Origin of the sequence: Pseudomonas baltica (assembly GCF_031880315.1) — a bacterium.
Lineage (GTDB): Bacteria > Pseudomonadota > Gammaproteobacteria > Pseudomonadales > Pseudomonadaceae > Aquipseudomonas.
This window is the reverse complement of sequence record NZ_CP134771.1, coordinates 2,808,522-2,907,500: the sequence shown is the minus strand read 5'-3', so window position 1 is coordinate 2,907,500 and position 98,979 is coordinate 2,808,522. Positions and strand designations below refer to the sequence as shown.

The 98,979-nt window shown below is 59.4% G+C and carries 103 protein-coding genes, 6 tRNA genes, 3 rRNA genes and 1 pseudogene (2 of these 113 running past the window's edge); 76 read left to right on the top strand and 37 right to left on the bottom strand.

Translation table 11 applies throughout. From position 1 onward, the window contains the following. The 5 genes from REH34_RS12995 to rrf all read left to right on the top strand — a co-directional run. A 16S ribosomal RNA gene (locus REH34_RS12995) occupies nt 1–137 on the top strand (it extends 1,400 nt beyond the left edge of the window). An 81-nt stretch (nt 138–218) separates the two neighbouring features. Further along, a tRNA-Ile gene (locus REH34_RS12990) sits at nt 219–295 on the top strand. 30 nt (nt 296–325) lie between these two features. Beyond that, nucleotides 326–401 (top strand) — tRNA-Ala (locus REH34_RS12985). Between the two features lie 244 nt (nt 402–645). Further along, nucleotides 646–3,538, top strand: a 23S ribosomal RNA gene (locus REH34_RS12980). A gap of 161 nt (nt 3,539–3,699) precedes the next feature. Further along, nucleotides 3,700–3,815, top strand: a 5S ribosomal RNA gene (rrf, locus tag REH34_RS12975). Together the 16S, 23S and 5S rRNA genes with 2 tRNA genes alongside form the textbook arrangement of a ribosomal RNA operon. Nucleotides 3,816–3,970: 155 nt before the next feature. Here rrf and REH34_RS12970 read toward each other — a convergent pair. After that, nucleotides 3,971–5,136, bottom strand: a protein-coding gene (locus REH34_RS12970) for an IS3 family transposase (RefSeq protein WP_311971833.1) whose coding sequence is annotated in 2 segments (ribosomal slippage) — nt 3,971–4,881 and nt 4,881–5,136 — 1,167 coding nt in all. Because the reading frame shifts where the segments join, the coding sequence is not laid out codon by codon here. A gap of 167 nt (nt 5,137–5,303) precedes the next feature. Between REH34_RS12970 and birA the strand changes: the two genes are divergently transcribed. From birA to bfr, 49 genes are all read left to right on the top strand, one after another. Then, complete coding sequence (gene birA, locus REH34_RS12965) at nt 5,304–6,263, top strand: bifunctional biotin--[acetyl-CoA-carboxylase] ligase/biotin operon repressor BirA (RefSeq protein ID WP_226507490.1); 960 nt, start codon at nt 5,304–5,306, stop codon at nt 6,261–6,263. Then, a complete protein-coding gene (locus tag REH34_RS12960) occupies nt 6,253–7,002 on the top strand; it encodes a pantothenate kinase (RefSeq protein ID WP_311971832.1) in 750 nt (249 codons plus the stop codon). Before birA ends, REH34_RS12960 begins: the two co-directional genes overlap by 11 nt. 7 nt (nt 7,003–7,009) lie before the next feature. Next, entirely contained in the window at nt 7,010–7,459 is a 450-nt protein-coding gene (locus REH34_RS12955; RefSeq protein ID WP_311971831.1) for a hypothetical protein, read from the top strand. A 144-nt stretch (nt 7,460–7,603) separates the two neighbouring features. Next, nucleotides 7,604–7,688: transfer RNA gene (locus REH34_RS12950), tRNA-Tyr, on the top strand. 24 nt (nt 7,689–7,712) lie between these two features. Next, nucleotides 7,713–7,786, top strand: a tRNA-Gly gene (locus tag REH34_RS12945). A 26-nt stretch (nt 7,787–7,812) separates the two neighbouring features. After that, nucleotides 7,813–7,888 (top strand) — tRNA-Thr (locus tag REH34_RS12940). Between the two features lie 191 nt (nt 7,889–8,079). Continuing rightward, nucleotides 8,080–8,155: transfer RNA gene (locus tag REH34_RS12935), tRNA-Trp, on the top strand. 45 nt (nt 8,156–8,200) lie between these two features. Further along, on the top strand, nt 8,201–8,569 hold the full coding sequence (gene secE, locus REH34_RS12930; protein ID WP_226507487.1) for a preprotein translocase subunit SecE: 369 nt from the start codon (nt 8,201–8,203) through the stop codon (nt 8,567–8,569). A 9-nt stretch (nt 8,570–8,578) separates the two neighbouring features. Continuing rightward, entirely contained in the window at nt 8,579–9,112 is a 534-nt protein-coding gene (gene nusG, locus REH34_RS12925; RefSeq protein ID WP_003186097.1) for a transcription termination/antitermination protein NusG, read from the top strand. Nucleotides 9,113–9,227: 115 nt separating this feature from the next. Beyond that, entirely contained in the window at nt 9,228–9,659 is a 432-nt protein-coding gene (rplK, locus tag REH34_RS12920) for a 50S ribosomal protein L11 (protein WP_226507486.1), read from the top strand. Next, nucleotides 9,659–10,354 (top strand): 50S ribosomal protein L1, encoded by a 696-nt coding sequence (rplA, locus tag REH34_RS12915; protein ID WP_226507485.1) that lies wholly within the window; start codon nt 9,659–9,661, stop codon nt 10,352–10,354. The genes rplK and rplA overlap by 1 nt, the downstream gene beginning before the upstream one ends. A 202-nt stretch (nt 10,355–10,556) precedes the next feature. Next, nucleotides 10,557–11,057, top strand: a complete 501-nt coding sequence (gene rplJ, locus REH34_RS12910; protein ID WP_226507484.1) for a 50S ribosomal protein L10 — start codon at nt 10,557–10,559, stop codon at nt 11,055–11,057. 78 nt (nt 11,058–11,135) lie between these two features. Continuing rightward, entirely contained in the window at nt 11,136–11,498 is a 363-nt protein-coding gene (gene rplL, locus REH34_RS12905) for a 50S ribosomal protein L7/L12 (protein WP_226507483.1), read from the top strand. A 216-nt stretch (nt 11,499–11,714) separates the two neighbouring features. After that, entirely contained in the window at nt 11,715–15,788 is a 4,074-nt protein-coding gene (gene rpoB / locus REH34_RS12900) for a DNA-directed RNA polymerase subunit beta (RefSeq protein ID WP_226507482.1), read from the top strand. Nucleotides 15,789–15,856: 68 nt separating this feature from the next. After that, on the top strand, nt 15,857–20,056 hold the full coding sequence (gene rpoC, locus REH34_RS12895; protein WP_226507481.1) for a DNA-directed RNA polymerase subunit beta': 4,200 nt from the start codon (nt 15,857–15,859) through the stop codon (nt 20,054–20,056). Nucleotides 20,057–20,272: 216 nt separating this feature from the next. Continuing rightward, on the top strand, nt 20,273–20,644 hold the full coding sequence (gene rpsL / locus REH34_RS12890; RefSeq protein WP_002555494.1) for a 30S ribosomal protein S12: 372 nt from the start codon (nt 20,273–20,275) through the stop codon (nt 20,642–20,644). A 119-nt stretch (nt 20,645–20,763) separates the two neighbouring features. Continuing rightward, the gene (gene rpsG / locus REH34_RS12885) at nt 20,764–21,234 is read left to right on the top strand and encodes a 30S ribosomal protein S7 (RefSeq protein ID WP_002555493.1); all 471 of its coding nucleotides are present in this window, start codon (nt 20,764–20,766) and stop codon (nt 21,232–21,234) included. 30 nt (nt 21,235–21,264) lie between these two features. Next, nucleotides 21,265–23,370, top strand: coding sequence for an elongation factor G (gene fusA / locus REH34_RS12880; RefSeq protein ID WP_226507480.1), 2,106 nt, complete (start codon nt 21,265–21,267; stop codon nt 23,368–23,370). Nucleotides 23,371–23,400: 30 nt separating this feature from the next. Beyond that, complete coding sequence (gene tuf / locus REH34_RS12875; protein WP_226507479.1) at nt 23,401–24,594, top strand: elongation factor Tu; 1,194 nt, start codon at nt 23,401–23,403, stop codon at nt 24,592–24,594. A gap of 141 nt (nt 24,595–24,735) precedes the next feature. Further along, nucleotides 24,736–25,047 carry a 30S ribosomal protein S10 gene (gene rpsJ / locus REH34_RS12870; RefSeq protein WP_003186070.1) on the top strand — a complete coding sequence of 104 codons (312 nt, stop codon included), beginning with the start codon at nt 24,736–24,738 and terminating at the stop codon, nt 25,045–25,047. Between the two features lie 80 nt (nt 25,048–25,127). Further along, nucleotides 25,128–25,763, top strand: a complete 636-nt coding sequence (gene rplC / locus REH34_RS12865; RefSeq protein ID WP_226507478.1) for a 50S ribosomal protein L3 — start codon at nt 25,128–25,130, stop codon at nt 25,761–25,763. A gap of 12 nt (nt 25,764–25,775) precedes the next feature. Next, nucleotides 25,776–26,378 carry a 50S ribosomal protein L4 gene (gene rplD, locus REH34_RS12860; protein WP_122493538.1) on the top strand — a complete coding sequence of 201 codons (603 nt, stop codon included), beginning with the start codon at nt 25,776–25,778 and terminating at the stop codon, nt 26,376–26,378. Then, the gene (gene rplW, locus REH34_RS12855; protein WP_226507476.1) at nt 26,375–26,674 is read left to right on the top strand and encodes a 50S ribosomal protein L23; all 300 of its coding nucleotides are present in this window, start codon (nt 26,375–26,377) and stop codon (nt 26,672–26,674) included. Before rplD ends, rplW begins: the two co-directional genes overlap by 4 nt. A gap of 14 nt (nt 26,675–26,688) precedes the next feature. Then, on the top strand, nt 26,689–27,513 hold the full coding sequence (rplB, locus tag REH34_RS12850) for a 50S ribosomal protein L2 (protein WP_226507475.1): 825 nt from the start codon (nt 26,689–26,691) through the stop codon (nt 27,511–27,513). A gap of 16 nt (nt 27,514–27,529) precedes the next feature. Then, entirely contained in the window at nt 27,530–27,805 is a 276-nt protein-coding gene (gene rpsS, locus REH34_RS12845; protein ID WP_002555486.1) for a 30S ribosomal protein S19, read from the top strand. A gap of 11 nt (nt 27,806–27,816) precedes the next feature. Next, nucleotides 27,817–28,149, top strand: coding sequence for a 50S ribosomal protein L22 (rplV, locus tag REH34_RS12840; RefSeq protein WP_003210077.1), 333 nt, complete (start codon nt 27,817–27,819; stop codon nt 28,147–28,149). 13 nt (nt 28,150–28,162) lie between these two features. Continuing rightward, entirely contained in the window at nt 28,163–28,849 is a 687-nt protein-coding gene (gene rpsC / locus REH34_RS12835) for a 30S ribosomal protein S3 (RefSeq protein ID WP_008065719.1), read from the top strand. A gap of 12 nt (nt 28,850–28,861) precedes the next feature. Further along, on the top strand, nt 28,862–29,275 hold the full coding sequence (rplP, locus tag REH34_RS12830) for a 50S ribosomal protein L16 (RefSeq protein WP_226507474.1): 414 nt from the start codon (nt 28,862–28,864) through the stop codon (nt 29,273–29,275). Continuing rightward, nucleotides 29,275–29,466, top strand: a complete 192-nt coding sequence (rpmC, locus tag REH34_RS12825) for a 50S ribosomal protein L29 (RefSeq protein WP_002555481.1) — start codon at nt 29,275–29,277, stop codon at nt 29,464–29,466. The genes rplP and rpmC overlap by 1 nt, the downstream gene beginning before the upstream one ends. Nucleotides 29,467–29,468: 2 nt before the next feature. Next, entirely contained in the window at nt 29,469–29,735 is a 267-nt protein-coding gene (gene rpsQ, locus REH34_RS12820; RefSeq protein ID WP_226507473.1) for a 30S ribosomal protein S17, read from the top strand. A gap of 23 nt (nt 29,736–29,758) precedes the next feature. Beyond that, nucleotides 29,759–30,127 (top strand): 50S ribosomal protein L14, encoded by a 369-nt coding sequence (gene rplN, locus REH34_RS12815; RefSeq protein WP_002555479.1) that lies wholly within the window; start codon nt 29,759–29,761, stop codon nt 30,125–30,127. A gap of 11 nt (nt 30,128–30,138) precedes the next feature. Next, nucleotides 30,139–30,453, top strand: coding sequence for a 50S ribosomal protein L24 (gene rplX / locus REH34_RS12810; protein ID WP_049860773.1), 315 nt, complete (start codon nt 30,139–30,141; stop codon nt 30,451–30,453). Between the two features lie 20 nt (nt 30,454–30,473). After that, nucleotides 30,474–31,013 carry a 50S ribosomal protein L5 gene (gene rplE / locus REH34_RS12805; protein WP_226507472.1) on the top strand — a complete coding sequence of 180 codons (540 nt, stop codon included), beginning with the start codon at nt 30,474–30,476 and terminating at the stop codon, nt 31,011–31,013. 14 nt (nt 31,014–31,027) lie between these two features. Continuing rightward, a complete protein-coding gene (rpsN, locus tag REH34_RS12800) occupies nt 31,028–31,333 on the top strand; it encodes a 30S ribosomal protein S14 (protein ID WP_226507471.1) in 306 nt (101 codons plus the stop codon). A gap of 214 nt (nt 31,334–31,547) precedes the next feature. Continuing rightward, nucleotides 31,548–31,940, top strand: coding sequence for a 30S ribosomal protein S8 (rpsH, locus tag REH34_RS12795; RefSeq protein WP_226507470.1), 393 nt, complete (start codon nt 31,548–31,550; stop codon nt 31,938–31,940). A 12-nt stretch (nt 31,941–31,952) separates the two neighbouring features. Then, nucleotides 31,953–32,486 carry a 50S ribosomal protein L6 gene (rplF, locus tag REH34_RS12790; protein WP_226507469.1) on the top strand — a complete coding sequence of 178 codons (534 nt, stop codon included), beginning with the start codon at nt 31,953–31,955 and terminating at the stop codon, nt 32,484–32,486. A gap of 10 nt (nt 32,487–32,496) precedes the next feature. Then, nucleotides 32,497–32,847, top strand: a complete 351-nt coding sequence (gene rplR, locus REH34_RS12785; protein ID WP_003186037.1) for a 50S ribosomal protein L18 — start codon at nt 32,497–32,499, stop codon at nt 32,845–32,847. Nucleotides 32,848–32,850: 3 nt separating this feature from the next. Then, entirely contained in the window at nt 32,851–33,351 is a 501-nt protein-coding gene (gene rpsE, locus REH34_RS12780; RefSeq protein ID WP_226507468.1) for a 30S ribosomal protein S5, read from the top strand. A 2-nt stretch (nt 33,352–33,353) separates the two neighbouring features. Continuing rightward, a complete protein-coding gene (rpmD, locus tag REH34_RS12775) occupies nt 33,354–33,530 on the top strand; it encodes a 50S ribosomal protein L30 (protein WP_003176408.1) in 177 nt (58 codons plus the stop codon). 3 nt (nt 33,531–33,533) lie between these two features. Beyond that, complete coding sequence (gene rplO / locus REH34_RS12770; RefSeq protein ID WP_226507467.1) at nt 33,534–33,968, top strand: 50S ribosomal protein L15; 435 nt, start codon at nt 33,534–33,536, stop codon at nt 33,966–33,968. Then, entirely contained in the window at nt 33,969–35,300 is a 1,332-nt protein-coding gene (gene secY / locus REH34_RS12765) for a preprotein translocase subunit SecY (protein WP_226507466.1), read from the top strand. Nucleotides 35,301–35,328: 28 nt separating this feature from the next. Continuing rightward, nucleotides 35,329–35,445 (top strand): 50S ribosomal protein L36, encoded by a 117-nt coding sequence (rpmJ, locus tag REH34_RS12760; RefSeq protein WP_002555468.1) that lies wholly within the window; start codon nt 35,329–35,331, stop codon nt 35,443–35,445. 129 nt (nt 35,446–35,574) lie between these two features. Continuing rightward, a complete protein-coding gene (gene rpsM / locus REH34_RS12755) occupies nt 35,575–35,931 on the top strand; it encodes a 30S ribosomal protein S13 (RefSeq protein ID WP_008374135.1) in 357 nt (118 codons plus the stop codon). Between the two features lie 30 nt (nt 35,932–35,961). Then, nucleotides 35,962–36,351, top strand: coding sequence for a 30S ribosomal protein S11 (gene rpsK, locus REH34_RS12750; protein WP_002555466.1), 390 nt, complete (start codon nt 35,962–35,964; stop codon nt 36,349–36,351). A 17-nt stretch (nt 36,352–36,368) separates the two neighbouring features. After that, nucleotides 36,369–36,989: a 30S ribosomal protein S4 gene (rpsD, locus tag REH34_RS12745; RefSeq protein ID WP_226507465.1), complete on the top strand. Its 621-nt coding sequence runs from the start codon at nt 36,369–36,371 to the stop codon at nt 36,987–36,989. A 22-nt stretch (nt 36,990–37,011) separates the two neighbouring features. Then, nucleotides 37,012–38,013, top strand: coding sequence for a DNA-directed RNA polymerase subunit alpha (locus REH34_RS12740; RefSeq protein WP_226507464.1), 1,002 nt, complete (start codon nt 37,012–37,014; stop codon nt 38,011–38,013). Nucleotides 38,014–38,055: 42 nt separating this feature from the next. Continuing rightward, the gene (gene rplQ, locus REH34_RS12735) at nt 38,056–38,442 is read left to right on the top strand and encodes a 50S ribosomal protein L17 (RefSeq protein WP_226507463.1); all 387 of its coding nucleotides are present in this window, start codon (nt 38,056–38,058) and stop codon (nt 38,440–38,442) included. Between the two features lie 195 nt (nt 38,443–38,637). Then, nucleotides 38,638–40,083 (top strand): catalase, encoded by a 1,446-nt coding sequence (locus tag REH34_RS12730; RefSeq protein ID WP_226507462.1) that lies wholly within the window; start codon nt 38,638–38,640, stop codon nt 40,081–40,083. 166 nt (nt 40,084–40,249) lie between these two features. Then, nucleotides 40,250–40,714 (top strand): bacterioferritin, encoded by a 465-nt coding sequence (bfr, locus tag REH34_RS12725; protein WP_311971829.1) that lies wholly within the window; start codon nt 40,250–40,252, stop codon nt 40,712–40,714. A gap of 176 nt (nt 40,715–40,890) precedes the next feature. On the opposite strand, the gene uvrA is transcribed toward bfr, so the two are convergent. Next, nucleotides 40,891–43,725: an excinuclease ABC subunit UvrA gene (uvrA, locus tag REH34_RS12720; RefSeq protein WP_311971828.1), complete on the bottom strand. Its 2,835-nt coding sequence runs from the start codon at nt 43,723–43,725 to the stop codon at nt 40,891–40,893. A gap of 180 nt (nt 43,726–43,905) precedes the next feature. Between uvrA and REH34_RS12715 the strand changes: the two genes are divergently transcribed. Both REH34_RS12715 and REH34_RS12710 read left to right on the top strand, forming a co-directional pair. Continuing rightward, nucleotides 43,906–45,300: an MFS transporter gene (locus tag REH34_RS12715; RefSeq protein WP_226507459.1), complete on the top strand. Its 1,395-nt coding sequence runs from the start codon at nt 43,906–43,908 to the stop codon at nt 45,298–45,300. A gap of 9 nt (nt 45,301–45,309) precedes the next feature. Continuing rightward, nucleotides 45,310–45,840, top strand: coding sequence for a single-stranded DNA-binding protein (locus tag REH34_RS12710; RefSeq protein ID WP_311971827.1), 531 nt, complete (start codon nt 45,310–45,312; stop codon nt 45,838–45,840). A 352-nt stretch (nt 45,841–46,192) separates the two neighbouring features. Here the strand turns inward: REH34_RS12710 and REH34_RS12705 are convergent, their stop codons facing one another. From REH34_RS12705 to REH34_RS12655, 11 genes are all read right to left on the bottom strand, one after another. Next, the gene (locus REH34_RS12705; protein ID WP_311971826.1) at nt 46,193–47,344 is read right to left on the bottom strand and encodes an L-dopachrome tautomerase-related protein; all 1,152 of its coding nucleotides are present in this window, start codon (nt 47,342–47,344) and stop codon (nt 46,193–46,195) included. 170 nt (nt 47,345–47,514) lie between these two features. Beyond that, the gene (locus REH34_RS12700; protein WP_311971825.1) at nt 47,515–48,123 is read right to left on the bottom strand and encodes an NADAR family protein; all 609 of its coding nucleotides are present in this window, start codon (nt 48,121–48,123) and stop codon (nt 47,515–47,517) included. Nucleotides 48,124–48,212: 89 nt separating this feature from the next. Continuing rightward, the gene (locus REH34_RS12695) at nt 48,213–48,707 is read right to left on the bottom strand and encodes a heme-degrading domain-containing protein (RefSeq protein WP_226506246.1); all 495 of its coding nucleotides are present in this window, start codon (nt 48,705–48,707) and stop codon (nt 48,213–48,215) included. Between the two features lie 63 nt (nt 48,708–48,770). Beyond that, entirely contained in the window at nt 48,771–49,556 is a 786-nt protein-coding gene (locus tag REH34_RS12690; protein WP_311972088.1) for a TSUP family transporter, read from the bottom strand. 21 nt (nt 49,557–49,577) lie between these two features. Beyond that, a complete protein-coding gene (locus REH34_RS12685; RefSeq protein WP_311971824.1) occupies nt 49,578–50,648 on the bottom strand; it encodes a hypothetical protein in 1,071 nt (356 codons plus the stop codon). 146 nt (nt 50,649–50,794) lie between these two features. Further along, nucleotides 50,795–51,625: a phosphodiesterase gene (locus tag REH34_RS12680; RefSeq protein ID WP_311971823.1), complete on the bottom strand. Its 831-nt coding sequence runs from the start codon at nt 51,623–51,625 to the stop codon at nt 50,795–50,797. Then, nucleotides 51,622–52,680: an ABC transporter ATP-binding protein gene (locus REH34_RS12675; protein WP_311971822.1), complete on the bottom strand. Its 1,059-nt coding sequence runs from the start codon at nt 52,678–52,680 to the stop codon at nt 51,622–51,624. Before REH34_RS12675 ends, REH34_RS12680 begins: the two co-directional genes overlap by 4 nt. Next, a complete protein-coding gene (locus REH34_RS12670; RefSeq protein WP_311971821.1) occupies nt 52,677–53,474 on the bottom strand; it encodes an ABC transporter permease subunit in 798 nt (265 codons plus the stop codon). The genes REH34_RS12675 and REH34_RS12670 overlap by 4 nt, the downstream gene beginning before the upstream one ends. Continuing rightward, nucleotides 53,471–54,295 carry an ABC transporter permease gene (locus REH34_RS12665; RefSeq protein WP_311972087.1) on the bottom strand — a complete coding sequence of 275 codons (825 nt, stop codon included), beginning with the start codon at nt 54,293–54,295 and terminating at the stop codon, nt 53,471–53,473. The genes REH34_RS12670 and REH34_RS12665 overlap by 4 nt, the downstream gene beginning before the upstream one ends. 23 nt (nt 54,296–54,318) lie before the next feature. Beyond that, nucleotides 54,319–55,323, bottom strand: coding sequence for an ABC transporter substrate-binding protein (locus REH34_RS12660; RefSeq protein WP_226506251.1), 1,005 nt, complete (start codon nt 55,321–55,323; stop codon nt 54,319–54,321). Next, nucleotides 55,307–56,326: a substrate-binding domain-containing protein gene (locus REH34_RS12655; protein WP_311971820.1), complete on the bottom strand. Its 1,020-nt coding sequence runs from the start codon at nt 56,324–56,326 to the stop codon at nt 55,307–55,309. Before REH34_RS12655 ends, REH34_RS12660 begins: the two co-directional genes overlap by 17 nt. A 270-nt stretch (nt 56,327–56,596) precedes the next feature. Here REH34_RS12655 and REH34_RS12650 point away from each other — a divergent pair, with 270 nt between their 5' ends. Both REH34_RS12650 and REH34_RS12645 read left to right on the top strand, forming a co-directional pair. Continuing rightward, a complete protein-coding gene (locus REH34_RS12650; RefSeq protein ID WP_311971818.1) occupies nt 56,597–57,481 on the top strand; it encodes a sugar nucleotide-binding protein in 885 nt (294 codons plus the stop codon). Beyond that, nucleotides 57,474–58,403: an NAD-dependent epimerase/dehydratase family protein gene (locus REH34_RS12645; protein WP_311971816.1), complete on the top strand. Its 930-nt coding sequence runs from the start codon at nt 57,474–57,476 to the stop codon at nt 58,401–58,403. Before REH34_RS12650 ends, REH34_RS12645 begins: the two co-directional genes overlap by 8 nt. Nucleotides 58,404–58,522: 119 nt before the next feature. Here the strand turns inward: REH34_RS12645 and REH34_RS12640 are convergent, their stop codons facing one another. The 5 genes from REH34_RS12640 to REH34_RS12620 form a co-directional block, all read right to left on the bottom strand. Further along, nucleotides 58,523–59,200, bottom strand: coding sequence for an OmpW family outer membrane protein (locus tag REH34_RS12640; protein WP_311971815.1), 678 nt, complete (start codon nt 59,198–59,200; stop codon nt 58,523–58,525). Nucleotides 59,201–59,294: 94 nt separating this feature from the next. Then, the gene (locus tag REH34_RS12635) at nt 59,295–59,813 is read right to left on the bottom strand and encodes a DUF3299 domain-containing protein (protein ID WP_311971814.1); all 519 of its coding nucleotides are present in this window, start codon (nt 59,811–59,813) and stop codon (nt 59,295–59,297) included. 9 nt (nt 59,814–59,822) lie between these two features. Further along, entirely contained in the window at nt 59,823–61,088 is a 1,266-nt protein-coding gene (locus tag REH34_RS12630) for an ABC transporter permease (protein WP_311971813.1), read from the bottom strand. Further along, a complete protein-coding gene (locus REH34_RS12625; protein ID WP_311971812.1) occupies nt 61,088–61,798 on the bottom strand; it encodes an ABC transporter ATP-binding protein in 711 nt (236 codons plus the stop codon). Before REH34_RS12625 ends, REH34_RS12630 begins: the two co-directional genes overlap by 1 nt. Nucleotides 61,799–61,800: 2 nt before the next feature. Next, complete coding sequence (locus REH34_RS12620) at nt 61,801–62,403, bottom strand: DUF2796 domain-containing protein (protein ID WP_311971811.1); 603 nt, start codon at nt 62,401–62,403, stop codon at nt 61,801–61,803. 232 nt (nt 62,404–62,635) lie between these two features. Between REH34_RS12620 and REH34_RS12615 the strand changes: the two genes are divergently transcribed. After that, on the top strand, nt 62,636–62,986 hold the full coding sequence (locus tag REH34_RS12615) for a hypothetical protein (RefSeq protein ID WP_311971810.1): 351 nt from the start codon (nt 62,636–62,638) through the stop codon (nt 62,984–62,986). Between the two features lie 130 nt (nt 62,987–63,116). On the opposite strand, the gene trxA is transcribed toward REH34_RS12615, so the two are convergent. Together trxA and REH34_RS12605 are read right to left on the bottom strand one after the other, a co-directional pair. Further along, nucleotides 63,117–63,989 (bottom strand): thioredoxin, encoded by an 873-nt coding sequence (gene trxA / locus REH34_RS12610; protein ID WP_311971809.1) that lies wholly within the window; start codon nt 63,987–63,989, stop codon nt 63,117–63,119. Between the two features lie 94 nt (nt 63,990–64,083). Then, the gene (locus REH34_RS12605; RefSeq protein ID WP_226506262.1) at nt 64,084–64,551 is read right to left on the bottom strand and encodes a YbaY family lipoprotein; all 468 of its coding nucleotides are present in this window, start codon (nt 64,549–64,551) and stop codon (nt 64,084–64,086) included. A gap of 108 nt (nt 64,552–64,659) precedes the next feature. On the opposite strand from REH34_RS12605, the gene nrdR reads away from it, so the two are divergent. The 10 genes from nrdR (at nt 64,660) to ribA (ending at nt 72,167) form a co-directional block, all read left to right on the top strand. Next, nucleotides 64,660–65,124, top strand: coding sequence for a transcriptional regulator NrdR (gene nrdR / locus REH34_RS12600; protein ID WP_226506263.1), 465 nt, complete (start codon nt 64,660–64,662; stop codon nt 65,122–65,124). Next, the gene (gene ribD, locus REH34_RS12595) at nt 65,121–66,251 is read left to right on the top strand and encodes a bifunctional diaminohydroxyphosphoribosylaminopyrimidine deaminase/5-amino-6-(5-phosphoribosylamino)uracil reductase RibD (RefSeq protein ID WP_311971807.1); all 1,131 of its coding nucleotides are present in this window, start codon (nt 65,121–65,123) and stop codon (nt 66,249–66,251) included. The genes nrdR and ribD overlap by 4 nt, the downstream gene beginning before the upstream one ends. Nucleotides 66,252–66,295: 44 nt before the next feature. Beyond that, on the top strand, nt 66,296–66,961 hold the full coding sequence (locus REH34_RS12590) for a riboflavin synthase (RefSeq protein ID WP_226506265.1): 666 nt from the start codon (nt 66,296–66,298) through the stop codon (nt 66,959–66,961). Nucleotides 66,962–66,978: 17 nt separating this feature from the next. Then, the gene (gene ribBA / locus REH34_RS12585) at nt 66,979–68,070 is read left to right on the top strand and encodes a bifunctional 3,4-dihydroxy-2-butanone-4-phosphate synthase/GTP cyclohydrolase II (protein WP_311971806.1); all 1,092 of its coding nucleotides are present in this window, start codon (nt 66,979–66,981) and stop codon (nt 68,068–68,070) included. A 139-nt stretch (nt 68,071–68,209) separates the two neighbouring features. Further along, nucleotides 68,210–68,686, top strand: coding sequence for a 6,7-dimethyl-8-ribityllumazine synthase (ribE, locus tag REH34_RS12580; protein WP_226506267.1), 477 nt, complete (start codon nt 68,210–68,212; stop codon nt 68,684–68,686). Beyond that, on the top strand, nt 68,683–69,183 hold the full coding sequence (gene nusB, locus REH34_RS12575) for a transcription antitermination factor NusB (protein WP_226506268.1): 501 nt from the start codon (nt 68,683–68,685) through the stop codon (nt 69,181–69,183). The genes ribE and nusB overlap by 4 nt, the downstream gene beginning before the upstream one ends. 18 nt (nt 69,184–69,201) lie before the next feature. Further along, nucleotides 69,202–70,167, top strand: coding sequence for a thiamine-phosphate kinase (gene thiL / locus REH34_RS12570; protein ID WP_311971805.1), 966 nt, complete (start codon nt 69,202–69,204; stop codon nt 70,165–70,167). Next, nucleotides 70,164–70,667 (top strand): phosphatidylglycerophosphatase A, encoded by a 504-nt coding sequence (locus tag REH34_RS12565; RefSeq protein ID WP_226506270.1) that lies wholly within the window; start codon nt 70,164–70,166, stop codon nt 70,665–70,667. Before thiL ends, REH34_RS12565 begins: the two co-directional genes overlap by 4 nt. Before the next feature lie 23 nt (nt 70,668–70,690). Then, nucleotides 70,691–71,443, top strand: a complete 753-nt coding sequence (locus REH34_RS12560; protein ID WP_311972086.1) for a transporter substrate-binding domain-containing protein — start codon at nt 70,691–70,693, stop codon at nt 71,441–71,443. Nucleotides 71,444–71,549: 106 nt separating this feature from the next. Continuing rightward, nucleotides 71,550–72,167: a GTP cyclohydrolase II gene (gene ribA / locus REH34_RS12555; RefSeq protein ID WP_226506272.1), complete on the top strand. Its 618-nt coding sequence runs from the start codon at nt 71,550–71,552 to the stop codon at nt 72,165–72,167. Nucleotides 72,168–72,248: 81 nt separating this feature from the next. Here ribA and dxs read toward each other — a convergent pair whose 3' ends face one another. From dxs to REH34_RS12540, 3 genes are all read right to left on the bottom strand, one after another. Beyond that, entirely contained in the window at nt 72,249–74,141 is a 1,893-nt protein-coding gene (gene dxs / locus REH34_RS12550; RefSeq protein ID WP_311971804.1) for a 1-deoxy-D-xylulose-5-phosphate synthase, read from the bottom strand. A 95-nt stretch (nt 74,142–74,236) separates the two neighbouring features. After that, the gene (gene ispA, locus REH34_RS12545; protein ID WP_226506274.1) at nt 74,237–75,127 is read right to left on the bottom strand and encodes a (2E,6E)-farnesyl diphosphate synthase; all 891 of its coding nucleotides are present in this window, start codon (nt 75,125–75,127) and stop codon (nt 74,237–74,239) included. After that, entirely contained in the window at nt 75,124–75,366 is a 243-nt protein-coding gene (locus REH34_RS12540; RefSeq protein ID WP_226506275.1) for an exodeoxyribonuclease VII small subunit, read from the bottom strand. Before REH34_RS12540 ends, ispA begins: the two co-directional genes overlap by 4 nt. A gap of 363 nt (nt 75,367–75,729) precedes the next feature. On the opposite strand from REH34_RS12540, the gene glsB reads away from it, so the two are divergent. Next, nucleotides 75,730–76,638 (top strand): glutaminase B, encoded by a 909-nt coding sequence (glsB, locus tag REH34_RS12535; protein ID WP_226506276.1) that lies wholly within the window; start codon nt 75,730–75,732, stop codon nt 76,636–76,638. A 176-nt stretch (nt 76,639–76,814) separates the two neighbouring features. Then, entirely contained in the window at nt 76,815–78,980 is a 2,166-nt protein-coding gene (locus REH34_RS12530) for a M48 family metallopeptidase (protein WP_311971802.1), read from the top strand. A 14-nt stretch (nt 78,981–78,994) separates the two neighbouring features. Here REH34_RS12530 and REH34_RS12525 read toward each other — a convergent pair whose 3' ends face one another. The 11 genes and pseudogenes from REH34_RS12525 to REH34_RS12480 form a co-directional block, all read right to left on the bottom strand. Then, on the bottom strand, nt 78,995–81,295 hold the full coding sequence (locus REH34_RS12525) for a bacterial transcriptional activator domain-containing protein (RefSeq protein WP_311971801.1): 2,301 nt from the start codon (nt 81,293–81,295) through the stop codon (nt 78,995–78,997). 33 nt (nt 81,296–81,328) lie between these two features. Further along, on the bottom strand, nt 81,329–83,170 hold the full coding sequence (locus tag REH34_RS12520) for an ATP-binding protein (protein ID WP_226506279.1): 1,842 nt from the start codon (nt 83,168–83,170) through the stop codon (nt 81,329–81,331). A gap of 160 nt (nt 83,171–83,330) precedes the next feature. After that, nucleotides 83,331–84,194 carry a methyl-accepting chemotaxis protein gene (locus REH34_RS30205; RefSeq protein ID WP_409373323.1) on the bottom strand — a complete coding sequence of 288 codons (864 nt, stop codon included), beginning with the start codon at nt 84,192–84,194 and terminating at the stop codon, nt 83,331–83,333. Further along, a pseudogene (locus REH34_RS30200) lies at nt 84,189–84,971 on the bottom strand (MCP four helix bundle domain-containing protein); the annotation flags it as partial. The gene REH34_RS30205 and the pseudogene REH34_RS30200, both read right to left, overlap by 6 nt. A gap of 182 nt (nt 84,972–85,153) precedes the next feature. Then, on the bottom strand, nt 85,154–86,128 hold the full coding sequence (locus tag REH34_RS12510) for an alpha/beta hydrolase (protein ID WP_311971799.1): 975 nt from the start codon (nt 86,126–86,128) through the stop codon (nt 85,154–85,156). A gap of 166 nt (nt 86,129–86,294) precedes the next feature. Next, entirely contained in the window at nt 86,295–87,149 is an 855-nt protein-coding gene (locus REH34_RS12505) for a hypothetical protein (protein ID WP_311971798.1), read from the bottom strand. Nucleotides 87,150–87,465: 316 nt separating this feature from the next. Beyond that, complete coding sequence (gene ppa / locus REH34_RS12500) at nt 87,466–87,993, bottom strand: inorganic diphosphatase (protein ID WP_049860823.1); 528 nt, start codon at nt 87,991–87,993, stop codon at nt 87,466–87,468. Nucleotides 87,994–88,280: 287 nt separating this feature from the next. Further along, the gene (locus REH34_RS12495) at nt 88,281–89,099 is read right to left on the bottom strand and encodes a zinc-dependent peptidase (protein ID WP_311971797.1); all 819 of its coding nucleotides are present in this window, start codon (nt 89,097–89,099) and stop codon (nt 88,281–88,283) included. Nucleotides 89,100–89,103: 4 nt separating this feature from the next. Next, entirely contained in the window at nt 89,104–89,748 is a 645-nt protein-coding gene (locus REH34_RS12490; RefSeq protein ID WP_311971796.1) for a DedA family protein, read from the bottom strand. Between the two features lie 178 nt (nt 89,749–89,926). Beyond that, on the bottom strand, nt 89,927–90,385 hold the full coding sequence (locus REH34_RS12485; protein ID WP_226506284.1) for an N-acetyltransferase: 459 nt from the start codon (nt 90,383–90,385) through the stop codon (nt 89,927–89,929). Nucleotides 90,386–90,650: 265 nt separating this feature from the next. After that, complete coding sequence (locus tag REH34_RS12480; RefSeq protein WP_226506285.1) at nt 90,651–92,171, bottom strand: aldehyde dehydrogenase family protein; 1,521 nt, start codon at nt 92,169–92,171, stop codon at nt 90,651–90,653. A 284-nt stretch (nt 92,172–92,455) separates the two neighbouring features. On the opposite strand from REH34_RS12480, the gene mpl reads away from it, so the two are divergent. The 3 genes from mpl to REH34_RS12465 all read left to right on the top strand — a co-directional run bounded on the left by mpl (nt 92,456) and on the right by REH34_RS12465 (nt 94,849). After that, nucleotides 92,456–93,805 carry a UDP-N-acetylmuramate:L-alanyl-gamma-D-glutamyl-meso-diaminopimelate ligase gene (gene mpl, locus REH34_RS12475; protein WP_226506286.1) on the top strand — a complete coding sequence of 450 codons (1,350 nt, stop codon included), beginning with the start codon at nt 92,456–92,458 and terminating at the stop codon, nt 93,803–93,805. A gap of 40 nt (nt 93,806–93,845) precedes the next feature. Further along, nucleotides 93,846–94,475, top strand: coding sequence for a flavin prenyltransferase UbiX (gene ubiX / locus REH34_RS12470; RefSeq protein ID WP_226506287.1), 630 nt, complete (start codon nt 93,846–93,848; stop codon nt 94,473–94,475). A gap of 101 nt (nt 94,476–94,576) precedes the next feature. Then, nucleotides 94,577–94,849, top strand: a complete 273-nt coding sequence (locus REH34_RS12465) for a YceK/YidQ family lipoprotein (RefSeq protein WP_311971795.1) — start codon at nt 94,577–94,579, stop codon at nt 94,847–94,849. A 112-nt stretch (nt 94,850–94,961) separates the two neighbouring features. Here the strand turns inward: REH34_RS12465 and REH34_RS12460 are convergent, their stop codons facing one another. The 3 genes from REH34_RS12460 to REH34_RS12450 all read right to left on the bottom strand — a co-directional run bounded on the left by REH34_RS12460 (nt 94,962) and on the right by REH34_RS12450 (nt 97,972). After that, nucleotides 94,962–95,603 carry an oxidoreductase gene (locus REH34_RS12460; RefSeq protein WP_226506289.1) on the bottom strand — a complete coding sequence of 214 codons (642 nt, stop codon included), beginning with the start codon at nt 95,601–95,603 and terminating at the stop codon, nt 94,962–94,964. Nucleotides 95,604–95,653: 50 nt separating this feature from the next. Beyond that, nucleotides 95,654–97,393: a C13 family peptidase gene (locus tag REH34_RS12455; RefSeq protein ID WP_226506290.1), complete on the bottom strand. Its 1,740-nt coding sequence runs from the start codon at nt 97,391–97,393 to the stop codon at nt 95,654–95,656. Between the two features lie 123 nt (nt 97,394–97,516). Beyond that, the gene (locus tag REH34_RS12450) at nt 97,517–97,972 is read right to left on the bottom strand and encodes a MaoC family dehydratase (protein WP_226506291.1); all 456 of its coding nucleotides are present in this window, start codon (nt 97,970–97,972) and stop codon (nt 97,517–97,519) included. A gap of 170 nt (nt 97,973–98,142) precedes the next feature. Here REH34_RS12450 and REH34_RS12445 point away from each other — a divergent pair, with 170 nt between their 5' ends. Together REH34_RS12445 and REH34_RS12440 are read left to right on the top strand one after the other, a co-directional pair. Beyond that, a complete protein-coding gene (locus REH34_RS12445) occupies nt 98,143–98,508 on the top strand; it encodes a CidA/LrgA family protein (protein WP_311971794.1) in 366 nt (121 codons plus the stop codon). Then, on the top strand, nt 98,505–98,979 hold the 5' portion of the coding sequence (locus REH34_RS12440) for an LrgB family protein (protein ID WP_226506293.1). 242 nt of this gene lie beyond the right edge of the window; 475 of the gene's 717 nt are visible here — the first part of the coding sequence; the start codon lies at nt 98,505–98,507; its stop codon lies beyond the right edge, outside the window. Before REH34_RS12445 ends, REH34_RS12440 begins: the two co-directional genes overlap by 4 nt.

Here is a 98,979-nt window from a genome sequence, read left to right as displayed (position 1 = left end):
TCACACCATGGGAGTGGGTTGCACCAGAAGTAGCTAGTCTAACCTTCGGGAGGACGGTTACCACGGTGTGATTCATGACTGGGGTGAAGTCGTAACAAGGTAGCCGTAGGGGAACCTGCGGCTGGATCACCTCCTTAATCGACGACATCAGCTGTCTCATGAGCTCCCACACGAATTGCTTGATTCATTGAAGAAGACGATAGAAGCAGCCCGAAATTGGGTCTGTAGCTCAGTTGGTTAGAGCGCACCCCTGATAAGGGTGAGGTCGGCAGTTCGAATCTGCCCAGACCCACCAATTTTGTGTGGGAAACGCCTGTAGAAATACGGGGCCATAGCTCAGCTGGGAGAGCGCCTGCCTTGCACGCAGGAGGTCAACGGTTCGATCCCGTTTGGCTCCACCACTTACTGCTTCGTTGCCAAAGCTTAGAAATGAGCACTCCATCAATTGATGGTTGAGTGTTGATTTCTGATCTTTTTCAGAATCGTTCTTTAAAAATTTGGGTATGTGATAGAAAGATAGACTGGATGACACTTTCACTGGTGTTCATTCAGGCTAAGGTAAAATTTGTGAGTGACTCTTAAGAGTTTTGCGAATTTTCGGCGAATGTCGTCTTCACAGTATAACCAGATTGCTTGGGGTTATATGGTCAAGTGAAGAAGCGCATACGGTGGATGCCTTGGCAGTCAGAGGCGATGAAAGACGTGGTAGCCTGCGAAAAGCTTCGGGAAGTCGGCAAACAGACTGTGATCCGGAGATGTCTGAATGGGGGAACCCAGCTGTCATAAGACAGTTATCCTGCACTGAATACATAGGTGCTGGAAGCGAACCAGGGGAACTGAAACATCTAAGTACCCTGAGGAAAAGAAATCAACCGAGATTCCCTTAGTAGTGGCGAGCGAACGGGGACCAGCCCTTAAGTGGCTTTGAGATTAGCGGAACGCTCTGGAAAGTGCGGCCATAGTGGGTGATAGCCCTGTACGCGAAAATCTCTTGGTCATGAAATCGAGTAGGACGGGGCACGAGAAACCTTGTCTGAATATGGGGGGACCATCCTCCAAGGCTAAATACTACTGACTGACCGATAGTGAACTAGTACCGTGAGGGAAAGGCGAAAAGAACCCCGGAGAGGGGAGTGAAATAGATCCTGAAACCGTATGCGTACAAGCAGTGGGAGCAGACTTTGTTCTGTGACTGCGTACCTTTTGTATAATGGGTCAGCGACTTATTTTCAGTGGCGAGCTTAACCGAATAGGGGAGGCGTAGCGAAAGCGAGTGTTAATAGCGCGTTTAGTCGCTGGGAATAGACCCGAAACCGGGCGATCTATCCATGGGCAGGTTGAAGGTTGGGTAACACTAACTGGAGGACCGAACCGACTACCGTTGAAAAGTTAGCGGATGACCTGTGGATCGGAGTGAAAGGCTAATCAAGCTCGGAGATAGCTGGTTCTCCTCGAAAGCTATTTAGGTAGCGCCTCATGTATCACTGTAGGGGGTAGAGCACTGTTTCGGCTAGGGGGTCATCCCGACTTACCAAACCGATGCAAACTCCGAATACCTACAAGTGCCGAGCATGGGAGACACACGGCGGGTGCTAACGTCCGTCGTGAAAAGGGAAACAACCCAGACCGTCAGCTAAGGTCCCAAAATCCTGGTTAAGTGGGAAACGATGTGGGAAGGCTTAGACAGCTAGGAGGTTGGCTTAGAAGCAGCCACCCTTTAAAGAAAGCGTAATAGCTCACTAGTCGAGTCGGCCTGCGCGGAAGATGTAACGGGGCTCAAACCAGGTACCGAAGCTACGGGTATCACCTTCTGGTGATGCGGTAGAGGAGCGTTCTGTAAGCCTGTGAAGGTGAGTTGAGAAGCTTGCTGGAGGTATCAGAAGTGCGAATGCTGACATGAGTAACGACAATGGGTGTGAAAAACACCCACGCCGAAAGACCAAGGTTTCCTGCGCAACGTTAATCGACGCAGGGTTAGTCGGTCCCTAAGGCGAGGCTGAAAAGCGTAGTCGATGGAAAACAGGTTAATATTCCTGTACTTCTGGTTACTGCGATGGAGGGACGGAGAAGGCTAGGCCAGCTTGGCGTTGGTTGTCCAAGTTTAAGGTGGTAGGCTGAGATCTTAGGTAAATCCGGGATCTTAAGGCCGAGAGCTGATGACGAGTGCTCATTAGAGCGCGAAGTGGTTGATGCCATGCTTCCAAGAAAAGCTTCTAAGCTTCAGGTAACCAGGAACCGTACCCCAAACCGACACAGGTGGTTGGGTAGAGAATACCAAGGCGCTTGAGAGAACTCGGGTGAAGGAACTAGGCAAAATGGCACCGTAACTTCGGGAGAAGGTGCGCCGGTGAGGGTGAAGGACTTGCTCCGTAAGCTCATGCCGGTCGAAGATACCAGGCCGCTGCGACTGTTTATTAAAAACACAGCACTCTGCAAACACGAAAGTGGACGTATAGGGTGTGACGCCTGCCCGGTGCCGGAAGGTTAATTGATGGGGTTAGCTCACGCGAAGCTCTTGATCGAAGCCCCGGTAAACGGCGGCCGTAACTATAACGGTCCTAAGGTAGCGAAATTCCTTGTCGGGTAAGTTCCGACCTGCACGAATGGCGTAACGATGGCGGCGCTGTCTCCACCCGAGACTCAGTGAAATTGAAATCGCTGTGAAGATGCAGTGTATCCGCGGCTAGACGGAAAGACCCCGTGAACCTTTACTATAGCTTTGCACTGGACTTTGAATTTGCTTGTGTAGGATAGGTGGGAGGCTTTGAAGCGAGGACGCCAGTTCTTGTGGAGCCAACCTTGAAATACCACCCTGGCAACTTTGAGGTTCTAACTCAGGTCCGTTATCCGGATCGAGGACAGTGTATGGTGGGTAGTTTGACTGGGGCGGTCTCCTCCTAAAGAGTAACGGAGGAGTACGAAGGTGCGCTCAGACCGGTCGGAAATCGGTCGTAGAGTATAAAGGCAAAAGCGCGCTTGACTGCGAGACAGACACGTCGAGCAGGTACGAAAGTAGGTCTTAGTGATCCGGTGGTTCTGTATGGAAGGGCCATCGCTCAACGGATAAAAGGTACTCCGGGGATAACAGGCTGATACCGCCCAAGAGTTCATATCGACGGCGGTGTTTGGCACCTCGATGTCGGCTCATCACATCCTGGGGCTGAAGCCGGTCCCAAGGGTATGGCTGTTCGCCATTTAAAGTGGTACGCGAGCTGGGTTTAGAACGTCGTGAGACAGTTCGGTCCCTATCTGCCGTGGACGTTTGAGATTTGAGAGGGGCTGCTCCTAGTACGAGAGGACCGGAGTGGACGAACCTCTGGTGTTCCGGTTGTCACGCCAGTGGCATTGCCGGGTAGCTATGTTCGGGAAAGATAACCGCTGAAAGCATCTAAGCGGGAAACTTGCCTCAAGATGAGATCTCACTGGAACCTTGAGTTCCCTAAAGGGCCGTCGAAGACTACGACGTTGATAGGTTGGGTGTGTAAGCGCTGTGAGGCGTTGAGCTAACCAATACTAATTGCCCGTGAGGCTTGACCATATAACACCCAAGCAATTTGCGACTCGAAAGAGCATCAGATTGCGGTGACTGTGGAGATGACACGAACCGAAAGTTCGTCGACTCTGAAGCGACACCCACAAATTATCACATACCCGATTCGCTGGAAGACCGCCCAAACGGTCTGCTGGCAAACAGAATTTCTTGACGACCATAGAGCATTGGAACCACCTGATCCCATCCCGAACTCAGCAGTGAAACGATGCATCGCCGATGGTAGTGTGGGGTTTCCCCATGTGAGAGTAGGTCATCGTCAAGATTCAATTCCGAAACCCCCATCTGCGAAGGCAGGTGGGGGTTTTGTCTTTGTGGTGCCTGGCAAAATCAACAGCTTCGCGGGCAAGCCTTGCTCCCACAGTATGCACAGCACCTGCGTCACGCAACTGTGGGGTAGGCCCTGCCCGCGTGTAGTGGTCAACTGATCCCGGACAGTGAATTGAGTTTTTCCTCAGCGACCGCAGGCGCTAGCCCTTCGTTGAACTGATGCGGTCGCCGCCAGTTGTACCGGTCCATCAGGAACCGGCCAATATCCTGTTGCGCCAGCGAAGCGCTCATGTAGCCCACCGTCGGTATCCATTCAGTTTTCAGGCTGCGAAATAGCCGCTCCATTGGCGCGTTATCGTGGCAGTTGCCGCGACGACTCATGCTCTGTGTGAAGCGGTATCGCCATAGTCTCTGGCGGAAACTCCGGCTGCCGTATTGGCTGCCCTGATCGCTGTGAAACAGCACATTTTGAGGCCGGCCACGCTGCTCATAGGCCATGTCCAGCGCTTTGATCACCAGGTCGGCGTCGGGCTTGGCTGAGAACGCCCAGCCCACAACCCGGCGCGCATAAAGATCGATTACGGCCGCTAGATAGTGCCATCGACCTTCGGCCCAAACGTACGTGATGTCACTGCACCAGACCTTGTTCGGGGATTCCACGCTGAACTCACGATCAAGTACGTTCGGGATATCAGGTCGCTCCACGGTGGCCTTCTTGTAGGCATGGGAGCCCGGTTGTTTGCTGATCAAGTTCAGCTCGCGCATCAACTTACGTACCTTGAATCGCCCGATTTGCATGCCGTCCTCTTTCATCATCAGCATGATGCTTCGACTGCCCGCAGCGCTTCGGCTTTGCGTAAACAGCTCGTTCACGCGGCTGCGCAAAACCACCCGTTCGGCATCTGGATACCGACGTTTCCGGCAGTACGCGTAGTAGCACGATCGGGTTACTTCAAATACCGAGCACAACAGATCAATCGGCTCTTGAGCCCGCAGTTGATCGATTAACGCGAACGCTCGTGTTCCTCGGCCATCAAGAGCGCGGTGGCCTTTTTTAAGATGGATTTTTCCCGTTCCAGCCGATTGATGCGGGCTTCGAGTTCCTGGATTTTTTGCTGCTCAGGCGTCAGGGCTTTGCTGGTCGGAGTAACACCGCCACGTTCTTGCTGGAGCTGGTTCACCCAACGACGCAAGGCCGACTCAACAAAAAGCCCAAGCGAACGGGCTGCTTCGGTATGACTGTAGCCTTGGTCGAGCACCAGGCACGCCGCCTCGCGCTTGAACTCAGGGGTAAAGGTACGACGTTGCTTGGTCATCAGACACCTCTCTGTGGCGAGCATTCTCGCCTAAATGGGTGTCCGGTTTCATTAGACCACTACAGCGCGAAGCTTCAGTTCAGTTACCGCACACTTTGTCTGCGGTTTTCTATGCAACTGTCATGTGCATGGCTATCATGCCTGCCTCATTGTGAGGCGAGATTGGCATGCTGACGTTGTTGAAACTCCTCAAGGATGGTCGATTCCATTCCGGGCAAGCGCTAGGGGCCACCCTGGGGGTGAGCCGTAGCGCCATATGGAAACAGCTGCAGCAATTGGAAGCTGAGTTCGGCGTATCGATCCACAAGGTGCGCGGCCGCGGCTATCAGCTTGCCAGTCCTCTTTCGTTCCTCGACGCTGAGGCTATTGTCGCTGCGACGACGGATGATCGCTGGCAGGTGCATGTACACGACAGCATCGACTCCACTAACGCCGAAGCCCTGCGCATGATCGAGGCAGGTGCGCATGCGCCCTTCCTGGTAACGGCAGAGCGGCAAACGGCGGGGAGAGGTCGGCGTGGCCGCAAATGGATCAGTCCGTTTGCACAGAACCTCTATTACAGTCTGGTCTTGCGTATCGATGGTGGCATGCGCCAGATCGAGGGGCTGAGTCTGGTGGTCGGTCTCGCCGTGATGCATGCCTTGCGTGAGTCAGGTGTATCCACCGCAGGGCTTAAATGGCCCAATGATGTTCTGGTCGGGCGACAGAAGATTGCCGGGATCCTGCTAGAGCTGGTGGGCGACCCTGCCGATGTCTGTCATGTGGTGATCGGGGTGGGTATCAACGTCAACATGCAGGCGAGTCATGAGGTCGATCAGCAATGGACTTCCATGCAGCTGCAGACAGGCAAGGCGGTCGACAGAAACACCCTGGCAGCATCCCTCAACAACAACCTGCGACCGCTGCTTGCGCGCCATCGTAGCGGTGGCTTCAATGCGCTCAAAGGGGAGTGGGAGCAATATCACTTGTGGCAGGGTAAGGCGGCGTCTCTCGTTGCGGGAAGTACCATCATAGAAGGTACAGTCCTGGGAGTGGATGCCCAAGGCGCGCTACGCTTGAAAGTGGGCAACGAAGAAAAGATCTACAGCGGTGGCGAGCTAAGCCTGAGGTTGCGTGATGATTCTTGAGCTCGACTGCGGTAACAGCTTTATCAAGTGGCGTATCACCCGAATCAGCGGTGCGCAGGTAGTCGCAGGCGGTGTGGTAGGGTCCGATCAGGACCTGCTTGATGCTGTAGCTGCGGTCCAAGGGGGGACCCTGGCGCATTGCCGGCTGGTCAGCGTCCGTACCGAGGAAGAGACCGCGAAGCTCGTCGAAGCCATTGCTCGCGGTTTTGCCGTGCAAGCGGTGTGCGCTGTGCCCGCCAAGGAGCTGGGCGGCGTTCGCAACGGCTATGAAGAGTACCAGCGCCTGGGGCTCGATCGCTGGCTGGCGGTGCTGGGGGCGTTTCATCTGGCGCAGTCCGCGTGTGTGGTCATTGACTTGGGAACTGCCGCAACCTCTGATTTCGTGACTGCGGCCGGCGAGCACCTGGGCGGTTTCATCTGCCCTGGAATGCCGTTGATGCGCGGTCAGCTCCGTACCCATACTCGGCGCATTCGCTATGACGATCTGTCCGCGGAAAAGGCGGTGAGCGAGATGTCGCCCGGAAGAAATACTGTCGAAGCTGTAGAGCGTGGATGCACCCTGATGCTGCGTGGCTTCGTGCTGACCCAGGTCGAGCAGGCTCGTTCGCAACTGGGGGAAGATGTCCGCGTCTTCCTCACCGGTGGCGACGCCGAGCTGGTGCGCGAAGTGGCGCCCACCGCTCAGGTTGTGCCTGACCTTGTATTCATCGGCCTGGCCATGGCCTGTCCTTTGCCGTGAGGTGACTATGCGCTGGTTGTTCCTGCTGTTATTGGTACTGAATGTGTTTTATGCCGGGTGGCATCAGCAGGAGGCGCCCCAACAGCCTGTCGAGATCCGCGCATTGTCCTTGTACAAAGGTAACCAGCAGGACATTCGCCTCCTCAGCGAGACCGATCGAGGCGCGCCGGCTCCGACACAAGCACTGGCTCCTGTTCCGGGCGCAAGAGATTGCCTTTATGTAGGCGGATACCCGCAACTCGAAGCCTTGTTGCCTCTTGAGCAGCGTTTGGCTCAGATGGGCGTGAAGGCGCAGGCGCAAGTGATAAATGGCGATCAGGGCGCCGTGCACTGGCTGCGAATTGATGCGAAAAGCCAGCGTTTGCTGGATGAATCGGCTCTGAGCGGGCTCTCTCGCGAATTCAATAACTCAAAACATCAAATAATGCCGTGTGAAGGCATTGCAACCGCCGAATAGTTTGCATAGAATGGCGCCCGCTTCACAGGGATAGCGTCTAGTACGAGCCTTGTGAAAGCACTGTCGGAATCGCTAACCTCAAGATTTAATTGAGAAAAAGCTTGACAGGGTGGTGGCAAGAGTTGAAAATGCCGCCACGAAATAGGAGGGGTTCCCGAGCGGCCAAAGGGATCAGACTGTAAATCTGACGTCTACGACTTCGAAGGTTCGAATCCTTCTCCCTCCACCATTTTTAGCGAGAGTAGTAAATCTCGCGGGTATAGTTTAGTGGTAGAACCTCAGCCTTCCAAGCTGATGATGCGGGTTCGATTCCCGCTACCCGCTCCATGTTTGCTGCTAATGCACAGTGTTTTGCTCTTGTAGCTCAGTTGGTAGAGCACACCCTTGGTAAGGGTGAGGTCAGCGGTTCAAATCCGCTCAAGAGCTCCATTTTACAAGGCGGATATGTAAATATCCGCCTTTGTTTTAATGGTTGGGTTGTCTCTGTGGATAGAGATGATCCCCGTTTCGAGGTTCGTGGTTGCTGTTGGTCTTGCTGACGGTGGTTGTACGCGAAGGTTGTCGAAAGCAGTTGTAAAGCGTTCTTCAGGCCTGCATAATGGTCGGCCTGATTTTGTTTTAGGTCAGTAGCTCAATTGGCAGAGCGACGGTCTCCAAAACCGTAGGTTGGGGGTTCGATTCCCTCCTGACCTGCCAGATTCACTCAACGTGTCTGGCTTTCTTTTCACAGGATCCTCCTAGATGACTCCCAAGGCTGAAGCCCAAGACTCTCGCTTCGATCTGCTCAAGTGGCTTGTTGTGGTCGCTTTGGTGGTGGTAGGTGTTGTCGGAAATCAGTATTTCTCCGCATCGCCAATCCTGTATCGCGTTCTGGCTCTGATCGTCATTGCTGCTGTTGCTGCCTTCACGGCCTTGCAAACAGCTAAAGGCAAGTCGTTCTTTGTCCTGGCGAAGGAAGCTCGCGGCGAGATTCGTAAAGTCGTTTGGCCTACCCGCCAAGAGACTACGCAGACCACACTGATTGTAGTGGCGGTCGTTCTGGTCATGGCTTTGCTGTTGTGGGGGCTAGATTCCCTGCTCGGCTGGCTTGTTTCCCTGATTGTAGGCTAAGGGTGTCCCGTGGCTAAGCGTTGGTACGTTGTGCATGCTTACTCGGGTTACGAGAAGCATGTTATGCGCTCTTTGGTAGAGCGTGTAAAGCTGGCTGGCATGGAAGACGGCTTTGGCGAAATTCTGGTCCCCACTGAAGAAGTGGTGGAAATGCGTAATGGCCAGAAGCGCAAAAGCGAGCGCAAGTTCTTCCCAGGTTACGTGCTGGTGCAGATGGATATGAACGAGGGTACTTGGCACTTGGTCAAGGATACTCCTCGGGTGATGGGTTTCATCGGCGGTACTGCGGATAAGCCTGCACCGATCACTGACAAGGAAGCAGAAGCTATCCTTCGTCGCGTTGCCGATGGCAGCGACAAGCCGAAGCCCAAGACGCTGTTCGAGCCGGGTGAAGTGGTTCGTGTCACCGATGGTCCGTTCGCTGATTTCAACGGCACTGTCGAAGAAGTTAACTACGAAAAGAGCCGGATCCAAGTGGCGGTGCTCATTTTCGGTCGCTCTACTCCGGTAGAGCTCGAGTTCAGTCAGGTCGAAAAGGTCTGATTGGAAACGGATCCCATGCCCCGCAGGCGTAAGCTGCGGGGTTTTGTCGTCTCTGGGATAAAACGCAAGCAACTGGGGAGCCGCAAGGCGCCTGTACCCAATAGTGGAGTAGCTCATGGCTAAGAAAATCACGGCTTACATCAAGCTGCAAGTAAAGGCCGGCCAGGCCAACCCAAGCCCGCCCGTCGGCCCGGCTCTGGGTCAACATGGCGTGAACATCATGGAGTTCTGCAAGGCCTTCAACGCCCGTACCCTGGGTCAAGAAGCCGGCCTGCCGACCCCAGTGATCATCACTGTCTACAGCGACCGTAGCTTCACCTTTGAAACCAAAAGCACCCCTGCTTCGGTTCTGTTGAAGAAAGCAGCTGGCCTGACCAGCGGTTCTGCACGTCCGAACACCGTTAAAGTTGGCACCGTCACCCGTGCTCAGCTGGAAGATATCGCCAACGCTAAAAAGGCTGATCTGACTGCTGCTGACCTGGATGCTGCCGTGCGTACTATCGCCGGTTCTGCTCGCAGCATGGGCCTCAACGTGGAGGGTGTGTAATGGCTAAGCTGACTAAGCGCCAAAAAGCTATTGCTTCCAAAATCGAAGCTGGCAAGTTCTACAACTTCGAAGAAGCCGCCGGCCTGCTGGCTGAGCTGTCGACCGTCAAGTTCAGCGAGTCTTTCGACATCGCCGTGAACCTGGGCGTTGACCCGCGTAAATCCGACCAGGTCGTTCGTAGCGCTACTGTGCTGCCACACGGCACTGGCAAGACCGTACGCGTTGCTGTTTTCACCCAGGGCCCAGCTGCTGAAGCAGCTCTGGCTGCCGGCGCCGATCGCGTTGGCATGGACGACCTGGCTGCCGAAATGAAAGGCGGCGACCTGAACTACGACGTCGTTATCGCCTCCCCGGACGCGATGCGTGTTGTAGGTCAACTGGGTCAGATCCTCGGTCCGCGTGGCCTGATGCCTAACCCTAAAGTCGGCACCGTAACCCCAGACGTCGCCACCGCGGTCAAGAACGCGAAGGCTGGTCAGGTTCGTTATCGCACCGACAAGAACGGCATCATCCACACTTCCGTTGGCAAAGTCGGTTTCGACGCCGTCAAGCTGAAGGAAAACGTTGAAGCCCTGATCGCTGATCTGAAGCGTATCAAGCCAGCTTCTTCGAAAGGTATCTATGTCAAGCGCGTTACCCTGAGCACCACTATGGGCCCAGGTCTGGTTATCGATCAGAGCTCGCTGACTGCGTAACACTGCTTGTCGGGGCGGGTTACTGCCCTGGCAACATGAAAGATTGGGGTCCCTGCCTGGCGGGGGCTATCCAAGACCGTAGGCGACGCGAGTCTTAAAACACAAGCCTACGCAGATGGTGCTCCCGGTTCCTTACCGAATCAGACACCAAAACGACATCCGGCCTCGGCCAGATGAAACGGTAACAAGCAGGAGTTAACCCGTGGCAATTTATCTCGAAGACAAGAAGGCCATCGTCGCTGAAGTCAACGAGGCTGCCAAAGTCGCTCTGTCCGCTGTTGTGGCTGATGCCCGTGGCGTTACAGTAGGCGCAATGACCGGACTCCGTAAAGAGGCTCGTGAAGCTGGCGTTTACGTACGTGTTGTACGTAACACCCTGCTCAAGCGCGCTGTTGCCGACACTCAATACAGTGTCCTCAACGACGTGTTCACCGGCCCGACCTTGATCGCTTTCTCCAACGAACATCCTGGCGCTGCTGCCCGTCTGTTCAAGGAATTCGCGAAAGGTCAGGACAAGTTCGAGATCAAGGCAGCTGCGTTCGAGGGCAAGTTCCTCGCAGCAAACGAAATCGACGTACTGGCAACACTGCCGACCCGTAACGAAGCTATTTCTCAGCTGATGAGCGTGATTCAAGGCGCTACCAGCAAGTTGGCTCGTACTCTGGCCGCAGTTCGCGAGCAAAAAGAAGCTGCCGCAGCCTAAGGCTGAGCAGTCTCCCTCGCGTATTTTTGTTTATTTAGATGGCCCCATAGGCCGTCCCCCAATTCAGGAATTACAGCAATGTCTATCTCCCAAGACGATATCCTCAACGCCGTAGCTGAAATGTCGGTTCTGCAGGTTGTTGAGCTGATCAAAGCTTTCGAAGAAAAATTCGGCGTTAGCGCCGCTGCTGCTTCGGCCGGCCCAGCTGCTGCTGCCGCTGTCGTTGAAGAGCAAACTGAATTCAACGTTAAACTGGTTGAGTCGGGCGAGAAGAAAGTAAACGTCATCAAAGCTGTACGTGAAATCACCGGTCTGGGCCTGAAAGAAGCCAAGGCTGTCGTTGATGACCTGGGCATGGTCAAAGAAGGCGCTTCGAAAGAAGAAGCCGACAAGATCAAGGCTGCTCTGGAAGAAGCAGGCGCCAAAGTCGAAGTCAAGTAACTCGACCTTGCGTCTCCAGCCCGAGCGTCAAGCGAAAGGCTGATGGCTGGTGGCTCATGCCACCGGCCTTTTTCCGTTACTGCCAGCCGACTGGGTCGGTGTCAGTAACGCGCTGTAACCACCTCGAGGGGTGGGCAAACCATGGGGTTTGCAAGATTTTCTGGCTGCTCCGTCGGGAGGGGCCAAACAAGCAGGTGACCAAGCTGGGGAACGCTGATGGCTTACTCATACACTGAGAAAAAACGTATCCGCAAGGACTTTAGCAAGTTGCCGGACGTCATGGATGTGCCTTACCTCCTGGCCATCCAGCTGGATTCGTATCGTGAATTCTTGCAGGCGGGAGCGAACAAGGATCAGTTCCGCGACGTGGGCCTGCATGCGGCCTTCAAATCTGTTTTCCCGATCATCAGCTACTCCGGCAACGCCGCCTTGGAGTACGTTGGCTATCGTCTGGGCGAACCGGCCTTTGATGTCAAAGAATGTGTCCTGCGTGGCGTGACCTTTGCGGTCCCGTTGCGAGTAAAAGTGCGCCTGATCATTTTCGACAAAGAATCGTCGAACAAAGCGATCAAGGACATCAAAGAGCAAGAAGTCTACATGGGCGAAATCCCATTGATGACTGAGAACGGTACCTTCGTAATCAACGGTACCGAGCGTGTGATTGTTTCCCAGCTGCACCGTTCCCCTGGCGTGTTCTTCGACCACGACCGTGGCAAGACGCACAGCTCGGGCAAGCTGCTGTACTCCGCTCGCATCATTCCTTACCGCGGTTCGTGGCTGGACTTCGAGTTCGATCCGAAAGACTGTGTATTCGTCCGGATCGACCGTCGTCGCAAGCTGCCTGCCTCGGTACTGTTGCGCGCGTTGGGCTACACCACTGAAGAAGTCCTGGACTCCTTCTATACCACCAACGTATTCCACGTAGAGGGCGAAACCCTCAACCTGGAGCTGGTGCCTCAGCGCCTGCGTGGTGAAATCGCTGCTCTGGATATCCTCGATACCGCTGGCAAGGTCATCGTCGAGGCTGGCCGTCGGATCACGGCTCGCCACATCAACCAGATCGAAAAAGCCAACATCAAGACGCTGGCCGTGCCTATCGACTACGTTCTTGGCCGTACTACTGCCAAGGCGATCGTGCACCCGGCTACCGGCGAAATCCTGGCTGAATGCAACACCGAACTGACCACCGACATCCTGGCGAAAGTCGTCAAGGGCCAGGTCGTGCGCATCGAAACGTTGTACACCAACGACATCGACTGCGGTCCGTTCATCTCCGATACCCTGAAGATCGACTCCACCAGCAATCAGCTGGAAGCCCTGGTCGAAATCTATCGGATGATGCGACCTGGCGAGCCACCTACCAAGGATGCTGCCGAGACCCTGTTCAACAACCTGTTCTTCAGCCCTGAGCGCTACGATCTGTCCGCTGTAGGCCGCATGAAGTTCAACCGTCGTATCGGTCGTACCGAGATCGAAGGTTCGGGCGTGCTGAGCAAGGACGATATCGTTGCCGTACTGAAGACTCTGGTCGACATCCGCAACGGTAAAGGTATCGTCGATGACATCGACCACCTCGGTAACCGTCGCGTGCGTTGCGTCGGCGAAATGGCCGAGAACCAGTTCCGTGTTGGCCTGGTGCGCGTAGAGCGTGCGGTCAAGGAACGTCTGTCGATGGCCGAAAGCGAAGGCCTGATGCCTCAGGACCTGATCAACGCCAAGCCAGTCGCGGCCGCGGTCAAGGAGTTCTTCGGTTCCAGCCAGCTCTCGCAGTTCATGGACCAGAACAACCCGCTGTCCGAGATCACCCACAAGCGCCGTGTCTCTGCACTCGGCCCTGGTGGTCTGACCCGTGAGCGTGCAGGCTTCGAAGTTCGTGACGTACACCCGACGCACTACGGTCGTGTTTGCCCGATCGAAACGCCGGAAGGTCCGAACATCGGTCTGATCAACTCCCTGGCTGCCTATGCTCGCACCAACCAGTACGGTTTCCTCGAGAGCCCGTACCGTGTGGTGAAAGACGGTCTGGTCACCGACGAGATCGTGTTCCTGTCTGCCATCGAAGAAGCTGATCACGTGATCGCTCAGGCTTCGGCCACGATGAACGACAAGAAAATGCTGATCGACGAGCTGGTAGCCGTTCGTCACCTGAACGAGTTCACCGTCAAGGCGCCGGAAGACGTCACCTTGATGGACGTCTCGCCGAAGCAGGTCGTTTCGGTCGCCGCGTCGCTGATCCCGTTCCTCGAGCACGATGACGCCAACCGTGCGTTGATGGGTTCGAACATGCAGCGTCAAGCTGTACCTACCCTGCGTGCCGACAAGCCGCTGGTCGGTACCGGCATGGAGCGTAACGTAGCCCGTGACTCCGGCGTTTGCGTCGTGGCTCGTCGTGGTGGCGTGATCGATTCCGTCGATGCCAGCCGTATCGTGGTACGTGTCAACGATGACGAAGTTGAAACTGGCGAAGCCGGTGTCGACATCTACAACCTGACCAAGTACACCCGCTCCAACCAGAACACCTGCATCAACCAGCGTCCGCTGGTTCGCAAGGGTGATCAGGTAGAGCGCAGCGACATCATGGCCGATGGTCCGTCCACCGACATGGGCGAGTTGGCACTGGGTCAGAACATGCGCATCGCGTTCATGGCCTGGAACGGTTACAACTTCGAAGACTCCATCTGCCTGTCCGAGCGTGTGGTACAGGAAGACCGCTTCACCACGATCCACATCCAGGAACTGACCTGTGTGGCGCGTGATACCAAGCTGGGGCCAGAGGAAATCACTGCCGACATCCCGAACGTGGGTGAAGCGGCGCTGAACAAGCTGGACGAAGCCGGTATCGTTTACGTAGGTGCCGAAGTCGGCGCCGGCGACATCCTGGTCGGCAAGGTCACTCCGAAAGGCGAGACCCAACTGACTCCGGAAGAAAAACTGCTGCGTGCGATCTTCGGCGAGAAGGCCAGCGACGTCAAAGACACCTCTCTGCGTGTGCCTACTGGCACCAAAGGTACTGTCATCGATGTACAGGTCTTCACCCGTGATGGTGTCGAGCGTGATGCCCGTGCGCTGTCGATTGAAAAATCGCAGCTGGACGAAATCCGCAAGGACCTCAACGAAGAGTTCCGCATTGTCGAAGGCGCAACCTTCGAACGTCTGCGTTCGGCTCTGGTAGGTCAGATCGTCGAAGGTGGTGCCGGCCTGAAGAAAGGTCTGGAAATCACCAACGAAGTTCTCGACGGTCTCGAGCATGGCCAGTGGTTCAAACTGCGCATGGCTGAAGACGCGCTGAACGAGCAACTCGAGAAGGCTCAAGCCTACATCGTTGACCGTCGCCGTCTGCTGGACGACAAGTTCGAAGACAAGAAGCGCAAGCTGCAACAGGGCGATGACCTGGCGCCGGGCGTGCTGAAGATCGTCAAGGTCTACCTTGCCATTCGTCGTCGCATTCAGCCGGGCGACAAGATGGCCGGTCGTCACGGTAACAAAGGTGTAGTCTCGGTGATCATGCCGGTCGAAGACATGCCGCACGACGAATACGGTACTCCGGTCGACGTCGTCTTGAACCCGTTGGGCGTACCTTCGCGTATGAACGTCGGTCAGATCCTTGAAACCCACCTGGGCCTCGCGGCCAAAGGCCTGGGCGAGAAGATCAACCGCATGCTCGAAGAGCAGCGCAAAGTGATCGAGCTGCGCAAGTTCCTCACCGAGATCTACAACGAGATCGGTGGCCGTCAAGAAAACCTGGAAAGCTTCAGCGACCAGGAAATTCTCGACCTGGCGAAGAACCTGCGTGCCGGCGTACCGATGGCCACTCCGGTGTTCGACGGTGCCAAGGAAAGCGAAATCAAGGCCATGCTGAAACTGGCAGACCTGCCGGAAAGCGGCCAGATGCAGCTGTTCGACGGCCGTACCGGCAACAAGTTCGAGCGTCATGTCACCGTTGGCTACATGTACATGCTGAAACTGAACCACTTGGTGGACGACAAGATGCACGCGCGTTCCACTGGTTCTTACAGCCTGGTTACCCAGCAGCCGCTGGGTGGTAAGGCTCAGTTCGGTGGTCAGCGTTTCGGGGAGATGGAGGTCTGGGCACTGGAAGCATACGGCGCCGCCTACACTCTGCAGGAAATGCTCACAGTGAAGTCGGACGATGTGAACGGTCGTACCAAGATGTACAAGAACATCGTGGACGGCGATCACCGTATGGAGCCGGGCATGCCCGAGTCCTTCAACGTGTTGATCAAAGAGATTCGTTCTCTCGGTATCGATATCGATCTGGAAACCGAATAACACGCGACGCGAATCGAGAGCGGTGCTGAATCATCAGCCCGCTCTCTGCTCCGCCAGGAGGAAAGGCCTTGAAAGACCTACTGAATTTGCTGAAAAACCAGGGTCAAGTCGAAGAGTTTGATGCTATCCGTATCGGGTTGGCATCGCCTGAGATGATCCGTTCGTGGTCGTTCGGTGAAGTTAAAAAGCCGGAAACCATCAACTACCGTACGTTCAAACCAGAACGTGACGGCTTGTTCTGCGCCAAGATCTTTGGCCCAGTCAAGGACTACGAGTGCCTGTGCGGCAAGTACAAGCGCCTCAAGCACCGTGGCGTGATCTGCGAGAAGTGCGGCGTTGAAGTTGCACTGGCCAAGGTCCGTCGCGAGCGTATGGCTCACATCGAGCTGGCCTCGCCGGTTGCTCACATCTGGTTCCTGAAGTCGCTGCCGTCCCGTATCGGCCTGCTGATGGACATGACCCTGCGTGATATCGAGCGCGTTCTCTACTTCGAGAGCTATGTCGTTATCGACCCGGGCATGACCACCCTTGAAAAAGGCCAGCTGCTGAACGACGAGCAGTACTTCGAAGCCCTCGAAGAGTTCGGTGACGACTTTGACGCCCGCATGGGTGCCGAAGCTGTCCGCGAACTGCTGCACGCTATCGATCTGGAACACGAGATTGGCCGTCTGCGTGAAGAAATTCCGCAAACCAACTCCGAAACCAAGATCAAGAAGCTGTCCAAGCGCCTCAAGTTGATGGAAGCCTTCCAGGGTTCCGGCAACCTGCCTGAGTGGATGGTGTTGACCGTTCTGCCGGTTCTGCCGCCAGATCTGCGTCCACTGGTTCCGCTGGATGGCGGTCGTTTCGCGACTTCCGACCTCAACGATCTGTATCGTCGAGTGATCAACCGTAACAACCGTCTGAAGCGTCTTCTGGACCTCTCGGCCCCTGACATCATCGTGCGCAACGAAAAGCGCATGCTGCAGGAAGCGGTCGATGCCCTGCTCGACAACGGTCGCCGCGGTCGTGCCATTACCGGTTCGAACAAGCGTCCTCTGAAATCCCTGGCTGACATGATCAAGGGTAAGCAGGGTCGTTTCCGTCAGAACTTGCTCGGCAAGCGCGTTGACTACTCGGGTCGTTCGGTAATTACCGTAGGCCCGACCCTGCGCCTGCATCAGTGCGGTCTGCCGAAGAAGATGGCTCTGGAACTGTTCAAGCCGTTCATCTTCGGCAAGCTTGAAGTGCGTGGCCTGGCCACCACCATCAAAGCCGCCAAGAAGATGGTCGAGCGCGAGCTGCCGGAAGTGTGGGACGTTCTCGCTGAAGTGATTCGCGAACACCCCGTACTGCTCAACCGTGCACCGACCCTTCACCGTCTGGGTATCCAGGCGTTTGAACCGGTACTGATCGAAGGCAAGGCTATCCAGCTGCACCCTCTGGTCTGCGCTGCGTACAACGCCGACTTCGACGGCGACCAGATGGCGGTCCACGTACCGCTGACCCTGGAAGCCCAGCTCGAAGCGCGTGCGCTGATGATGTCGACCAACAACATCCTGTCGCCAGCCAACGGTGAGCCAATCATCGTTCCGTCGCAGGACGTTGTACTGGGTCTGTACTACATGACCCGTGAAGCGATCAACGCCAAGGGCGAAGGCCGCGTGTTTGCAGACCTGCAGGAAGTCGACCGCGTATTCCGCGCCGGCGAAGCAGCGCTGCACGCCAAGATCAAGGTCCGCATCAACGAAACGGTCAACGACCGTGACGGCGGTAGCGTGAGCGGTACTCGTATCGTCGACACCACTGTCGGCCGTGCGCTGCTGTTCCAGGTCGTGCCTAAGGGTCTGTCGTACGACGTCGTCAACTTGCCGATGAAGAAAAAGGCCATCTCCAAGCTGATCAACCAGTGCTACCGCGTGGTTGGTCTGAAAGAGACCGTTATCTTCGCTGACCAGTTGATGTACACCGGTTTTGCCTACTCGACGATTTCGGGTGTTTCCATCGGCGTTAACGATTTCGTTATCCCGGATGAGAAAGCGCGCATCATCAGTGCTGCAACCGACGAAGTGAAAGAGATCGAAAGCCAGTACGCATCGGGCCTGGTTACCCAGGGCGAGAAGTACAACAAGGTGATCGACCTTTGGTCCAAGGCCAACGATGAAGTGTCCAAGGCGATGATGTCGAACCTCTCGAAAGAGAAGGTCATCGACCGCCATGGCAATGAAGTTGACCAGGAATCCTTCAACTCGATGTACATGATGGCTGACTCCGGTGCCCGTGGTTCGGCCGCTCAGATTCGTCAGTTGGCGGGTATGCGTGGTCTGATGGCCAAGCCGGACGGCTCGATCATCGAGACGCCGATCACCGCGAACTTCCGTGAAGGTCTGAGCGTACTGCAGTACTTCATCTCGACTCACGGTGCTCGTAAGGGTCTCGCGGATACCGCGTTGAAAACTGCTAACTCCGGTTACCTGACTCGCCGTCTGGTAGACGTCGCACAAGACTTGGTCGTGACCGAAGTCGACTGCGGCACCGAGCATGGCTTGCTGATGACGCCGCACATTGAAGGCGGTGACGTTGTAGAGCCGCTGGGTGAGCGTGTACTGGGTCGTGTGATCGCCCGTGACGTGTTCAAGCCGGGTACCGATGATGTCATCGTTCCTGCTGGCACCCTGGTCGACGAGAAGTGGGTTGAATTCATCGAGCTGAACAGCATCGACGAAGTCATCGTACGTTCGCCGATCAGCTGCGAAACCCGTTATGGCATCTGCGCCAAGTGCTATGGCCGTGATCTGGCGCGTGGTCACCAGGTGAACATCGGTGAAGCGGTCGGCGTTATCGCTGCCCAGTCCATCGGTGAGCCGGGTACCCAGCTGACCATGCGTACGTTCCACATCGGTGGTGCGGCAAGCCGGACTTCCGCTGCCGACAGCGTTCAGGTGAAGAATGGCGGTACCGTCCGTCTGCACAACCTGAAACACGTCGAGCGTCTGGATGGCAACCTGGTTGCTGTGTCGCGTTCCGGTGAGTTGGCGATTGCCGACGAGTTCGGTCGTGAGCGTGAGCGCTACAAGCTGCCGTACGGTGCTGTGATTTCGGTGAAGGAAGGCGACAAGGTCGACGCTGGCGCAATCGTGGCCAAGTGGGATCCGCACACTCACCCAATCGTTACCGAGATGAAAGGTACCGTGACCTACGTGGGCATGGAAGAAGGCATCACGATCAAGCGTCAGACAGACGAATTGACCGGCCTGACCAACATCGAAGTACTCGACGCCAAAGACCGTCCTGCTGCCGGCAAAGAAATTCGCCCAGCGGTCAAGATGGTTGGTGTGGATGGCAAGGATCTGCTGCTGCCAGGTACCGACGTACCGGCTCAGTACTTCCTGCCAGCCAACGCCCTCGTCGGTGTGGCGGATGGTGTGCAAGTGGGTGTCGGTGACGTTATTGCCCGTATCCCGCAGGAAACTTCGAAGACTCGCGACATCACCGGTGGTCTGCCGCGTGTTGCCGACTTGTTCGAAGCGCGTCGTCCGAAAGAAGCTTCGATTCTGGCTGAAGTCAGCGGCACCATCGCGTTCGGTAAAGAGACCAAGGGCAAGCGCCGTCTGGTCATTACCCCGAACGACGGTACCGATCCGTACGAAGAGCTGATTCCGAAGTGGCGTCACCTGAACGTCTTCGAAGGCGAGCAAGTGAACCGCGGCGAAGTCATCTCCGACGGTCCTAGCGATCCGCACGACATCCTGCGTCTGCTGGGTGTGAGCGCGCTCGCCAAGTACATCGTCAACGAGATCCAGGACGTTTACCGTCTGCAAGGCGTCAAGATCAACGATAAGCACATCGAGACCATTCTGCGTCAGATGCTGCGTAAAGTTGAGATTGCCGAGTCGGGCGATTCGACCTTCATCAAGGGCGACCAGATGGAGCTCACCCACGTACTGGGCGAGAACGAGCGTCTGGCTGGCGACGAGAAATTCGTCTCCAAATACACTCGTGTATTGCTCGGTATTACCAAGGCGTCGTTGTCGACCGAATCGTTCATCTCGGCGGCCTCCTTCCAGGAGACCACCCGCGTACTGACCGAAGCGGCTGTGACCGGCAAGCGTGATTACCTGCGCGGCCTGAAAGAAAACGTTGTCGTGGGTCGTTTGATCCCGGCAGGTACCGGCCTGGCGTACCACAGCGAGCGCAAGCGCCGCCGTGAAGCCGACAAGCCGTTGCGCGTAAGCGCCAGTGAAGTGGAAGCTGCACTGACCGAAGCGCTGAACTCTAGCGGTAACTGAGTCGGCGGTAGTACAAGCGCGGCCCTGGTGACCTCGATCGGCAAGCTCTGACATCTTTTGTTGGGGTCTGTCGGGCGAGGAAGCCGGGGCCTTGCCTTGACTGGGGACGAGATCCTCTTTAGACTCTTGTACCCCTAAATCTGGCGGGACGTGTGTCCTGCCATTTTGCTTTTCTTGTAAGACAATAGCGTCGCAAGACAACAGTGGAGCTAGTAGATGGCAACTATCAACCAGCTGGTACGTCAGCCGCGTAAGCGTATCGTCGAGAAATCCGACGTACCTGCGCTGCAGAACTGCCCGCAACGTCGTGGCGTGTGCACCCGTGTGTACACCACCACGCCGAAAAAACCTAACTCGGCATTGCGTAAAGTATGCCGTGTGCGCCTGACCAACGGTTTCGAGGTTTCCTCGTACATCGGCGGTGAAGGCCACAACCTGCAGGAACACAGCGTCGTACTGATTCGTGGCGGCCGTGTAAAAGACTTGCCAGGTGTTCGTTACCACACCGTTCGCGGCTCCCTGGATACTTCCGGCGTCAAAGGTCGTAACCAAGGTCGTTCGAAGTACGGTACCAAGAAGCCTAAGTAGTAGCGGCTTTTTGCAAAAAACTGATGTATCTATTTTTCTGAGTCGATAAGAGTAAGGTCGGAGGCGTGCCCAAAGGCACCGATTCCGAGCGAACCTGAAGACCGTTTGAGGGCTTATCCATGCCAAGAAGACGCGTAGCAGCCAAGCGCGAAGTGCTTGACGATCCAAAATACGGAAGCCAGATCCTGGCCAAGTTCATGAACCACGTGATGGAAAGCGGCAAGAAAGCCGTTGCCGAGCGTATCGTTTATGGCGCGCTGGAAAAGGTTAAAGAACGCAAGAACAGCGATCCCCTGGAAATCTTCGAGAAAGCTCTCGACGCCATCGCTCCGCTGGTCGAAGTAAAGTCGCGCCGTGTAGGCGGTGCCACTTACCAGGTTCCGGTCGAAGTTCGCCCGTCCCGTCGTAACGCTCTGGCAATGCGCTGGTTGGTAGACTTCGCACGCAAGCGCGGCGAAAAGTCTATGGCTCTGCGTTTGGCTGGTGAGCTGTTGGATGCTGCTGAAGGCAAAGGTGCTGCTGTTAAGAAGCGTGAAGACGTGCACCGTATGGCAGAAGCTAACAAGGCTTTCTCGCACTACCGCTTCTAATTTTAGCTTCACTAATTTTGCGAGGGCTTTATGGCTCGTACTACTCCGATTAGCCGCTACCGTAACATTGGTATCGTTGCTCACGTGGATGCTGGTAAAACCACCACCACCGAGCGCGTCCTTTTTTACACCGGCAAAAGCCACAAAATGGGCGAGGTGCATGACGGCGCCGCGACCACAGACTGGATGGTTCAGGAGCAGGAGCGTGGTATTACCATTACTTCTGCTGCTATTACCGCCTTCTGGCAGGGTTCCGAGAAGCAACACAAGGACCAGTACCGCTTCAACGTCATCGATACTCCGGGCCACGTAGACTTCACCATTGAAGTTGAGCGTTCCCTGCGGGTACTCGACGGCGCTGTCGTTGTGTTCTGCGGTACCTCGGGTGTTGAGCCTCAGTCGGAAACCGTATGGCGTCAAGCCAACAAATACGGTGTTCCACGTCTTGTTTACGTCAACAAGATGGACCGTGCCGGTGCAAACTTCCTGCGCGTGATCGGTCAGATCAAGCAGCGTCTGGGTCACACTCCGGTGCCGATTCAGTTGGCCATCGGTGCAGAAGACAATTTCCAGGGTCAGATCGATCTGATCAACATGGAAGCTGTCTACTGGAACGACTCCGATAAAGGTATGGTTCCTGTTCGCAAGGCCATCCCTGCCGAGCTGCAAGAGCTTGCTGAAGAGTGGCGCAACAACATGGTAGAGGCTGCTGCCGAAGCCAACGAAGAACTGATGAACAAGTACCTCGAAGGTGAAGAACTCACCAACGACGAAATCAAGGCCGCTCTACGTCAGCGTACCATCGCTGGTGAGATCGTCTTGGCTGTTTGCGGTTCGTCGTTCAAGAACAAGGGTGTTCCCCTGGTTCTCGATGCTGTGATCGACTTCCTGCCTGCTCCAACCGACATTCCTGCTATCAAGGGTTCCAACCCTGATAACGAGGAAGAAGAGATGGAGCGTCACGCAGACGACAGCGAGCCGTTCTCGGCCCTGGCGTTCAAGATCGCTACCGACCCATTCGTGGGTACCTTGACCTTCGTCCGTGTTTACTCGGGCGTGTTGGCCTCTGGCGACGGCGTGATCAACTCGGTCAAAGGCAAGAAAGAGCGCGTGGGTCGTATGGTGCAAATGCACGCAAACGCTCGCGAAGAGATCAAGGAAGTACGCGCTGGTGACATCGCGGCCCTGATCGGCATGAAGGACGTCACCACTGGTGAGACCTTGTGCGACGCTGCCAAGCCAATCATCCTGGTTCGCATGGACTTCCCGGAGCCGGTTATTTCGGTTGCCGTAGAGCCCAAGACCAAGGATGACCAGGAAAAAATGGGTATCGCTCTGGGCAAACTCGCTCAGGAAGATCCATCTTTCCGCGTCAAGACTGATGAAGAGACTGGTCAAACGATCATCTCCGGCATGGGCGAGCTTCACTTGGACATCCTGGTTGACCGGATGCGCCGTGAGTTCAACGTCGAAGCCAACATCGGTAAGCCTCAGGTTTCCTATCGTGAGCGCATCACGAAGAACTGCGAAATCGAAGGCAAATTCGTTCGTCAATCCGGCGGTCGTGGCCAGTTCGGCCATTGCTGGATCCGTTTTGCCCCTGCTGATGAAGGTCAGGAAGGTTTGCAATTCGTGAACGAAGTAGTGGGCGGTGTTGTTCCTAAGGAATACATCCCGGCTATCCAGAAGGGTATCGAAGAGCAGATGAAGAACGGTGTTGTTGCCGGCTATCCGCTCATCGGCTTGAAGGCGACCGTTTTTGACGGTTCTTACCACGACGTCGACTCCAACGAGATGGCGTTCAAGGTAGCTGCCTCCATGGCAACCAAGCAGCTGGCCCAGAAGGGCGGTGGTGAGCTGCTTGAGCCTATCATGGCGGTAGAAGTCGTTACGCCTGAAGACTACATGGGTGACGTGATGGGCGACCTCAACCGTCGTCGCGGCATGATCTTGGGTATGGAAGATACGGTTTCCGGCAAAGTGATTCGTGCCGAGGTTCCGTTGGGTGAGATGTTCGGTTATGCGACCGACGTTCGCTCCATGTCTCAGGGTCGCGCAAGCTACTCTATGGAATTCAAAAAATACAACACAGCTCCGGCGCATATCGCTGAAACTGTATCCAAAAAACAAGGCTGATTCAGTCCTTTAGGCTAGGAGTTAATTGTCGTGGCTAAAGAAAAATTTGATCGTTCCCTTCCGCACGTCAACGTTGGCACCATCGGTCACGTCGACCACGGTAAAACCACGCTGACTGCTGCACTGACTCGCGTTTGCTCCGAAGTTTTCGGTTCCGCAATCGTTGACTTCGACAAGATCGACAGCGCACCAGAAGAGAAAGCTCGCGGTATCACCATCAACACCGCACACGTTGAATACAACTCGGCGATCCGTCACTACGCTCACGTTGACTGCCCAGGTCACGCTGACTATGTGAAGAACATGATCACCGGTGCTGCTCAGATGGACGGCGCTATCCTGGTTTGCTCGGCCGCTGATGGTCCGATGCCACAAACCCGTGAGCACATCCTGCTGTCCCGTCAGGTTGGCGTTCCGTACATCGTGGTCTTCCTGAACAAGGCTGACCTGGTAGACGACGCTGAGCTGCTGGAACTGGTCGAGATGGAAGTTCGTGACCTGCTGTCCACCTACGACTTCCCAGGCGACGACACTCCGATCATCATCGGTTCTGCTCGTATGGCTCTGGAAGGCAAAGACGAGAACGAGATGGGCACCACTGCCGTCAAGAAACTGGTTGAGACTCTGGACAGCTACATCCCAGATCCAGTTCGCGTTATCGACAAGCCGTTCCTGATGCCAATCGAAGACGTATTCTCGATCTCCGGTCGCGGTACTGTTGTTACCGGTCGTATCGAGCGCGGTATCGTCAAGGTTCAAGATCCACTGGAAATCGTTGGTCTGCGTGATACTACCGTCACCACCTGCACCGGTGTTGAAATGTTCCGTAAACTGCTCGACGAAGGTCGTGCTGGCGAGAACTGCGGCGTGCTGCTGCGCGGCACCAAGCGTGACGACGTTGAGCGTGGCCAGGTTCTGGTCAAGCCAGGTTCGGTCAAGCCACACACTACCTTCGAAGCCGAAGTGTACGTGCTGAGCAAAGAAGAAGGCGGTCGCCACACTCCGTTCTTCAAAGGCTACCGTCCACAGTTCTACTTCCGGACCACTGACGTGACCGGTAACTGCGAACTGCCGGAAGGCGTTGAAATGGTAATGCCAGGCGACAACATCAAAATGGTTGTCACCCTGATCAAGACCATCGCAATGGAAGACGGTCTGCGTTTCGCTATCCGTGAAGGCGGTCGTACCGTCGGCGCTGGCGTCGTAGCCAAAATCATCGCGTAATTTTGCGAAGATTTGAAAGAGCCCCCGCTTAGCGGGGGCTTTTTTATTGAGTTGACACCAGGGTGAGGCGTCTATAAAATCACGCCTCCTTTTAACGGGCGTCTTGCGCCCGCGGGGAAAGCAGCCGGAGTCTGAAATCCAATGCAAAATCAGCAAATCCGTATCAGGTTGAAGGCTTTTGACCATCGCCTGATCGACCAATCCACCCAGGAAATCGTGGAAACCGCGAAACGTACTGGTGCACAGGTGCGTGGTCCAATTCCACTCCCTACCCGCAAAGAGCGGTTCACCGTTCTGGTTTCCCCGCACGTCAACAAAGACGCGCGCGACCAGTACGAGATCCGTACTCACAAGCGTGTTCTGGACATCGTCCAGCCGACGGATAAAACCGTTGACGCGCTGATGAAGCTTGATCTTGCGGCTGGTGTAGAAGTGCAGATCAGCCTCGGCTAAGACTTGGGTCTTAGTCGTGTAACGCTCTGAAATGGGCGGCCATAGCGGGTGAAAGCCCCGTACACTCATGAGGTTACAACATGACTATTGGTGTAGTCGGTCGTAAGTGCGGTATGACCCGCATTTTTACCGAAGAAGGTGTCTCTATTCCGGTTACGGTCATTGAGATCGAGCCGAATCGCGTCACCCAGTTCAAAAATGAAGAAACTGATGGCTATCGTGCAGTGCAAGTCACTGTCGGCGAGCGTCGTGCTTCGCGCGTGACTGCTGCTCAAGCAGGTCACTTCGCCAAGGCGAACGTTGCTGCGGGTCGCGGTGTCTGGGAATTCCGTCTTGAAGAAGGCGAGTACCAGGCTGGCGACTTGATCAATGCTGAAATCTTCGCTGCAGGCCAACTGGTAGACGTTACCGGTCAGTCCAAGGGTAAAGGCTTTGCCGGTACCATCAAGCGTTGGAATTTCCGCGGTCAAGACAATACCCACGGTAACTCCGTCTCCCACCGCGTCCCTGGCTCTATCGGCCAGTGCCAGACTCCTGGTCGTGTTTTCAAGGGCAAAAAAATGTCCGGTCATATGGGCGCAGAGCGCGTGACCGTTCAGTCCCTGGAAGTTGTGCGCGTCGACGCTGAACGCAATCTGCTGCTGGTCAAGGGTGCTGTTCCTGGCGCTACCGGCGGCAACCTGGTTGTGCGTCCGGCAGCCAAGGCTCGCGGTTAAGGGGAAGCGAAAATGCAATTGAATGTAAATGACGCTCAAGCGATCGAAGTTTCCGAACTGACTTTCGGCGGCGAGTTCAACGAGACGCTGGTGCACCAAGCAGTCGTGGCCTACATGGCCGGCGGCCGTCAGGGTACTGCTCAGCAAAAAACCCGTTCCGACGTTCGTGGTGGCGGTAAGCGCCCGTGGCGTCAGAAAGGTACTGGCCGTGCTCGTGCCGGTACTATCCGCAGCCCAATCTGGCGCGGCGGCGGCACCACCTTTGCAGCTCGTCCACAGGATCACAGCCAAAAGCTCAACAAGAAGATGTATCGCGCAGCACTGCGCTCCATCCTCGCTGAGCTGGTCCGCACTGATCGTCTGGTCGTGGTTCAGGATTTCGTTGTTGACGCACCGAAAACCAAAGACCTGCTGAACAAACTGAATGGCATGGGCCTGACCGACGTACTGATTGTCTCCGACTCCGTCGACGAGAATCTGTACCTGGCTGCTCGCAACCTGCCACACGTTGATGTCCGTGACGTGCAAGGTTCCGATCCAGTTAGTCTGATCGCCTACGACAAAGTGTTGATCACTGTGTCTGCCGTGAAGAAATTCGAGGAGCTGCTGGGATGAACCAGGAACGCGTATTTAAAGTTCTGCTTGGCCCGCACGTTTCCGAGAAGGCCACGGGTCTGGCTGACAAGAAAGGTCAGTTCGTTTTCAAGGTTGCTACTGACGCAACCAAGCTTGAAATCAAGAAGGCCGTCGAAAGCCTGTTCAGCGTGAAAGTAGAGCGTGTTACTACCCTGAACGTTCTGGGTAAAAGCAAGCGCACTGCTCGCGGTCTGGGCAAGCGTAATGACTGGAAGAAGGCAGTTATCTCCCTTCAGCCAGGCCAAGATCTCGATTTCAGCAGCAGTGCTGAGTAAGGAAGGGGTGCATCATGGCAATCGTTAAATGCAAACCGACTTCCCCTGGCCGCCGTCATGTGGTCAAGGTGGTCAACAAGGAGCTCCATAAAGGCGCTCCTCACGCACCGCTGCTCGAGAAAAAATCGAAGTCTGGTGGTCGTAACAACAATGGCCGTATCACTACTCGTCACATCGGTGGCGGTCATAAGCAGCACTACCGTCTGGTCGATTTCCGTCGCAACGACAAAGATGGCATCGCTGCCACTGTCGAGCGTATCGAATACGATCCAAACCGTACTGCTCACATCGCACTGGTTCTGTACGCAGACGGCGAGCGTCGTTACATCCTCGCACCTAAAGGTGTGAGCGCTGGCGACCAGCTGATCTCTGGTGCATTGGCACCGATCAAGCCGGGTAACACCCTGCAGCTGCGCAACATCCCAGTGGGTAGCACCATTCACGGCATCGAACTGAAGCCGGGCAAAGGTGCTCAAATCGCTCGTTCCGCTGGTGCTTCGGCTCAGTTGATCGCTCGCGAAGGTGTCTACGTGACCCTGCGTCTGCGCTCTGGTGAAATGCGTAAAGTCCTGGCTGAATGCCGTGCGACCCTGGGCGAAGTCTCGAACTCCGAGCATAGCCTGCGTTCGCTGGGTAAAGCTGGTGCCAAACGCTGGCGTGGCGTTCGCCCAACCGTTCGTGGTGTTGCCATGAACCCGGTTGACCACCCACATGGTGGTGGTGAAGGTCGTACCTCCGGTGGTCGTCATCCGGTATCGCCATGGGGCTTCCCGACTAAGGGTGCCAAGACTCGTGGTAATAAGCGTACCGACAAAATGATCGTCCGTCGTCGCAAGTAAATAGAGGGATACGACAGTGCCACGTTCTTTGAAAAAAGGTCCTTTTATTGATCTTCACCTACTGAAGAAGATCGAAGTGGCGGCGGAAAAGAATGATCGCAAGCCGGTGAAAACCTGGTCGCGTCGTTCGATGATCCTGCCACAAATGGTCGGTCTGACCATCGCTGTACACAACGGTCGTCAACACGTCCCCGTTCTCGTGAACGAAGACATGGTCGGTCATAAACTGGGCGAGTTCGCCGGTACCCGCACTTATCGCGGGCACGTGGCTGACAAGAAAGCCAAGCGTTAAGGGGTCTGGAAATGGAAGTAGCCGCTAAGTTGTCGGGCGCTCGAATCTCCGCCCAAAAAGCCCGCTTGGTCGCCGACCAAATCCGCGGGAAAAAGGTGGGCGAAGCGCTCAATCTGTTGGCTTTCAGCAGCAAGAAAGCAGCAGAAATCATCAAGAAAGTGCTGGAGTCGGCCGTAGCCAACGCCGAGCACAACGAAGGCGCAGACGTTGATGACCTGAAGGTCAGCACCGTTTTCGTCAACGAAGGGCGTTCGCTGAAGCGCATCATGCCACGTGCCAAAGGCCGTGCTGATCGCATCGTCAAGCGGTCTTGCCATATCACTGTCAAGGTTGCTGACAAGTAACGGAGTAGATCAGATGGGTCAGAAAGTACATCCCATTGGCATACGCCTGGGAATCGTCAAGGAGCACACCTCCGTCTGGTACGCAGACGGTCGGACTTATGCGGACTATTTGCTCGCAGATCTGAAGGTGCGTGAGTATCTCCAAGACAAACTAAAAAGCGCGTCCGTGAGCCGTATCGATATCCATCGTCCGGCTCAAACTGCACGCATCACCATCCACACCGCTCGTCCAGGTATCGTTATCGGGAAGAAAGGTGAAGATGTTGAGAAACTGCGTCAGGACCTGACCAAGCAAATGGGTGTGCCTGTGCACATCAATATCGAAGAGATCCGCAAGCCGGAGCTCGACGGTATGCTGGTTGCGCAGAGCGTAGCTCAGCAGCTGGAGCGTCGTGTGATGTTCCGTCGCGCCATGAAGCGCGCCGTACAGAACGCCATGCGCATTGGTGCCAAAGGCATCAAGATCCAAGTGAGCGGTCGTCTCGGCGGTGCTGAAATCGCACGTACTGAATGGTACCGCGAGGGTCGTGTGCCACTGCACACCCTGCGTGCCGATATCGACTACGCAAACTACGAAGCTCACACCACTTATGGTGTGATCGGTGTCAAGGTTTGGATCTTCAAAGGCGAAGTAATTGGTGGTCGCCAGGAAGAGCTGAAGCCTCAAGCACCAGCGCCTCGTAAAAAAGCTGCTAAATAAGGGGTACGCGTAATGTTGCAACCAAAGCGTACGAAGTTCCGCAAGCAGATGACTGGCCACAACCGTGGTCTGGCACTGCGCGGTAGCAAAGTCAGCTTCGGCGAATTCGCCTTGAAAGCTGTTGCCCGCGGTCGTCTCACCGCCCGTCAGATCGAGTCGGCACGTCGTGCTTTGACCCGTCACGTAAAACGTGGCGGCAAGATCTGGATCCGTGTATTCCCGGACAAACCGATCTCCAAGAAGCCTCTCGAAGTGCGGATGGGTAAAGGTAAAGGTTCGGTAGAATATTGGGTTGCCCAGATTCAGCCAGGCAAAGTCCTGTATGAAATCGAGGGTGTTACTGAAGAGCTGGCGCGTGAGGCTTTCGCCTTGGCAGCTGCAAAGCTGCCTCTCGCCACCTCCTTTGTTAAGCGGACGGTGATGTGATGAAAGCGAATGAACTTCGTGAAAAATCAGCACAGCAACTGAACGAGCAACTGCTCGGCTTGCTGCGCGACCAGTTCAATCTGCGCATGCAGAAAGCAACTGGCCAGTTGGGGCAGTCTCACCTGCTCTCGCAAGTGAAGCGCGACATTGCTCGCGTGAAAACTGTGCTCAACCAGCAGGCAGGTAAGTGATCATGGCTGAAGCCGAAAAAACCGTCCGTACGCTGACTGGCCGTGTGGTCAGCGACAAGATGGACAAAACCATCACCGTTCTGATCGAGCGTCGCGTTAAGCACCCGATCTACGGTAAATACGTTAAGCGTTCGACTAAGCTGCACGCTCACGACGAATCCAATCAGTGCAAGATCGGCGACAAGGTCACTATTCGTGAAACCCGTCCGCTGGCCAAGACCAAGTCCTGGGCACTGGTTGACGTTCTCGAACGCGCTGTTGAAGTCTAAGGGCTAAGGGTCGGAGAAATTTTATGATTCAGACTCAATCCATGCTCGATGTGGCCGATAACAGTGGCGCTCGTCGCGTTATGTGCATCAAGGTACTCGGCGGTTCGCACCGTCGTTACGCTGGTATCGGTGACATCATCAAGGTGACCGTGAAGGAAGCAATTCCTCGCGGCAAGGTGAAGAAAGGTCAAGTGATGACTGCTGTTGTAGTCCGCACTCGCCACGGCGTTCGTCGTGCTGACGGCTCTATCATCCGCTTCGATGGCAACGCTGCTGTTCTGTTGAACAACAAGCAAGAGCCAATCGGTACCCGTATCTTTGGGCCAGTGACCCGTGAACTTCGTACTGAGAAGTTCATGAAGATCGTCTCGCTCGCCCCAGAAGTTCTGTAAGGAGATCCGACATGCAAAAGATTCGTCGTGACGACGAGATCATCGTGATCGCCGGCAAAGACAAAGGTAAGCGCGGTAAGGTGCTGAAGGTTCTCGCTGACGACCGTCTGGTCGTTGGTGGTGTAAACCTGGTCAAGCGTCATACCAAGCCTAACCCGATGTCGGGCGTACAGGGCGGTATCGTCGAGAAAGAAGCGCCATTGCACGCTTCTAACGTCGCCATTTTCAACGGCGAAACCAACAAGGCTGACCGCGTTGGTTTCAAAGTAGAAGAAGGCAAAAAAATTCGTGTCTTCAAGTCGACCCAAAAAGCGGTTGATGCTTGAACACTGCTAGGTAGAAGACCATGGCACGACTCAAAGAGATTTATCGGAAGGAAATCGCCCCCAAGCTTAAGGAAGAACTTAAGCTTGCGAACGTGATGGAAGTTCCGCGCGTTACCAAGATCACCCTGAACATGGGTGTTGGCGAAGCAATCGGCGACAAAAAAGTCATCGAGCATGCTGTTGCCGACCTCGAGAAAATCACCGGCCAAAAAGCCGTCGTGACTTTTGCTCGTAAATCCATCGCGGGCTTCAAAGTCCGTGAGGGCTGGCCGATTGGCGTCAAAGTCACTCTGCGCCGTGATCGTATGTACGAATTCCTGGACCGCCTGCTGGCGATCTCCCTGCCTCGGGTTCGCGACTTCCGCGGCCTGAATGCCAAGTCCTTCGATGGTCGTGGCAACTACAGCATGGGCGTGAAAGAGCAGATCATTTTCCCGGAAATCGATTACGACAAGATCGATGCTCTTCGCGGTCTGGACATCACCCTGACCACTACTGCACGTTCGGATGAAGAAGGTCGCGCTCTGCTGCGTGCTTTCAAATTCCCGTTCCGCAACTGATTGGAGACGGAATAATGGCCAAGACGAGCATGAAAAACCGTGAGCTGAAGCGTCAGCAAACGGTCGCAAAATACGCCAAGAAGCGCGCTGCACTGAAAGCTATCATCGTTGATCTGAACGCAAGTCCAGAAGCACGTTGGGAAGCGACCGTTGCACTGCAAAAGCAACCACGTGACGCCAGCGCTTCGCGCATGCGTAACCGTTGCCGCCTGACTGGCCGTCCACACGGCGTTTACCGCAAATTCGGCCTCGGCCGTAACATGCTGCGTCAAGCAGCCATGCGCGGTGACGTACCAGGTCTGGTCAAAGCCAGCTGGTAAGCCGTTGCGGCAGAGGCACGGCGGGTGGTTGAGAAATCAACCGACCGCCGGTGACCTCGCACTTGAATCAAGCCCCTTATGGGGCTTGATTCATTTCTGGGGTACGTTTAGAATTGCCGGCTCGCCTGAGCCCGGGTTTTTGGACCGGATCAAATGCTCGGCGACGTGTAGCAGCCGCAAGGCTCATTTTTTTTGTATCAGGAGCGTCTAGCCCATGAGTATGCAGGACCCGTTAGCGGACATGCTAACTCGAATCCGTAATGCCCAGATGGCTGAAAAGGCCGTTGTGAGCATGCCGTCTTCCACGTTGAAGGTAGCTGTAGCTAAAGTTCTGAAGGACGAAGGCTATATCGCGGGTTTCCAGGTAAGCAGCGAAGTAAAACCGTCGCTTTCCATCGAGCTCAAGTACTTCGAAGGCCGTCCGGTCATCGAAGAAGTCAAACGCGTAAGTCGTCCAGGCCTGCGTCAGTACAAGTCCGTCGATGATCTGCCTAAAGTTCGTGGCGGTCTCGGTGTGTCTATCGTCTCCACCAACAAAGGTGTGATGACGGATCGTGCTGCGCGCGCTGCCGGTGTCGGCGGCGAAGTTCTTTGCACAGTGTTCTAAGGGGGGATAAGCATGTCTCGCGTCGCTAAGAACCCCGTAAAGCTGCCATCGGGCGTCGAAGTAAAATTCGTCGGTCAGCAGCTTTCGGTGAAGGGTGCCAAGGGCACTCTCGAACTGAACGTTCACTCGTCGGTTGAAATCGTTGAAGAGGCTGGCGAACTGCGTTTCGCTGCCAAAAACGGCGATCAACAGACCCGTGCAATGGCAGGTACTACCCGTGCTCTGGTTAACAACATGGTCCAAGGCGTAAGCCAAGGCTTCGAGCGCAAGCTCCAGCTGGTCGGTGTTGGTTACAAAGCACAAGCAAAAGGCACAGTGCTGAACCTGGCTCTCGGCTTCTCGCACCCGGTGGATTACGAACTGCCGGAAGGCATCACCGCTGAGACTCCTAGCCAGACCGATATCCTGATCAAGGGCATCGACAAGCAGCTGGTGGGTCAAGTGGCCGCCGAAATCCGCGATTTCCGTCCACCAGAGCCTTACAAAGGTAAAGGTGTGCGTTACGCGGACGAAGTCGTCCGTCGTAAAGAAGCCAAGAAGAAGTAGGGCCTAGCAAATGACCGACAAAAAAGTTACTCGTCTGCGTCGCGCTCGCAAAGCACGCCTGAAAATGCACGAACTCGAAGTCGTGCGTCTCTGCGTGTTCCGCTCGTCGCAACACATCTATGCCCAGGTCATCTCGGCCGACGGCAACAAAGTCTTGGCAAGTGCCTCGACTTTGGACAAAGAACTGCGTGATGGTGCCACTGGCAACATCGACGCGGCCACTAAGGTTGGCCAGCTGGTCGCTACGCGTGCTAAGGCCGCTGGCGTCTCGCAGGTGGCTTTCGACCGCTCTGGCTTCAAGTACCATGGTCGCGTGAAAGCGCTGGCTGATGCTGCTCGTGAAGCTGGGCTGGAGTTCTAAGTTATGTCAAATAACGACCAAAAGCGCGACGAAGGCTACATCGAGAAGCTGGTTCAAGTGAACCGCGTTGCAAAAACCGTTAAAGGCGGCCGTATCTTCACCTTCACCGCGTTGACCGTGGTAGGTGATGGCAAGGGCCGTGTAGGCTTCGGCCGTGGCAAGTCGCGTGAAGTGCCTGCTGCAATCCAGAAGGCTATGGAAGCTGCTCGCCGCAACATGATCCAGGTGGACCTGAACGGTACCACTCTGCAGTACGCCATGAAGTCCGCCCACGGCGCTTCGAAGGTTTACATGCAGCCTGCTTCCGAAGGTACCGGCATCATCGCCGGCGGCGCAATGCGTGCCGTACTGGAAGTTGCCGGTGTTCAGAACGTTCTGGCCAAGTGCTACGGCTCGACCAACCCTGTGAACGTGGTTCATGCCACTTTCAAAGGTCTGAAGTCGATGCAGTCCCCATCGTCGATTGCTGCTAAACGCGGCAAGAGCGTAGAGGAGATCATCTGATCATGGCTACCGTTAAAGTAACGCTGATCAAAAGCATGACCGGTCGCATCCCTAACCACAAATTGTGCGTTAAGGGTCTGGGGCTGCGTCGCATCGGTCACACTGTAGAAGTCCAGGATACTCCCGAGAATCGCGGGATGATCAACAAGGCTTACTACATGCTGCGAGTCGAGGGTTAATCGATGAAACTCAATGATCTGAGTCCAGCGCCGGGTTCCCGTCGTGAAAAGCATCGTCCGGGCCGTGGTATCGGTAGCGGTTTGGGTAAGACTGGTGGCCGCGGCCACAAAGGTCAAACCTCCCGTTCCGGTGGCACCATTGCTCCAGGCTTCGAAGGCGGTCAACAGCCGCTGCATCGTCGCCTGCCGAAGTTCGGTTTCGTTTCCCTGAAAGCCATGGACCGCGCAGAAGTGCGTTTGTCCGAGCTGGCCAAAGTGGAAGGCGACATCGTCTCCGTGCAGTCCTTGAAGGATGCCAACGTGATCAACCAAAGCGTACAGCGTGTGAAAATCATGCTGTCCGGTGAAGTGACTCGCGCTGTCACCATCAAGGGAATCGCCGCCACCAAAGGTGCGCGCGCGGCTATCGAAGCAGCTGGCGGCAAGTTCGAGGAATAAATGGCTAAGCAAGGTGCTCTCTCAGCGCTCAGCAAAGGCGGGTTATCGGAGCTTTGGGCTCGTCTGCGTTTTCTATTCCTGGCGATTATCGTCTACCGAATAGGCGCACACATCCCAGTGCCCGGTATCAACCCGGACCGGCTGGCCGATCTGTTCAAACAGAATGAGGGGACCATTCTTAGCTTGTTCAACATGTTTTCCGGCGGCGCGCTGGAACGGATGAGCATCTTTGCACTGGGGATCATGCCGTATATTTCGGCATCGATCATCATGCAGCTGATGACCGCCGTTAGCCCGCAGCTGGAGCAGTTGAAGAAGGAAGGTGAAGCTGGCCGTCGCAAGATCAGCCAGTACACCCGCTATGGCACCGTTATCCTGGCCTTGGTTCAAGCAATTGGCATGTCCATTGGTTTGGCCAACCAGGGTGTAGCGTTCGCTGGTGGTCTCAGCTTCTATTTCGTTGCGGTGTCCACTTTTGTGGCCGGTGCAATGTTCATGATGTGGCTGGGCGAGCAGATTACCGAGCGTGGTGTCGGTAACGGTATCTCGATGCTGATTTTTTCGGGTATCGTCGCCGGTCTTCCGAGAGCAGTAGGGCAGTCTTTCGAGTCTGCGCGTCAGGGCGATATCAATATTTTCGCGCTGGTTGCGATCGGTGTGTTGGCAGTAGCGATCATCGGTTTTGTGGTATTCATCGAGCGTGGTCAGCGGCGTATCGCCGTTCACTATGCGAAGCGTCAGCAGGGCCGCAAGGTTTTTGCAGCGCAGACGAGCCACTTGCCGCTGAAAGTGAACATGGCTGGTGTGATTCCGGCTATTTTCGCGAGCAGCATCCTGTTGTTCCCTGCGTCTCTGGGGCAATGGTTCGGTCAGTCTGCGGGTATGGGCTGGCTGCAGGATCTCTCGCAGTCGATCGCTCCTGGTCAGCCGTTGAATATTCTGCTGTTTAGTGCAGGGATTATTTTCTTCTGCTTCTTCTATACGGCGTTGATGTTCAATCCGAAAGACGTAGCGGAAAACCTGAAGAAGTCCGGTGCCTTTATTCCGGGTATTCGTCCAGGCGAGCAGTCGGCACGCTACATTGATGGCGTCCTGACTCGTTTGACCATGTTCGGTGCTCTGTACATGATGTGCGTCTGCCTGCTTCCCCAGTTCCTGGTGGTGGCTGCAAACGTTCCGTTCTACCTTGGCGGGACTTCGCTGCTGATTGTGGTAGTGGTTGTGATGGACTTCATGTCCCAAGTACAATCGCACCTCGTTTCGCACCAGTACGAATCCCTGATGAAAAAAGCCAACCTGAAAGGCTACGGTGGCAGCGGTCTGCTGCGCTGAGAGTCCCTTAAGGTTCGAGGAGTTGGCAATGAAAGTTCGTGCATCGGTGAAAAAGCTGTGCCGTAACTGCAAAATCATTCGTCGCGAAGGCGTCGTTCGAGTCATTTGCAGCGCGGAACCGCGTCACAAGCAGCGCCAAGGCTGAGTGTGATGTGCTACAAGCCCAGCAGCTAGTGCGCTGCTGGGTTGATTATTTGTTATTACAGCGATATCATCTTGCGCCCTATTTCTTGGCTTCCGGGGCGTAGGTAGCTGTCAATTGGAGTCCCACTGAATGGCCCGTATTGCAGGCGTTAACATTCCAGATAACAAGCACACTGTTATCTCGCTGACCTACATCTATGGTGTTGGTCGCACAACTGCACAGAAAATCTGTGCAGACACTGGGGTAAACCCAGCTGCGAAGATCAAGGATCTGAGCGACGAGCAGATTGAACAGCTGCGTGGCGAAGTGGCGAAGTTCACCACTGAAGGTGACCTGCGTCGCGAAATCAACATGAAAATCAAGCGCTTGATGGATCTGGGCTGCTATCGCGGTCTTCGTCATCGTCGTGGTCTGCCAGTACGCGGTCAGCGTACCAAGACCAACGCGCGGACCCGTAAAGGTCCTCGTAAGCCGATCCGCAAGTAATCGCACCAGCGAATCGACAGGAATTTAGTCATGGCAAAACCTGCTGCTCGTCCTCGTAAAAAAGTCAAAAAGACAGTGGTTGATGGCATCGCCCACATCCACGCGTCTTTCAACAACACCATCGTGACCATTACCGATCGTCAAGGTAACGCCCTGTCCTGGGCAACCTCCGGCGGTTCGGGTTTCCGCGGTTCTCGCAAGTCCACCCCGTTCGCTGCTCAAGTAGCTGCTGAACGTGCTGGTCAAGCTGCGCTGGAATATGGCCTGAAAAACCTTGACGTCAACGTCAAAGGTCCAGGTCCAGGTCGTGAGTCCGCTGTCCGTGCATTGAACGGCTGTGGCTATAAGATCGCCAGCATCACCGACGTGACGCCAATCCCGCACAACGGGTGCCGTCCGCCGAAGAAGCGCCGCGTGTAATCAGGAGACGATAGATAATGGCTCGTTACATTGGTCCAAAATGCAAACTGGCGCGTCGTGAAGGCACTGACCTGTTCCTGAAAAGCGGCGTTCGCGCCCTGGAATCGAAGTGCAACATCGAAGCAGCCCCAGGTATCCACGGCCAGCGCCGTGGTCGCCAGTCCGACTACGGTACTCAACTGCGTGAAAAGCAGAAAGTCCGTCGTATCTACGGCGTTCTCGAGCGTCAGTTCAGCGGCTACTACAAAGAAGCTGCTGGCAAGAAAGGTGCAACCGGTGAAAACCTGCTGCAACTGCTCGAATGCCGTCTGGACAACGTTGTATATCGTATGGGCTTTGGTTCGACTCGTGCCGAATCCCGTCAGCTGGTATCGCACAAGTCGATCAGCGTTAACGGCAAAACCGTAAACGTTCCGTCCTACCAGGTTCGTGCTGGTGACGTGGTCGCGATTCGCGAGAAAGCAAAGAACCAGCTTCGCATTGTCCAAGCTCTCGATCTGTGTGCCCAGCGTGGCCGCGTAGAATGGGTAGAAGTAGACACTGAGAAAAAATCTGGCGTCTTCAAAAGCGTTCCAGCTCGCAGTGATCTGTCCGCCGACATCAACGAAAGCCTGATTGTCGAGCTCTACTCCAAGTAAGGGCTAGAAAATAGGTGCATCCATGCAGATTTCGGTAAATGAGTTCCTGACACCTCGCCACATTGATGTGCAAGTTGTCAGTCCAACCCGCGCTAAAATCACCCTCGAGCCTCTCGAGCGTGGTTTTGGCCATACCCTGGGCAACGCGCTGCGCCGCATCCTGTTGTCCTCCATGCCTGGCTGTGCAGTAGTCGAGGCCGAGATTGACGGTGTACTCCATGAGTACAGCGCCATCGAAGGTGTACAGGAAGATGTCATTGAAATCCTGTTGAACCTTAAAGGTCTCGCCATCAAGCTGCACGGTCGTGACGAAGTTACGCTGACCTTGTCGAAAAAGGGTTCGGGGGTGGTTACCGCTGCCGATATTCAGCTGGATCATGATGTCGAGATCGTTAACCCCGATCACGTAATCGCTAACCTGGCGTCTAACGGCGCCCTGAACATGAAGCTCGTTGTAGCTCGTGGTCGTGGTTATGAACCGGCCGACTCGCGTCAAAGCGATGAAGACGAAAGCCGCAGCATCGGTCGCTTGCAGCTTGACTCTTCGTTCAGCCCGGTACGCCGTATCGCATACGTGGTGGAAAACGCCCGTGTCGAGCAGCGCACCAACCTGGACAAGCTGGTTATTGATCTGGAAACCAACGGTACTCTGGATCCCGAAGAGGCTATCCGTCGCGCTGCAACCATCCTGCAACAGCAGTTGGCTGCGTTCGTGGACCTCAAGGGTGAAGCCGAGGCACCAGTGGTTGAACCGGAAGACGAGATCGATCCGATCCTGCTTCGTCCGGTTGACGATTTGGAACTGACCGTACGTTCGGCCAACTGCCTTAAGGCGGAGAACATTTACTACATTGGTGACCTGATTCAGCGCACCGAAGTAGAACTGTTGAAGACTCCGAACCTGGGCAAGAAATCCTTGACTGAAATCAAGGATGTATTGGCCTCGCGTGGTCTGTCTCTCGGCATGCGCCTCGACAGCTGGCCGCCTGCAAGTCTTAAGAAGGACGACAAGGCGACTGCCTGATCGTCGTAATCACCGAACGTCGTGTTTGGTAAGGAATGAACCATGCGTCATCGTAAAAGTGGTCGCCACCTGAGCCGTACCAGCTCGCACCGTAAGGCTATGTTCCAGAACATGGCGGTGTCGCTGTTCGAGCACGAGCTGATCAAAACTACATTGCCAAAAGCCAAGGAACTGCGTCGCGTTGCCGAGCCGCTGATCACCCTGGCCAAGATCGACAGCGTTTCCAACCGTCGTCTGGCTTTCGACCGTACTCGTTCGAAAGCTATCGTTGGTAAACTGTTCAACGATCTGGGCAAGCGTTATGCAACCCGTGAGGGTGGCTACCTGCGCATCCTCAAGTGCGGTTTCCGCGCTGGCGACAACGCGCCTATGGCGTACGTCGAACTGGTTGATCGTCCTGTCGGTGGCGTTGTAGAAGCTGCTGAATAAGACGAAAAGTCTGTTCAAGAAAACCGGGCCTAGCGCCCGGTTTTTTTGTGCGTGCGATTTTTGCAGTGGATGATTCATTGTTTAAAACTATCGCGCACAAAATATCTATAAATTAGAGGTCGCTGTCGTTTTCAATGATACTGGCCACCAGCCGTTTAGCCCGGCACTACAAGGCCTGATAGAGGACGACATCATATGAGCCAGAAGACCCTTACCACCGCCAGCGGCGCTCCAGTCGCCGACAACCAGAACTCTCGGTCTGCCGGCCCACGCGGTCCGTTGCTGCTCGACGACTTTCACCTCATTGAAAAACTCGCGCATTTCAACCGTGAGAACATCCCAGAGCGTCGTGTGCACGCCAAGGGCTCGGGCGCTTACGGTACCTTCACGGTGACCCGTGACATTAGCCAATACAGCAGCGCCAAACTGTTCGACACCGTCGGCAAGCAGACCCCGACCTTTCTGCGCTTCTCCACGGTCGGCGGTGAGCGCGGCTCTGCGGACACTGAGCGCGATCCACGCGGCTTCGCACTCAAGTTCTACACCGAAGAAGGCAACTGGGACATCGTCGGTAACAACACGCCCGTGTTCTTCATCCGTGACCCGTTGAAATTCCCCGATTTCATCCACACTCAAAAGCGCCTGCCTCAAAGCAATCTGAAAAGCGCGCAGATGATGTGGGATTTCTGGTCGCACTCCCCTGAGGCGACGCACCAGGTCACTATCCTCTTTTCCGATCGGGGCATTCCGGACGGCTACCGTTTCATGCACGGCTTCGGCAGCCACACTTACAGCCTGCTCAACGCTGCAGGTGAGCGTCACTGGGTAAAGTGGCACTACAAAACCCAGCAAGGCATCAAGAACCTTGCGCCGGCCGATGCTGCGCGTATTGCCGGGACCGACCCCGACTACGCTCAGCGCGACCTGTTCCAGGCCATCGAGCGCGGCGATTTCCCCAAGTGGACCGTTTGCGTGCAGATCATGACCGAGCAGCAAGCGCACCAGCACCATGAGAACCCCTTCGACGTGACCAAGACCTGGTCGCAGAAGGAATACCCGTTGATCGAAGTGGGTGTGCTCGAGCTCAACCGTAACCCGCTCAACTATTTCGCCGAGGTCGAGCAGGCCGCGTTCGGTCCTAGCAACATGGTGCCCGGTGTGGGGCTGTCGCCTGATCGCATGCTGCAGGGCCGCGTGTTCGCGTACGCCGATGCTCATCGCTATCGCGTGGGTACCAATCACCAGCAGCTGCCGGTCAATGCCCCGCGTAGCCCGGTCAACAGCTACCAACGTGATGGTTCAATGGCGTTTGGCAGCAATGGTGGGGCAGCGCCGAACTACGAGCCGAACAGCTATAGCGACGCGCCTAAGCAGGCCCCGCAATACGCGGAACCTTCGCTGGCTCTGAGCGGCGCGGCCGATCGTTACGATCATCGCGAAGATACCGATTATTACAGCCATGCGGGCGCGCTGTTCCGTTTGATGGATGCCGAGCAAAAGGCACTGTTGATCAGCAACATCGCGGGTGCTATGGCAGGCGTGAGCAGCGATGTGGTGCAGCGTCAGTTGCAGCACTTTTTCAAGGCTGATCCCGCCTATGGCCAAGGCGTCGCGAATGCGCTGGGCGTGCAACTGGGCTAAATTTTGAACGTAGTCTAAATGCGAAGCAGAACCGCCCTCAGATGGGCGGTTTTTGCTGTTAATAGTTCGCGTTTCGCCGAATATCGGCAATTTTTAGCTACTTTTTGTCGACCTGTGCGACGGCTTGGTTCAAACTACAGCCTTTACAGCAGGGAGATTCAGGGCGATGCAAGGTCACCCGGACGTTATTGATTACCTCAACACGCTTTTGACCGGTGAGCTGGCCGCGCGTGATCAGTACTTCATCCATTCGCGGATGTATGAAGATTGGGGTTTCACCAAGCTCTACGAGCGAATCAACCACGAGATGGAAGAAGAGGCGGGTCATGCCGACGCCTTGATGCGCCGCATCCTGATGCTCGAAGGCACGCCGCGCATGCGCCCGGACGATCTCGAAGTCGGTACCACGGTGCCGGAAATGATCGCGGCCGACCTGCGCCTGGAATACAAAGTGCGCGCCGCGCTGTGCAAAGGGATCGCGTTGTGTGAGCAGCACCGCGACTACGTCACCCGCGATATCCTGCGCGTGCAGTTGTCGGACACTGAAGAAGATCACACCTATTGGCTGGAGAAGCAGCAGGGTCTGATCAAGAACATCGGCCTGGAAAACTACCTGCAATCGCAGTTCTGATTTCCACGCGGATAAAAAAAGCCCCGGCCACTTATGTGTCCGGGGCTTTTTGTTGTTGCAGTGCACAATGTTGCAATTGGGCACGCTCCTTTGGGGGCAAGCTTTGCTCCTAGACTATGGGCAAAACTTGCACGCGAAAGTGATCATGAGATCGCCATCGCCACAATGGATTGGCATCAAGCCTTGTCCCGCTCCAGCAGCGGCTTGAGATAATGCCCGGTATACGACTGCTTCATCGCCGCGACCTGCTCGGGCGTCCCGCAGCCAATGATCATGCCGCCCTTGGAGCCACCCTCAGGCCCCAGGTCAACGATCCAGTCGGCGGTCTTGATCACGTCCAGGTTGTGCTCGATGACTACCACGGTGTTGCCATGGTCGCGCAAACGATGCAGTACATCGAGTAGTTGCTGGATATCCGCGAAGTGCAGACCAGTGGTCGGCTCATCGAGGATGTACAGGGTCTTGCCGGTGTCGCGCTTGGACAGCTCGCGGGACAGCTTGACCCGCTGCGCCTCGCCCCCCGACAGGGTCGTTGCCGATTGCCCGACCTTGATGTAAGACAGCCCCACATCCATCAGCGTCTGCAGCTTGCGCGCCAATGCTGGCACGGCATCGAAGAACACGCGCGCCTCCTCGACCGTCATCTGCAGCACTTCGTCGATGCTCTTGCCCTTGTAGCGGATCTCCAGAGTTTCGCGGTTGTAGCGCTTGCTCTTGCACACATCGCAAGGCACGTAAATGTCCGGCAGGAAGTGCATCTCCACCTTGATCAAGCCATCGCCCTGGCACGCCTCGCAGCGCCCGCCCTTGACGTTGAACGAGAAACGCCCCGGCCCGTAACCGCGCGAACGTGCCTCGGGTACACCGGCGAAAAGCTCGCGAATCGGTGTGAACAAACCGGTGTAGGTTGCCGGGTTCGAACGCGGCGTACGACCGATCGGGCTCTGGTCGATATCCACGACCTTGTCCAGATGCTGCAGGCCGTCGATGCTGTCGTGCGCGGCGGCTTCCAGGGTCGTCGCGCCATTAAGTGCAGTAGCGGCCAGTGGGAACAGCGTGTTGTTGATCAGCGTCGACTTGCCTGAGCCGGACACACCGGTCACACAGGTCAAAAGACCTATCGGGATTTCCAGGTCGACATTGCGCAGGTTGTTCCCGCGAGCACCCTTGACGGTCAGCGACAGCTTCTTGTTGCGTGGGGTGCGCTTTGCCGGATAGACGATCTTCATCCGTCCGGACAGATATTTGCCGGTCAGCGAATCTGGGTGATCCATGACCTCCTGTGCAGTCCCTTCGGCAACGATATGACCGCCATGCACGCCGGCGCCAGGGCCGATGTCGACCACATAGTCGGCGATGCGAATAGCGTCTTCGTCGTGCTCGACCACGATCACCGTGTTGCCGATGTCGCGCAGATGCTTGAGAGTGCCCAGCAGCCGGTCGTTGTCGCGCTGGTGCAGGCCGATGGAAGGCTCGTCGAGGATATACATGACCCCCACCAGGCCCGCGCCGATCTGGCTGGCCAGGCGGATACGCTGTGCTTCACCGCCCGACAGCGTGTCGGCACTGCGGTCCAGCGTCAGGTAGTCGAGGCCGACGTTGACCAGAAACTGCAGGCGCTCGCGGATTTCCTTGAGAATCTTGTCGGCGATCTCGCCGCGGCGACCGGTCAGGGTGAGGCCAGCGAAGTATTCAGTGGCATCGCCGATTGGCAGGCCCGTCACCGCAGGCAGGGTTTTTTCACCTACCCACACGTGACGTGCTTCACGGCGCAAACGCGTACCGCGGCAATCCGGGCACGGCTGGGTGCTGAGAAACTTCGCCAGCTCCTCGCGCACCGTGGCCGACTCGGTCTCGCGGTAGCGCCGCTCGAGATTGGGCACGATGCCTTCGAACGGATGCGAGCGCTTGACGATATCACCGCGGTCGTTCAGGTATTTGAAGTCGACGTTGTCCTTGCCGCTGCCGTACAGCAGCAGCTTCTGGCGCTCCGCCGGCAACTCGCCGAAGGGCTCTTCAAGGCTGAAACCGAAATGCGAGGCCAGTGAGCCGAGCATCTGGAAGTAATAGACATTGCGCCGGTCCCAACCGCGTATCGCGCCTTCGGCCAGGGTCAGCTCGCCGTTGACCAGGCGCTTGGCGTCGAAGAACTGCTTCACGCCCAGGCCGTCGCAGGTAGGGCAGGCGCCGGCCGGGTTGTTGAAGGAAAACAGCTTGGGCTCAAGCTCGCTGATGGCATGGCCGCAGATCGGGCAAGCGAAGCGCGCCGAGAAGATAATCTCTTCGCCGGGCTCGTCGTCCATCGGTGCGACCAGCGCGATGCCGTCAGCCAGCTTCAAGGCGGTCTCGAACGACTCGGCCAGACGCTGCTGCAAGTCGGCACGGACTTTGAAACGGTCGACCACGACTTCGATGGTGTGCTTCTTCTGCTTTTCGAGCTTCGGCAATTCGTCGAGCTCGTGCAGCTTGCCGTTGATGCGAGCACGGACGAACCCCTGCGCGCGCAACTCTTCGAACACCGACAGGTGCTCGCCCTTGCGCTCGCGGATCACCGGCGCCAGGAGCATTAGTTTACTGCCTTCAGGCTGGGCCAATACCAAGTCGACCATCTGGCTGACCGTCTGGGCTTCCAGTGGAATGTCATGATCCGGGCAGCGCGGTTGACCCACGCGAGCGTACAGCAGACGCAAGTAGTCGTAGATCTCGGTGATGGTGCCGACTGTGGACCGCGGGTTGTGCGACGTGGATTTCTGCTCGATGGAAATCGCCGGCGACAGGCCCTCGATGGTGTCGACGTCGGGTTTTTCCATCATCGACAGGAACTGCCGGGCGTAGGCCGACAGCGACTCGACGTAGCGGCGCTGGCCCTCGGCGTAGAGCGTATCGAATGCCAGAGAAGATTTGCCCGACCCCGACAGGCCGGTAATCACTATCAGCTTGTCGCGTGGCAGGGTCAGATCGATGTTTTTCAAATTGTGGGTTCGAGCCCCACGTACCAGAATCTTGTCCAAGGCGGCCTCGCGCGGCAGGCGGTAAACAGAAGAGTATACGGGGCTAGACCCGCTCACTGCACTTCAAGGTGGCATCGGATGAACATGAAGGAACATGAACATGCGCGGCATAGCGTCGCCGTGTGTGCCGTAAAACTGTGGGACTGGTAGAATCGCCGCCGGTTCACACGAGGTTTATCCATGCACGATTCACAGAGCGATCGCATGAGTGGCAGTGAAACCCGCGCGGCGGGTGGGCTGGCCCTGGTGTTCGCATTTCGTATGCTGGGCATGTTCATGGTGTTGCCGGTCCTGGCCACCTACGGCATGGACCTGGCCGGTGCTACGCCAGCGCTCATTGGCCTGGCCATTGGTGCTTACGGCTTGACCCAGGCCGTGCTGCAGATTCCCTTCGGGATCATCTCCGACCGCATCGGCCGCCGGCCGGTGATCTATGTCGGGCTGGTGATCTTCGCCCTGGGCAGCGTGCTCGCCGCTCAGGCCGACTCCATATGGGGTGTGATCGCGGGGCGTATCCTGCAGGGCGCAGGGGCCATCTCGGCCGCGGTCATGGCCTTGCTGTCGGACCTGACCCGCGAGCAGCACCGCACCAAGGCCATGGCCACCATCGGCATGAGCATTGGCGTGTCCTTTGCCGTGGCCATGGTGGTCGGCCCGCTGGTGACCCGTGCGTTCGGCTTGTCGGGCCTGTTCATCGCCACGGCGGTGCTGGCCATGGTTGGGGTATTGCTGATTCGCTTCGTGGTGCCTTCGGCTTCCCAGCATTTCACTCACCGTGAGTCGGGAGTGGCCAAGCAGGCTTTGGGGGCCACCTTGCGGCATCCCGATCTGCTGCGCCTGGATATTGGTATCTTCGTGTTGCACTCGGTACTGATGGCCAGCTTCGTGGCGCTGCCGCTAGCCCTTGTGCAGCGGGCCGGTTTGCCCAAGGAACAGCATTGGTGGGTCTATCTGACCGCGCTGGTGATTTCGTTTTTTGCAATGATTCCGTTCATTATCTACAGCGAAAAAAAGCGCAAGATGAAGCAAGTCCTCTCCGGGGCGATCGCTGTCCTCATGCTTACAGAGCTGTTTTTCTGGGAGTGGGGCTACAGCCTGGCGGAACTGGTGGTCGGTACGGTGGTCTTTTTCACCGCCTTCAACCTGCTCGAGGCCTCGCTGCCTTCACTCATCAGCAAGGTGTCTCCGGCTGGCGGCAAGGGCACGGCCATGGGCGTGTACTCCACCAGTCAGTTTCTGGGCGCGGCGATGGGCGGTATTCTCGGTGGTTTCCTGTTTCAGCACGGCGGTTTGAGCGTTGTATTTCTGGGATGCGCCGGGCTGCTGGCGATTTGGTTGGCCATAGCTGTTACTATGCGCGAACCACCATACGTCACGAGCCTGCGTCTGCCGTTGTCGCCCGAGGCGCTGCGTGAAACCGGCCTGAGCGAACGCCTCAAGGCAGTTCCGGGAGTGACGGATGCCGTAGTGGTGGCAGAAGAAGCTGCCATCTACATCAAATTGGACACAGAAATTTTGGATCGCCCGTCTCTGGAGCGCCTGGTCAATCCGGCCTCGGCGGCGAGCGAAGCCTAGGAGAACGTTATGGCCCGTGGGGTTAACAAAGTCATATTGGTCGGTACCTGCGGTCAGGATCCTGAAGTTCGTTACCTGCCTAACGGCAACGCGGTGACCAACCTGAGCCTGGCCACCAGCGAGCAGTGGACCGACAAGCAGTCGGGTCAGAAGGTCGAGAAGACCGAGTGGCACCGCGTATCGATGTTCGGCAAGGTTGCCGAGATCGCCGGCGAATACCTGCGCAAAGGTTCGCAGGTCTATATCGAAGGCAAGCTGCAGACGCGCGAGTGGGAAAAAGACGGCATCAAGCGCTACACCACTGAAATCGTCGTCGACATGCAAGGCACCATGCAGCTGCTGGGCGGCCGTCCGCAGGGCGACCAGAACGCTCAAGGTGGCGGCGGCAACAACTACCAGCAATCGGCCCCTCGTCAGCAGGCCCCGCGTCCGCAGCAATCGTCCGCACCGCAGCAGTCGCGTTCGGCACCTGCGCCACAGCAGTCCGCGCCGCAACCGGCTCCGGATTTTGACAGCTTTGATGATGATATTCCGTTCTAACGGCTATCTGATCCTGCTGTTACAAGAAGCCGCGTCCTCAGTGTCGCGGTTTTTTTTTGCGCTGCTGTAGCCGAGCTTTATAAAATCAGAGGCTGCCGTATAGGTGTGTAGAACTATAAGTCTCAAGAATTTAGCTACTTTATCCATGAGTGCTGTCCGCATCTTGTAGGAAAGCTAATTTCATATTACTCGGCGCCGCTTCACTAGTAGCTCAGTCGAAGAAGCCTGATTGTTTGTGGTTTTAGTCGTCCTGATGGCGGGCCAGGTTTTTGACCCTGTGCCCGCTGAACAGATGTATATATCAAATTGCTTTGTAGACCTGCTTATCAATGCGTTTAAATCGCAGGCAGTATCATGCCCCTCCGACCTTGATCTTCAACACATCATAAGGCGCCGCCCGCAAATCCTTCCCACCATTCAACCCTGGCGCCCGCTGCCACTGTCCGATCGTCACATACAGATACCCATCGCGGTAATACAGCCCATCCGGCCAGATCAGCCGCGGGTCCTGAGCCACGAGGCTGAATTGCCCCTGGGTATCTTTGGCGACGATCGCATGGTGCGAAGCATCACCGTAATACAGGGTGCCGTGCTCATCTACCGTAATACCGCCGTTCGACGCCGCCTGCCCCTCGAAGTGCACGGCCTTGGCCAGTTGCGCCTCGCTTTGTTTGGGGTCGCTCAGCAGCGCGGTGGGCAGGCTGTAGGTGTTGGCGTTGGTTGGGATAGTCCAGTACAGGGTTTTGCCATCCGGCGACAGCTCGATACCGTTCACGCCACCTTGAGGCATGGTGGCGTGGTCCACGCTGTAGGCGTGAGGTTTGCCCTCGACCCAGGTCATGTAGCCAGGGGCAGGCGATACCTGGGGCTGGTCCTTGAACAGCTCGCGTACCTTGCCGCTGGCGATGTCGACCACCAGCAGCGAGCTGTCGGGCTTGGAGAACCCGTTATTGGAGATGTACACGGTGCCTTGGGCGCCGTGCTGCATGTCGACCCGCAGATCGTTGAGCTGCTCGGTGTCGCGCAGTTGGGGCTTGTTGATCAGGATCGTCTTGCGCACCGTGCGGGTGGGGATATCGATGGCCACCAGCTTGGCGCTGTCGCGGGGGATGGCATCGATGCCCGCGCGCTTGCCTTCGTCCAGCACCCACAGGGTGTTGCCACTCAGGGTCAGCCCTAACGGTGAAACTAGCCAGTCAGCCAGGGGTTTATCCGATGGCACGGTGTAGGCGGTGTCCGGGAAGGCCACTGGCTGGCCGTTGACGATTTCCACCAGCGACGGGTCGCTGTGGTTGACTCCGGCTCGCGGGATGGTCAAGAACATCCGGCCGTCGGGGGTGACCACCACGCCTGAAGCTTCATTCTTTTGCAACGATACGGCGACTTGCACATTTGCCGCCGGGGCGCTGGGCGTAGCGAATACCGGGGTGGCGGCACAGGCGATAGCCAGTGCCAAGGCGCGCAGGCGATTGGGGCTGAAGGGCCGTTCCTGGGTGTTGCGCATAGCGGTGCCTCCTAGGCAGATATAAACCGTCACCGAGACTGAAACCGGTTTCAGTCCGGGTTTCAAAAAAAACCCGTAGAGGGCTGATCAGCGTATGGAAACATCCCGCGACGGCTTTGTTCCGTGAAAGATCGTTTAGCCAGCGTTACATTTAATGTCAGCGAGCTTAATCAGGTTGTCGTATCAGAACGTTCAGCGTTCAGCTCTTCCAGGGCCGAATGTTGTAATTCGAACAGCTTTTCCCGCACTCGCATCAGCGTGAACCCCAGCAGATTCAACCCCTGCCACGCCTCTGGCGACTCGGCCCGAGGATCGTCCATCGCCAGGCCGATACCCCAGATGCTGTCTACTGGGCTGGCCTCTACCAGCACGCGATCGCGGCTCGCCAGCAGGAACGCCCGGCATCCCAGGTTCTGTTCGAATTTGGCCAGGTTGGCGGCGAAAACGATCTCGCAACGTGCCTCTTCCCAACGTTGCTGATCGAAGCCTTCAACCTCGCGACCGAGCTTTTTCGCTTGCGCGGGCGTCTCTATCCGGATGATTCGCTCGGCCAGTTCAGGGTCGCCAAAGAAGCGCGCCTTCTCGGCCATCATGTAATGTTCGGCCGTGACGTACTCGTGGCCGTCCAGTGTGAAGGCCGCCGGATACCACTGGCTCAGGCAGCTACGGTCCACGGCATGGGGGTGGCGGGGCGTGTGGCCCCAGAAAAACAGATAGTCTGGATGGACGCCACCTGCAATGGACGCCTGTAGCGAACGAATATCGTTGACCCCTTGCATGTACTGCTCCTGAGGTGTGGCAATGGCGAAATTCCTGAAGCTTAGCAAGCCTGGTCGCGAATGAGCGCGACCAAGGAATCCCTGATACCTCACTCGTCCAGCGCCAACCCCTCCAACTCGACCCCACACATCTGTGCCAATACCTCCACCACCAGCGCGTGATCTTCACGCTGTGGCAGCCCGGAAACCGTCACCGCACCGATAAACCCACCCTTGCGCAACGCAATGGGAAAGCACCCGCCATGGGGCGCAAAATCGATCATGGGCAATCCCGAAGGATCCTGCAGTGTCTGTCCGTCACGCTCCAATGTCAGGCCGACTGCATAGGAACTCTGTTCCAGTAATTCGGTAACATTGCGCTTGCGCCGCGCCCACTCGGCATTGACCGCTACGGTGCCCGGCATGGCATACAAAAACACCGTGTCACGCGCGATCCGCACTTCGATAGTGGCTGCAGCTTCCCGCGCCTCACACGCCAGCTTCAGTCGATTGCCCAGATCCCAGGCGGTGGCCTTGTCGAAATGCTCGAACCTGATGGTCTGCTCCTGCAGGGCGATACGTCTCAGGTCTTCTGTTATATCCATTGTTGTCGCTCCGAGTCGTGATGTTGTTCAGCCGGAGAGTGTAGGGCACAGAGACGAATCTGCTCAGTCCAATAGCAATCCATGCCAGAGGCCCCCAGGCGCCAATAACAGCTTGCCTGCCATCAGGCAGCACACGCCGATCAACAAGGGTTTGATCAGTCGCGGACCAAAGCGCACCGCACATCGCGCACCCAGTTGTGCGCCCACGAAAGCGCCCCCGGCCATCGCCAGCGCCAATGGCAACAGAATGTTGCCCATCATTGCGAACACCGCCAGCGAGCCCAGGTTACAAGAGGCATTGAGCAGCTTGCTGTTGCACACTGCGCGCAGTATGCCTTGGCCCATCACCAATACGAACGCAACCATGAAGAACGACCCGACACCTGGGCCGAACACGCCATCGTAGAAGCCGATCAATGGCGCCAAGGTCAAGCAGAAAACTACGGCTGGCAGCTTGGCACGGCGTTCGTCGTTACTGAGTTTGGGGCTGAGCGCGAAGTAGATCGCGACGCCGATCAAAAGCACCGGTACCAGCGCTTCCAGTACAGCCCGGGGGATCAGGTTGACCGACAACGCTCCGAGTGCCCCGCCGACAAACGCCATGGCTGCCATGGGCAAGCCGCTGCGCCACTCGATCATCCCCTTGCGGGCAAAGGCAGCGGTAGCCGACACCGTCGCCGAGGCCGCTTGGAATTTGTTGGTGGCGATGGCAACCAACGGGTCAATGCCGCCCAGGAGCAGTGCGGGCAGGGTGATCAGACCACCGCCGCCGGCGATTGCGTCGAAGAAGCCGGCCAGCAGCGCGACGCCGGCCATGATCAGGATCAGCGAGAGTTCGATTTCCAACAGCGGATTTCCTTGCGTGAGTCCTCAGCCCTGGACCTTCAAAGGGTCTGCATTGAGGACAATGGGGGAGACGAAGCGCGAGTAACCGAACAGGCGAATCAGCAGACGCCGGTTGTCACGGATGATGTCTCGGCAGTGCAGCGCTCGATAATTGTTGATCAATAGGGCATTGCTCGCGGTCAAGGCGATCTTGATGACTTCACTGCCGCGCACCTGAGTGTTCAACGCTTGAAAGGCGGCAATCGCCGCTGGGCTAGCGTTTTCGTTCAGCGAGTAGCGATAACTGTTGTAGCGCAGCGCATAGCCGCCGTTGACGTCGAACTGCAGGATCGAGACGGCTTGCCCGCTGGAACCGCTACCGGTAACGAAGGAGTCGCTGCGGGTGTAATCGAAGGACGCGGAAGTCAACGCGAGTGCGGCTCTGGCACCGATGCGGTCGATGACCGGCGTCATGGGGATGATGCAGGTGGGCTCGCCCAATGGGTTCCAGCGCGCCGTCAGGATGAGTGTGGACGGCGCTGGAGAATGCCCGTCGAGCGGTTCAATCGCGCAGTGGTACGGCGCCTCGGTGTGAGGGCCGAGCGGCAGGCCTGCATGTGAACTGAGTTCAAGGCTGCTGTCCGGGGGTTCGTCGGCGCGGGGTAGCAGGCCACCGCCGCAAAAATTGCCGACAAAACGAATCAGTCGGGCGTTGTTGTCCATGTCGTAGGCAAACGCCCGATGTTTTACCAAATGCAGCAGTATCTGATTGCGTGCCGCCAGGTGCAGGCATTCAGGGGCGTTTTCCAGCACATGCAGCGGCGGTAAATCACTTGGGGGTGGATCCTGCCGAGGCGGCAGCAGCCCCGAGCACTCCAGCACGGCGAGATGACCGTCTGAATAGCGCCGCACAATATCGCGCTGGCCAGCGTTGAAGCTTCGATATAACCGTAGTGCCGCTGCGCTGGCGCAAGCAATGGCCCCGGGCAACTCGGGGCCTCCCGCAGCGGCAATGCGGTCGGCACTCTCGGCCAGCAGCGCGGTTTGAGTGGGCGAGAAAGACAGTTGTTCATATTCAAGATCGACGGTTGTCGACGCGTTTTTATGCGCGTGCATAGGGAGGATTCCATTCTAGGTGTTGTTCTTGTTGTCCTGAAACGCCCCTAGAATCGATTCCCCTGCAATCGATGTACAGAGGGAAATGCTGCCTGATAACTGCCTTTCTATTTGAAAATGTAACGACGTAAAAATTTGTTTCTGTATCAGTCAATCAACCCCTGCGCATCGTAAAACGGATACGGCCCTGGATAGTCACCGAGCACACCGGTATGGGTCACCAGCCCCTCCTGCGGATGCCACCAGTGCAACAGATACCCCGCCGGTTCCAGGCCGAAATGCGCTGGGGCATCTTGTTGCAGATCCAGCACGATTTGATGCGACGTCCCGGGGCACACATTCACCAGGCTGCCGCCAAAACGCTTTTGAATCGGCCGATGCAGATGCCCGCAGAGCAAGCGCTCGACCTGCTGGTGACGCGCCACTACGCGCTCGAATGCCGCCGCGTTGGCGAAGGGTTCGCGGTCCATGTGGCCGATGCCGGTGATGAAGGGCGGGTGATGGAGAATCAATACAGTCGGTACATCGGGCCGTGCGCCGAGGCGCTGATCGAGCCAGGCCAGTTGTGCATCGCTCAGTTGGCCGCCATGGGCGCCGGGGACGGTGGAATCCAGCCCGATCAGGCGCACCGGCCAGGCCTCATCAACCCAGTCGAGCGTGCCTCCGGTGACGGGCAGGCATGACTGCCCGCCAAACGCCGCGAGCATCTCCCCGCGATCATCATGGTTGCCCGGCACCAGGTAGAACGGCATGGCCAGTTCAGCCAGTAGCGGTGCGAGTACTGCATATTCATCGGCCCGGCCGAAATCCACCAGGTCACCGCTCACGACCACCACATCAGGGCGCGGCACACAGGCGTTCAAATGCGCCACCATGCGCTTCAAGGCGCCGAGGGTATCGACCACGCCATAGCTGAACTTGCCGCCGGCCTTGAGGTGGGGATCGCTGATCTGGGCTATCAGGAACGGCCGGCTCATGCCACGACCTCGCTGCGACCCGAGCCGTTGTTGAGTCGAAACAGATGCCGAGGCGCGATGCCCAGCGCGATGGCATCGCCGACTTGAAGGTTGGCGGCCTCATCGCAGTCGACCAGTAGCGGCTGCGCTGCGCCGATATCGACCAGCAAACGGCTATGGGCACCCTGAAAGAACTGCGCCACCAAGCGCCCATGCAAATGGCCATTGCCGCTCGCGACCTGCAGGTGCTCAGGGCGGCAATACAGGGTGTCGGGAAAATCACCAGCGCTCCAGGGCAGCTCGCCACCCTGCACCTTGAGCCCGGCCTGGCTGCGCTCCAGCACGGTGAAGGCGTTGAGGTTGCCGACAAAACCCGCAACAAAGCTGTTGGCCGGTTGCTGATAGATGGTCTGCGGCGTAGCGAGCTGTGCGACACGCCCCTGTTCCATCACCAGGATTCGATGCCCGAGCGCCATGGCTTCGCCCTGGTCGTGAGTGACGAATACCGCGGTGATACCGAGGTGGCGCAGCAGTTGGTCGAGCTCGCTGCGCAGGCGTTCGCGCAGTTGCGCATCGAGGGCGGCGAGCGGTTCGTCGAGCAGCAGCACCCGAGGGCGTGGCGCCAAGGCGCGGGCGAGCGCGACACGCTGGCGCTGGCCGCCGGACAATTCGTGAATGGCGCGCCGGCCGAGGTCCTTGAGGCCGACCAGCTCCAGCAGTTCGGCGCAACGGGCGTGGCGTTCGGCCTTGGGAATGCCGCGGATCTTCAGGCCATAGACGATATTGCCGGCGACATCCAGATTGGGGAACAGTGCGTAGTTCTGGAACACCATGCCCACGTCACGGCGCTCGATGGGCAGGGCGGTGACGTCCTCCTCGCCGAACAGCACGCGGCCGCTGTCGGGGCGCTCGAGGCCCGCAATCAGGCGCAAGGTAGTGGTCTTGCCGCAGCCCGACGGACCGAGAATGGCCAAGGTCTCGCCGGGGTGGATATCCAGGTCCAGCGAATGCAAGGCGACGGTGCCGTTGGTGAAGGTCTTGCGGCAACCTTCGAGGCGGATAGGGGTGCCGGTCATCGACGGTCTCCACGGGCAAGGTGGTTGCTGACGGCTTGCAGGGCAATGAGCAGCGGCACGATCAGCAACAGGAAAATCAGGGTGTAGGCGCTGGCGACTTCGAGCCGCGCCGAGGCGTAACTGTCTGCAAGGCCCACGGGCAGGGTCTTGGTCAGCGGGGTATGGAGCATCCAGGTCAGGTTGAACTCGCCCAGCGATAGGGTCACCACCATCAGCACACCGGCGACGATGCCGGTGCGGCAGTTAGGTACCACGATGGTGAAAAAGCGTTCCAGCGGGCCGGCGCCGAGGCTGGCGGCGGCTTCTTCGAGGAAGGGCAATTGCTGGCGCTGCATCACTGCCATCACCGGGCGTACCAGAAACGGCAGGGTGAAAATCACATGGCCGACCAGAATGAACAGCCAACTGCCCCGAAAGGCGCCGTACTGGCCATAGGTGAGCAACAACGCCAGCGCACTGGCCAGGCCGGGCATGGCCACGGGCAGCACCATCAATTCCTCGAAGGCGCGGCTATAGCGGTTGTTCATGCGCACCAAGGCATAGGCCGCCGGCACACCGATCACCACCACGCAAAGGGCGCAGGCAACGGCCAGTTGCAGCGACAGCCAGACCGTATCGGCATAGGCGTTCCATACCTGCGCCAGCCAATCCAGGGTCAAGCCGCTGGCGACCACGCCCTGGAAGTAATTGCGCGTCACACCGGCCAGCAGCGACATCAGCACCGGCACCAACATGAAGCTGCACACCAGCACCACGAACGTCAGCTGACTGTAGAACCACGCGCCACGTTTCATAGGTTGGCTCCCGTTTGACGAATCAAGCGCCGGGCCAGCAGCAGGGCGATCCAAGTGATCGCGCCGAGCACGACCGACAAGGCCGCCGCCATGGCGAAGTTGGCGTAATTGGTGAAGGTGTTGTAGATCGCCACCGGGGTGACGTTCAGTTGTGTGCCCAAGGTAAAAGCCGTGCCGAACGCACCCATGGCAGTGGCGAAGCAGATGGCCCCGCAAGACACCAGCGCCGGCGCCAGCCCCGGCACGATCACATCCAGCACCACGCGCCAAGGTTTCGCGCCCAGTGAGCGGGCGGCTTCTTCAAGGCTGCGGTCGAGGGTGTCGCACGCGGCCATGACCGTCAGGATGACCCGCGGAATGGAGAAATACAGATAGCCCACAAACAGCCCGATCAATGAATACGCGAACACCCAGTGCTGGCCGAACAGGCTGGCGGCGAGGCCCTGGCGACCGCCCAGCAGAATCACCAGAAACCCCACCACCACACCGGGGAAGGCCAGGGGAAAGGTCAGCAGCGCCACCAGGGCCGAGCGCCCGAAGAAGCGCTGGCGAGCGAGAAAGCATCCCACCACCGCCCCGATCAGGAGCGCGGCAGCGGTGACGACAACGGCCAGCGCGCAGGTCTGCGCCAGGCTGCTCAGGTATTGCGCGCTGCTCAGCACCTGCCAGTAGGCGGTGTCATGGCCGTCGCGGCGTTGCAGGCCGAGGGCGATCAAGTGCACCAATGGCAGCAGCCAGAACGCGCTCAATACCGCCAGCGCGGGAGCCAGTGCCAACGCTGCCGGCACCGGCAAGCGCCACGGTCGACGCGTCGCAGCCATGACTGGCAGAGCTCGCGCGCTCATCATTTGACCTCACGCAGATACTGCGCGCTGAAGGCTTCCTGCGCGGCAGCCATCTGCCCGTAATCCACGGTACCGGCGCGGGCATAATCGGCCTCGGGCAAGAAACGCTTGGCGACCTCATCGGGCATCTGCACCGGGCGCACCGGGCGCAGATAGGCATTGGCCCACAGCGCCTGGCCCTTGTCCGAGAGCACGTAGTCGAGGACCTTTTCGGCATTGGCGCGGTGCGGCGCATTCTTGGCCAGGCTCATCACGTAAGGCACTGACACCGTACCTTCGCTAGGAATCACGAACGCCACATTGGCCTTGTCCTTGTAACGAGCGCGGTAAGCGTTGAAGTCGTAGTCCACGAGAATCGGCAACTCGCCCGACAGCACTCGCGCATAGGCGGTCTGTTTGGGCACGATCGGCGAGTTTTTCGCCAGCTTGCGGAAGTAGTCCAGGGCCGGCTCGAAGTTGTCGAGGGTGCCGCCCATGGCGCGGTTGATTGCCACTGCGGTCACGTAGCCGACAAAGGCGCTGGACGGATCGAGGTAGCCGACCATGCCCTGATACTCCGGCTTGAGCAGATCAGCCCAGCTTTTTGGTACTGGCTTGCCGCCCAAGGCGTCGACGTTGACCATCAGGCCGAGGGTGCCGGAGTGGATCGCGAACCAGTGACCTTGCGGGTCCTTCAGGCCCGCAGGAATATCATCCCAGCCCTTGGGTTTGTAAGCGTCGAGCACCCCGGCCTTCTGCGCCTGCAGGCCGAAGGTCACGCCGTAATAGACCACATCGTCCACCGGTGCAGCCTGTTCGGCCACCAGTTGTGCGAGCGCCTGGCCGGAGTTCTTGTTATCCAATGGCACGTGCACGCCGGTGTCGGCGGCGATGGCCTGCAACTGGGTGCCCCAATCGGCCCACTCGGGCGGGCAGTTGTAGCAGATGGCGGTTTCGGCGGCCGGGGCGAGGCGGGCGATGCCCAGCAACAGCACGGCGGCCAGGGTACTAGCGGACCTTTTCATGGGGGATGCTCCAAGTGAGGGCGATGCTGTCGCCGGGGCGGATATGACAGGGCAAGCAAATAGAGGCAGGGGCACCGCCGCCGATCAGGGCGAGCAACTGGTCGATCACGGCCTGGGCCAGCGCCTCGATGGGCTGCACCACGGAACACAGCGAGGGATGAATCTGAGTGCCGAGGGCGATGCCGTCGAAACCGATCACCGACAGGTGCCGAGGTACCTGGCGACCGCCGCGACGCAGTTCGGCGATGACGCTGATGGCCAGTAGATCGTTGGAGCACACCAGTGCCGTCGGCGCTTCAAGGCCACGCAGCCAGGGCGCTAGCACGATAAGGTCGGCGCGGGTGTGGGCGGGCATTTCGATTACCGGCATCGGCTTCAGGCCGCGAGCCTGCAGGGCGTCGCAATAACCCTGATAACGCAGGCGGGCGCGGTCCGATTGCAGCGCGGGGCCGGCGACCATGCCGATATGGGTGTGGCCCAGCTGCAGCAGGTGCTCGGTTGCCAGTTGCATGCCGGCGCGGTTGTCCACCGACACGGCGCTGAAGTCGGCACGTGTCGGTTGGTGATAGGCGAGCACGAACGGCGTGGCTTCGCGGCTCAGGGCATCGAGCAGCGGATTGTCCTGGGCATCGGTGACAGTCAGTACCAGGCCGTCGACGCGCTGGCGCAGCAGGTCCTCGACCACTTCGGCCTCGCGAGCGCTGTCGTAGTCGGTGGTGGCCAGCAGCAAGTTGTAGCCGTGCACGCGGGCGACCCGCTCCATCGCCTGAAACTGCTCGGCGAACACCGGGTTGAGCAGGTTGGGTACGACCACGCCGATCATGTGCGTGGCTTGCAGGCGGAACTGGCGACCCAGCCGATTGGGGCGAAAATTCAGCGTCCGCGCGGCGGCGAATACCAATTCACGCGTCGCCTCGCGGACCACATCCGGTGTGGCGAACGCGCGAGCGGCAGTGGCGCGGGAAACCCCCGCCAGTTGTGCAACATCTTTCAAATCGGTCATGGGCGCCTGTTTGAGATCGATCTCATTGGCGCCGATTGTGGCGTGGGGATGTGGCAGAAAAAGGGCTGGGGTATTGCAGTTGTGTGACGGATGGAGCCCGTGTTTACGGGGTCAAACGGAGTTTATTGGCTATCGGTTCAGCACAACTCTGCAAAATGCAATAATATCCGCCTTCTGCCTCGCGCGTGGCCTGGTCTGTCGGCCACCGTGAGCCATCATTGTCAACAGACCGTGCTGCACGGTCTCAACCACACTGGACCTGCTGACTCTATGCGAATGCGCCTTATGCTGTTGGGCGGTGGGAATGCCCTGGGGCAAGCGCTGATTCGCCTCGGAGCGGAAGAGGACATCGGCTTCCTCGCCCCGCGCCCCCCGCAGGACGGTTGGGATGTAGCGAGCCTGACTCAGCTGCTCGATGACACCCGCCCCGATGCGTTGATCAACCTGGCTTACTACTTCGATTGGTTCCAGGCCGAAAGCGTCAGCGAAGCGCGCCTGACTGCGCAGGAGCGCTCGGTCGAGCGTCTGGCCGAGCTGTGCCAGCACCACCAGATCGTGCTGGTGCAGCCGTCCAGCTACCGGGTGTTCGACGGCTCGCGGGCCACCGCCTATAGCGAAAAAGACGAACCGGTACCCTTGGGCCTGCGCGGCCAGGCGCTGTGGCGCATGGAACAAAGCGTGCGCGCGGCCTGCCCGCAGCACGTGTTGCTGCGTTTCGGCTGGCTGCTCGATGACAGCATCGACGGCGTGCTGGGGCGTTTCCTGAGCAGTGCCGAGCAACCACGCGAATTGATGCTGGCCGATGACCGTCGTGGCAATCCGACGCCAGTGGATGACGCCGCACGGGTGATCATTTCGGTGCTCAAGCAGCTCGACTGCGAGGCGCCGCTGTGGGGCACCTATCACTACGCCGGCAACGAGGCGACCACGCCGCTGGCGCTGGGGCAGGCGATTCTCACCGAAGCCGCCCATCTGCACCCGCTGGCGGTCGAGTCGCCGACCGCCCAGGCCCACGCTGCGCGGCCTGATGCCGCCGACGAGCCGCAGCACGCGGTGCTGACTTGCAAGAAAATTCTCCACACTTTCGGGATCAAGCCACGCGCCTGGCGGGCCGGGCTCCCGAGCCTACTGGATCGATATTATCGTCATGGCTGATGCTCCTGTCCTGATCACCGGCGGCGCCGGTTTCATTGGTTCCCATCTTGTGGACGCGCTGTTGGCCGAGGGCTACGCGGTGCGGATCCTCGATGACCTGTCGTTCGGCAAGCGCAGCAACTTGCCGCTGCACAACCCCAGGGTCGAGCTGTTGGTGGGCAGCGTTGCCGATGCCGCTCTGGTCTCCCGCGCGGTTGCCGGCTGTCAGGCGGTGGTGCATCTGGCCGCAGTCGCTTCGGTACAGGCCTCGGTCGATGATCCGGTGAGCACGCACCAGAGCAATTTCATCGGCAGCCTGAATGTCTGCGAAGCCATGCGCGAGCACGCGGTGCGCCGCGTGGTGTTTGCCTCCAGTGCCGCGGTGTATGGCAACAACGGCGAAGGCCAGGCGATCGACGAAGACACGCCCAAGGCGCCCTTGACCCCGTACGCGTCGGACAAACTGGCCAGCGAGTACTACTTCGATTTTTACCGCCGTCAGCACGCGCTGGAGCCGGTGATCTTTCGCTTCTTCAACATCTACGGCCCGCGCCAGGATCCCTCCTCGCCGTATTCCGGGGTGATCAGCATCTTCACCGAACGTGCGCAGCAAGGCGTGCCGATCAGTCTGTTCGGCGATGGCGAGCAGACCCGGGATTTCTTCTACGTGGAAGACCTGGTAGCGCTGCTGGTGCAGGCGCTGGAAAAACCGCAGGTGGAGGTGGGTGCGATCAATGTCGGCCTTAATGGCGTGACCAGCCTCAATCAGTTGCTCGAAGCGCTGGGCACGGTGGTGGGCAATCTGCCTGCCGTGACCTACGGCCCGGCGCGCGCGGGCGATATCAAACACTCACGCGCCAACAATGCCCGTTTGCTGCAACACTTCGAACTCCCCGCTATCACCCCGTTGACCGAAGGCCTGCGGCGCTTGATTGCCGGTTAACGGCGCTGTCTGGGCGGACGTCTTCGCGGGCAAGCCCTGCTCCCACAGGTGTACGACATACCACTGTGGGAGTTGGGCGTGCCCGCGAAGAGGCCGGCAGGATCAGCGAAAATTCCGCATCAGAACCTATACCCAACCCCCACCATATACACCCACGGATCGACATCCACCTTGACCTTGGTTTCCTGCGCGCCCAGTGCTGTGGGGCCATCCACGGTGGCCTTGGTGTTGATGTCCACGTACCACACCGCGGCGTTGAGCATGATGTTGTCGGTGAGCATGTAGTCGGCGCCGATCTGCCCGGCGAAACCCACCGAATCCTGCATGCGCAGGTTGCTGAAGCCCTGGGCCTTGCGTTCGCTGGTGAGGTCTTCGTCGTAGAACTTGGTGTAGTTGATCCCCACCCCGGCGTAGGGCTGGAAGCGTGAATCCTTGTCCAGTGGGTAGTACTGCAGCGACAGGGTCGGCGGTAATTGCTTGATGTCCGCCAGCTTGCCGCCCAGTCCGGCACCTTTGACCCCGACGCTATGTTGGAACGGGGTCGCCAGCAGCAACTCGACGCCCCAGTGATCATCGAGCATGTAGGCGAAGGCCAGGCCCAGTTGCGTGTCGCTGTCCAGGGTCGCCTTGGTGCCGGAAACGCGCGCGCCGTCGACCTTGAGGTTGCCGCTGTCCTCATTGGGTGCCGTGGTGGCGGCGCCAGCACGAACGATGATGTCCCCGGCCTGGTGAGCCTGGGCGAGGGGTGTGGCAAGCGCTAGCGCGAGGATCGAAGCGCTGAGCAGGGACTTGTTCATGGGGGCTCCATTGGCAGTTCATATAAGGATGGCGCCAATGGTAGGGAGTGCTAACCCATGATCTGTTGACCTGGCTCAATGCCAGGGCGATTAATCAGTTGGGCAGTTCATACACGTAGATTTTCTGCGCATCGAGCTGATAACCGGCCTCGGCCAGATCGCTGGTGGTGGCCTTGACCTGCATCGGACCCTCGATCCAATAGGGTTGATACAACTCCTCGACCTTGACCCCCAGTTCGCTGGTCACGTGCACGATCTGGTTGGAGGGTGGCGGTGGCACGTGGATGCAGGCGCCGTAGTAGGGCACCAGCAAAAAGTCGGTGGTGCGGCCTTCCTCGTTGACCTCCAGCGGCACGATATAGCCCGGGATCTTCACCTGCTGCCCATCCAGCGCCTGCACCACCGGCGCATGGGGCGCCTGCTGCTGGGCTGCGGGTGCCGACTCGATGGCGCTGCCCAGCTTGGCCAGGTCATGCAGCGGTGTCATCTGCGGCTTGAGGTGCGGCGCGTCGGGCGGGATCAGCGCGTCCCAGGTCAACTCGTGGATCGGCGCCGCCCAGGCGGGCCCTGCGCAAGCCAGCAGCCAGCACAACAACAGGCGTTCAACACGCATCGATCAGACTCATAAATGGATGGACAGGCCGTCGGCCAACGACTGACGGTACGCCCGCCAGGCTGGCACGGTGCCCATCAACAGGGCCGCACCGAGGATGATTGCGAGCAGGCTCCATTCATACTCGCTGGGCAGCGACAATGGCAAGTACAGCCCGTAATTGGCTTGCACATAACCTTGCGCCCCGGCGATACAGGCATACAGCAGCGCCACCCCGGTGACGATGCCGGCGAGCGCCAGGCCCAGCGCTTCGAGAATCAATAGCCCGGCGATGTGCAGCGGCCTGGCGCCCACCGAACGCAGGATAGCCATCTCCCGGCGGCGCTCGTTGAGGCTGGTGAGGATCGCGGTGAGCATGCCGATCAAGCCGGTCAGCACCACGAACAGCGAGACCACGAACAGGGCTTTTTCGGCCGTGCCCATCAGGCTCCAGAGCTCCTGCAAGGCCACGCCCGGCAAGATCGCCATCAGCGGTTCGCCACGGAAATCATTGATGTCGCGCTGCAGGGCGAAGGTCTGCACCTTGCTGTTGAGCCCCAGCAACACGGCGGTGATGGCGGTGGGCGTGAGGTCCATGTTGCGCGCCTGATCGGCGCTGATGCGCTCGGCGCCGCGAGCCGGCACGCCGTTGTGCCAGTCGATGTGGATGGCTTCCATGCCGCCCAGGCTGATATGCAGCGTGCGGTCCACCGGGGTGCCGGTACGTTCGAGGATGCCCACCACGGTGAAGGGTTTGTCGTCGTGCTTGACCAGGCTGATGGCGGCCACGCCGTGGACCAGCACCAGCTTGTCGCCGAGCTGATAGTGCAGCGCCTCGGCCACTTCGGCGCCGAGCACGACCTCGAACGGGTCGACCTTGAACGCTCGCCCTTGGGCCAGCTCGAGGTTCTGCCGGTGACCGTACTGGTAATGCTCGAAATAGCTGGCGTCGGTGCCCATCACCCGGTAACCGCGGTGCGAGTCGCCGAGGGAGATGGGGATGGCCCACTTGACCTTGGGGTCGCTGGCGTAACGCTGGAAGCTGTCCCAGCGGATGTTGTTGGTGGCGTTGCCGATGCGAAATACCGAATACAGCAGCAGGTTGACCGACCCCGAGCGGGCGCCGACGATCAAGTCGGTACCGCTGATGGTGGCGGCAAAGCTGGCGCGGGCTTCGGTACGCACGCGCTCCACGGCCAGCAGCAGACACACCGACAGGGCGATGGCGAAGGCCGTCAGGAAAGCGGTAAAGCGACGATTGGCCAGGCTGGCCAGGGCGAGACGCAGTAGATACATCACACGCCTCCGGTGCGCGCGGCGCGGTTGAGATCGGCCAGCGACAGGCTGCGATCGAACAGCGGCGCCAGGCTCTGATCGTGGCTGACGAACAGCAAGCTGGCGCCGGCGGCGCGGCATTCGGCGAACAGCAATTGGATGAAGGCCTGGCGGGCATCGGTGTCGAGCGCCGAGGTCGGCTCGTCGGCGATCACCAGCGCCGGTTGGCCGATCAGGGCACGGGCAGCGGCGACCCGTTGCTGCTGGCCGATCGACAGCGTATCCGCACGGCGGGCGATCAGGGCGCGGTCCGTGAGGCCAAGCTGGGCCAACAGGGCCATTGCCGCCTGTTCGACGCTGCCATGCCGCTCGCTGGCGCGTTGGGCGCGGGCCGTGGAAAAGCGGCAGGGCAGTTCGACGTTCTCGCGCACCGAGAGGAACGGCAGCAGATTGAACTGCTGGAAGATGTAGCCGGTGTGATCGACTCGGAAGCGATCGCGCTGGCCCTGCTTGAGGGTGGAGATCTCTTGGCCCAGCAGGCGGATGCTGCCGCGGTCGGGCGTCTGCACGCCGCCGAGCAGGCCCAGCAGGGTGGTCTTGCCACTGCCGCTGGGGCCTTTGAGAAACAGGCTTTGCCCTTTGTGCAGGGTGAATTCCGGGATGTCCAGCAACGGCGGTTGGCCGGGCCAGGCGAAACGTACATCGGCCAGTTCGATCAGGGCTTCGGGCATGGTCAGTAGGTCAGCACGCTGTTGTCCGGGGTGGCGTCCACGCCTTCCTGGCCATTGGGTGCTATCAGCTGGACCTGCACCTTGTGAGTGGCCGGGAAGGTCTTGAACAAGCGGGTCAGATCGAGGGTCTTGAGGACGGCGGCGTTGTCGCACTGGAGTTGATAGTGGGCGTGGATTTCGCTGTGATCGTGGTGGTGTTCGGCGCCGTCGGCGTCATGCTCGTCAGCATCTTCATCGTGGTCATGCTCGTCGGCAGCGGGCTTGTCGCCGAACAGCGGGCTGTTGAGGGTTTGCTTGGCGACGATGCACTTGGCAGCGGCGGGCACGGCGAACAGGGTCAGCGGTTGCGCCAGCAGTTGGCGGACGTTGTTCACGGCAGCCTTGTCAGCATCGCTGGTGGCGGGGTGTTCAAAGCCGACCAGGTTCATGGCCGGGCTGTCGAGCTCCAGCTCCAGGGTTTCGTCGTCCAGTGCCGCATTCAGCCGCGCGGTGCCGTGTTCATGGGCGCCGAGGCTGGCGTGCTCGACCTCGTGGGCGGCGTCGGCAGCGTGGGCGATGGCGAGTGGCAGCAGGGCGAAGGGCAAAGCGAGCAGCAGACGGCGCATGGGATCTCCGGCAGGGGTGGAAATGTGTGATGTTATAACGATATGGGTTGCGCCCGCAATCTCGATCCCAGCTTGTAGCGAGGAGGCTTGCCCCCGAAAAGGGTCGAATAATCGAGATGGCGCGGGCACGACTCATCGCGGGCGAGCCCCCTTCCTGCAGTGTCGGTGTGAAGTTCGGGTTGATGCGCCCTCTTTCAGCTGTTACAAAACCGGCCTATCGAAGGAGCACAGCATGTTGAGAATTCGCGGCACCGTGGGCGATCTGCCGGTTGACCTGACCATCGAGATGGACCCAGCAGACTGGGCGTTGCTGGGCAACCAGTTGAACATCTCGGCGCCCAGCGACGCGCCAACCCCGACCCCGACCAGCAAGCCAAAGAACCAGGACGATGCCTTGTGGCGCAATGCCTTGGCGTTGGTGGAATCGAGTGGGCAGATCAGCGGCCCGTCCCTGCTGGAACAGCTCGAGGGCCTGGCGGGCAGCACGGCGGGAGCCAAGCGCCTGCTGGTGCGGCTGCGCCATAGCGCGTTGATTCAGGTGCAGAGCGGCGCGGATGCGCCGTTGTATTGCTGGGCGGGCTGATATTCGGGTTATGCGGTGTCAGTGCCGGCCTCTTCGCAGGCGGGCCTTGCTGCCACAGTCATACACCGGTGGGAGCAAGGTTGCGCGTTCGGCGGCAAAGGGGCCTGTACAGCCCGCCCACAATCAACCCCTAGTACAACGCCGCAAACAACTTGCGCCGGTACGCGGTCACCAAGGGGTGCTCATTGCCCAGCAGCTCGAACACCTGCAGCAGCGTCTTGTGCGGCAGGCCCTCGCTGTAGCTGCGGTTGCGCACGAACAGTTTCAGCAGGGCTTCGAGTGCCGCTTCGTATTGCTGGCGTGCCAGTTGCTGGATCGCCAGCTGATACACCGCCTCGTCATCGCCAGGGTCCTTGGCCAGGCGTGCTTTCAAATCCGCGGCATCGGGCAGGTCGGCGACTTGGCTGAGGAAGGTCAGCTGCGCCTTGGCACCGGCCAGCGCGGCCTTGTGCTCATCGGTCTTGACCGCGTCCAGCACCGTGCGAGCCTCACTCAGCTCGCCACGCTCGGCCAGGCATCGGGCGTAAAGAATCAGCGCCTTGGCGTTGCTGTTGTCCTCGGCCAAAATGCTTTGCAGGATGGCCTCGGCCTCGGCGAAATGGCTTTCAGCGAAGGCCGCTTCGGCCTGTTCCAGCGGGTCGGCAGCGGCGGGCGGCGGCATCTGCACATGGGGTTCGAGCAGGGCGCGCACAGCGGACTCGGGTTGGGCGCCGGCAAAGCCATCCACCGGCTGGCCGTCCTTGAACAGCACCACGGTGGGCAGGCTGCGAATGCCGAAGCGGGCGACGATGTCCTGTTCGGCATCGCAATCGACCTTGGCCAGCAGCAGCTCACCCTGATAACTCTCGGTGATCTGCTGCAGCATCGGCATCAGCACCTTGCACGGCGCGCACCATTCAGCCCAGAAATCCACCAGCACCGGCTTGTGAAAAGAGTTCTCGATTACCAGCTGGTCGAAGTTGGCCGTGGTGGCGTCGAAGATGTACGGAGTAGCCTGGCTCATCGCGAATCTCGAAAAAATCGGTAATGACGGCCACTATAAAGCCTGCGTCGACCGGCTGAAAGTCATGGCCGCCTTGGTGAAACCCCAGGGGCAATCAAGGCGCGGGAACGAACTGCAACTGGCCGAGGGACTGCGTGGTCGGCTGTTCGATGCGTACCGGCGACAGATGCAGCAACAATTGCCCGGACTGGCTTACCCGACCGCGCAACTCGACCCGAGCACCCTGCGGGAAGGCATCCGGATTGAAGCGCAGTTGCAGGGGCAGATTCTTGCCATCACCCGTGATCTTGGCGCTGGTCAACAGTTTTTGCGGGCGATCCTGAGCATCGATCACCAGCACGGCCAGCTCGACCTCAGCGCCGTTCGGCACGCCCAGCAACAGGCCGGTCAGCTCACGCTGATACACCGGCAGCGGGCCAAGCGGCACTGGCGGCGCGGTGATGGTCTTGCTGCTGACCGCCGTGGTAGCCGGGGCAACAGGGCTGGCCGGTTTGGGGGCCTCACTGCTGCAAGCGGCAAGCAGGGCGGCCAGGACGACAAAAAACAAAGGACGAGACGACATGGGCAGATCCAGAAAAACCGAGATCGTCTGTATACCGCAAAGCCTTTGACTTGTCTTGCCGCAGGGATGCGCTACCATGGCCCTCCCCATTTTTTGTTGCCTGCCACCATGCACTGTCCCTTCTGCGGTGCCAACGACACCAAGGTCATCGACTCTCGACTGGTCGCCGAGGGCGAGCAAGTGCGTCGTCGACGCGAATGCCTGGCCTGTGGTGAGCGTTTCACCACCTTTGAAACCGCCGAACTGGTACTGCCCCGGCTGATCAAGCAAGACGGCAGCCGCCAGCCTTTCGACGAAGAAAAACTCCGTGCCGGCATGCTGCGCGCGTTGGAAAAGCGCCCGGTCAGCGTCGAGCGCGTTGAGGCTGCGCTGGTGCACATCAAGCACCGGCTGCGGGCCACCGGCGAGCGAGAAGTCAAATCGCTGATCGTCGGCGAACTGGTGATGAAAGAGCTGCAAAAGCTCGATGAAGTCGCCTATATCCGTTTTGCCTCGGTGTATCGCCGCTTCCAGGATCTCGACGAGTTCCGCGAAGAGATCGATCGCCTGGCCCGCGAGCCGTCGGAAAAATGAACGAACAGGCCATTCTCGACCGCCACTACATGGCTCGCGCGCTGCAACTGGCGCGTAACGGGCTGTACACCACCCATCCCAATCCCCGGGTCGGCTGCGTCATCGTCCGCGAGGGCGAGGTAGTCGGCGAGGGCTGGCATGTGCGTGCCGGCGAACCCCATGCCGAGGTGCACGCGTTGCGCCACGCCGGTGAGCTGGCCCGCGGCGCGACGGCCTATGTGACCCTCGAGCCCTGCAGCCACCATGGCCGAACGCCGCCCTGTGCCGACGCGCTGGTCAAGGCCGGCGTCGCCCGGGTGGTCGCGGCCATGCAGGACCCTAATCCCCAGGTAGCAGGCAACGGCCTGCTCCGGTTGCAGCAGGCCGGCATCGTGGTGGTCTCGGGTGTGCTGGAGGCCGAAGCGCGGGCGATCAACCCCGGCTTCATCAAGCGCATGGAGCACGGCTTGCCGTTTGTACGGGTCAAGCTGGCGATGAGCCTGGACGGGCGCACCGCCATGGCCAGCGGCGAAAGCCAATGGATCACCGGCGCACCGGCTCGCAGTGCCGTGCAGCGCTTGCGGGCGCGCTCCAGCGTGGTGCTGACCGGCGCCGACAGCGTGCTGATGGACGGCGCGCGGATGACCGTGCGTGCCGCCGAGCTTGGCCTGGATGCCGCGACCACCGAACTGATCGAAGCCCGCTCGATGCTGCGCCTGTTGATCGACGGCAGCCTGCGGGTGCCCCTCGACGCTCCGTTCTTCACCGTCGGCCCCGCGTTGGTGGTGACTTGCGACGCCGCCCAGCAGGCGAGTTACGCCGCAGCTGGCCATGAACTGCTGGCACTGCCGGGCGCCGATGGCCATGTCGACCTGCCCGCCCTCTTGAGGGAACTCGCCAGTCGGGGCGTCAATGAGGTGCTGGTCGAAGCCGGCGCCCGACTGGCCGGGGCCTTTGCCCGCCAGGGCCTGGTGGACGAATACCAGATTTTCATCGCCGCCAGGTTCCTCGGTTCCCAGGCGCGGCCCTTGCTTGAATGGCCGCTGACCCTCATGAGTGAGGCGCCAGCGCTTAAAATCACCGAAATGCGCGCTGTGGGCGATGACTGGCGGGTCACTGCCATTCCTGCGCCTGCAGCAGGCGTATAATTCGCCGCCTGCGCCTTGCGCTGACCCGGCTCTGAGGAGATCCCATGTTCACCGGCATTATCGAATCGATTGGCAGCATCCGCGCGCTCACCCCTAAAGGCGGCGATGTCCGGGTTTACGTAGCGACCGGTAAACTCGACCTGAGCGACGTCAAGCTCGGCGACAGCATCGCCGTCAGTGGTGTTTGCCTGACTGCAGTAGAGCTGCCAGGCGATGGTTTCTGGGCCGACGTCAGCCGCGAGACCCTGGACGTCACCGCGTTCAATCAGCTCAAGGTCGGCAGCCCGGTCAACCTCGAAAAGGCCCTGACGCCGACCACCCGCCTGGGTGGTCATCTGGTCAGCGGCCATGTCGATGGCGTCGGCGAAGTGGTCGCCCGCGAAGAAAACGCCCGCGCGATCCAGTTCCGCATCCGCGCCCCCAAAGAGCTGGCCAAGTACATCGCTCACAAGGGCTCGATCACCGTCGACGGCACCAGCCTGACCGTCAATGCGGTCAACGGCGCCGAATTCGAGCTGACCATCGTCCCGCACACGCTGGCCGAAACCATCATGGACAGCTACCACCCTGGGCGTCGGGTCAATCTTGAGGTCGACCTGCTGGCGCGTTATCTCGAGCGCCTGCTGCTCGGTGACAAGGCCGCCGAGGCTGTGGGTCAGGGCGGCATCACCGAAAGCTTTCTTGCCAGCAATGGCTACCTCAAATCCTGATTGAAAGGGGGTGCCGCGTGGCGCTCAACAGTATCGAAGAGCTGGTCGAAGACATTCGCCAGGGCAAGATGGTCATCCTGATGGATGACGAAGACCGCGAGAACGAAGGCGATCTGATCATGGCTGCCGAGTGCTGCCAGGCCGAGCACATCAACTTCATGGCGCGTTTCGCCCGCGGCCTGATCTGCATGCCCATGACCCGCGAGCACTGCGAGACCCTCAAGCTGCCACTGATGGCGCCGCGTAACGGCTCCGGCTTTGGCACCAAGTTCACCGTATCCATCGAGGCCGCTACGGGTGTCACCACCGGCATCTCGGCTGCGGACCGCGCGCGTACCGTGCAGGCCGCCGCCGCTCGTGATGCCAGGGCTGAGGACATCGTCAGCCCCGGCCATATCTTCCCGCTGATGGCCCAGGCCGGCGGTACCCTGGCTCGCGCTGGCCATACCGAAGCGGCCTGCGACCTGGCGCGCATGGCCGGGTTCGAGCCCAGCGGCGTGATCTGCGAAGTGATGAACGACGATGGCACCATGTCCCGTCGCGCCGAACTCGAAGCCTTCGCGGCGGAGCACGACATCAAGATCGGCACCATCGCCGATCTGATTCATTACCGCATGATTCACGAGCGCACCGTTCAACGGATCGCCGAGCAGCCGCTGGACAGCGAACTGGGCCAGTTCAATCTGGTGACCTACCGCGACTCGGTAGAAGGCGACGTGCACATGGCCCTGACGATGGGCACCGTGCACGGCGACGAACCGATCCTGGTGCGCGTGCACAACATGGATCCGCTACGCGACCTGCTGATGGTCAAGCAACCTGGGCGCTGGAGCCTGCGCGCGGCCATGAGCGCGGTGGCCGAGGCTGGCTGCGGCGTTGTATTGCTGCTGGGTCACCCGGTGGATGGCGACGTACTGCTGGCGCATATCCGCGATTGCGCCGAGCATACCGAGCCGAAAAAACCGACCACCTACAGCATCGTCGGGGCCGGTTCGCAGATTCTGCGTGACCTTGGCGTGCGCAAGATGCGTCTGCTCAGCGCGCCAATGAAATTCAACGCGATATCCGGATTCGATCTGGAAGTAGTAGAATACGTGCCCTCCGAATAATCAGCGGCCGCAAAGTCGCAGGAAGGCCAGCCTCGGGCTATGGTTTCCTGCGCCTGCGTCCGTTTTGCTTCGTGACACAACCCATTTCCACAGGTCGCCGTACCTCGGCAGCCTGGCTCTTTAAAATGAGAACGCTCGAATGACCCTGAAGACCATCGAAGGTACCTTCATTGCCCCCAAAGGTCGCTACGCCCTGGTGGTCGGCCGCTTTAACAGCTTCGTTGTGGAAAGCCTGGTAAGCGGCGCGATCGACGCCCTGGTTCGCCACGGTGTCAGCGAAAGCGACATCACCATCATCCGTGCCCCGGGCGCGTTTGAAATCCCGCTGGTGGCACAGAAAGTCGCCCAGCAAAGCGAATACGCCGCCATCATCGCGCTGGGCGCCGTCATTCGTGGCGGTACGCCGCACTTCGAATACGTCGCTGGCGAGTGCGTCAAGGGCCTGTCCCAGGTCTCCATGGAGTTCGGCGTACCGGTGGCCTTCGGTGTATTGACCGTCGATTCCATCGAACAGGCCATCGAGCGTTCCGGCACCAAGGCCGGCAACAAGGGCGCTGAAGCTGCCCTGTCGGCCCTGGAAATGGTCAGCCTGCTGTCGCAGTTGGAGGCCAAGTGATCAACGACGACAGCGATCAGTTCAATCCGCGCGAGCCGAAAGCGGCCGATGCTGGCAAACCGTCCAAGAGTGCCAAGCGCCGCGAAGCGCGTCAGCTGGCGACTCAGGCCCTGTACCAATGGCACATGGCCAAGCAATCGCTGAACGAAATCGAAGCGCAGTTTCGCGTCGATAATGACTTCACCGACGTCGACAGCGCCTACTTCCGCGAGATTCTCCACGGTGTGCCGGCCAGCAAGACCGAGATCGACACCGCCCTGGCGCCTTGCCTGGACATCACCATCGACGAGCTCGATCCGGTTGAACTGGCCGTGCTGCGCCTGTCCACCTGGGAATTGCTCAAACGCGTCGACGTGCCGTATCGCGTCGTGATCAACGAAGGTATCGAGCTGGCCAAAGTGTTTGGTTCGACCGACGGTCACAAGTTTGTCAACGGCGTGCTCGACAAGCTGGCACCGCGCCTGCGCGAAGCCGAAGTGAAGGCATTCAAGCGCTGATTGGCGAGCGAGCCGTTCATGGGCGAATTTGAGCTGATCCGCCAATTCTTCGCGGCCGCGCAGTGTGCGCGTGCCGGGGAGGGAGTGGCGCTGGGCATCGGCGACGACTGCGCTTTGCTGCAGGTGACTGCGGGCGAGCAGTTGGCGGTGTCCACCGATACGCTGGTTGAAGGCGTGCATTTTCCGTTCGCGGCTGATCCGTTATTGCTCGGCCAGCGCGCTTTGGCGGTAGCAGTCAGCGACCTGGCGGCCATGGGCGCCGCGCCGTTGGCATTCACCCTTGCATTGACCCTGCCGAGCGTTTCCGCGCCGTGGCTGCGGGCCTTCGCCCAAGGCCTGGACAGCATGGCCGAGGCCTGTTCGGTGCGCCTGGTGGGCGGCGATACCACCTGCGGGCCCTTGAGCCTGACGGTGACGGTGTTCGGCAGCGTGCCTGCCGGCCTGGCGCTGACCCGTGCTGGCGCGCGAGTCGGGGACCTGCTGTGTGTCGGCGGGCCGTTGGGCGATGCCGCGGGGGCCTTGCCGCTGGTGCTCGGCGAGCGCGCTGCGGCCGAGTCGATTGGCCAGCCACTGCTAGACCGCTACTGGTCGCCGCAGCCGCAACTGGCGCTCGGCCGGGCGTTGCGCGGGCGAGCGACGGCGGCACTGGATATCTCCGACGGCCTGCTTGCCGACTGCGGACACATCGCCCTGGCGAGCGGGGTGGCATTGCAAATCGAACAATCACGCCTGCCGTTGTCAGATGCCTTGCAGCAGTGGCTAGGCGAAGCCGATGCTCGCCATGCCGCACTGACTGGCGGTGACGATTACATCCTGGCCTTCACCCTGCCACCCTTTCACCTGGCGCCGCTGCTTGGCGCAGGCTGGCCGGTTCACGTCATTGGCAGCGTTCACGCCGGTAGCGGCGTGAGCCTGGTGGACGCGCAGGGCCAGGACATCACCCCCTTGATCCGGGGCTATCAACATTTTCGGGAGACACCGTGACAGACCATCCCAAGCAGGTGCCGGTGGAGTTCGTACCACCGTCGGTCTGGAAAAATCCTTGGCACTTTCTCGCGTTCGGCTTCGGCTCCGGCACTTTGCCCAAGGCGCCCGGCACCTGGGGCTCGATGGTCGCCATCCCGTTCATCCCTTTGTGGCAGATGCTGCCGGACTGGGGCTATTGGTTGATGCTGGGCATCACCATGCTGTTCGGCTTCTGGCTGTGCGGCAAGGTGGCTGATGATCTGCGCGTGCACGACCACGAAGGTATCGTCTGGGACGAAATGGTCGGCATGTGGATTACCCTCTGGCTGGTGCCGGATGGCTGGTACTGGATTCTGGCGGGTTTCTTGATGTTTCGCTTCTTCGACATTCTCAAGCCCTGGCCGATTCGCTGGATCGATCGCCACGTCCATGGCGGCGTAGGGATCATGCTCGACGATGTACTGGCCGGGGTGTTTGCGTGGTTGGCGATGCAGGGGTTGGTGTGGTGCGTGACCTGAAACGCAGGATCTCAAGGATGAGTATGGGCGGCTTGAATCGCCTCTGGCCGGTGGTGCTGGCGGTGCTGCTGTTCGGCTCGAGCGCGCAGGCGGCTCCCGTGTTGCATCCTCTGCTGATCGTCAGCGAGGAATGGGTCGACTACACCAACGCCGACGGCACAGGCCTGGCCTGGGACCTGATGCGCAAGGTCTTCGAGCCGGCGGGCTACAAGGTCAGCACACGCCAGGAGCCTTACACTCGCGCGGTTGGCCTGGTACAGCGGGGCGAAGCGGACATATGGGTGGGCTCCTACAAGGACGAAGCCGATTCGCTGTACCCCCGCTGGAATTTCGACGTCGATCACGTCTATGCCCTGGGTTTGTCGTCCCGCGCATCGCCCGACGTCAATCTGCTGGGTCAGTACTCGCTGGCTTGGGTGCGGGGCTATGAATACCAGCGCTATCTGCCCAATATCAAGCATTACACCGAGGTGCAGCGGCGCAGCAGCATTCTGTCGATGCTCGATGCCGGGCGCGCGGATTACTACATCGATGCGCTGAATGAAATCCAGGCGCTGTTGCGCCGTTCTCCTCGGCAGTCGAGCTACAAGGTGACTCATGTCGCTGAATTGCCGCTGTACATCGGCTTTACCGATAACCCCAAGGGGCGGCGTTTGCGCGAGCTGTTCGATCAACGGATGGACGAGCTGGTCCCCAGCGGCCAGTTGCGCGAAATTTTCGCTAAGTGGCATCAGCCCTATCCCTTCGATGCGCAGACGAGCGTGAAGGCCCGATAATCGAACTTTTCGATACTGACACTCGATAATTCGGCCTAAGCACACTCTGAAAGCTGCTGATACAATGCTGCACTTGCATATCGTCCAGACTGATCAGGAGCACACGGTGCCCGTCGTTTTCGTCGCTGCTTCCAAGCTGCCAACCCCATTCGCCCAATTCACCATGCATGGCTTCCTTGAGGAGGCCACCGGCCGCGAGCACGTTGTGCTGACGCTGGGAGCGGTCGGCGATGGAGCGCCGGTATTGGGTCGTGTTCATTCCGAGTGTCTGACGGGCGACGCGCTGTTCAGTCAGCGTTGCGACTGTGGCTCGCAACTGGAGGCGGCGCTGCAGGCCATCGCCCAGGAAGGCCGTGGCGTGCTGCTGTATCTGCGTCAGGAAGGCCGCGGGATCGGTTTGATGAACAAGATCCGCGCCTACGAACTGCAGGACGGTGGTGCCGATACGGTCGAGGCCAACGAGCGCCTGGGCTTCAAGGCCGACCAGCGCGATTACGCGATCTGCCTGCCAATGCTCGAGCATCTGGGCATCACGGCGCTGAAGTTGATGACCAACAACCCGCGCAAGGTCAAGGCCCTGACCGGCATGGGGATCAATATCGCCGAGCGCGTGCCGCTGCACACCGGCCATAACCCCCACAACAAGCACTACCTGGCCACCAAGGCCGGCAAGCTGGGGCATATGATGGGTAATGAGCATCAGGGCGAAGTGGATCGCGTGTGATCCGGATTCTTTAGACGTTTTGAAAATCAATGTGGGACCGGGCATAGCCCGGTCCCACATTTTTTTGACCTGCCCGTTAGATTAGGCCAACCGCTGCCGAATCGCCGCTTCGATCCCCGCCTCATCCAGCCCGCACTCGCTCAGCATTTGCGCAGGCTTGGCGTGCTCGACATAGACATCCGGCAAGCCCAGGTGCAGCACCGAGCGCAGGATGTCCTCCCGTGCCAGAAATTCGCTGACCGCCGAACCGGCGCCGCCCATGATGGCGTTCTCTTCGATCGTCACCAACAGTTCGTGGCGGCTGGCAATGTCGCGCACCAGCGCCTCGTCCAGCGGTTTGACGAAGCGCATGTCAACCACGGTCGCGTCGAGCTTGTCAGCCACCTTGAGCGCCTCGGCCAATTGCACGCCGAACACCAGCAGGGCGATCTTGCTGCCTTCGCGGCGGACCACGCCCTTGCCGATTTCGATAGGTTCGAGGGCCTGAGTGATCACTGCGTTGGGGCCAGTGCCGCGTGGATAGCGTACCGCCGCCGGCCCGTTGAACTGATGGCCGGTAGTGAGCATGCTGCGCAGTTCGTTCTCATCGCTCGGCGTCATGATCAGCATGCCGGGGATGCAGCGCAGGTAGGACAGGTCGAAGCTGCCGGCGTGGGTCGGGCCGTCTTCGCCCACCAGACCGGCGCGGTCGATGGCGAACAATACGTCGAGGTTCTGCACGGCAACGTCGTGGATCAGTTGGTCATAGGCGCGTTGCAGGAAGGTCGAATAGATCGCCACCACCGGTTTGGCACCTTCACAGGCCATGCCAGCCGCAAAGGTCACGGCATGCTGCTCGGCGATCGCCACGTCGAAATACCGCTCCGGGAAGCGCTCGCTGAACTCGACCAGATCCGAGCCTTCCTTCATCGCCGGGGTAATCCCTACCAGGCGCGGGTCAGCTTCGGCCATGTCGCATAGCCACTGGCCGAACACGCCGGAGTATTTCGGACCGCTGGCCTTTTTGACCACCGCCGTGGTGGTCGGCGCCGCAACGGGCTCGAGCTTGGTGATGGCGTGATAGCCGATCGGGTCGACCTCGGCCGGCGCGAAGCCTTTGCCCTTTTTGGTGACCACATGGAGGAACTGCGGGCCCTTGAGATCACGCATGTTGCGCAGCGTGGCGATCAGGGTCGGCAGGTCGTGGCCGTCGATCGGACCGATGTAGTTCCAGCCCAGCTCTTCGAACAGGGTTCCGGGGACCAGCATGCCCTTGGCGTACTCTTCGGTGCGCCGGGCGATTTCCCAGGCACCGGGCAGGCGCGAGAGGACCTTTTTGCTGCCCTCGCGCATGCTCGCGTAGGTGCGGCTGGAGAGGATCTTGGCCAGATAGTTGGACAGCCCACCGACGTTGCGCGAGATCGACATGTCGTTGTCGTTGAGGATCACCAGCATGTTGGCGTTGACCTCGGGCGCGTGGTTCAGCGCTTCGAAGGCCATGCCGGCGGTCAGCGCGCCATCACCGATGACCGCGATCGACTTGCGCTCGCTACCCTGCAGGCGGGCGGCGATGGCCATGCCCAGGGCGGCGCTGATCGAGGTACTCGAATGACCGACGCCAAAGGTGTCGTACTCGCTCTCGGCACGGCGCGGAAAGGCGGCGAGGCCTTCCTTCTGGCGCAGCGTGGCCATGCGCTGGCGGCGATCGGTGAGGATCTTGTGCGGGTAGGCCTGATGGCCCACATCCCACACCAGACGGTCGTCGGGGGTGTCGAACACGTAGTGCAGCGCGATCGTCAGTTCGATCACGCCCAGGCCGGCGCCGAAGTGACCGCCGGTCTGGCCTACCGTGTACAGCAGCTCCGAGCGCAGCTCGTCGGCCAGGGTCTCGAGTTCGGCTTCGCCAAGACGGCGCAGGCCGGCCGGTGTCGCGGCGCTGTCGAGCAGCGGCGTCATCGGGCGTTCGCGGGGAAACTCTTGAAACGTCGTTGGCATCAGGCGAATCGTTATAGGTGTGAAGAGGCGGCAGTTTACCTTATGCAGCGCTGACTGCCCACGCAGTGGACGGCCTGCAGCTAGCAAAAGGTGGCTTAGCTGCGACGGTCGACGATATAGCGTGCCAGGTCGCGCAGCGGCTCGGCAGCGGCGCCAAAAGGGCGCAGCGCGTGCAAAGCCTGGTCGCGCAGCTCCAGGGCGTAGGCTTTGGCAGCCTCCATCCCGAGCAACGCAGGGTAGGTCGGTTTGTCGCGGGCGATATCGGCGCCCTGGCGTTTGCCCAGGGTCTCGGTATCGCTCTCGACGTCGAGAATGTCGTCCTGCACCTGGAACGCCAGGCCAACGGCCTGCGCGTACACCTGCAGGGCCTTGAGTTCGTCCTTTTCGGCGCGGCCACTGGCCAGGGCGCCGAGGCGCACGCTGGCTTCGATCAGCGCGCCGGTCTTGTGACGATGCATGTAGGCGAGGGCGGTCTGGTCGAGCTTGAGGCCCACGGAGCCAAGGTCGATCGCCTGGCCGCCGACCATCCCGGCAGGGCCGGCGGCCAGGGCCAGGGTACGGACCATTTCCAGGCGCGTGGCATCGCTGGCCTTGGGGCTCAGCTGGATGTCGAGCAAGGCGCTGAAGGCCATGCTCTGCAAGCCGTCGCCCGCCAGGATCGCGCAGGCTTCATCGAATGCCTTGTGCGTGGTTGGCTGGCCGCGGCGCAGATCGTCATCGTCCATGGCCGGCAAATCGTCATGCACCAGCGAATAGGCGTGGATCAGCTCCACGGCGCACGCGGCGCCGTTGGCGTCTTCGGCAGCGCTGCCAAAGGCCTCGCAGCTGGCGTACACCAGCAGGGGGCGCACACGCTTGCCGCCGTTCATCACGCTGTAGCGCATGGCCGCGTAAAGGCGTTCGAGCTGCGGCGCAGGTGCGGCGAACAGGGTGTCCAGCGCGGCATTGACGCGTTGCTGGCAGACGTCCTGATAGCGCTCGATCATTCGGCGGGGTCCTCGTCGAGGGCTTCTTCGACCAATTCTCCGTCGCGTTCGAGCAGCAGTTGCACTTTCTGTTCAGCCTGAGCCAATGCGCCTTGGCACTCGCGGGTCAGGCGGATGCCCTGTTCGAAGGCGGTCAGAGAGTCTTCCAGCGACAGCTCGCCGTTTTCCAGGCGCTCGACCAGCGTTTGCAGGTCCGTGAGCGATTGCTCGAAATCCACGGAAGCTTTTTTTCGGGCCATGGCGGCTATCTCGATAGGTTTTCAACCGGCGCGACACTAGCAGAGCGGGGGCTCGCGGGCAAATGCACGGCGCATGAAAACGGATTTTCGACCAGTATTCTGGCCATTCAAGAGCGGTCGAGATATTCCCCGATCATCACTTCTCCACTACCACCGATACCGCGCAGGACCAACGACAACTCGATGTGCTGAGCACACGGCTCTTTACGGCCCAGTCATTCGAGGAAATGGTAGCACCCGCCTAACGCGGTTCCCGATCCGGTCGCTCAGCGTTTTTCCCCTCGAAACTGTGATGCCCTGCTGTCAGTATTCGTCAAGACTGCTAACCCCCGCTGCCGTCGGGGACTGACGACAGGGCCTTTCATGCAAACGCTGTTGAACGAGATTCTCGACGAAGTGCGTCCTTTGATCGGACAGGGCAAAGTGGCCGATTACATCCCCGCGCTGGCCGACGTGCCGGCGCAGCAACTGGGTATTGCCGTGTATGGCAATGACGGGACTTACTATTGCGCAGGTGACGCGCAAACGCTGTTCTCGGTGCAGAGTATTTCCAAGGTGTTCAGCCTGGTGCAGGCCATCGGACATTCCGGGGAGGCCATTTGGGAGCGCCTCGGGCACGAACCTTCGGGGCAGCCATTCAACTCGCTGGTGCAGCTGGAATTCGAGCGCGGACGGCCGCGCAATCCCTTCATCAATGCCGGCGCCTTGGTGATTTGCGACATCAACCAGTCACGTTTTGCCGCGCCGACCTTGTCGATGCGTGATTTTGTGCGGCGGCTGTCGGGCAACCCGCAGGTATTGATCGACAGCAAAGTTGCCGACTCCGAATATCAATTCCGCTCGCGCAATGCCGCCATGGCGTACTTGATGAAGTCGTTCGGCAACTTCCATAACGAAGTAGAAGCTGTGCTGCGCAGTTACTTCAGTTATTGCGCACTGCAGATGAGTTGCCTGGACTTGGCCAAAGCTTTTTGCTTCCTCGCCAACGAGGGCTTCTGCAAGCACAGCGGTGAGCAGATATTGACGGCGCGCCAGACCAAGCAGGTCAACTCGATCATGGCCACCAGCGGTCTGTATGACGAGGCCGGCAATTTCGCCTACCGGGTCGGCTTGCCGGGCAAGAGTGGCGTAGGCGGCGGGATCGTCGCGGTGGTCCCGGGGCGCTTCACCGTGTGCGTATGGTCACCGGAGCTCAATGCCGCTGGCAACTCCCTGGCCGGTATGGCTGCGCTGGAACTGCTCAGTGAGCGGATCGGCTGGTCGGTGTTCTGACCTGCCCGAGGCGGGGCGGTAAAACTCCCGTATAGGTTACATTTTGTAATGGATCGGCGTATAACGCCGCCTGCGCGACCCGTCGCGCAGGCACGCAGAAGCCTTCGGGCCTCTGTCAAATGGAGTCTGTGCTCGCTAAGGACAGCCAGCGGCGATGCACTTGTCGGTCCCTGCTTATGAAAACCTTGAAGCTTATTGCTGTACTGATTCTGCTGCCCGTCGCCCTCGGCTTGTTCGGCACCTGGGAGCTGCAGCGCAGTGCGGATCGTGCCGCTGAGTTGGCCGAAACCCAATCCGCCCTGCAGGAAATCCGCCCGCAACTCGAAGCCTTGGCCGCCAAGCGGGGTGCTGTCGCGGTCGTCGATCTCGACGGTGAAAGCGTGGGCGTCATGGTGGCGCTGTCTCGCGTCGCGCAGGCTGAAGGTGATCTGCGCACCCTTGGGCCGCTTAGCGAAGTCATGCGCGGCCTGGCCAAGGGTGTCATTGTGCTCGGTGCGCTGGCCACGCTGGTCGGCGTCCTTGGCTTGCTCGGCCTCGGTATCGCGGGATCCCGCGCGCGGCAATCGCGCGATCAGCTGCTGCGCACCTTTACCCGCGTCAGCCGTGTCCTGCCCTACGTGTTGGTCGGCCATATCATCGCGATGGGTGCGGCGGTGGCGGCGATCCTTGCCTACGAAGCGCTGGGCATCTGGCATGCCGGGCGTATTTCTGCCGGTGAAATCAAGTTGATGCTCGCGGCACTGGTAGTGGTGCTGGTATGCCTGTACTCGATCTGGGAGATGGGCAAGCAGCTGCGCGTCATGCTGCGCATGTTCGAACCGACAGCCATGGATGTTCTCGGCCGCGCCATCACTGTTGAGCAAGCGCCGGTGCTCTGGGCGTACGTCGACGACCTGGCCAAACAGCTGGGGGCCCTCGCTCCGGAGCACATTGTGCTGGGCATGACCGAAGGCTTTTACGTGACGTCCAGCGACCTCCAGCTGATACCGTCAAATACCGTGCTCAAGGGCCGCACCTTGCATATCCCGCTGATGTATCTGGGCGTGCTCGACAGCGCAGAGACCAGCGCCGTGATCGGCCACGAACTGGCGCACTTCGCCGGCGCCGATACCGAGTACAGCCTGCGTTTTTTGCCAATCTATGACGGAATTGGCCGCAGCCTCGGGGTGATAGCCGAGACCATGAACGCCAGCGACCTGTTGCAGCGCACGATCCTGCGCCCGGCGTTCATGCTCGGCATCTACTTCATGGAAAGCTTCCATCACGCGGTCAATCACTGGAGCCGCAGCCGCGAACTCGCCGCCGATGCCGCCGGTGCGAGGCTGGCCGGCAATGCCGCTGCCGCCTCGGCGCTGGTGCGAATCTCCGCAGTCGATCCACTGCTGCATGAGCGCATCGGCGAGCACCTCGGTCGGGCGACCCGGCCCACGGCAGACCGGCTGGTGCCCCATGATCTGGCCACCAGCGTGCTTCACGAACTGGCCGCGCAAACCTTCAGCCTGCCCGCCGAAGAACTGGCCGCGCAGTTGCCGCACCCCTCCGACACACACCCCTCCAACGGCGAGCGCGTCGCTGCCTTGCAGATCAGCGCTGACGAAGCGGTACGCCGTGGCACCCGGGCCATGGACGCACTGCATGCGTGCGCCGCAATGGATTACTACTTCAGCGATCCGCAAGCGTTGCGCCTAGGTCTCACCCAGGATTTTCTAGAGCATTACGTCGCGCGTGATGCCGAAGTCGTCGACGAACTGCGCACCTACGCCAGCACGGCGGTGGACGATGTCAAATTGCACGAAGGCGCCCGCACACGGGGCATCTTCTCGATGGTGTTCTTGAGTGTGTTCCTGCTGCTGGGCATTGGCCTGCTGGCTTTCACAGTGGCCCGACCGGACCTGGTGCAAGATAAAAAGCCGCTGTTGATGCTATGTGGCCTGGGCCTGATCGGCCTTATGTCGATTCTGATGGTGATCTCGCTGCGTATGATCAAGCGCGCGGACATGCCGGCACTGTTGCTGACGCCTGAGCACCTGGTCTTCAACAACTTCAAGGCACCGATAGCCATTCGGCACATCGCCGACTTCGGGATTACCGATGGTCAGGGCGTGGTGCTGACCCTCTACCTGGAAGGCGACGCACCGCTACCAGAGCGCGTATCCAGCTCGTACTTCGCCCCGAATGCCAAGCTGCTGAAGCGAAAGCGCGCGGTGCAGTTGCAGTTGATGCAGGTGCGTCGTGACGGCAAGAAGCTCAAGGCGCAAGCACTGGCAGAACTGATTGGCACCTACCTGAACGCCGGCAACGCCCGGCACCTGTTGCAACAGCGGTTCGAAGGGGGCGTTTGACGCCCCCGGGCGAGTCAGAGCGAATAGCGTTCGATCACTTGATGATGGGGCTGGGTATCCACCTGGCAGTGCTCGGCCAAATGCAGCCAGCACAGCTGATGGGGCCACTGCGCCGTAGCGGCCCGCAAGGTCTCGTGCAGGTCGGCGGCGGGCAAGTGCGCGGGAATCGCTACCGTGAAATACATCCCCGGTAGCGGCGCCTGATCAGTCTGCTCGCCGTCGCTGAGCTGATAGTCGCTGTTGCTGTGCACCCACAATTGCCAGCCTTTCGCTTCGATCTGCTCGCGCAATGCCCCGAACGCGGCATCGCCGGGATGCACTCCGTCTACCAGCCAGCTCGGGCCAAAGCCGCCTTTTTCAAGCACGTGAACCATCAGATAGGTGGGCACGAAACGCTCGCGCTCCTGCTCATCCTCAGGCGGCTGAAACAGCATCGAGGCATCGAACACGACCCGATCACCCACGTGCTGCGCATGCTTGTGGTAAGCGTTTTCGACGATCCGCGCGGTCACCGGGCCGGTACGGCGGGCGTAGTAGTCGACCGCCTCGCCGTTCTCGACAAAGCGCACGATGGCCCAGCCCCAGTCTTCTTCGATCGGCCCCTGCTGGCTCGACAGCTCCATCTCCAGCCGCTGTGCCACCTCGCGTACGCTGGCCCAGTCTTCGGCGCAACTGGCCGCAGTCATCAGGTCCCACAGCGTCGGGCCCGGTTGCTCGAGCACTTCGACCAATTGGTGGTAGCACAGCGTGGCCTCGGCGAAACGCTCTTGCTTCATCAAGGCACGGGCGAGCATGTCGCGGGCACCATGACGCTCGGGGTCCAGTGCCAGCACCCCACGACAGGCGCGTTCCAGTTCCGGCCAATCGCTCAAGCGCTCGGCCATCCGGGCCTCGCACCACAGCGCGGTCAGCGGTACGGTGGGGCGATAGAGCTGGATCAGGCGTTTGACCTGTTCATGCTCGCCGCTGTCCAGCAGTTGGCCGAGCAGGTAATAGGCCATGCGGTCTTCCTGCTCGGTGTGTTCGCGCACGTAATCCCACAGCAGCGCGATGCCTTGTTCTTCCGCCGAACAGGCCTGCAACGCACTCGCGGTGTTTTCCAGCAGGGCGACATCATCGGGGCGTTGTTGCAGGGCGCGCAGCAACCATTGGACTTCGACTTCCGGGTCGCGCGGTGGGCGCTCAGGGTCTTCGCGGTCGAGCCAGGTCAACAGCTCGTCAGCCGGCACTGGCAAGGTGTCCTGATCGGGCATGGCGTCCACCAAGGCCGAGAGTTCAGCCAGCAGGGCGCTGGCGCCGCAGTCGGCCTTGAGCTTGTCCACGTGGGGCAGGGCCAGCGCCAGATGGCGCCGAGCGCTCCAGGCCGAGCCCCGTTGCACCGCCAGGCGCACCGCCGGTTCAGTCAGGTCGATGACCAACCGGTGGGTGCCCTGGCGCGAGTACTGCAGCAGCGTGCGGTAGACCGTGCTGCCCAGGCCCCAGGTATTGCGCTCCGGCGCGCGCTGCACCAGCTCGTAGACGATACGTACCCAGTTCTTGCGATAGCGCGGGGCGATCTCGTTGTACGCCGGAACCAGCTCCATGGCTTCGTCGTCCCGACCCAGGCCGACCAGTGCCAGTGCCTTGGCCAAGTCCCGCGGCTGGGTGGTGTTCTTCCATTCCGGGCCGTCGGCCTTGGCCTCCAGCGCCTCGATCAGCAACAAGGCATCGGCCGGGCGCCCCATGGCCAAGAGGGCGTGGACGCGGACTTCCGCCAGGCCGCCAAAGTCCTCTTCGCCGGCATCGATGATCTTTTGTTCCTGCTCGTCCATGTAGGCCAGCACGTCGTCGTAGCGCTTGGCATCGAGCAAGGCCTCGCCTTTTTCCACCGAAAGGCACTGGTAGCAGGCCCAGCTCGGATCGATGCGGGTCATGGTCTCTTCGCACACTTCAATGCGCTCCGGCACCCAGCCCGGGCCGTCGATGTTGGCGTAGCAGGTTGCCAGATCCTGGGTCACGCACACCGATTGCGGACAATCGATGGTGTTCTCGCGGTGCGCGGCCTCGAACAGCGACACGGCGTCCGCCAGGGCAGTTTCGCCCTCCATCTGGTTGCCCAGGCGGTTGCGCATTTCCCAGTGCCGGGTAAATACGTCCAGCCACGGATTGGCCAGCGTCTTGTTGATCGCCTTGACCTCGGGCAGCAGCGCCTCGGCGCGTTCGACCTCAAGTTCGGAGACGTAATTGGTCAACTGGTTGATGCTGTCTGCGCTTTGCCCTTGGCCTGCGTCACGCAGATCGTCCTGAAGTTTTTCTACCCAGGCCCAAATGTTCATGATGGTTCTTCCCTGTCTCTTGGCTGATCGCGGTTATTTATGCAGCAGTTGTTGCACCGTCTCGGCCAGGTCTATCAGTGCCTGGTTCAACGAGGGGCCGGCCGGGCCATTGCCTTGCCCGGCGATAATCACCTTGAAGGCCTTGAGCAACTGGGCGGCGTGCCCGGCGCGTGGATTGTCATTCTGTGCGGCCTGGATCAACGCCTGAATGGCCGGGTTGTCGAGGTTCAAGTACAGCTTGGTCAGGTACGTGGCGTCGACTTTCTGGGTGAACTGCCGCGCCAGGCGCAGGGCCGAGGTCGAGACCCGCTTGTCGTTCTGGTCCTGCTCCAGGCGTTGCTTGAGCTGCGCCTCGTGATCGGGCACCACCACCAACGGCAATTCGGCCGGGCTGAAACGGGCGATCACCAGGCGTTCTTCGTTGGCCAGATGGTCGTGCAGCCATTGACGGGCGGGCTCGTCGAGCTCGGCCAGTTGGAACAGCTGACGGTTACCCTGCTCGGTACCCAGTTCGATCAAGCGCACCTTGCGCGCCTCCGCCCAACGCCGCAAGAACGGCACCACCGCATAACGATTGCCCAAGGCCACCGGTGCGCCCATGGCACGGAACAGCATCTCTTCGAAGCCGCTTTCGTTGTCGAGGATCACGTACAGCGCGCCTTTGAACAGCAACTCGCTGGCCGGCAGATCGCCTTGCGAGGTCGGTACTTTGACGCTGTCCATCAGCAAGCCGAACAGCCGCTCGTCGCTCAAACAGGCGCCCAGCAGCGCCTCGTTGTGACGCACGAGCACGCGGCGCCAGGCTTGTGGTTGGGTCTTGCCCAACGCCACCAGGCCGTCGATCAGTGCTTCGCTCAAGGTGTGCTGGATGGCGTGGTAATGGGTGTCGCGCTGCAAGTCCTCGCGGCTGGCGGTCGGCGTCAGGCGGTTGGATTCGATCACTCCGCCGATAAAGCCAGCCCAAGGCGGCAGCAGGTCGCGGGCATCGTCGTCGAGCAACATGCCACGCAGGAACACCGACAGATTGCGGTTGTCGGTGGTGCCATAGGTGCCGCCGTCCTGCACCCACAGCAGGCCCACCGCATCGCTGGCCCCCTCGGGGCGCACGGGCATGCAGCAGATCGGCTCGAAGTTGTGCTCGAAACGCGCGGCGAACTCCAGGTTGCGGCGCACCTGCAACTGCGGCATCAGCGTTGCAGCAGTCTCGTCTCGCCATGGCGGCGGTGCCGGGTTGATCGCCTTGCCGTCCTCGCCGACATGAATCGGTTCGCGCAGCAGCACGCAATAGCGCTCGAGGATTTCCCGAAGGTGGGCGGTGCGCGTCAGCATGCCGAAATCATCCTGCAGTTCGAGGATGATCTCGGTACCGACTGGCCGTGCCGGCATGGCGCTGACGCTGTATTGCTCGGCGTTGGTCGAGACGTAGACGAAACCCAGATCGGGCGTCTGGTACGACGTTGTGCGCACGGTGACGCGCTTGGCCAGCACGAAGGCCGACAGAAAGCCCAGGCCGAACATGCCGATCAGGCCGCTGTCGTCCGGGCCGTCCTGGCGCAGCGTGCGGGTATAGCTGACGCCCACGGTGGCGAGGAAGTTGTGGATCTCGGACTCGGTCAGCCCGGCCCCGGTATCAATGATCCGCACCGTGTTGGCGCTGCTGTCGCCAAGCACCTCGATGCGGCTCTGGCCTTGCCAGCCGGGTTGCTCGTGGCGGCGGCGCAGGATCGAGTCGTGGGCGTTCTGCACCAGCTCGCGCAGCGCCACCATGGGCGTGGAGTAGAGGTGTTTGCTGAGCACCGACATGACGCCGGAGAGGTCGACGCCTGCGCGACGGATTTGCGCGGGCTCGGAAGGGGTCGGGTCAATAGGGTTCATGTCGATCCTGACGTTATTGACGGGTGCGCTTTGCTCGGGGCACGGCCCAGGCAAGCGGATTGAGGAGGGGGATTTTGCCACAGAAGTGCAGAGGTGGGCTGCGCCCGGAAGGGAGACGCGGGTCCGATAAACTGTCGGACCCGCCTCGATACACGCTGGCTTACAATTTGAAGCGGCCGACCAACTGGTTGAACGACACGGCCAGACGCGACAGGTCCTGGGTCGAGGCCGACGTTTGATGGGCGCCTGCGGCGGTCTGCGTCGACAAGTCCTGAATGTTGACCAGGTTGCGATCCACTTCACGGGCCACGTGGGCTTGCTCTTCGCAGGCGCTGGCGATGACCAGATTGCGATCGTTGATCTGGCCGATGCCCTCGGCGATCATTTCCAGCGCGTCGCCGGTCGCCATGGCGAGTGTCTGAGTGTTGGTCACCAACGATTGACTCTTGCCCATCGCCACTACCGCTTGATCGGCGCGCGATTGCACGGCGCCGATCATGCTTTCGATCTCGCCCGTGGACGATTGAGTGCGCGCCGCCAGTGCCCGCACCTCGTCCGCGACCACGGCAAAGCCGCGGCCCTGTTCACCTGCACGCGCCGCCTCGATAGCTGCGTTAAGGGCCAGCAGGTTGGTCTGTTCGGCGATGCCACGGATCACGTCCAGCACCTTGCCGATATCACGGACCTGTACCGCCAGGTCCTCGACGATGTCGGTCGACGCCTTGATTTCGACGGTCGCGCTGTTCACCGCCTTGACGGCGTCGCGGGCCTGGCCAAGGCCGCTGCTGGCCTGGGTGCTCGCGGTCTTGGACGCCTCGGAAGTCGACATCGCGTTGCGTGCGACTTCTTCCACCGCCGATGTCATCTCGGTGACGGCCGTGGCCGCCTGCTGGATCTCGTCGTTCTGACGCAGCAAACCGCGGCTGCCGTCTTCGGTCACGGCGTTGAGTTCCTCGGCAGCAGAGGCAAGCTGGCTAGAGGCTTCGGCGATCTGATTGATGGTGGATTTGAGGCTGCCTTGCATGTCGCCCAAGGCGTTCAACAGTTGCCCGGTTTCATCCTTGGCTGGACTACTGACCTTGTGGGTCAAGTCGCCGCCGGCGATACGCTTGGCGCTCTCCACGGCCACAGCGATCGGGCCGCTGATCATGCGGTTGATCAGCATGCCCAGCGCCAGCGCCGCGAGGAACGCGATGGCGATACCGATATACAGCGCCGTCCTGGCCGAACTGGCTTGGGCCGCAGCATCGCTGGCGCCCTCACCGATCTGACGGTTGTTGGACTCGACCATGATGGTCAGCTCGTCCATGATCACTCGGTAGCCTTGTTGTACCTCCCCGGAAATCAGCGCGCGAGCACCGACCAGGTCGCCTGCCTGCAATGCGGTAATCACCTTTTGCACCGAGTTTTGATAGGCCGGCCAGTCTTTCTCCATCTTGTCGCCGGCTGCGCGCTCGTCGTCAGCCAACGGGGTGGCGCGATAGATCGCGAAGGCCTTTTCGCTGGCGGCGCGGTTGCCCTGCATGCTTTGCAGAATCGCGTCCTTAGTGCTTTGCGGTGCTTCGCCAGCGGTAGCGGCGATGAGGCTGTATAGGTCGCGCTGCTGGGCGATCGCGTTGCTCTTGGCTTCCGCCGTTTTCGCCACCGACACCAGATTGTTGGCGAACACTAAATTGAGGTTGTCAGACAGTTGCGATATGCCGCGGCTGCCGAGTATGCCGACACCCAAGGTGATGAGCGCACACAGCCCGAAAGCCGCGATCAGTTTGCTGGAGAGTTTTGCATCGCGAAGCCAATTCATCGGACATGTCCTGGGAGGTTGCTCGCAGCGAGGGCAGGTGCGAGCAATGTATGAAAGTGGGGGTCTGGTAGCTGGGTATCGGCTTGAACGGGCGTGGCTTGAACGCCGGTTGTCTGGGGAATGTCGGTGTTGCCCGATGTGCTGGGAGATCCCTCTTCACCCAAGGATCCCTTGATTGCTGATCAGCTAGGGTTTTCGATTCTGCGCGTTATCCACTCGCGACTATATTCCAGGACCCTGCCCGCCATGGCTGTCGGGAAATGGATGAACCCGTGCGGCGATTCCGGCAATACATACACCTCCACATCTGCCGACGCTTTCCAGCGATCAGCGAGATTGACGGTGTCGTCCAGCAGCGGGTCAATCTCACCGGCAAACATCAGTGCCGGCGGGAAGTCCGCTAGGTCGCCATAGAGCGGTGACAACGGTGGCTGCCGACGTTCTTCATCGCTTGATCCGGGTGTGAGCGTGCGCAACGCCTCGACCATGCCAGGGCCGTCCAATACCAGCGTTTCGGGCCCGGCGGCATGCACACTAGGTGTGCCAGCCATGTCGTAGACACCATAGAACAGCACCGTGCCGCTTATGCGCCGCAGCAATTCTGGCCAGGTCTTGAGCGCCGATAATGTGGCAGCTGCCAAGTGCCCCCCAGCAGATTCGCCAACGATAATGACCGGCACGTCAGCGAATTCTTTACAGCTGTCGCTCAGGAAGTAGCGCGTGGCCGTCAGACAGTCGTCCATCATTCCTTGGATCGGTGTTGATGTCGCAAGCCGGTAATCAACCGATACAACCGTGACGCCGCATTCCTGGACCATCGCCACGTTGCGATCATCATCCATCTGCGCATTGCCGATCACCCAGCCGCCACCGTGTATATCGATTACCAGCCCTTTGGCTTTACCGGCGGGCCTGATGATTCTCACGGCCACGGGTACGCAGCCGTCCAGGAAAACCGAACTGGTTTCGATGCGCAGCCCGTGCTTGGCGGTTTCGATCAGGCTACCGAACTGGCTGGCGCGTAGTAGCGCCTGGATCGCGAGCGGCGTAACGCGGTTGCGGACTCGAAACCGTGGCACCCATGCGAGCGCTTTGTTGATCCTGCGTATTTGAGCCAGTTCCCGTTCGCCGCGACACCAGCCTTGTTCGATATCCATTGTTCTTGTCCTGTGGTGAGGATGAGATCTATAGATATGGAGGATGGATCAAGCTGCTAGGTTCCGGCTGATGCTGCTGGCAGTCCAAGTCCGGCACTCGAACAGGATACAGCTCGTATCTACAAGCCAGAATTTGCCGGCTCCATAGTATGTTTGTGGACAATGGCTATTTTTCTGTAGGTAAGGATTTTTTATTTACAGCCCGCTGGAGCTTTACCATGAGGCCATCAGCCAGGTAGACATAGGTGCGAGAGGTGTCGTCGTCTTCAAGTACCAGGTGAGCATCGTCAGTGCTTAATAACATGTGCGCGTTCCCAGAGTACTCCCCCATCCGCAAGAATACCTTGTCCTCGCCAAGTATTTTGTCATACCGTAACATGCCCGTATAAAAGCATACCGCCAAGCCTATGCCAGCTAATAGGTAAGTGTAGTCTCGGAATAGCAGTTTTCTGAGTGCAATCCTTTGTTTGTCTACTATTCGGCGAATTTGTTTCGGTCCTCTGATCAGGATACCGGATTTGAAAATGATAGCAGCTAGAATGCTGAAGAAAAGTGTTTTGGTTAGGCCTCCGATTTCTTCATTTTCAAATTTCAGGTATGAGAAATTTAGTAAAAACGGAAGTATGAATAAAAAGGCGGCCCAATAAATTATTTTTTCAGTAGGGCGAGTCTCTCTGTGTATACGTCTTGCCCCGTTTTTTAGACGCTTGGGTAGCCACTTACTGGCGGCGATGCTGAACCCAGCAAGAGGCGCGCTGGCTGAATAGTAAAGCTGTGATATCCCAAATGAAAAAATCCGAGCGGTCAAATAGCAAAGTGTTAGATAGAAAGAGCATGTTGCTACAAATTGCGGCAAGAATTTTATCGAGACTATAGATAAAATTTCAAATGGTATGTGTATCAAGAAGCCGACATAATGGGCTGTGCCTAGCGATAATAGTGTGACAGCTGCTTTTGCTATGGAAAGGAGGCTGCCTCGGTCTTGTGGTAGCTTTATCTGGCTGATAGCGGCCTTTAACATGGGTATTCCCTTCCCTTGGTTAGTTCTAAAGATCCAGTGTTTCAGGCATTAAAAAGCCGGCTTGTGGCCGGCTTCTCGGGGACGGTCTTGGTCTGTTTTTGGCAAACCGCAACCGTCTTCAACAGGTAGTCCACCAGTACAGGGACTGTAGTGGAGGGCGTGCACGAAAAAGTCATCCGTGGCGCCGGGCAAATGCACTTCCTGGGGAAGGATTGCCTTAGGTGGGGCAGAGGATACTGAAATTGGGTGCGGTTGCCCAGCAGAAACGAAAAACCCCAGCACATCGGCTGGGGTTTTGGGTCACGCGCAGTGCGGATCAGCCTTTGTAGGCAGCCACCGACTTGGTGATTTCAGCGCGGGCAGCGTCAGCATCGCCCCAGCCTTCGATCTTCACCCATTTGCCTTTCTCGAGATCCTTGTAGTTCTCGAAGAAGTGCTTGATCTGCTCGAGCAGCAGCGGCGGCAGGTCGGTGTATTCCTTCACGTCGACGTACAGCTGCGACAGTTTGTCGTGCGGTACGGCGATGACTTTGGCGTCGCCGCCACCGTCGTCGGTCATGTGCAGGATGCCGACCGGACGGGCACGGATGACCGAGCCTGGGGCCACTGGGTACGGGGTCACGACCAGCACGTCGAGGGGGTCACCGTCGTCGGCCAGGGTGTTGGGGATGAAGCCGTAGTTGGCCGGGTAGAACATCGGGGTGGCCATGAAGCGGTCGACGAACAGAGTGTCGCTGTCTTTGTCGATTTCGTACTTGATGGGCGCGTGGTTGGCCGGGATTTCGATCGCGACGTAGATGTCGTTCGGCAGATCTTTGCCAGCCGGAATCTTGCTGTAGCTCATTGGGCGTTGCCCCCGTTGTCAGGCCTGATGGATTGGCCGATTTAGCCAAAAAGTGGTCCGGATTATAGGCATATTCGCAGCGGCTTGCCATGGTCGGCGGGCGAGAGCGCTCGCGGAGTAAGGCATACAGGCAATGACGACAGTCAGGCCGCCTTCGCCAGCGAGCTGTGCTCCCACAGGTATACGGCTCGGGATTGGCGACAGGTGGGGGCATGGCGTGCCCGCGAAGAGGCCGGCACAGCTTGTGCAAAACCATAGATCCCGCACGGGTCTGGATTGAATGGTGCTCAGGCCGGCTGGGGCTGCTGGTATTGCGGGTCGCTACTTTGGAGTTGTTGCAGGCGCGTCAGTGGATCCTGGCGGTAGAAGAGTTTCAGCTGTTCGTAAACCTGCGGGTAGGCATCGTGAAGCAGGTCAGGTGCGCTGAAAAAATATTCGCTGGTGACGGCAAAGAATTCCCCGGGATTTTCGGCGGCATAGGGATCGATGGCCGTTTCCGCGTCCGGATCAGCTTCGAGCTTGCGATTGAGGTCGTCATAGGCGCTTTGCATGGCGCTGGCCCAGGCGGCGACACGCATGTTGTTGTGCAGAGGCGGCAGGCCGTTGACGTCGCCGGTGAGCATGTCGAGTTTGTGCGCGAGCTCGTGAATGACCAGGTTGTAGCCTTCCCAGCCGCCGCTGGCTTGCACGCCGGGCCAAGCGAGGATGATCGGGCCTTGTTGCCAGGCTTCGCCGCTGCGCTCGTCCTCCCATACGTGTTCGACGCCGCTGGCGTCGCGGTGGCGTTGCGGGCTGAGGAAATCGTCGGGGTAGAGGACAATCTCGTGGAAGCCGCGGTACCAATCGGCCTCGGGCAGTTCCAGTAGCGGCAATTGGGCTTGGGCGGCGAGGAGCAGCCGACCATGGTCGTCGAGATTGACGCCGGGCAGGGCGGTCAGGCGTTTATCCCGCAGGAACAGGATGCACAGTGCCTGCAGGCGTTGATCCTGGACGCTGTCGAGGCCGTCGAGCATCGACAGCGCCTGGCGCACGCCGGCCCAGAGTTCAGGCGCCAGCGCGTGCCTGTCGAGGGTTTTGCGCCTGCGCCAGGCGCGCCAGGACCACATGACGTCAGGCTTTGGCGGTAGGGCTGACGCGGCTGCGGATGAAGCCGATGATCATGGGCAGGGCCGAGATGAGGATGATGACGACAATCATCAAGGTGAGGTTTTTCTTGATGAAAGGCACGTTGCCGAAGAAATAGCCCAGGGCAACCAAGCCGCATACCCAGAAAACCGTGCCGAGCACACTGAAACCGAGGAAGCGCGGATAGGACATTTTGCCGACCCCGGCCACAAACGGCGCGAAGGTACGGATGATCGGCAGGAAGCGCGCAAGGGTGACGGTCTTGCCGCCGTGGCGCTCGTAGAAGGCGTGCGTCTGATCGAGATAGTCGCGACGGAAGATTTTCGAGTTGGGGTTCTGGAACAATTTGTCGCCGGCAAATCGGCCGATCAGGTAATTGGTGCTGTCGCCGAGGATCGCAGCCGCCATCAGCAGTACCGCCAGCAGGATCGGGTCCATACCGCCGCCTGCGGCTACGGCGCCGGCGATGAATAACAGGGAGTCGCCAGGCAGGAATGGCGTTACCACCAGGCCCGTCTCGCAGAAAATCACCAGGAAGAGAATGGCGTAGATCCAGACGCCGTACTGGTTGACCAACTCATTGAGGAACACATCGAGATGCAAAATGATGTTGAGTAGGCTGAGTTCCATGCGCGTTACCTGTGTGTGGGTCCGAAACTACGGATCAAGAGGGTAGAAGTGGGCGGCATTATAGAGCGAGAAAATGGGGAAAAGCGTCAAAAGCGTTACCGAAGGATTCATATGACGCGTCATTGGCGCAGATCGCTCCCTCAAGGGTGCCAGGTAAGCGGTCGATGGAGGCATCAGGTCAATCCTGGGAAATCGGCAGCACGTAGTTCTTGAACTCGGCATCTTCCCGAAAGCCGATCGACTCGTACACCTTCTGCGCTACATCGTTATTGCTGCTGGTGGACACGCGCATACGTACTGCCTGGGTCTCTTTGGCCATCTTTTTCGCGGTGCGCATCAGGTGATCGGCCACCAGCATGCGCCGCGCATCTTCTGCCACGTAGATGTCATTGAGGATCCACACACGTTTGAGCGATAGCGAGGAGAAACTAGGGTAAAGCTGACAGAAGCCGAGGATTTTGCTGTCATCGTTGTCGGCCAAGGCCAGGTAGATGACCGATTCCTTGCGGCGCAGGCGTTTTTCTAGGAACGCGCGGGAAGAGTCCGGGAAGGGCAGCTCACCGTAGAACTCGCGGTATTTGACGAAAAGCGGGGTAATCATGTCCAGGTGTTCGAGAGACGCTTGGATAATTCGCATAACAAACCTCGCGATGTCATCGGTATTGGCCGGTACCGGGCAGTAAGGGATATCTCTGCAGGTGGATTGGCAATTAATACCGCATTGGGGCGAGGAGTGCCATGGGTGGCGATCTGGGGGATTTGCTTTGCCTGGTAGTGCGTCTTCGCGGGCAAGCCTTGCTCTCACAGGTGAACTGTAGGAGTAAGGCTTGCCCGCGAAGGGACAGTAAGCGCAACACATCTACCGAGGCCGCCCCAGAGGCATTGGCGGCCTCCGGTCGATATTAGAAGAACCCCAACGGATTGACGTCGTAGCTCACCAGCAGGTTTTTGGTCTGCTGGTAATGATCGAGCATCATCTTATGGGTTTCGCGGCCGACACCGGACTTTTTGTAACCGCCAAACGCCGCATGGGCGGGGTAGAGGTGGTAGCAGTTGGTCCAGACACGGCCGGCCTTGATGCCGCGGCCCATCCGCCAGGCGCGGTTGATATCGCGGGTCCACACCCCGGCGCCGAGGCCGAACTCGGTGTCGTTGGCGATGGCCAGCGCTTCGGCTTCGTCCTTGAAGGTGGTGACGCTGACCACCGGGCCGAAGATCTCTTCCTGGAACACGCGCATCTTGTTGTGGCCCTTGAGCAGGGTCGGCTGGATGTAATAGCCGGTCGACAGGCTGCCTTCGAGTTTTTGCACCTTGCCACCGGTCAGCAACTCGGCGCCCTCGTTCTTGGCGATCTCGAGGTACGAGAGGATCTTGTCAAACTGCTGCTCGGAGGCCTGGGCGCCGACCATGGTCTCGGTATCGAGCGGGTCGCCGCGCTTGATCTGCTCGACCTTTTTCATCACTTCTTTCATGAAGGCTGGGTAGATGGACTCCTGCACCAGCGCGCGGGATGGACAAGTGCAGACTTCACCCTGGTTGAAGAACGCCAGCACCAGGCCTTCCGCGGCCTTTTCGATAAAGCTTTGTTCAGCGTTCATGATGTCTTCGAAGAAGATGTTCGGCGACTTGCCGCCCAATTCCACGGTCGACGGGATAATGTTTTCCGCCGCGCACTTCATGATGTGCGAGCCCACCGGGGTAGAGCCGGTGAAGGCGATCTTGGCGATACGCTTGCTGGTGGCGAGGGCCTCACCGGCTTCTTTGCCGAAGCCTTGCACCACGTTGAGCACGCCGGGCGGCAGCAGGTCGCCGATCACTTCCATCAGCACGGTGATGCCCAGCGGTGTTTGTTCGGCGGGCTTGAGCACCACGCAGTTGCCAGCAGCCAGGGCGGGTGCGAGTTTCCAGGCGGCCATGAGAATAGGGAAGTTCCACGGGATGATCTGCCCGACTACGCCGAGCGGTTCGTGGATATGGTAAGCCACGGTGTTGCCGTCGATTTCGGCGGCACTGCCTTCCTGAGCGCGCAGACAGCCGGCAAAGTAGCGGAAGTGATCAGCGGCCAGGGGGATGTCGGCGTTGAGGGTTTCGCGGATGGCCTTGCCGTTGTCCCAGGTCTCGGTGATGGCCAGCAGTTCGAGATTCTGTTCGATACGGTCGGCGATTTTCAACAGGGTCAGGGAGCGTGCCTGCACCGAGGTGCTGCCCCACGCGTCAGCCGCGGCGTGGGCGGCGTCGAGGGCTTTGTCGATGTCTTCGGCAGTGGAACGAGGGAATTCGGCGATAGGCTGGCCGTTGACGGGCGAGCTGTTGGTGAAATATTGACCTTTGACCGGGGCAACGAATTCGCCGCCGATGTAATTGCCATAGCGGCTTTTGTAGGCGACCTTGGCGCCTTCGGTACCAGGATGGGCGTAACGCATAGGGTATCTCCTGACTATTAGTTATTGGGGGAGAGCTCGCGTGGGGCGGCCAATTGAGCTTAGAGCAAAGGCAGGGGGCGTGCTCGCGTCTACGCCTAAAGCATAGGTTGCCGGGTATTACGGTTGAATCAGGGAGGGCTTTTTAACCGTCGCACGCGCAGCTTCCTCGCTACAAAGTCGAACTGATGTAGCGAGGTCTGGCGCCGAAAAGGGATGCTCGAATACAAGACGTGAGATTTTTCCCACGCTGGGCTAACCTGCCCCGATGTTTTACGAGGTCAATCATGCATATTCACGTTCTAGGTATTTGCGGCACGTTCATGGGCTCGCTGGCGGTGTTGGCCAAGGAGCTGGGTCACCGTGTGACGGGCTCGGACGCCAATGTCTATCCGCCGATGAGCACTCAGTTGCAGGCTCAGGGCATCGAGTTGACTCAGGGCTATGACGCTGCACAGCTCGATCCGGCGCCCGATCTGGTGGTGATCGGCAACGCCTTGTCGCGGGGCAATCCGGCCGTGGAGTATGTGCTCGACAAAGGCTTGCCGTATGTGTCCGGGCCGCAATGGTTGGCCGACCATGTGTTGCAAGGCCGCTGGGTGCTGGCCGTGGCTGGCACTCACGGCAAGACCTCCACCAGCAGCATGCTGGCCTGGGTGCTGGAGCATGCCGGCATGAGCCCGGGTTTTCTGATCGGCGGCGTGCCGCAGAACTTCGCGGTGTCGGCGCGTCTGGGCAGTACGCCGTTTTTCGTGGTCGAGGCCGACGAGTACGACAGTGCGTTCTTCGACAAACGCTCGAAATTCGTCCACTACCGTCCGCGCACCGCGATCCTCAACAATCTCGAATACGACCATGCGGATATCTTCCCTGATCTGGCGGCGATCGAGCGGCAGTTCCATCATTTGGTGCGGACCATTCCGAGCCAGGGCTTGATCATCCACCCGACCACCGAGCCAGCGCTGCAGCGGGTGATCGGCATGGGCTGCTGGACGCCTGTGCAGACCACAGGTTCGGGTGGCCAGTGGCAGGCGCGATTGCTTAGTGAAGATGGCTCGCGCTTCGAAGTGTTGTTCGAGGGTAGCAGCCAGGGCATCGTCGACTGGCCGCTGACAGGCCAGCATAACGTCGCCAACGCGTTGGCCACGCTGGCCGCGGCGCGGCATGTGGGCGTAGTGCCTGCGATGGCGATCGAAGGCCTGGGGGCATTCAAGAACGTCAAGCGGCGAATGGAACGGGTCGCCGAAGTGCGCGGTATCACTATTTATGATGACTTCGCTCATCACCCGACCGCGATCGCGACCACCCTGGATGGCCTGCGCAAGCGTATCGGCGATGCGCCGTTGATCGCGGTGATCGAGCCGCGATCCAATTCAATGAAACTCGGCGCTCACCGCGACGGCTTGCCGGGCAGCGTGACCGATGCCGATGAAGTGATCTGGTATGCGCCACCGAATCTGGGCTGGGACTTGGCCGCGACCGTGGCACAGAGCACAGTGCCGACCTTGGTAGCCGATAGCCTCGAAGCGATCATTGCCCGGGTCAAGGCCCAGGCGCAGCCGGGTACCCACGTGGTGATCATGAGCAATGGCGGCTTCGGCGGCTTGCATGTGAAGCTGGCGGAGGCGTTGCGATGATGGTTGTAGGTGTGGCTGCTGGCCTGACAGGAGCCAGCCGATGAGCGGCCCGGAACGCATCACCCTGGCCATGACCGGCGCCTCGGGCGCGCAATATGGCCTGCGCCTGCTCGACTGTCTGGTACGTGAAGACCGCGAAGTGCATTTTCTCATCTCCAAAGCCGCACAACTGGTGTTGGCTACCGAGACCGACGTGCTGCTGCCGGCCAAGCCGCAGAGCATGCAGGCGTTCCTTACCGAATACACCGGCGCCTCGGCGGGGCAGATTCGTGTGTATGGCAAAGAGGACTGGATGTCCCCCGTGGCTTCCGGTTCCGGCGCACCTGCGGCAATGGTGGTGGTGCCATGCTCCACGGGGACGTTGTCGGCGATCGCTACAGGCGCCTGCAACAACCTGATCGAGCGCGCGGCAGACGTGACCCTTAAAGAGCGTCGACAGCTGATCCTGGTGCCCCGCGAGGCGCCGTACTCGACTATCCATCTGGAGAACATGCTCAAGCTGTCGCAGATGGGCGCGGTGATCCTGCCTGCATCGCCGGGGTTTTACCACCAGCCGCAGACGCTGGACGACTTGATCGATTTCGTCGTAGCGCGCGTGCTCAATCTGCTGGACATACCTCAGGACATGTTGCCGCGCTGGGGTGAGCATCATTTTGGTGGGGAGGAGTGACAGTCGCCCCTGTAGCGAGGGGGCTCGCCCCCGAAAAGCCGTCGTGCCAGGCCCGCCGAATCGTGGGTAAGCCCGCTCGCTACAGGAATGTTCACGGATTGATGGTCAGTGCACTTATCGCGAGTCTCACCGGCTGCGCGACCGTCAGCACGCTGGATGCCAACAAGCCCGGCGCGCCGGTGGTGTATGCCGGCACGCGATTGGATTTCTACCTGATGCAGGGCGGGTGCTGCCCTCAGGACCGCTTCGGCACTGAAGGGCCGAAATACCCCGCCTGGGACATGCCAGGCAGCATGCTGCTCGATACGTTGTTGTTGCCGCTGTCGCTGCTGACTGCTGCGGGTATTGGGTTTAGCGCTCAAGGCGGGTTGTAGGCTTTCGGACCTCTTCGCGAGCAAGCTGTGCTCCCACATCAGACTTGAGTCGTACGACTGTGGGAACGGGGCTTGCCCGCGAAGGCGCCATTAGCCACGGCTCACAAGCCGGCTATTTACCCAGCCGCCGCAGCTCATCCGACTCGACCACCCTTACCCCATCCTGCTCTTCGAGCGCCAGGCGCCACAGCGCGCGGGCCAGTTGCGTGGCTTCGATGCCATGGTATTTGCCGGGAATCAGTCGTGACAGCGGCCCTGCCAGCTGTTCGCTCAAGCGTGGCTCGGTACGGGCACCGAGCAGAATCGATGGGCGGGCGATGGTCAACTGCGGCCAGTTTTGCGCGATCAGCGATTTTTCCGTCTGGCCCTTCACGCGGTTATAGAAGATCGACGATGTTTCGTCGGCATTGACGGCGCTGATCACTAGCAGATGGCGCGCGCCCAAGTCTCGGGCGCGCTGCGCATAGGCCACCACCAGATCGTGATCGATGGCCCGAAAGGCATCCTCCGAGCCCGCCTGTTTGATGGTGCTGCCCAGGCAGCAATAGGCGATGTCGACGCGGCCTTCGAGTTGCGGCAGCAGATCGGCGAGGTTACCTACCGGGTTTTCCAGGTGCGGATGCTCGGCCAACTGGCGCCGGGTCGGGGCCAGTACACGGCTGACCGTCGGCTCGTTGAGCAAGCGGTCGAGCAGGTGTTCGCCGGTCAGCCCGGTGGCGCCGGCGAGGAGGATATGCTGCGGGGTCAGGTACATGGTGCTACTCCTTGCGACACGCGCCAGCCGGGTGATGGCTACTGTAAAGCTTAGTCTTGGGCGACAACTCCCGCTTCCTTGCGCGCTGCCTTGGCTGCGGCCGCCGCACTCTGCAAGGCCTTTTGCGCTTGCTGCTGGCGCAACCGTTGCCAGTGCGCGATCACGCCTTTGGGGGCCCAGATCTGCGGCTCGGAGGCTTCGTAGTTGTCGGCTATCTCCCTTTCGGCAACGTGAGCGCGCGCTTGTTCAAATGCCTGTTGCAAGTCGTCGGTGGCGTTCAGCGCCTGGGCGAACAAGGCATCGCCGAAATAGGTGAAGTCGGCCTCTTCCGAGCATCCGAACGACACGCGATCAGCCCGTGAGGCGGTCATGATCAGTGTACGGGCGTCCTTGAGGGCCGGGATGAAACCTCCGGAATAGCAAGATGAAATCACCACCACCTTGTCGCGGTCCTTGAGCGGCGCGAGCACGCTCGCCAGTTCGTCGGCAGGCAGGTCAGCGAGCTCCATGCGCGGCTGTTCCAGCACCAGTTCATGATTCTGGGTGCCGTGACTGGTCAGGTAGATGAAGATCAAATCTTCCGGGCCACTGCGCTCGGCCAGGGTCTTGACCGCGCGGCTGAGGGTTTCGCGGCTGGCCATGGGGCGGTCAGCGAGGTGATCGCGATGATTGACCAGAGTGATCTGGCCTACGGCGCCGAAGCGGCTGGCGAGCATGGCGCTGACGTAGTCGGCTTCACGCAGGAACACGCTCTGGTTGCCATCACCGCCCAGCACCAGGCTGTACAGTTCGGTCGCGGGCGTCGAATGCGGCACTGCGGCCAGTGCTTTGTCCAGCAGCGCGCCTTGGTTGAGCAGGCCTTGCTCCAGGCTGTCGGGCAGCAAGCGGCCACTGCCATCGCGCACGCGCTGGCCGTTGACCCAGTAGCCGCTTTGTGTGGCGCCGCTCTTGACGGTCAGCACGCCCTGACCCTGATAGGCGTCGTCGGCGAAGCCACCTTCGAATGTGCTGCCATCGGCCATGGTCAGCTTGCCCTGACCAGAAAAGTGCCAGTCGGCAAAACCGCCTACGTAGTGACTGCCATCGCTGCCCAGCAGTTCGCCTTGGCCGGTGAGGGCGCCGGCTTTGAAGTCGCCGATCCACACATCGCCGTCGCTGTTTTCAAAGCGCCCACGGCCTTGCAGCTGGTTCTGATGGAAATTGCCGATGTATTGATCGCCGTCGGCATTGCTGTAGTTGCCGTGGCCCTCCAGTTGGCCGTTGACGAACTTGCCGCTGAACTGATTGCCACTGGCGTCGCTGCGTACGCCTTCGCCGTTGGGCTTGCCTTGATCGAACAGGCCCTGGTAGGTGCTGCCGTCCTCGAGCTCAAGATGGCCGGCGCCGGAATACTGGTCGTTCTTGAAGTTGCCGCGGTAGGTCTGGCTTTTTTCCTTGAGGGTGCCTTCGCCGTCGCGGCGACCGAGCTTGAAGCCGCCGCTGTAGCTGCTTTTCGGGGTGCTCAGGCTGCCTTGGCCGTCGAACAGGCCTTTTTCGAAATGGCCGCGATAGACCTCGCCGTTGCTGCCATGCCATTCGCCGTCACCGTGCCACTGGCCGTTGACGAAATTGCCCTTGTACCAGCTGCCGTTGGGGTAATCGATGCGACCTGCGCCTTGCAAAACGCCGTTGACCACTTCGCCGCGATAACGGCCGCCATCGGGCAGTCGCGCGTCGGGCGGCAATAGGGATTCGCCATCACCGCAGGCAACGAGCAGTAGCGAAAGCGCAAGAGGAGCGAGTGGGCGCATGACGGGATCCGGGCAATTGAGGCGCCGAGTATGCCGTAATCCGGTGGCGAGGAAATAGCCGTTAGCAGGCTTTCATTTCCTCTCAACTGTTACCAGATTCGCCGCGACAGCTCTGGCCCGCAGCTAAAGGAAGCACAGCGACAACGGTTCAGCGATGTACGCGGGTTTGGATTCGCCTTCTATTTCAAGAGTGGCGAGGATTTTCATCAACCACTGGCCGGGCTTTTTCTCGCTGACTTCGGTCAGGTCGACCTTCAAGCGCACCTGGGAATCGACCTTGACTGGCTGGATGAACCGCACGCTGTCCATGCCGTAGTTGATAGCCATTTTCATGCCGGCGGGGAACACCATGACCTGGCTCATCAGGGAGGGGATCAGTGAGAGCGTCAGCAAGCCGTGGGCGATCGTGGTGCCAAAAGGCCCGGTGGCGGCGCGCTCCGGGTCCACATGAATGAACTGGTGATCGCCCGTGGCATCGGCGAAATCGTTGATGCGTCCTTGGTCGATGGTCAACCAGTCGGAGCGCCCCAGGCAAGTGCCCACGTATTCGTGCAGTTGATCGGCGGGAACGTCGCGCATGGGCAATACCTCCACGGGGGGGCAATGGGGGGTAACAATTTGTACGTTCGTGCCAGGGCGCTAGATCAACACGCTCGGGGCAGCGGGTCAAGCCTTGATCCAGACCGGTCGGCGGTTCTAAGCCAGGCGCTGGTCGTGCTTATAATGTCGGCTCGATGGAGAGGACCTTTATGGCGTTGCGTGGATTGACCTGGCTCGTGCTGTTCCAATTGTTGGGGACGGTGATCAATCATTTGCTGGTGCCGATCGTGCCCGGGCCGATCATCGGCCTGTTGCTGATGCTGGCGTACCTGATGCTACGCGGCGATGTGCCGGCGCCGGTGAGCGAGGCGGCCAGCAGCCTGCTGCGCTACCTGCCTTTGATGCTGGTGCCGCCAGCGGTCGGGGTGATGGTCTATGCCGGGCAGATTGCCGAGGATTTCTGGGCCATCGGCGGCGCCTTGCTGATCTCGGTGCTGGTCGCGATGGCCTTTGCCGGCTGGTTGATGCAGCGCCTGATCGGTCGTCGCCCGCCCAGCGATGAGGTTCAGCCATGACCCTGGACTGGCAGGGCACGCTGGACTCGGTCATCCATCACCCGCTGTTCGGCATCGGCATCACCTTGGGCGCCTACCAGTTGGCGGTGGGTGCCTATGAAAAGACCCGCTGGATCTTCCTCCAGCCGGTGCTGGTGTCGATGCTGATATTGATCGGCGTGCTGGTCGCCTGCGGGATCGACTACACCGAGTACCGTAAGAGCACCGACATCCTCAATACCCTGCTGGGCCCGGCCACCGTGGCCCTGGCGGTGCCGCTGTACCTGAATCTGCGGCGTATTCGTCAGCTGTTCTGGCCCACCTTGACTACGCTGGTGTTGGGTGGGGTGCTGGCTACGGGCTCATGCCTGCTGCTGGGCTGGCTGTTCGGCGCTGATCACATGATTCTCATGACCCTGGCTCCCAAGTCGGTGACCTCACCGATCGCCATGCTGGTGGCCGCGCAGATCGGCGGCGTGGCGGCGCTGGCAG

Excerpts from the sequence above, each read along its gene's own strand:
- REH34_RS12455 (WP_226506290.1), bottom strand. The coding sequence starts at position 97,393 with ATGCGCCCACTCGCTCCTCTTGCGCTTTCGCTACTGCTCGTTGCCTGC.
- REH34_RS12620 (WP_311971811.1), bottom strand. The coding sequence starts at position 62,403 with ATGCGCCGTCTGCTGCTCGCTTTGCCCTTCGCCCTGCTGCCACTCGCC.
- REH34_RS12710 (WP_311971827.1), top strand. The coding sequence starts at position 45,310 with ATGGCCCGTGGGGTTAACAAAGTCATATTGGTCGGTACCTGCGGTCAG.
- REH34_RS12445 (WP_311971794.1), top strand. The coding sequence starts at position 98,143 with ATGGCGTTGCGTGGATTGACCTGGCTCGTGCTGTTCCAATTGTTGGGG.
- REH34_RS12700 (WP_311971825.1), bottom strand. The coding sequence starts at position 48,123 with ATGCAAGGGGTCAACGATATTCGTTCGCTACAGGCGTCCATTGCAGGT.
- REH34_RS12490 (WP_311971796.1), bottom strand. The coding sequence starts at position 89,748 with ATGGAACTCAGCCTACTCAACATCATTTTGCATCTCGATGTGTTCCTC.
- rplX (WP_049860773.1), top strand. The coding sequence starts at position 30,139 with ATGCAAAAGATTCGTCGTGACGACGAGATCATCGTGATCGCCGGCAAA.
- REH34_RS12485 (WP_226506284.1), bottom strand. The coding sequence starts at position 90,385 with ATGCGAATTATCCAAGCGTCTCTCGAACACCTGGACATGATTACCCCG.
- REH34_RS12960 (WP_311971832.1), top strand. The coding sequence starts at position 6,253 with ATGATTCTTGAGCTCGACTGCGGTAACAGCTTTATCAAGTGGCGTATC.
- REH34_RS12615 (WP_311971810.1), top strand. The coding sequence starts at position 62,636 with ATGTTGAGAATTCGCGGCACCGTGGGCGATCTGCCGGTTGACCTGACC.
- rpsC (WP_008065719.1), top strand. The coding sequence starts at position 28,163 with ATGGGTCAGAAAGTACATCCCATTGGCATACGCCTGGGAATCGTCAAG.
- rplD (WP_122493538.1), top strand. The coding sequence starts at position 25,776 with ATGCAATTGAATGTAAATGACGCTCAAGCGATCGAAGTTTCCGAACTG.
- rplL (WP_226507483.1), top strand. The coding sequence starts at position 11,136 with ATGTCTATCTCCCAAGACGATATCCTCAACGCCGTAGCTGAAATGTCG.
- REH34_RS12505 (WP_311971798.1), bottom strand. The coding sequence starts at position 87,149 with ATGTTAAAGGCCGCTATCAGCCAGATAAAGCTACCACAAGACCGAGGC.
- rpoB (WP_226507482.1), top strand. The coding sequence starts at position 11,715 with ATGGCTTACTCATACACTGAGAAAAAACGTATCCGCAAGGACTTTAGC.
- rplA (WP_226507485.1), top strand. The coding sequence starts at position 9,659 with ATGGCTAAGCTGACTAAGCGCCAAAAAGCTATTGCTTCCAAAATCGAA.
- dxs (WP_311971804.1), bottom strand. The coding sequence starts at position 74,141 with ATGCCAACGACGTTTCAAGAGTTTCCCCGCGAACGCCCGATGACGCCG.
- rpsH (WP_226507470.1), top strand. The coding sequence starts at position 31,548 with ATGAGTATGCAGGACCCGTTAGCGGACATGCTAACTCGAATCCGTAAT.
- fusA (WP_226507480.1), top strand. The coding sequence starts at position 21,265 with ATGGCTCGTACTACTCCGATTAGCCGCTACCGTAACATTGGTATCGTT.
- rplE (WP_226507472.1), top strand. The coding sequence starts at position 30,474 with ATGGCACGACTCAAAGAGATTTATCGGAAGGAAATCGCCCCCAAGCTT.
- rpmJ (WP_002555468.1), top strand. The coding sequence starts at position 35,329 with ATGAAAGTTCGTGCATCGGTGAAAAAGCTGTGCCGTAACTGCAAAATC.
- rplR (WP_003186037.1), top strand. The coding sequence starts at position 32,497 with ATGACCGACAAAAAAGTTACTCGTCTGCGTCGCGCTCGCAAAGCACGC.
- secE (WP_226507487.1), top strand. The coding sequence starts at position 8,201 with ATGACTCCCAAGGCTGAAGCCCAAGACTCTCGCTTCGATCTGCTCAAG.
- REH34_RS12465 (WP_311971795.1), top strand. The coding sequence starts at position 94,577 with ATGGTCAGTGCACTTATCGCGAGTCTCACCGGCTGCGCGACCGTCAGC.
- REH34_RS12560 (WP_311972086.1), top strand. The coding sequence starts at position 70,691 with ATGGGCGGCTTGAATCGCCTCTGGCCGGTGGTGCTGGCGGTGCTGCTG.
- rpsK (WP_002555466.1), top strand. The coding sequence starts at position 35,962 with ATGGCAAAACCTGCTGCTCGTCCTCGTAAAAAAGTCAAAAAGACAGTG.
- rpsL (WP_002555494.1), top strand. The coding sequence starts at position 20,273 with ATGGCAACTATCAACCAGCTGGTACGTCAGCCGCGTAAGCGTATCGTC.
- rpsD (WP_226507465.1), top strand. The coding sequence starts at position 36,369 with ATGGCTCGTTACATTGGTCCAAAATGCAAACTGGCGCGTCGTGAAGGC.
- rpmD (WP_003176408.1), top strand. The coding sequence starts at position 33,354 with ATGGCTACCGTTAAAGTAACGCTGATCAAAAGCATGACCGGTCGCATC.
- REH34_RS12635 (WP_311971814.1), bottom strand. The coding sequence starts at position 59,813 with ATGCGTGTTGAACGCCTGTTGTTGTGCTGGCTGCTGGCTTGCGCAGGG.
- thiL (WP_311971805.1), top strand. The coding sequence starts at position 69,202 with ATGGGCGAATTTGAGCTGATCCGCCAATTCTTCGCGGCCGCGCAGTGT.
- REH34_RS12665 (WP_311972087.1), bottom strand. The coding sequence starts at position 54,295 with ATGGCTGCGACGCGTCGACCGTGGCGCTTGCCGGTGCCGGCAGCGTTG.
- mpl (WP_226506286.1), top strand. The coding sequence starts at position 92,456 with ATGCATATTCACGTTCTAGGTATTTGCGGCACGTTCATGGGCTCGCTG.
- REH34_RS12495 (WP_311971797.1), bottom strand. The coding sequence starts at position 89,099 with ATGTGGTCCTGGCGCGCCTGGCGCAGGCGCAAAACCCTCGACAGGCAC.
- REH34_RS12520 (WP_226506279.1), bottom strand. The coding sequence starts at position 83,170 with ATGAACCCTATTGACCCGACCCCTTCCGAGCCCGCGCAAATCCGTCGC.
- REH34_RS12450 (WP_226506291.1), bottom strand. The coding sequence starts at position 97,972 with ATGCGCGACGTTCCCGCCGATCAACTGCACGAATACGTGGGCACTTGC.
- REH34_RS12670 (WP_311971821.1), bottom strand. The coding sequence starts at position 53,474 with ATGAAACGTGGCGCGTGGTTCTACAGTCAGCTGACGTTCGTGGTGCTG.
- REH34_RS12460 (WP_226506289.1), bottom strand. The coding sequence starts at position 95,603 with ATGTACCTGACCCCGCAGCATATCCTCCTCGCCGGCGCCACCGGGCTG.
- REH34_RS12530 (WP_311971802.1), top strand. The coding sequence starts at position 76,815 with ATGAAAACCTTGAAGCTTATTGCTGTACTGATTCTGCTGCCCGTCGCC.
- rplF (WP_226507469.1), top strand. The coding sequence starts at position 31,953 with ATGTCTCGCGTCGCTAAGAACCCCGTAAAGCTGCCATCGGGCGTCGAA.
- rpsN (WP_226507471.1), top strand. The coding sequence starts at position 31,028 with ATGGCCAAGACGAGCATGAAAAACCGTGAGCTGAAGCGTCAGCAAACG.
- bfr (WP_311971829.1), top strand. The coding sequence starts at position 40,250 with ATGCAAGGTCACCCGGACGTTATTGATTACCTCAACACGCTTTTGACC.
- REH34_RS12685 (WP_311971824.1), bottom strand. The coding sequence starts at position 50,648 with ATGCACGCGCATAAAAACGCGTCGACAACCGTCGATCTTGAATATGAA.
- rpsM (WP_008374135.1), top strand. The coding sequence starts at position 35,575 with ATGGCCCGTATTGCAGGCGTTAACATTCCAGATAACAAGCACACTGTT.
- rpsG (WP_002555493.1), top strand. The coding sequence starts at position 20,764 with ATGCCAAGAAGACGCGTAGCAGCCAAGCGCGAAGTGCTTGACGATCCA.
- REH34_RS12480 (WP_226506285.1), bottom strand. The coding sequence starts at position 92,171 with ATGCGTTACGCCCATCCTGGTACCGAAGGCGCCAAGGTCGCCTACAAA.
- REH34_RS12660 (WP_226506251.1), bottom strand. The coding sequence starts at position 55,323 with ATGAAAAGGTCCGCTAGTACCCTGGCCGCCGTGCTGTTGCTGGGCATC.
- rplQ (WP_226507463.1), top strand. The coding sequence starts at position 38,056 with ATGCGTCATCGTAAAAGTGGTCGCCACCTGAGCCGTACCAGCTCGCAC.
- REH34_RS12625 (WP_311971812.1), bottom strand. The coding sequence starts at position 61,798 with ATGCCCGAAGCCCTGATCGAACTGGCCGATGTACGTTTCGCCTGGCCC.
- REH34_RS12675 (WP_311971822.1), bottom strand. The coding sequence starts at position 52,680 with ATGACCGGCACCCCTATCCGCCTCGAAGGTTGCCGCAAGACCTTCACC.
- birA (WP_226507490.1), top strand. The coding sequence starts at position 5,304 with ATGCTGACGTTGTTGAAACTCCTCAAGGATGGTCGATTCCATTCCGGG.
- rplC (WP_226507478.1), top strand. The coding sequence starts at position 25,128 with ATGACTATTGGTGTAGTCGGTCGTAAGTGCGGTATGACCCGCATTTTT.
- REH34_RS12630 (WP_311971813.1), bottom strand. The coding sequence starts at position 61,088 with ATGTATCTACTGCGTCTCGCCCTGGCCAGCCTGGCCAATCGTCGCTTT.
- REH34_RS12640 (WP_311971815.1), bottom strand. The coding sequence starts at position 59,200 with ATGAACAAGTCCCTGCTCAGCGCTTCGATCCTCGCGCTAGCGCTTGCC.
- rpmC (WP_002555481.1), top strand. The coding sequence starts at position 29,275 with ATGAAAGCGAATGAACTTCGTGAAAAATCAGCACAGCAACTGAACGAG.
- REH34_RS12730 (WP_226507462.1), top strand. The coding sequence starts at position 38,638 with ATGAGCCAGAAGACCCTTACCACCGCCAGCGGCGCTCCAGTCGCCGAC.
- REH34_RS12680 (WP_311971823.1), bottom strand. The coding sequence starts at position 51,625 with ATGAGCCGGCCGTTCCTGATAGCCCAGATCAGCGATCCCCACCTCAAG.
- rplB (WP_226507475.1), top strand. The coding sequence starts at position 26,689 with ATGGCAATCGTTAAATGCAAACCGACTTCCCCTGGCCGCCGTCATGTG.
- glsB (WP_226506276.1), top strand. The coding sequence starts at position 75,730 with ATGCAAACGCTGTTGAACGAGATTCTCGACGAAGTGCGTCCTTTGATC.
- REH34_RS12705 (WP_311971826.1), bottom strand. The coding sequence starts at position 47,344 with ATGCGCAACACCCAGGAACGGCCCTTCAGCCCCAATCGCCTGCGCGCC.
- rpsJ (WP_003186070.1), top strand. The coding sequence starts at position 24,736 with ATGCAAAATCAGCAAATCCGTATCAGGTTGAAGGCTTTTGACCATCGC.
- REH34_RS12715 (WP_226507459.1), top strand. The coding sequence starts at position 43,906 with ATGCACGATTCACAGAGCGATCGCATGAGTGGCAGTGAAACCCGCGCG.
- nrdR (WP_226506263.1), top strand. The coding sequence starts at position 64,660 with ATGCACTGTCCCTTCTGCGGTGCCAACGACACCAAGGTCATCGACTCT.
- ribE (WP_226506267.1), top strand. The coding sequence starts at position 68,210 with ATGACCCTGAAGACCATCGAAGGTACCTTCATTGCCCCCAAAGGTCGC.
- rpsQ (WP_226507473.1), top strand. The coding sequence starts at position 29,469 with ATGGCTGAAGCCGAAAAAACCGTCCGTACGCTGACTGGCCGTGTGGTC.
- rplK (WP_226507486.1), top strand. The coding sequence starts at position 9,228 with ATGGCTAAGAAAATCACGGCTTACATCAAGCTGCAAGTAAAGGCCGGC.
- rpsE (WP_226507468.1), top strand. The coding sequence starts at position 32,851 with ATGTCAAATAACGACCAAAAGCGCGACGAAGGCTACATCGAGAAGCTG.
- rplO (WP_226507467.1), top strand. The coding sequence starts at position 33,534 with ATGAAACTCAATGATCTGAGTCCAGCGCCGGGTTCCCGTCGTGAAAAG.
- REH34_RS12955 (WP_311971831.1), top strand. The coding sequence starts at position 7,010 with ATGCGCTGGTTGTTCCTGCTGTTATTGGTACTGAATGTGTTTTATGCC.
- ribD (WP_311971807.1), top strand. The coding sequence starts at position 65,121 with ATGAACGAACAGGCCATTCTCGACCGCCACTACATGGCTCGCGCGCTG.
- rplW (WP_226507476.1), top strand. The coding sequence starts at position 26,375 with ATGAACCAGGAACGCGTATTTAAAGTTCTGCTTGGCCCGCACGTTTCC.
- trxA (WP_311971809.1), bottom strand. The coding sequence starts at position 63,989 with ATGAGCCAGGCTACTCCGTACATCTTCGACGCCACCACGGCCAACTTC.
- REH34_RS30205 (WP_409373323.1), bottom strand. The coding sequence starts at position 84,194 with ATGCAAGGCAGCCTCAAATCCACCATCAATCAGATCGCCGAAGCCTCT.
- REH34_RS12655 (WP_311971820.1), bottom strand. The coding sequence starts at position 56,326 with ATGACCGATTTGAAAGATGTTGCACAACTGGCGGGGGTTTCCCGCGCC.
- REH34_RS12510 (WP_311971799.1), bottom strand. The coding sequence starts at position 86,128 with ATGGATATCGAACAAGGCTGGTGTCGCGGCGAACGGGAACTGGCTCAA.
- ispA (WP_226506274.1), bottom strand. The coding sequence starts at position 75,127 with ATGATCGAGCGCTATCAGGACGTCTGCCAGCAACGCGTCAATGCCGCG.
- rplP (WP_226507474.1), top strand. The coding sequence starts at position 28,862 with ATGTTGCAACCAAAGCGTACGAAGTTCCGCAAGCAGATGACTGGCCAC.
- rplN (WP_002555479.1), top strand. The coding sequence starts at position 29,759 with ATGATTCAGACTCAATCCATGCTCGATGTGGCCGATAACAGTGGCGCT.
- REH34_RS12645 (WP_311971816.1), top strand. The coding sequence starts at position 57,474 with ATGGCTGATGCTCCTGTCCTGATCACCGGCGGCGCCGGTTTCATTGGT.
- secY (WP_226507466.1), top strand. The coding sequence starts at position 33,969 with ATGGCTAAGCAAGGTGCTCTCTCAGCGCTCAGCAAAGGCGGGTTATCG.
- rplV (WP_003210077.1), top strand. The coding sequence starts at position 27,817 with ATGGAAGTAGCCGCTAAGTTGTCGGGCGCTCGAATCTCCGCCCAAAAA.
- REH34_RS12650 (WP_311971818.1), top strand. The coding sequence starts at position 56,597 with ATGCGAATGCGCCTTATGCTGTTGGGCGGTGGGAATGCCCTGGGGCAA.
- ubiX (WP_226506287.1), top strand. The coding sequence starts at position 93,846 with ATGAGCGGCCCGGAACGCATCACCCTGGCCATGACCGGCGCCTCGGGC.
- REH34_RS12695 (WP_226506246.1), bottom strand. The coding sequence starts at position 48,707 with ATGGATATAACAGAAGACCTGAGACGTATCGCCCTGCAGGAGCAGACC.
- REH34_RS12525 (WP_311971801.1), bottom strand. The coding sequence starts at position 81,295 with ATGAACATTTGGGCCTGGGTAGAAAAACTTCAGGACGATCTGCGTGAC.
- REH34_RS12590 (WP_226506265.1), top strand. The coding sequence starts at position 66,296 with ATGTTCACCGGCATTATCGAATCGATTGGCAGCATCCGCGCGCTCACC.
- REH34_RS12540 (WP_226506275.1), bottom strand. The coding sequence starts at position 75,366 with ATGGCCCGAAAAAAAGCTTCCGTGGATTTCGAGCAATCGCTCACGGAC.
- REH34_RS12740 (WP_226507464.1), top strand. The coding sequence starts at position 37,012 with ATGCAGATTTCGGTAAATGAGTTCCTGACACCTCGCCACATTGATGTG.
- ppa (WP_049860823.1), bottom strand. The coding sequence starts at position 87,993 with ATGAGCTACAGCAAGATTCCGGCTGGCAAAGATCTGCCGAACGACATC.
- REH34_RS12605 (WP_226506262.1), bottom strand. The coding sequence starts at position 64,551 with ATGTCGTCTCGTCCTTTGTTTTTTGTCGTCCTGGCCGCCCTGCTTGCC.